General features: G+C 64.0%; 110 protein-coding genes, 1 tRNA gene, 1 other RNA gene, 2 pseudogenes and 1 riboswitch (2 of these 115 cut by a window edge). Of the genes and pseudogenes, 53 read left to right on the top strand and 61 right to left on the bottom strand.

From position 1 onward, the window contains the following. The 8 genes from K9B33_RS05900 to hflK form a co-directional block, all read right to left on the bottom strand. Positions 1–262, bottom strand: partial view of a cell wall hydrolase gene (locus K9B33_RS05900; protein ID WP_224547372.1) — the 5' portion only. It extends 1076 nt beyond the left edge of the window; only the first 262 of its 1338 coding nucleotides appear in the window; its start codon is at positions 260–262; its stop codon lies off the left edge, out of view. A 21-nt stretch (positions 263–283) separates the two neighbouring features. After that, positions 284–1213: a cysteine synthase A gene (cysK, locus tag K9B33_RS05895; protein ID WP_224547369.1), complete on the bottom strand. Its 930-nt coding sequence runs from the start codon at positions 1211–1213 to the stop codon at positions 284–286. Next, positions 1210–2514, bottom strand: a complete 1305-nt coding sequence (locus tag K9B33_RS05890; protein ID WP_224547368.1) for an MFS transporter — start codon at positions 2512–2514, stop codon at positions 1210–1212. The genes cysK and K9B33_RS05890 overlap by 4 nt, the downstream gene beginning before the upstream one ends. A 126-nt stretch (positions 2515–2640) precedes the next feature. Beyond that, positions 2641–3030 (bottom strand): hypothetical protein, encoded by a 390-nt coding sequence (locus K9B33_RS05885; RefSeq protein ID WP_224547367.1) that lies wholly within the window; start codon positions 3028–3030, stop codon positions 2641–2643. Positions 3031–3065: 35 nt separating this feature from the next. Further along, complete coding sequence (locus tag K9B33_RS05880) at positions 3066–4697, bottom strand: helicase HerA-like domain-containing protein (protein ID WP_224547366.1); 1632 nt, start codon at positions 4695–4697, stop codon at positions 3066–3068. Between the two features lie 127 nt (positions 4698–4824). Beyond that, on the bottom strand, positions 4825–6333 hold the full coding sequence (locus K9B33_RS05875) for a Do family serine endopeptidase (protein WP_224547365.1): 1509 nt from the start codon (positions 6331–6333) through the stop codon (positions 4825–4827). A 136-nt stretch (positions 6334–6469) separates the two neighbouring features. Further along, the gene (gene hflC / locus K9B33_RS05870; RefSeq protein ID WP_224547364.1) at positions 6470–7318 is read right to left on the bottom strand and encodes a protease modulator HflC; all 849 of its coding nucleotides are present in this window, start codon (positions 7316–7318) and stop codon (positions 6470–6472) included. Continuing rightward, positions 7318–8433, bottom strand: a complete 1116-nt coding sequence (hflK, locus tag K9B33_RS05865; RefSeq protein ID WP_224547363.1) for an FtsH protease activity modulator HflK — start codon at positions 8431–8433, stop codon at positions 7318–7320. The genes hflC and hflK overlap by 1 nt, the downstream gene beginning before the upstream one ends. 74 nt (positions 8434–8507) lie before the next feature. Here hflK and K9B33_RS05860 point away from each other — a divergent pair, with 74 nt between their 5' ends. Then, positions 8508–9500, top strand: a complete 993-nt coding sequence (locus K9B33_RS05860; RefSeq protein WP_318011083.1) for an Mrp/NBP35 family ATP-binding protein — start codon at positions 8508–8510, stop codon at positions 9498–9500. Here the strand turns inward: K9B33_RS05860 and K9B33_RS05855 are convergent, their stop codons facing one another. Next, positions 9501–9959, bottom strand: a complete 459-nt coding sequence (locus K9B33_RS05855; protein WP_224547362.1) for a GNAT family N-acetyltransferase — start codon at positions 9957–9959, stop codon at positions 9501–9503. 87 nt (positions 9960–10046) lie between these two features. On the opposite strand from K9B33_RS05855, the gene K9B33_RS05850 reads away from it, so the two are divergent. From K9B33_RS05850 to K9B33_RS05815, 8 genes are all read left to right on the top strand, one after another. After that, positions 10047–10481 (top strand): CoA-binding protein, encoded by a 435-nt coding sequence (locus tag K9B33_RS05850; protein ID WP_224547361.1) that lies wholly within the window; start codon positions 10047–10049, stop codon positions 10479–10481. A gap of 38 nt (positions 10482–10519) precedes the next feature. Further along, a complete protein-coding gene (locus K9B33_RS05845; RefSeq protein ID WP_224547360.1) occupies positions 10520–12787 on the top strand; it encodes a xanthine dehydrogenase family protein molybdopterin-binding subunit in 2268 nt (755 codons plus the stop codon). Then, positions 12784–13785, top strand: a complete 1002-nt coding sequence (hemH, locus tag K9B33_RS05840; protein WP_224547358.1) for a ferrochelatase — start codon at positions 12784–12786, stop codon at positions 13783–13785. The genes K9B33_RS05845 and hemH overlap by 4 nt, the downstream gene beginning before the upstream one ends. A gap of 27 nt (positions 13786–13812) precedes the next feature. Beyond that, positions 13813–14535, top strand: coding sequence for an acetoacetyl-CoA reductase (gene phbB / locus K9B33_RS05835; protein ID WP_224547356.1), 723 nt, complete (start codon positions 13813–13815; stop codon positions 14533–14535). Further along, a complete protein-coding gene (locus K9B33_RS05830; protein ID WP_224547354.1) occupies positions 14535–14831 on the top strand; it encodes a ribbon-helix-helix domain-containing protein in 297 nt (98 codons plus the stop codon). Before phbB ends, K9B33_RS05830 begins: the two co-directional genes overlap by 1 nt. A gap of 62 nt (positions 14832–14893) precedes the next feature. After that, entirely contained in the window at positions 14894–17350 is a 2457-nt protein-coding gene (locus K9B33_RS05825; RefSeq protein WP_224547352.1) for a TonB-dependent receptor, read from the top strand. 198 nt (positions 17351–17548) lie between these two features. After that, a complete protein-coding gene (locus tag K9B33_RS05820; protein ID WP_224547350.1) occupies positions 17549–18322 on the top strand; it encodes an energy transducer TonB in 774 nt (257 codons plus the stop codon). Between the two features lie 15 nt (positions 18323–18337). After that, on the top strand, positions 18338–19021 hold the full coding sequence (locus K9B33_RS05815; protein WP_224547348.1) for a Fe2+-dependent dioxygenase: 684 nt from the start codon (positions 18338–18340) through the stop codon (positions 19019–19021). Positions 19022–19275: 254 nt separating this feature from the next. Here the strand turns inward: K9B33_RS05815 and K9B33_RS05810 are convergent, their stop codons facing one another. The 4 genes from K9B33_RS05810 to K9B33_RS05795 all read right to left on the bottom strand — a co-directional run bounded on the left by K9B33_RS05810 (position 19276) and on the right by K9B33_RS05795 (position 22344). Continuing rightward, positions 19276–20142 carry an FAD:protein FMN transferase gene (locus tag K9B33_RS05810; RefSeq protein WP_224547347.1) on the bottom strand — a complete coding sequence of 289 codons (867 nt, stop codon included), beginning with the start codon at positions 20140–20142 and terminating at the stop codon, positions 19276–19278. 110 nt (positions 20143–20252) lie between these two features. Further along, positions 20253–21140: a DUF4198 domain-containing protein gene (locus K9B33_RS05805; protein ID WP_224547346.1), complete on the bottom strand. Its 888-nt coding sequence runs from the start codon at positions 21138–21140 to the stop codon at positions 20253–20255. A gap of 13 nt (positions 21141–21153) precedes the next feature. Then, the gene (locus K9B33_RS05800) at positions 21154–21687 is read right to left on the bottom strand and encodes a DUF2271 domain-containing protein (RefSeq protein WP_224547345.1); all 534 of its coding nucleotides are present in this window, start codon (positions 21685–21687) and stop codon (positions 21154–21156) included. 12 nt (positions 21688–21699) lie between these two features. Then, positions 21700–22344, bottom strand: coding sequence for a PepSY-associated TM helix domain-containing protein (locus tag K9B33_RS05795; RefSeq protein WP_224547344.1), 645 nt, complete (start codon positions 22342–22344; stop codon positions 21700–21702). 288 nt (positions 22345–22632) lie between these two features. Here K9B33_RS05795 and K9B33_RS05790 point away from each other — a divergent pair, with 288 nt between their 5' ends. Then, positions 22633–23616, top strand: coding sequence for a VacJ family lipoprotein (locus K9B33_RS05790; protein ID WP_224547426.1), 984 nt, complete (start codon positions 22633–22635; stop codon positions 23614–23616). Between the two features lie 156 nt (positions 23617–23772). Here the strand turns inward: K9B33_RS05790 and K9B33_RS05785 are convergent, their stop codons facing one another. Both K9B33_RS05785 and K9B33_RS05780 read right to left on the bottom strand, forming a co-directional pair. Further along, complete coding sequence (locus tag K9B33_RS05785) at positions 23773–28437, bottom strand: NAD-glutamate dehydrogenase (RefSeq protein ID WP_224547343.1); 4665 nt, start codon at positions 28435–28437, stop codon at positions 23773–23775. 313 nt (positions 28438–28750) lie between these two features. Next, complete coding sequence (locus tag K9B33_RS05780) at positions 28751–30061, bottom strand: hypothetical protein (RefSeq protein WP_224547342.1); 1311 nt, start codon at positions 30059–30061, stop codon at positions 28751–28753. Between the two features lie 193 nt (positions 30062–30254). Here K9B33_RS05780 and K9B33_RS05775 point away from each other — a divergent pair. Together K9B33_RS05775 and K9B33_RS05770 are read left to right on the top strand one after the other, a co-directional pair. Further along, a tRNA-Thr gene (locus K9B33_RS05775) sits at positions 30255–30330 on the top strand. A 46-nt stretch (positions 30331–30376) separates the two neighbouring features. Further along, positions 30377–30704: pseudogene (locus K9B33_RS05770) on the top strand (integrase core domain-containing protein); the annotation flags it as partial. Between the two features lie 298 nt (positions 30705–31002). On the opposite strand, the gene K9B33_RS05765 reads toward K9B33_RS05770, so the two are convergent. The 10 genes from K9B33_RS05765 to K9B33_RS05720 form a co-directional block, all read right to left on the bottom strand. Further along, a complete protein-coding gene (locus tag K9B33_RS05765) occupies positions 31003–32781 on the bottom strand; it encodes a glycosyltransferase (protein ID WP_224547341.1) in 1779 nt (592 codons plus the stop codon). A gap of 6 nt (positions 32782–32787) precedes the next feature. Then, positions 32788–35058: a glycosyltransferase gene (locus K9B33_RS05760; protein WP_224547340.1), complete on the bottom strand. Its 2271-nt coding sequence runs from the start codon at positions 35056–35058 to the stop codon at positions 32788–32790. A gap of 195 nt (positions 35059–35253) precedes the next feature. Further along, positions 35254–36363 (bottom strand): hypothetical protein, encoded by a 1110-nt coding sequence (locus tag K9B33_RS05755; RefSeq protein WP_224547339.1) that lies wholly within the window; start codon positions 36361–36363, stop codon positions 35254–35256. Positions 36364–36457: 94 nt separating this feature from the next. Then, positions 36458–38242 (bottom strand): glycosyltransferase, encoded by a 1785-nt coding sequence (locus tag K9B33_RS05750; protein WP_224547337.1) that lies wholly within the window; start codon positions 38240–38242, stop codon positions 36458–36460. A gap of 62 nt (positions 38243–38304) precedes the next feature. Further along, a complete protein-coding gene (locus K9B33_RS05745) occupies positions 38305–39426 on the bottom strand; it encodes a mannose-1-phosphate guanylyltransferase/mannose-6-phosphate isomerase (protein WP_224547335.1) in 1122 nt (373 codons plus the stop codon). Between the two features lie 432 nt (positions 39427–39858). After that, positions 39859–40869, bottom strand: coding sequence for a right-handed parallel beta-helix repeat-containing protein (locus K9B33_RS05740; protein WP_224547333.1), 1011 nt, complete (start codon positions 40867–40869; stop codon positions 39859–39861). A gap of 23 nt (positions 40870–40892) precedes the next feature. Then, positions 40893–41972, bottom strand: coding sequence for a GSCFA domain-containing protein (locus K9B33_RS05735; protein ID WP_224547330.1), 1080 nt, complete (start codon positions 41970–41972; stop codon positions 40893–40895). Further along, complete coding sequence (locus tag K9B33_RS05730) at positions 41965–42822, bottom strand: hypothetical protein (protein ID WP_224547328.1); 858 nt, start codon at positions 42820–42822, stop codon at positions 41965–41967. Before K9B33_RS05730 ends, K9B33_RS05735 begins: the two co-directional genes overlap by 8 nt. Positions 42823–43088: 266 nt before the next feature. Then, the gene (locus K9B33_RS05725; RefSeq protein ID WP_224547326.1) at positions 43089–43835 is read right to left on the bottom strand and encodes a class I SAM-dependent methyltransferase; all 747 of its coding nucleotides are present in this window, start codon (positions 43833–43835) and stop codon (positions 43089–43091) included. A gap of 104 nt (positions 43836–43939) precedes the next feature. Continuing rightward, entirely contained in the window at positions 43940–44272 is a 333-nt protein-coding gene (locus tag K9B33_RS05720; RefSeq protein WP_224547324.1) for a hypothetical protein, read from the bottom strand. A gap of 249 nt (positions 44273–44521) precedes the next feature. Between K9B33_RS05720 and K9B33_RS05715 the strand changes: the two genes are divergently transcribed. After that, positions 44522–45271 carry an HAD-IIB family hydrolase gene (locus tag K9B33_RS05715; protein ID WP_224547322.1) on the top strand — a complete coding sequence of 250 codons (750 nt, stop codon included), beginning with the start codon at positions 44522–44524 and terminating at the stop codon, positions 45269–45271. A gap of 183 nt (positions 45272–45454) precedes the next feature. Here the strand turns inward: K9B33_RS05715 and pnuC are convergent, their stop codons facing one another. The 6 genes from pnuC to modA all read right to left on the bottom strand — a co-directional run bounded on the left by pnuC (position 45455) and on the right by modA (position 51767). Further along, the gene (gene pnuC, locus K9B33_RS05710; RefSeq protein ID WP_224547320.1) at positions 45455–46015 is read right to left on the bottom strand and encodes a nicotinamide riboside transporter PnuC; all 561 of its coding nucleotides are present in this window, start codon (positions 46013–46015) and stop codon (positions 45455–45457) included. Continuing rightward, the gene (locus K9B33_RS05705; protein ID WP_224547318.1) at positions 46015–47145 is read right to left on the bottom strand and encodes a phosphotransferase enzyme family protein; all 1131 of its coding nucleotides are present in this window, start codon (positions 47143–47145) and stop codon (positions 46015–46017) included. The genes pnuC and K9B33_RS05705 overlap by 1 nt, the downstream gene beginning before the upstream one ends. A gap of 2 nt (positions 47146–47147) precedes the next feature. Continuing rightward, entirely contained in the window at positions 47148–49442 is a 2295-nt protein-coding gene (locus K9B33_RS05700; RefSeq protein WP_224547316.1) for a TonB-dependent receptor, read from the bottom strand. Positions 49443–49474: 32 nt separating this feature from the next. After that, positions 49475–49584: riboswitch (TPP riboswitch) on the bottom strand. A 110-nt stretch (positions 49585–49694) separates the two neighbouring features. Beyond that, positions 49695–50309 (bottom strand): ATP-binding cassette domain-containing protein, encoded by a 615-nt coding sequence (locus K9B33_RS05695; RefSeq protein ID WP_224547314.1) that lies wholly within the window; start codon positions 50307–50309, stop codon positions 49695–49697. Beyond that, positions 50299–50997 (bottom strand): molybdate ABC transporter permease subunit, encoded by a 699-nt coding sequence (gene modB / locus K9B33_RS05690; protein ID WP_224547424.1) that lies wholly within the window; start codon positions 50995–50997, stop codon positions 50299–50301. Before modB ends, K9B33_RS05695 begins: the two co-directional genes overlap by 11 nt. After that, entirely contained in the window at positions 50997–51767 is a 771-nt protein-coding gene (gene modA, locus K9B33_RS05685; protein WP_224547312.1) for a molybdate ABC transporter substrate-binding protein, read from the bottom strand. Before modA ends, modB begins: the two co-directional genes overlap by 1 nt. A 92-nt stretch (positions 51768–51859) precedes the next feature. Between modA and K9B33_RS05680 the strand changes: the two genes are divergently transcribed. Further along, entirely contained in the window at positions 51860–53512 is a 1653-nt protein-coding gene (locus K9B33_RS05680; protein ID WP_224547423.1) for a molybdopterin oxidoreductase family protein, read from the top strand. Here K9B33_RS05680 and K9B33_RS05675 read toward each other — a convergent pair. Together K9B33_RS05675 and K9B33_RS05670 are read right to left on the bottom strand one after the other, a co-directional pair. After that, positions 53509–54687, bottom strand: a complete 1179-nt coding sequence (locus K9B33_RS05675) for a glycosyltransferase (RefSeq protein ID WP_224547310.1) — start codon at positions 54685–54687, stop codon at positions 53509–53511. The two genes, K9B33_RS05680 and K9B33_RS05675, sit on opposite strands and share 4 nt — an antisense overlap. A 59-nt stretch (positions 54688–54746) precedes the next feature. After that, a complete protein-coding gene (locus K9B33_RS05670; protein ID WP_224547308.1) occupies positions 54747–55310 on the bottom strand; it encodes a helix-turn-helix domain-containing protein in 564 nt (187 codons plus the stop codon). A gap of 99 nt (positions 55311–55409) precedes the next feature. Here K9B33_RS05670 and K9B33_RS05665 point away from each other — a divergent pair, with 99 nt between their 5' ends. Next, on the top strand, positions 55410–55862 hold the full coding sequence (locus K9B33_RS05665; RefSeq protein ID WP_224547422.1) for a DUF6456 domain-containing protein: 453 nt from the start codon (positions 55410–55412) through the stop codon (positions 55860–55862). Between the two features lie 55 nt (positions 55863–55917). Here the strand turns inward: K9B33_RS05665 and K9B33_RS05660 are convergent, their stop codons facing one another. From K9B33_RS05660 to K9B33_RS05645, 4 genes are read right to left on the bottom strand one after another with little or no spacing between them, the layout of a single operon-like run. Beyond that, the gene (locus tag K9B33_RS05660; protein WP_224547306.1) at positions 55918–56460 is read right to left on the bottom strand and encodes an NUDIX hydrolase; all 543 of its coding nucleotides are present in this window, start codon (positions 56458–56460) and stop codon (positions 55918–55920) included. Beyond that, positions 56457–57134 carry a TPM domain-containing protein gene (locus K9B33_RS05655; RefSeq protein ID WP_224547304.1) on the bottom strand — a complete coding sequence of 226 codons (678 nt, stop codon included), beginning with the start codon at positions 57132–57134 and terminating at the stop codon, positions 56457–56459. Before K9B33_RS05655 ends, K9B33_RS05660 begins: the two co-directional genes overlap by 4 nt. After that, positions 57134–57940, bottom strand: coding sequence for a TPM domain-containing protein (locus K9B33_RS05650; protein WP_224547301.1), 807 nt, complete (start codon positions 57938–57940; stop codon positions 57134–57136). The genes K9B33_RS05655 and K9B33_RS05650 overlap by 1 nt, the downstream gene beginning before the upstream one ends. Positions 57941–57944: 4 nt before the next feature. Further along, positions 57945–58547: a LemA family protein gene (locus K9B33_RS05645; protein WP_224547299.1), complete on the bottom strand. Its 603-nt coding sequence runs from the start codon at positions 58545–58547 to the stop codon at positions 57945–57947. 103 nt (positions 58548–58650) lie between these two features. Here K9B33_RS05645 and mscL point away from each other — a divergent pair, with 103 nt between their 5' ends. From mscL to K9B33_RS05580, 13 genes are all read left to right on the top strand, one after another. Beyond that, positions 58651–59088 (top strand): large conductance mechanosensitive channel protein MscL, encoded by a 438-nt coding sequence (mscL, locus tag K9B33_RS05640; RefSeq protein WP_224547298.1) that lies wholly within the window; start codon positions 58651–58653, stop codon positions 59086–59088. A 146-nt stretch (positions 59089–59234) separates the two neighbouring features. Continuing rightward, positions 59235–59504 carry a hypothetical protein gene (locus tag K9B33_RS05635; protein ID WP_224547296.1) on the top strand — a complete coding sequence of 90 codons (270 nt, stop codon included), beginning with the start codon at positions 59235–59237 and terminating at the stop codon, positions 59502–59504. Between the two features lie 153 nt (positions 59505–59657). After that, a complete protein-coding gene (locus K9B33_RS05630; protein WP_224547294.1) occupies positions 59658–62030 on the top strand; it encodes a chemotaxis protein CheA in 2373 nt (790 codons plus the stop codon). A gap of 11 nt (positions 62031–62041) precedes the next feature. Further along, a complete protein-coding gene (locus tag K9B33_RS05625) occupies positions 62042–62479 on the top strand; it encodes a chemotaxis protein CheW (protein ID WP_224547292.1) in 438 nt (145 codons plus the stop codon). Positions 62480–62562: 83 nt separating this feature from the next. Beyond that, positions 62563–62928, top strand: a complete 366-nt coding sequence (locus K9B33_RS05620; RefSeq protein ID WP_224547290.1) for a response regulator — start codon at positions 62563–62565, stop codon at positions 62926–62928. Between the two features lie 66 nt (positions 62929–62994). After that, positions 62995–64077, top strand: coding sequence for a chemotaxis protein CheB (locus tag K9B33_RS05615; RefSeq protein WP_224547421.1), 1083 nt, complete (start codon positions 62995–62997; stop codon positions 64075–64077). Continuing rightward, positions 64077–64955, top strand: a complete 879-nt coding sequence (locus tag K9B33_RS05610; RefSeq protein ID WP_224547288.1) for a CheR family methyltransferase — start codon at positions 64077–64079, stop codon at positions 64953–64955. Before K9B33_RS05615 ends, K9B33_RS05610 begins: the two co-directional genes overlap by 1 nt. Before the next feature lie 129 nt (positions 64956–65084). Continuing rightward, positions 65085–65783 carry an N-acetylmuramoyl-L-alanine amidase gene (locus K9B33_RS05605; RefSeq protein ID WP_224547285.1) on the top strand — a complete coding sequence of 233 codons (699 nt, stop codon included), beginning with the start codon at positions 65085–65087 and terminating at the stop codon, positions 65781–65783. 42 nt (positions 65784–65825) lie between these two features. Further along, positions 65826–66229, top strand: an RNA gene (rnpB, locus tag K9B33_RS05600) — RNase P RNA component class A. Positions 66230–66290: 61 nt separating this feature from the next. After that, a complete protein-coding gene (locus K9B33_RS05595; protein WP_224547284.1) occupies positions 66291–66839 on the top strand; it encodes a J domain-containing protein in 549 nt (182 codons plus the stop codon). After that, a complete protein-coding gene (locus K9B33_RS05590; protein WP_224547283.1) occupies positions 66836–67174 on the top strand; it encodes a (2Fe-2S) ferredoxin domain-containing protein in 339 nt (112 codons plus the stop codon). The genes K9B33_RS05595 and K9B33_RS05590 overlap by 4 nt, the downstream gene beginning before the upstream one ends. Before the next feature lie 45 nt (positions 67175–67219). Then, entirely contained in the window at positions 67220–67495 is a 276-nt protein-coding gene (locus K9B33_RS05585; protein WP_224547282.1) for a hypothetical protein, read from the top strand. After that, complete coding sequence (locus K9B33_RS05580) at positions 67495–69027, top strand: methyl-accepting chemotaxis protein (RefSeq protein ID WP_224547281.1); 1533 nt, start codon at positions 67495–67497, stop codon at positions 69025–69027. Before K9B33_RS05585 ends, K9B33_RS05580 begins: the two co-directional genes overlap by 1 nt. Before the next feature lie 69 nt (positions 69028–69096). Here the strand turns inward: K9B33_RS05580 and K9B33_RS05575 are convergent, their stop codons facing one another. Then, a complete protein-coding gene (locus K9B33_RS05575) occupies positions 69097–69711 on the bottom strand; it encodes a superoxide dismutase (protein WP_224547280.1) in 615 nt (204 codons plus the stop codon). Between the two features lie 403 nt (positions 69712–70114). Between K9B33_RS05575 and rnk the strand changes: the two genes are divergently transcribed. Continuing rightward, entirely contained in the window at positions 70115–70528 is a 414-nt protein-coding gene (rnk, locus tag K9B33_RS05570) for a nucleoside diphosphate kinase regulator (RefSeq protein ID WP_224547279.1), read from the top strand. A gap of 1 nt (position 70529) precedes the next feature. Here the strand turns inward: rnk and ispZ are convergent, their stop codons facing one another. From ispZ to K9B33_RS05540, 6 genes are all read right to left on the bottom strand, one after another. Beyond that, a complete protein-coding gene (gene ispZ / locus K9B33_RS05565; RefSeq protein ID WP_224547278.1) occupies positions 70530–71189 on the bottom strand; it encodes a septation protein IspZ in 660 nt (219 codons plus the stop codon). A 105-nt stretch (positions 71190–71294) separates the two neighbouring features. Continuing rightward, the gene (ftsY, locus tag K9B33_RS05560) at positions 71295–72233 is read right to left on the bottom strand and encodes a signal recognition particle-docking protein FtsY (RefSeq protein ID WP_224547277.1); all 939 of its coding nucleotides are present in this window, start codon (positions 72231–72233) and stop codon (positions 71295–71297) included. Then, the gene (gene mtaB / locus K9B33_RS05555; protein ID WP_224547275.1) at positions 72233–73489 is read right to left on the bottom strand and encodes a tRNA (N(6)-L-threonylcarbamoyladenosine(37)-C(2))-methylthiotransferase MtaB; all 1257 of its coding nucleotides are present in this window, start codon (positions 73487–73489) and stop codon (positions 72233–72235) included. Before mtaB ends, ftsY begins: the two co-directional genes overlap by 1 nt. Further along, positions 73489–74289 carry a diaminopimelate epimerase gene (dapF, locus tag K9B33_RS05550; RefSeq protein WP_224547273.1) on the bottom strand — a complete coding sequence of 267 codons (801 nt, stop codon included), beginning with the start codon at positions 74287–74289 and terminating at the stop codon, positions 73489–73491. The genes mtaB and dapF overlap by 1 nt, the downstream gene beginning before the upstream one ends. A gap of 43 nt (positions 74290–74332) precedes the next feature. Continuing rightward, positions 74333–74956, bottom strand: coding sequence for an energy transducer TonB (locus tag K9B33_RS05545; protein WP_224547271.1), 624 nt, complete (start codon positions 74954–74956; stop codon positions 74333–74335). Beyond that, positions 74953–76359, bottom strand: a complete 1407-nt coding sequence (locus K9B33_RS05540) for an amino acid permease (RefSeq protein WP_224547269.1) — start codon at positions 76357–76359, stop codon at positions 74953–74955. The genes K9B33_RS05545 and K9B33_RS05540 overlap by 4 nt, the downstream gene beginning before the upstream one ends. Positions 76360–76740: 381 nt before the next feature. On the opposite strand from K9B33_RS05540, the gene ffh reads away from it, so the two are divergent. The 7 genes from ffh to rplS all read left to right on the top strand — a co-directional run bounded on the left by ffh (position 76741) and on the right by rplS (position 82226). Beyond that, entirely contained in the window at positions 76741–78225 is a 1485-nt protein-coding gene (gene ffh, locus K9B33_RS05535; protein WP_224547267.1) for a signal recognition particle protein, read from the top strand. A 41-nt stretch (positions 78226–78266) separates the two neighbouring features. After that, the gene (rpsP, locus tag K9B33_RS05530; protein WP_224547265.1) at positions 78267–78725 is read left to right on the top strand and encodes a 30S ribosomal protein S16; all 459 of its coding nucleotides are present in this window, start codon (positions 78267–78269) and stop codon (positions 78723–78725) included. A 5-nt stretch (positions 78726–78730) separates the two neighbouring features. Then, positions 78731–79225 (top strand): ribosome maturation factor RimM, encoded by a 495-nt coding sequence (gene rimM, locus K9B33_RS05525; RefSeq protein WP_224547264.1) that lies wholly within the window; start codon positions 78731–78733, stop codon positions 79223–79225. Between the two features lie 63 nt (positions 79226–79288). Then, positions 79289–80791 (top strand): serine hydrolase domain-containing protein, encoded by a 1503-nt coding sequence (locus K9B33_RS05520; RefSeq protein ID WP_224547263.1) that lies wholly within the window; start codon positions 79289–79291, stop codon positions 80789–80791. 56 nt (positions 80792–80847) lie between these two features. Continuing rightward, positions 80848–81120, top strand: coding sequence for a hypothetical protein (locus K9B33_RS05515; protein ID WP_224547262.1), 273 nt, complete (start codon positions 80848–80850; stop codon positions 81118–81120). After that, positions 81117–81854: a tRNA (guanosine(37)-N1)-methyltransferase TrmD gene (gene trmD / locus K9B33_RS05510; RefSeq protein ID WP_224547261.1), complete on the top strand. Its 738-nt coding sequence runs from the start codon at positions 81117–81119 to the stop codon at positions 81852–81854. The genes K9B33_RS05515 and trmD overlap by 4 nt, the downstream gene beginning before the upstream one ends. Before the next feature lie 6 nt (positions 81855–81860). Next, a complete protein-coding gene (rplS, locus tag K9B33_RS05505; RefSeq protein WP_150411837.1) occupies positions 81861–82226 on the top strand; it encodes a 50S ribosomal protein L19 in 366 nt (121 codons plus the stop codon). Between the two features lie 11 nt (positions 82227–82237). Here rplS and K9B33_RS05500 read toward each other — a convergent pair whose 3' ends face one another. After that, positions 82238–82483, bottom strand: coding sequence for a hypothetical protein (locus tag K9B33_RS05500; protein ID WP_224547260.1), 246 nt, complete (start codon positions 82481–82483; stop codon positions 82238–82240). Positions 82484–82595: 112 nt separating this feature from the next. Between K9B33_RS05500 and K9B33_RS05495 the strand changes: the two genes are divergently transcribed. Further along, positions 82596–85073: a TonB-dependent receptor plug domain-containing protein gene (locus K9B33_RS05495; RefSeq protein WP_224547259.1), complete on the top strand. Its 2478-nt coding sequence runs from the start codon at positions 82596–82598 to the stop codon at positions 85071–85073. A gap of 66 nt (positions 85074–85139) precedes the next feature. After that, positions 85140–85679 carry a GNAT family N-acetyltransferase gene (locus K9B33_RS05490; RefSeq protein WP_224547258.1) on the top strand — a complete coding sequence of 180 codons (540 nt, stop codon included), beginning with the start codon at positions 85140–85142 and terminating at the stop codon, positions 85677–85679. Here K9B33_RS05490 and K9B33_RS05485 read toward each other — a convergent pair. Together K9B33_RS05485 and K9B33_RS05480 are read right to left on the bottom strand one after the other, a co-directional pair. Then, positions 85651–86934 (bottom strand): MFS transporter, encoded by a 1284-nt coding sequence (locus tag K9B33_RS05485; RefSeq protein WP_224547257.1) that lies wholly within the window; start codon positions 86932–86934, stop codon positions 85651–85653. The two genes, K9B33_RS05490 and K9B33_RS05485, sit on opposite strands and share 29 nt — an antisense overlap. Positions 86935–87007: 73 nt before the next feature. Continuing rightward, positions 87008–87805 (bottom strand): TrmH family RNA methyltransferase, encoded by a 798-nt coding sequence (locus K9B33_RS05480; RefSeq protein ID WP_224547255.1) that lies wholly within the window; start codon positions 87803–87805, stop codon positions 87008–87010. A 130-nt stretch (positions 87806–87935) separates the two neighbouring features. Here K9B33_RS05480 and K9B33_RS05475 point away from each other — a divergent pair, with 130 nt between their 5' ends. Together K9B33_RS05475 and K9B33_RS23220 are read left to right on the top strand one after the other, a co-directional pair. Beyond that, positions 87936–89057: an AI-2E family transporter gene (locus K9B33_RS05475; RefSeq protein WP_224547253.1), complete on the top strand. Its 1122-nt coding sequence runs from the start codon at positions 87936–87938 to the stop codon at positions 89055–89057. 402 nt (positions 89058–89459) lie between these two features. Next, a complete protein-coding gene (locus K9B33_RS23220) occupies positions 89460–89864 on the top strand; it encodes an OmpA family protein (protein WP_411973988.1) in 405 nt (134 codons plus the stop codon). A gap of 56 nt (positions 89865–89920) precedes the next feature. Here K9B33_RS23220 and K9B33_RS05465 read toward each other — a convergent pair whose 3' ends face one another. The 6 genes from K9B33_RS05465 to K9B33_RS05440 form a co-directional block, all read right to left on the bottom strand. Further along, the gene (locus tag K9B33_RS05465; RefSeq protein ID WP_224547251.1) at positions 89921–90193 is read right to left on the bottom strand and encodes an HPr family phosphocarrier protein; all 273 of its coding nucleotides are present in this window, start codon (positions 90191–90193) and stop codon (positions 89921–89923) included. Next, the gene (locus K9B33_RS05460) at positions 90190–90594 is read right to left on the bottom strand and encodes a PTS sugar transporter subunit IIA (protein ID WP_037477253.1); all 405 of its coding nucleotides are present in this window, start codon (positions 90592–90594) and stop codon (positions 90190–90192) included. Before K9B33_RS05460 ends, K9B33_RS05465 begins: the two co-directional genes overlap by 4 nt. Before the next feature lie 22 nt (positions 90595–90616). After that, positions 90617–91549 carry an RNase adapter RapZ gene (rapZ, locus tag K9B33_RS05455; RefSeq protein WP_224547249.1) on the bottom strand — a complete coding sequence of 311 codons (933 nt, stop codon included), beginning with the start codon at positions 91547–91549 and terminating at the stop codon, positions 90617–90619. After that, positions 91546–91995, bottom strand: coding sequence for an HPr kinase/phosphorylase (locus K9B33_RS05450; protein ID WP_224547247.1), 450 nt, complete (start codon positions 91993–91995; stop codon positions 91546–91548). Before K9B33_RS05450 ends, rapZ begins: the two co-directional genes overlap by 4 nt. Before the next feature lie 64 nt (positions 91996–92059). Continuing rightward, complete coding sequence (locus K9B33_RS05445; protein WP_224547245.1) at positions 92060–93661, bottom strand: sensor histidine kinase; 1602 nt, start codon at positions 93659–93661, stop codon at positions 92060–92062. Then, positions 93630–94334, bottom strand: coding sequence for a response regulator transcription factor (locus tag K9B33_RS05440; protein WP_224547243.1), 705 nt, complete (start codon positions 94332–94334; stop codon positions 93630–93632). The genes K9B33_RS05445 and K9B33_RS05440 overlap by 32 nt, the downstream gene beginning before the upstream one ends. 277 nt (positions 94335–94611) lie before the next feature. Between K9B33_RS05440 and K9B33_RS05435 the strand changes: the two genes are divergently transcribed. The 3 genes from K9B33_RS05435 to K9B33_RS05425 all read left to right on the top strand — a co-directional run bounded on the left by K9B33_RS05435 (position 94612) and on the right by K9B33_RS05425 (position 97643). Next, complete coding sequence (locus K9B33_RS05435) at positions 94612–96213, top strand: phosphoenolpyruvate carboxykinase (RefSeq protein WP_224547241.1); 1602 nt, start codon at positions 94612–94614, stop codon at positions 96211–96213. A 118-nt stretch (positions 96214–96331) separates the two neighbouring features. Then, positions 96332–96643: a hypothetical protein gene (locus K9B33_RS05430; protein WP_224547240.1), complete on the top strand. Its 312-nt coding sequence runs from the start codon at positions 96332–96334 to the stop codon at positions 96641–96643. Positions 96644–96824: 181 nt separating this feature from the next. Beyond that, complete coding sequence (locus K9B33_RS05425) at positions 96825–97643, top strand: ferredoxin--NADP reductase (protein ID WP_224547239.1); 819 nt, start codon at positions 96825–96827, stop codon at positions 97641–97643. Between the two features lie 169 nt (positions 97644–97812). Here the strand turns inward: K9B33_RS05425 and K9B33_RS05420 are convergent, their stop codons facing one another. The 3 genes from K9B33_RS05420 to K9B33_RS05410 all read right to left on the bottom strand — a co-directional run bounded on the left by K9B33_RS05420 (position 97813) and on the right by K9B33_RS05410 (position 101460). Beyond that, on the bottom strand, positions 97813–99639 hold the full coding sequence (locus K9B33_RS05420) for a DUF885 domain-containing protein (protein WP_224547238.1): 1827 nt from the start codon (positions 99637–99639) through the stop codon (positions 97813–97815). A gap of 251 nt (positions 99640–99890) precedes the next feature. Next, entirely contained in the window at positions 99891–100337 is a 447-nt protein-coding gene (locus K9B33_RS05415) for an NfeD family protein (RefSeq protein ID WP_224547237.1), read from the bottom strand. Positions 100338–100485: 148 nt separating this feature from the next. Next, positions 100486–101460, bottom strand: coding sequence for an SPFH domain-containing protein (locus K9B33_RS05410; RefSeq protein ID WP_224547419.1), 975 nt, complete (start codon positions 101458–101460; stop codon positions 100486–100488). An 86-nt stretch (positions 101461–101546) separates the two neighbouring features. On the opposite strand from K9B33_RS05410, the gene K9B33_RS05405 reads away from it, so the two are divergent. Further along, positions 101547–102362 carry an HpcH/HpaI aldolase/citrate lyase family protein gene (locus tag K9B33_RS05405; protein WP_224547236.1) on the top strand — a complete coding sequence of 272 codons (816 nt, stop codon included), beginning with the start codon at positions 101547–101549 and terminating at the stop codon, positions 102360–102362. A gap of 18 nt (positions 102363–102380) precedes the next feature. Here the strand turns inward: K9B33_RS05405 and K9B33_RS05400 are convergent. The 3 genes and pseudogenes from K9B33_RS05400 to ubiG form a co-directional block, all read right to left on the bottom strand. Continuing rightward, positions 102381–102976: pseudogene (locus K9B33_RS05400) on the bottom strand (YdeI/OmpD-associated family protein). 59 nt (positions 102977–103035) lie between these two features. Next, positions 103036–103794 carry a hypothetical protein gene (locus K9B33_RS05395; protein WP_224547235.1) on the bottom strand — a complete coding sequence of 253 codons (759 nt, stop codon included), beginning with the start codon at positions 103792–103794 and terminating at the stop codon, positions 103036–103038. A 28-nt stretch (positions 103795–103822) separates the two neighbouring features. Continuing rightward, positions 103823–104557 carry a bifunctional 2-polyprenyl-6-hydroxyphenol methylase/3-demethylubiquinol 3-O-methyltransferase UbiG gene (ubiG, locus tag K9B33_RS05390; protein WP_224547234.1) on the bottom strand — a complete coding sequence of 245 codons (735 nt, stop codon included), beginning with the start codon at positions 104555–104557 and terminating at the stop codon, positions 103823–103825. A 278-nt stretch (positions 104558–104835) separates the two neighbouring features. Here ubiG and K9B33_RS05385 point away from each other — a divergent pair, with 278 nt between their 5' ends. From K9B33_RS05385 to K9B33_RS05375, 3 genes are all read left to right on the top strand, one after another. After that, positions 104836–106101: an aspartate kinase gene (locus K9B33_RS05385; RefSeq protein ID WP_224547233.1), complete on the top strand. Its 1266-nt coding sequence runs from the start codon at positions 104836–104838 to the stop codon at positions 106099–106101. Positions 106102–106334: 233 nt separating this feature from the next. Beyond that, entirely contained in the window at positions 106335–107348 is a 1014-nt protein-coding gene (locus tag K9B33_RS05380) for an NAD(P)H-dependent flavin oxidoreductase (RefSeq protein ID WP_224547232.1), read from the top strand. 86 nt (positions 107349–107434) lie between these two features. Beyond that, complete coding sequence (locus K9B33_RS05375) at positions 107435–108325, top strand: hypothetical protein (RefSeq protein WP_224547230.1); 891 nt, start codon at positions 107435–107437, stop codon at positions 108323–108325. A 4-nt stretch (positions 108326–108329) separates the two neighbouring features. Here the strand turns inward: K9B33_RS05375 and K9B33_RS05370 are convergent, their stop codons facing one another. Continuing rightward, a complete protein-coding gene (locus K9B33_RS05370) occupies positions 108330–108764 on the bottom strand; it encodes a winged helix-turn-helix transcriptional regulator (RefSeq protein ID WP_224547228.1) in 435 nt (144 codons plus the stop codon). A gap of 98 nt (positions 108765–108862) precedes the next feature. Here K9B33_RS05370 and K9B33_RS05365 point away from each other — a divergent pair, with 98 nt between their 5' ends. Then, the gene (locus K9B33_RS05365; protein ID WP_224547226.1) at positions 108863–109603 is read left to right on the top strand and encodes an SDR family oxidoreductase; all 741 of its coding nucleotides are present in this window, start codon (positions 108863–108865) and stop codon (positions 109601–109603) included. A gap of 135 nt (positions 109604–109738) precedes the next feature. Continuing rightward, positions 109739–110059 carry a DMT family transporter gene (locus tag K9B33_RS05360; protein ID WP_224547224.1) on the top strand — a complete coding sequence of 107 codons (321 nt, stop codon included), beginning with the start codon at positions 109739–109741 and terminating at the stop codon, positions 110057–110059. 1 nt (position 110060) lies between these two features. Here the strand turns inward: K9B33_RS05360 and K9B33_RS05355 are convergent, their stop codons facing one another. After that, positions 110061–110732, bottom strand: a complete 672-nt coding sequence (locus K9B33_RS05355) for a winged helix-turn-helix transcriptional regulator (protein WP_224547222.1) — start codon at positions 110730–110732, stop codon at positions 110061–110063. Positions 110733–110855: 123 nt separating this feature from the next. Between K9B33_RS05355 and K9B33_RS05350 the strand changes: the two genes are divergently transcribed. The 4 genes in view from K9B33_RS05350 to K9B33_RS05335 are tightly spaced (at most 35 nt apart) and all read left to right on the top strand, a layout consistent with a single transcriptional unit that may run on beyond the window. Then, positions 110856–111299: a VOC family protein gene (locus tag K9B33_RS05350; RefSeq protein WP_224547220.1), complete on the top strand. Its 444-nt coding sequence runs from the start codon at positions 110856–110858 to the stop codon at positions 111297–111299. 26 nt (positions 111300–111325) lie between these two features. Continuing rightward, a complete protein-coding gene (locus K9B33_RS05345; protein ID WP_224547219.1) occupies positions 111326–111688 on the top strand; it encodes a DUF1428 domain-containing protein in 363 nt (120 codons plus the stop codon). A gap of 35 nt (positions 111689–111723) precedes the next feature. Next, positions 111724–112524: a VOC family protein gene (locus K9B33_RS05340; RefSeq protein WP_224547418.1), complete on the top strand. Its 801-nt coding sequence runs from the start codon at positions 111724–111726 to the stop codon at positions 112522–112524. Continuing rightward, positions 112524–112694, top strand: the beginning of a protein-coding gene (locus tag K9B33_RS05335) for a VOC family protein (protein ID WP_315975810.1). It continues 321 nt past the right edge of the window; 171 of the gene's 492 nt are visible here — the first part of the coding sequence; the start codon lies at positions 112524–112526; the stop codon falls past the right edge of the window. The genes K9B33_RS05340 and K9B33_RS05335 overlap by 1 nt, the downstream gene beginning before the upstream one ends.

Here is a 112694-nt window from a genome sequence, read left to right as displayed (position 1 = left end):
CTCGCGAAAAGGGGATGGTCGCGTTGAACGCCACCGCCTGGTTCCGCTCCAGCGCGAAGACCTCGACCGGCTCCACTGGCGGCGGCGGCGTGGTGGGGCGTTTCATCCGTCCGACTTCGACCACGGCCATCCGGCGCGCGCCCGCGTCCGGCCGCGCCCGCGTGTCCCAGGCGGCGACCAGTGCGGGCAGGCCGACAAACAGCAGCGCCCAGACCAGCCACAGGAACGGATGCGGCCGGGCCGGGGGAGATGGGTCGATCATGCCACGCTTGCCGGTAAAGTCTTATTCGGGCAGGAAGTCGGGCACCGACAGATAGCGTTCGCCGGTATCATAGTTGAAGCCCAGAACCCGGCTGCCCGCGGGCAGTTCCTTCAGCTTCTGCGCTATCGCCGCCAGCGTGCCGCCCGACGAGATGCCGACCAGCAGGCCTTCCTGCGTCGCGGCGCGGCGGGCATAGTCCTTGGCGTCGGCCGGATCGACCTGGATCACGCCGTCCAGCAACTGGGTATGCAGGTTCGCCGGGATGAAGCCTGCGCCGATGCCCTGGATCGGGTGCGGGCCGGGCTGGCCGCCGCTGATGACCGGGGACAGGGTCGGTTCGACCGCGAAGATCTTGATCGCCGGCCACGCCTTTTTCAGCACTTCGGCCACGCCGGTGATGTGGCCGCCTGTGCCCACGCCGGTAATCAGCGCGTCGATCGGCGCGTCGGCGAAATCGGCCAGTATCTCCTGCGCCGTGGTGCGGACATGCACGTCGATATTGGCGGGATTTTCGAACTGCTGCGGCATCCAGCTACCCGGCGTCTGCGACACCAGTTCCAGCGCGCGTTCGATCGCGCCCTTCATGCCCTTTTCGCGCGGCGTCAGGTCGAAGCTGGCGCCATAGGCCAGCATCAGCCGGCGGCGCTCGATCGACATGCTTTCGGGCATGACCAGCACCAGCTTGTAACCCTTGACCGCCGCGACCATGGCCAGGCCCACGCCGGTATTGCCCGATGTCGGCTCGATGATGGTGCCGCCCGGCTGCAATTCGCCGCTGGCCTCGGCCGCTTCGATCATCGCCAGCGCGATACGGTCCTTGATCGACCCGCCGGGATTGGACCGTTCCGACTTGATCCACACTTCGGTGCCGGCGGGCGCATCGCCGAACAGGCGATTGATGCGGACATGCGGCGTATTGCCGATGGTTTCGAGAATGGTGGCAGCTTTCATGGGTTTTTCTCCTGGCTGTTCTCTTCTCGCCCGATGTCGGGTGGATCGAAGCTTCGTGCAAGGCGCAATTCGGGAAAGAGTCGCGCCCAGAATAGGGTGATGATGATAGCCCCCACGCCGCCGCCGATCACCGCCGCGACCGGGCCGACCAAGGCGGCGAGGAAACCGGACTCCGCCTCGCCCAGTTCGTTGGAGGCGGAGATGGTGAGCTGCGACAGGCTGGACACCCGCCCGCGCATCGCATCGGGCGTGTGCAGCTGGACCAGCGACTGGCGCACGAACACCGACACCATGTCCGCGCCGCCCAGCACCACCAGCGATGCGATCCCCGCCTCGATCGCGATGCCGCGCGGCAGGAAGGCGGTGCAGCCGAACGCGATGGTGGCCAGGCCGAACAGGATGACCGACCCCAGCATCTTCAGCCCCACCTCGGTCTTCATCGGGCGGAAAGAGAACCAGAGCGCGGTCGCCGCCGCGCCGATGCCGGGCGCGGCCGCCAGATGGCCCAGCCCGGCCGACCCCACATGCAATATGTCGCGGGCATAGACCGGCAGCAGCGCGGTCGCGCCCGCCAGCAGCACCGCGAACAGGTCCAGCGTAATCGTCGCCAGCACCAGCCGGTTGCCCTTCACATAGGTGAAGCCGTCGATCATCTGGCGTACCGGATGGCGGCTGGTGTCGCGCGGCGGCTGCGGCACCGGCCCGATCAGCAGCATCGCGCCCAGCGCCACGCCATAGAGGATGGCCGCCAGCGCATAGGCGCCCCAAGGGGTGGCGGCATAGGCATAGCCGCCTACCGCCGGTCCCGCGATCATCCCGGCCTGCCACGAGACGCTGGAAATGGCGATAGCGGTGGGCAGCACGGCTGGTGGCACCAGATTGGGCGCCAGCGCGCCATAGGCCGGGCCGTTGAAGGCGCGGGCGATCCCGACGATGACGGCGATCCCGAAGATCAGCGGCAGGTTGACCCAGCCTTCATAGGTGGCGAAGGCAAGCAGCCCGGCCGCGATCGTCAGCAAGGTGAGCGTCAGCCGGGTGATGATCCGCCTGTCATAATGGTCGGCGACCCATCCGGTGACGGGTGTCAGGAAGAAAAGCGGCAGGAACTGCGCCAGCCCGATCAGGCCAAGCTGTGCGGAGGCGCCTGCGGTCGTCATCGTCTCCCGCGCGATATTATAGGCCTGCCACGCCAGCACGATCATCATGCTGTATTGCGCCAGCACGGCGCAAAGCCGTCCCGCGAGATAGGCCCGGAAATTGCCGAAATGCAGGGGGTGGCGGGGGGAGGGGGCAGCCGTCATGGCCACGGCTTTAGCGGCGCTTATATTGCCGAAGCAACAGGGGTGCGGCCCACCATGCAACAAGATTTGCTTTGCGACCTATGAGCGGGGCGGGCGGCGATCCATCGCTCCGCCCCACCTAGCCGATCAGCGTTGCAACAGCACGCTGCTGACCGATCCGTTGCGTACGGAACAGACGAAGGGCACGGCCCCGCCATCGGCAAAGCCGATCTCGCCCTCCACCTCCCACCCGGTCGCCATGGTGCTGGCGCGGGGTCGACCGATCAGCTTGCCGTTGGGGCCGGCCTGGTAGAGCGCCTTGGCAGCGCAGGCGTCGCGCGCGGCGGCGACCGATGCGATCGGGCCATAGCCAGGTGAGGCATAGGGCGTGCGACGGGCGTCGCGCTCGGCCTGCCGGTCACGCGCGATGTCGCTGGCGATCGCAGCGCCGATGACATGATGGGGATCAATCGTCTGGGCGTGGAGCGGGCTGGCCGCGACCAGCGCTATTACTGTCCAAATCGCTGTCTTCTGCATGACGCGCTGCCTCCCTGCCGGTAGACCGGCATAGCCTATTTGAACAGGCTGCCCAAGATACCGCGGACCAGATTGCCGGCGATCCCGCCCGACGACGACTTGCGGCTCGTGCCCCCGAACACCGCGCGGCCCAGTTCGTTGGCGACCTGCCGACCGACCGACGATCCCGCCGCCCGCGTGGCCGACTGGATCGCCTTGTCGAAGGCGCTGGGCTTGGCCGCCTCGCGCGCTTCGGCCGCGTCGCGCCGGGCTTGCTCTTTCAGTTCCGCTTCGCGCTGCTTCGCTTCGACCTTGGCCTGCGCCGCAGCGGCCTTGTCGGCTTCCGCCTGCGCCTTGGACGCCTGCGCGGCCGCAGCCGACGCCTGCCCGCGGGCGGCAAGGATTTCCTCGGCCGATTCCCGGTTCACCGCGTCATCATATTTGCCGGCGCAGGGCGATATCGACTGGATGATCGCGCGCTCCTTCGCGTCGATCGGCCCCAGTCGGGACCGCGGCGGGGCAATCAGCGTGCGCTGCACGATGCCGGGCGATCCATCCTCCTGCAGCAGCGACACCAGCGCCTCGCCCACTTTCAATTCGGTGATCGCCGTCTCGACATCCAGGTCGGGATTGATGCGGAAGGTCTCTGCCGCCGCCTTGATCGCGCGCTGGTCGCGGGGCGTGAAGGCCCGCAGCGCGTGCTGCACCCGGTTGCCCAGTTGCCCGGCCACATCCTCTGGAATGTCGATCGGGTTCTGCGTGACGAAATAGACGCCCACCCCCTTGGACCGGATCAGGCGCACGACCTGCTCGATCTTGTCGGTCAGCGCCTTGGGCGCATCGTCGAACAGCAGATGGGCCTCGTCGAAGAAGAAGACCAGCTTGGGTTTGTCCGGGTCGCCCACTTCGGGCAGCGTCTCGAACAGTTCGGACAGCAGCCACAGCAGGAAGGTCGCGTAGAGCTTGGGACTCTGCATCAGCTTGTCGGCCGCCAGCACGTTCACATAGCCGCGGCCTTTCTCGTCCACTTGCAGCATGTCATGGATGTCGAGTGCGGGTTCACCGAAGAAATGGTCGCCGCCCTGGCTTTCCAGTTGCAGCAATTGCCGCTGGATCGCCCCGACGCTGGCCTTGGTAACATTGCCGTAGCGGGCCGACAGCGTATCGGCATTCTCCGCGCAATAGGCCAGCATCGCCTGCAAATCGCCCAGATCGAGCAGCAGCAGCCCTTCCTCATCGGCATATTTGAAGGCGATGGACAGCACGCCTTCCTGCGTCTCGTTGAGGCCCATCAGCCGCGCGAGCAGCAGCGGCCCCATCTCGCTGACGGTGGTGCGGATCGGATGGCCTTGCTCGCCATATAGATCCCAGAAGATCGCCGGATTGTCGGCATAGGCATAATCGGCAATGCCGACTTCCGCCGCGCGCGCCACCAGCTTGTCGGCATTTTTGGCGGTGGGCGATCCGGCCATGGATATGCCGGCCAGGTCGCCCTTCACATCGGCCAGGAACACCGGCACGCCCAGCGCGGAAAAACTCTCGGCGATGCCCTGCAACGTGACGGTCTTGCCGGTGCCGGTCGCCCCGGCGATCAGCCCATGGCGATTGGCGCGGCGCAGGTTCAATGTCTGCGGGACGCCCCCGTCCTTGTCCGGTGCGCCAAGCCCGATGAAGATACCGTCGCTCATCTGAAATCCCCGAAAAAAGAAGACCCGCTCGCCCCGGGCCTGTCGCGCGATGTCGACAGGCCCGGCCCGAACGGGTCTGATTGGCTATCCCAACTCTAGCGAGCCAGACACCATCGGCAAGTGCCGCTTATTTGTCGCGCAGGCGGATCGGCAGGAAGATGGCCGGCTGGCCGCGGCGCAACACCTGCAGCAGGATGGCGTTGCGGCCCTGCGCCGCCACGGCCTTCGCCTGCGCGTCCAACTCGGCTTGGGTCGCGACCGGGCGGTTGTTCGCGCTGATGATGACGTCACCGCGACGCAGGCCCTTGGCGCCCGCATCGGTCGATCCGTCGACGGCGGTGATGACGACGCCTTTCGTGTCAGCCGCAACGCCGAGCTGGCGGATGATGCCGGGCGTCAGCGGGATCGCCGAAATGCCCAGCGCCTGCTGCGTCGCCTGGCCCGGATTCTGGTCCTGCTGGCTGAAATCTTCGTCCCCCTGCGGCTGGGCGAAATTGTTCAGCTCGTCTTCGGAAGGCCGTTCGCCGACGATTGCCGTGACGGTCTGGCGCTGGCCGTTGCGGATCAGGACGATCGGCACGCGCGCGCCGATATTCTGGTTGGCCACGATTGACGACAGATTCTGGTCCGCGGTCACTTCCTGGCCGGCGACGCTGACGATCACGTCGCCCGCCTTGATCCCGGCCTTCTCCGCGCCCTTGCCCGGTTCCACGCCCTGGACGAATTCGCCGCGATTCTTGGCCAGGCCCAGCGAGTCGGCTAGGTCTTCGCCCAGCGGGCTGATCTGCACGCCCAGATAGCCGCGCTTGATCGCCTGACCCTTGCGCAACGTATCGACGATCGGCGCAGCCTGTTCCGACGGAATGGCGAAGCCGATGCCGACATTGCCGCCCGATGGCGAGAGGATCTGGCTGTTGATGCCGATCACATTGCCGCGCATGTCGAACATCGGGCCGCCGCTATTGCCCTGGTTGATCGACGCATCGGTCTGGATGAACTTGTCGTAGCTGCCGCCGGTGCCGCGATGCAGGGCGGAGATGATGCCTGCCGTCACCGTGCCCGACAGGGCGAAGGGGTTGCCGATCGCGACCACCCAGTCGCCCACGCGCGACTTGGTGCTGTCGCCGAACTTGACGAAGGGCAGGGGCTTTGGCGATTCGATCTTCAGCACCGCCAGGTCGGTCGCGGCGTCGCGGCCGATCAGCTTGGCGGGAAATTCCTGCTTGTCGGTCATCGTGACCGTGATCGAATCGACGCTCGCGCCCTCGGCCCCGGCCGACACCACATGGTTGTTGGTGACGATATAGCCGTCGGCGGAGATCAGGAAGCCCGATCCCAGCGACTGGGCCTGGCGGGTCTGCGGCTGTCCGCCCTGCTGGCCCTGGCCGAACAGATCGCCGAACGGCGTACCGGCGAAGGGGTTCTGCACCTTCACCCGCTGCTTGGTGGAGATATTGACCACGGCGGGTTGCAGCTTCTCGACCATGTCGGCGAGGCTGGCTGGCGCGCCCGCGGGCGCTGCTGCCGTCAGGCCTTCATTCTGCGCGGTCTGCGCCCCGACATTGGAACTGGTGGTGACGGCAATGGCAGTGCCGCCGAGGAGCAGGGCGCCGGTGATGGCATAAGCGTAACGCACTCGTGACGGTCCTCTTCAAAGCTTCAGGGGTAAGGAAGGCGGGACTTTTAGGAAGCCCTCAGATGCTCCGCCCTGCCTTAACCCTCATTGAATGACGCTGGTTCCGTAATGATCTCCGGGGGATCATGACGAAAGTTTAACGTCGTCCCTGAAATTGCCGCAGGAATTCATTGTCCGGCGACAGGATGATGTTGGTCTGGCCCGGCCGATCGGGCGCGAAGGTGTAGCGATAGCTCTGCATCCCGCGATAGAAATCGTAGAAGGACGGGTCCTTCCCGAAGCTCTCGGCATAGATGCGCGCAGCGTTGGCGTCGGCTTCTGCGCGGATGATCTGCGCCTGCTTGGCGCCCTGGGCGCGAATGGTGAGCGCTTCCTGCTCGCGCGCGGTGCGCATCCGGGTGAAGGCGCTTTCCAGCGGCGTGCCGTCGGGCAGGTCGGCGCGCTTGATCCGCACGTCCACGATCTCCGCGCCATATTGGCGCGCGACCCGGTCCAGCCCCGCCTCGATATTCTGCATCACCTGGCCGCGTTCGGGGCTGAGCAGCGCGGCGAATGGCCGCTTGCCCAGTTCGTTGCGCAGCGCGGACCCCAGGATCGGGCGCAGCGCCTCGCCCACGCGCTCCTCATTGCCCGCCGCGATATACATGCGCAGCGGATCAACGATGCGATAGCGGGCGAAGGCGTCGACCTGCAGGCGCAACTGGTCGGTCGACAGCACCTGCTGCCGCTCCATCTCGACCGAGAGGACGCGCTTGTCGATCCAGACGATCTGGTCGACGAACGGCCAGCGCCAGATGACGCCCGCGCCCGTCTGGCCGAAGCTTTCATTGGGACGGTAGCGGTTGATGATCTCCTTGGGGTCGCCGAAACGGACGACCACGCCCTGCTTGGTTTCGGGCACGATGGCGATCGTGCTGCCGACCAGGATCAGCAGGCCCAGCAAAACCAGGGCAAGGGCGACCGGATGACGCAAGATACCGGGCATCACTGGCCTCCCGTGCTGGTGGCGTCCGCCGGGGCGGCCTGCGCACGGCGCTTGATTTCGGGTAGCGGCAGGTAGGGCGTCACATTGTTACCTTCGACGATGGTCTTGTCGACGTTCGACAGCACGCCCTCCATGGTTTCATAATACATCCGGCGGCGGGTCACGTCGGGCGACAATTTATATTGTTCATAAACCTTGTCGAAAGCCGCGGCCTCGCCCTGCGCCTTGGCCGTCACCTGCTGGGCGGCGGCGCGCGCTTCGTTGAGATAGGTCTGCGCCGTCTGCTGCGCGGCGGACACCGCCTTGAACGCGTCGTTGACGGCGGTCGGCGGATCGGCCTGCTTGATCGCGACGCCCTGGATGCGAATGCCCGACTTGTAGCCGTCCAATATCTCCTGCATCCGCAATTCGACCTGCTGTTCGATCGCGGTGCGCCCGGCGCCCAGCGCATCGTCCAGGCTGACGCTGGCGAGCACGGACCGCATCGCGCTTTCCGCAACCTCGCGCACGCTGGCGTCCGGGTCCGACAGCTGGAACAGATAGAGTTCCGGATTGCGGATATTCCAGCGCACCGAATAGGCGAGGTCGATGATATTCTGGTCGCCCGTCAGCACCAGATTTTCGCTCTCCGCGCTGGCGGAGCCGATATCGATGGTGCGGATTTCCTCGACATCGACCGTCGTCACCGCCTCGAACGGAGCGGGCAGGGTCAGGCTGATGCCCGGCGTCAGGGTGCGGCTATATTTGCCGAGCAGGGTGACGACGCCGCGCTCCTGCGGCCCGACCCGGTGGAAACTGGTCAGGACCAGCCACAATATCACCACTATGCCGATCGCCGCGGGCCACAGCGCCTTGCCGGCCCCGCGCGGGGGGATGCCGCCAAAGCCGCCACCGCCGCCCTGGCCGAAGCTTTCGCGGCCGCGGCGCAGCAGTTCGTCGATCGCGGACGGTCCCTTCTGACCGGCGGTGGGCTTGCCCGGCTGGGTCCATGGGTTGCGCGGGCCGTCGCCGCCGCCGCCCTTCTGCCCGTCCCCGTCGGGTCCGTCATTCTTGCCGCCCCAGGGGCCTTGGACCATCGCTGCGATCGCGGGCATCCACCCGAATATTCTTCTCATGGCATCTTCTATAGGAAGGCTCTTCTCCGAAAAACAGTGCAAATGGCCGCGATTATTTCCTACAGGGCATGGCCATGACCGATCTTGCCGATTTCTCCGCCCGTCTGACCGCCCTGACCGATGGCCGCGCCAGCGCGCCGCGCCTCAAGGACGGGGTGATGACGATCGCCCTCGACGTGGGCGGACTGGACCCCGACCGGCGCGAGGGGCTGGCCGCGGCGATTCGCGAAGGCGCGCTGACCGTGTCCGGCGTCACCGACGTCCGCATCGCCATGACGGCGGAGCGGAAACCCGGAGAAACGCCGGCCCCCAAGGCGCCGTTGCGCATCCTGACCGTTGCGTCGGGCAAGGGCGGGGTGGGCAAATCGACGCTATCGGCCAATCTCGCCGTCGCGCTGCACCGGCTGGGGCTGAAGGTCGGGCTGGTCGACGCCGATATCTACGGCCCGTCGCAGGCGCGGCTGATGGGGAGCGAGGATCAAAAGCCGCAGGCCCGCGACAAGAAGCTGATTCCCGTCACCGGCACGCTGGGCATCCCGATGCTGTCGATGGCGCATCTGGTGGAACCGGGCAAGGCGCTGGCCTGGCGCGGGCCGATGGTGGGCAATGCGCTCAGCCAGTTGATCGACGCCGAATGGGGCGACGCCGAATTGCTGGTGGTCGACATGCCGCCCGGCACCGGCGATATCCAGTTGACGATGGTGCAGAAGCACAAGCCCGCCGGTGCAGTGATCGTGTCCACGCCGCAGGATCTGGCGCTGATCGACGCCACCCGCGCGGTCAGCCTGTTCCATCAGGCCGGGGTGCCGATGATCGGTCTGGTCGAAAATATGGCCGGCTATGCCTGCCCGCATTGCGGCGAAGTCTCCGATCCCTTCGGCCATGGCGGTGCAGAAAGCACGGCCGGCGACCTGTCCATGCCCTTCCTCGGCCGCGTGCCCCTGGCGATCGACATCCGTCGCCGCTCCGACGCAGGCGATCCACCGGCGGCGGGCGAGGGCGTCCATGCCGACGCTTTCCACGCCATCGCGCGCAAGGTCGCCGACTGGCTCAAGGCATCGGCCTGATTACAGCGTCAGGTGCAGATATTGGCTGAAGCCGTTCGGTTCATAATCGCCGAACGCCGCGCCATCGCTGAAGCCATGGGCGCGGTAGAGCGACAGGGCCGGTTCGAACGCCGCGCCCCGGCCGGTTTCCAGGCTCAGGCGTGCCATGTCGCGGTCGCGCGCCGCCGCGATGATGTGCCGCAGCAGCGCTGTGGCCACCCCACGCCGCAGATAATCGGGATGGGTGCGCATCGACTTGATCTCGCCCTGCTCGCCATCCAGCATCCGCAACGCGCCGACCCCGGCGATGGTCGCGCCGTCCCATAGGGTCCACACGCTGATATCGGGCGATCGTAGCCCGGACAGGTCGAGCGCGAACACCGCGTCGGCCGGGCTGTCGGTCTGCATCCCGGCCAGGTGGAGCGCCAGCAGCGCGCGGGTTTGCGGGTCGGTCAGGTCGTCGGGGCGAATGGCGAACATGGCCTGTGATTATCGCGGATGCGCGAGGAAAGGAACGTCTTGCGTTCGCCCGCGTCCTCTCCATCTCGGTCGCAAAGGAGATACGCCATGCCGCTCACCGCCCCGCAGGACATCGCCGCCTTGCTGTCGGAAACCCGCACCATCGCGCTGGTCGGCATTTCCGATCGCCCGGACCGCCCCAGCTATGGCGTGATGCAATTCCTTCAGGACCATGGCTATCGCGTCCTGCCGGTCAATCCGCAGATTGCCGGTGAGCATGTCCATGGCGAATTTGTCTGGGGCCGCCTGTCCGACATCGGCGTGGCCGTCGACATGGTCGATATCTTCCGTCGCAGCGAAGCGGCGGGGGAGGCGGTGGACGACGCCATCGCCGCCGGGGCCAAGGCGGTGTGGATGCAACTGGGCGTCGTCGACGAAGCGGCGGCGGCGCGCGCCGAAGCGGCCGGGTTGAAGGTGGTGATGGATCGTTGTCCCGCGATCGACATCCCCCGGCTCGGCCTCGCGCCGATAGGTGCCGATTAACGCTAGGCAGCGCGCGCCTGCGGCTCTATCAGGCTGGCATGGCGCGCACCCCGCGGAAGCAATCCGGCAAACATCAGGGCATCAACCGGCGCACGCTGCTGATCGGCGGTGGCGCAGCGGCGGGGCTGTTGCTCGCCTGGGGCGTATGGCCGCGCAGCTACCAGCCCAATCTCAACGCCGGTCCCGGCGAAACCATCGTCAACGCCTTCCTGAAGATCGATGCATCCGGCCAGATCATCGTCGTCGTGCCGCAGACCGAAATGGGGCAGGGCGTCACCACCGTCCTGCCGCAGATATTGGCCGACGAACTGGGCGCCGACTGGCGCACCATCGCGGTGCAGAGCGCGCCGATCAGCCCGCTCTACGCCAACACCCTGCTGGCGCGTGAATGGCTCGCGAGCGACTGGACGCGGCTGCTCGGTGACGCTGGCGACTGGGCGATCGGCCAATATGCGACGCGCGGCGCGCTGATGCTGACCGGCGGCGGCACCTCCGTTCCGATGTTCCGCGATGCTTATCGCGACTCCGGCGCCGCGGCTCGCGTTCTGCTGTGCAAGGCGGCCGCGGCGCGCTGGACCATTCCCTGGGAAAGCTGCGACATTCAGGATGGCATCATCTCTGACGGCGGCGCGCGCCGCATGAAGATCGGCGATGTGGTCGCGGATGCCGCCCGGTTCGACCTGCCCGATATCCTGCCCTATCGCCAGGGGCAGGATGGCCGCCTTTCCGGGCAGGATCTGCCGCGGCTCGATACCCCGTCGAAGATCGACGGCAGCCATAATTTCACCGCCGACATTCGTCTGCCCGACATGGTCTATGCCTCGATCCGGCAGGGACCGATCGGCGACGCCCTGCTGGCCGGGCTGGACGAACGCGCCGCCGGCAGCGTCACCGGCTTCCTCAAGCTCGTGCGGCAGGAACGCTGGGTCGCCGCGGTCGCCAGCAATTGGTGGGCCGCCAACAAGGCGCTCGACCTCGCCGACCCGGTCTTTACCCTGCGCGGCGTTCCGGTCAGCAGTGGCGGCATCGACGATGCGCTGGAGGCGGCTTTTGCGGGGTCGGACGGTCGCCGCCTCTATGCCCAGGGCGATCTGGCCCCGGTGTTCGAGGGGGCGACCATCCTCGCCAGCGAATATCAGGTCGATGCCGGGCTGCATCTGGCGCTCGAACCCCAGTGCGCCACCGCCCGCGTCACCGACGACGGCGCGGAAATCTGGATGGCGACGCAGGCGCCCGGCCTCGCCCGCGCGGCGATCGCCGATGCGCTGGGCCTGCCGGAACGGGCGGTGACGCTCTATCCGCTCCATGCCGGCGGGTCGTTCGGCCGCAGGATGGATTGCGATGCCGGGGTGCAGGCGGCGCTGCTGGCGCGCGACATGGGGCGGCCGGTGCAACTGCTCTGGTCGCGGCTGGAGGATGTGGTGCAGGATCGGCCCAGCGCCCCCGCCCACGCCCGCATGGCGGCCAAGCTCGGCCGCAACGGCGCGATCGAAGGCTGGCTGGCGAAGGTCGCCGCGCCTTGCGCGCTGACGCAGACATGGGCGCGCATCGCCGATGGCGTCTTGCCGCACGTTGCGGCGGCGGATGCAGTGGACAAGGCGACCCGGCTGGCCGTCGCCGGCATGGCCCCGCCCTATGCCATTCCCAACTGGGCGGTCGATCATTTCCCGACCGACGTCGGCCTGCCGCTCGGCTTCACCCGCGGTAATGCCCATCTCCACGGCGCTTTCTTCACGGAAAGTTTCGTCGATGAACTGGCGCATCTGTCGGGGATGGAGGCCATGTCCTTCCGCATCCAGATGCTGGGCGGCAATCCGCGCCTCGCCCATTGCCTGTCGACCGCGGCGTCGATGGGCGGCTGGCAGGGCGGCATAGCGGGCAGCGGGCAGGGGCTATCCGCCCATATGATGGACGGCGCCTATGCCGCCATCATGGTGGAGGCGGCGATGAACGGCGATAAACTCAGCGTCAGCCGCATCGTCGCGGCCGTCGACGCCGGCGATCAGGTCAATCCCGACATCGCTCGCCAGCAGATCGAAAGCGGGCTGGTCTATGGCCTCGCCTATGCGATGGGCGCCTCCGTTCCCTATGAGCGCGGCCTGCCGACCCGCGCCATCCTCGGCCGCATGAACCTGCCGCGCCTCGCCGACATCGGCGAAGTCACGGTGGAACTGATGCGCAGCACCGCCGATCCGGCCGGCGTCAGCGATCTGGCCGCCCCGCTCGTCGCGCCCGCCATCGCCAACGCCCTGTACACATGGACAGGGCAACGGCTGCGCAGTCTGCCGCTAGTGGGCACCGCATGACCCTGCCACCCGATCATCCCGCCATCCCCACGCCCAAGGTCGGCGTGCTGCTCATCAACCTCGGCACGCCGGACGCGCCGGACGCCGGTGCGGTGCGCCGCTATCTGGCGGAATTTCTGTCCGACCGGCGCGTGGTGGAGATTCCGCAACTCCTCTGGCAACCGATCCTGCGCGGCGTCATCCTCACCACCCGGCCGAAGAAATCCGCCCATGCCTATCAGCAGGTGTGGACGCCGGACGGCTCGCCGCTGGCCGTCCATACCCGCGTCACCGCGCATGCGCTGCAACAGGCGATGGGGCAGGGCGTGGTGGTCGACTGGGCGATGCGCTACGGCAATCCCGCCATTGCGGAGAAGCTTGCGGCGATGAAGGCGCAAGGCTGCGAGCGCATCCTGCTCGCGCCGCTCTATCCCCAATATTGCGCGGCTACCACCGCGACCGCCAATGACGCCGCCTTCGCCGCGCTGGCCGCGATGCGCTGGCAGCCCGCCATCCGCACCCTGCCGCCCTATCATGACGATCCGGCCTATATCGCCGCGCTCAAGGCGTCGATCGACCGGCATGTCGCCGCGCTCGACTTCGTGCCCGACGCGCTGCTCGCCAGTTTCCACGGCATGCCCGAACGCACGCTGCATCTGGGCGACCCCTATCATTGCCAGTCGGTCAAGACCGTTCGCTTGCTCCGCGAAGCGCTGGCTCTGCCGGTTCATATGAGCTTCCAGTCACGCTTCGGCCGGGCCAAATGGCTCGAACCGGAAACCGAAGCGACGCTCGCCAGATTGGTGAAAGACGGTGTCCGCAATATTGCTGTGGTCACACCCGGATTCGCGGCGGATTGCCTTGAAACCCTAGAGGAAATCGCCCTGCGCGCGAAAGCGGTTTTTTTGGCCCAAGGTGGCGAAAAATTTGCCCTTTTGCCCTGTCTAAACGCGTCGGCGGAAGCTATCACTCTCTATCAGAGGCTTATGGGCCGCGAGCTTTCGGGTTGGATCGACTGACCCCTGTTGCAGGAAGAGGACGCTGATATGTCGAGAGTGGCGATTGTGACCGGCGGAACGCGCGGCATCGGCGAGGCGATCAGCCTGGCGTTGCAGGAGATGGGCTATACCGTCGCCGCCAACTATGCCGGCAATGAGGAGAAGGCGAAGGCCTTTACCGACAAGACCGGCATCGCGACCTTCAAATGGGACGTCGGCGATCATCAGGCCTGCCTCGACGGCTGCGCCGCGGTGACCGAAGCGCTCGGCCCGGTCGACATCGTCGTCAACAATGCCGGCATCACCCGCGACGGCGTGCTGGCCAAGATGAGCTTCGACGACTGGAACGAGGTGATGCGCATCAACCTCGGCGGTTGCTTCAACATGTCCAAGGCGACCTTCGGCGGCATGCGGGAACGCGGCTGGGGGCGGATCGTCAATATCGGCTCGATCAACGGCCAGGCCGGCCAATATGGCCAGGTCAATTATGCCGCCGCCAAGTCCGGCATCCACGGCTTCACCAAGGCGCTGGCGCAGGAAGGCGCCAAGTCCGGCATCACTGTCAATGCGATCGCGCCCGGCTATATCGACACCGACATGGTCGCCGCCGTGCCCGCGCCGGTGCTGGAGAAGATCGTTGCCAAGATCCCGGTCGGTCGCCTGGGCCAGGCCAGCGAGATTGCGCGTGGCGTCGCCTTCTTCTGCAGCGAGGAAGGCGGCTTCGTGACCGGCAGCACCCTGTCGATCAACGGCGGCCAGCACATGTATTGATGGTGACGGGCGACCCTGACGATAGCCCGGAAGGGCTGGAAGGGTCGCCCTTCGCGCCGCCGGTCAAGCGGAGCGTGACCATCGCCGGGCATCAGACCGCAATCAGCCTGGAACCGATCTTCTGGGACGCCTTGCGCGCCCATGCCACCCGACACAATCTCCCGATCAACGCGCTGGTCGCCCGCATCGACGCGGCGCGGCTGGCCGTGCCGCATCCGCCCAATCTGGCCAGCGCCATCCGCTGCTGGCTGTTTGCTGATACATTTTGCGACAACGATAAGAATTATTCTCAATAGCGTTGACTCTGAGAAAGACTCTCAATAGCAGTTCCCCAACAATCAAAGGGGGATCTGCGAACATGCCGAAGTCCGGGAATATAACGTCCTTTCTGGCGCTGAGCTGCGTCGGCGCAATGGCCTTTGCGACGACCGCGAGCGCGCAGGAAGCTGAAAAGGGGCCGCGGCTGGGCGGCATGACCGTTACCGACACTGCGATCGATGAATCGGCGATCAAGGTGGAAAAGGCGGAATCGCCCAAATATACCCGGCCCCTGCTCGACACGCCGCAGACCATCACCGTCATCGGCAAGGAAACCATCCAGCAGCAGAATCTGCTCACCCTGCGCGACGTCCTGTCCACCGTGCCCGGCATCACCTTCGGCGCGGGCGAGGGCGGCTTCGGCTATGGCGACCGCATCATCCTGCGCGGCCAGGACGCGAAGAACGACGTGACCGTCGATGGCGTGCGGTCTGGCGCCTTCCTCAACCGCAACGAAGTCTATAATATCGAGCAGGTCGAGGTCACCAACGGCGCCAATTCGGTGATGAACGGCGGCGGCTCGGTCGCCGGCACGATCAACCTCGTCACCAAGCGGCCGCTGGCTGACGACCAGACGATCCTGAACGCGGGCATCGGCACCGACAATTATTACCGCGCCACGATCGACGCCAACCAGCGCGTCAACGACCTGATCGCGGTGCGCCTCAACGCCGTCTATCACAAGAATGACGTGCCCGGCCGCGACGTCGAAAATTACGAGCGCTACGGCTTTGCCCCCGCGATCACCATCGGCATCGACGGCCCCACCAGCCTGACGCTGCAAGGCGAATATCTGCATGACGACGCCATGCCCCAATATGGCGTGCGCTATTATCCGCGCGAGGGCGGCTTCCTGAGGGAATTCGACCGGTCGGGCTATTATGGCTTCGCCAATCTGGACCAACAGAACAGCAGGACGCGTTCGCTCCAGGCCATCTTCAGCCATGCGTTCAGCGACACGGTGAAGATCCGCAACCTGACCCGTTACGAACATATTCGCCAGAACACGATCACCAGCCAGCCCAACGGCACCTTCTGCCTCGCCTCCACGGGGCTTCAGCCGCCAGACGTCAACACGGGGATCGGCGCGGCCTGCACCACCACCGTCAACGGTGCGAATTTCACCGTACCGGCCGGCTATTATCTGCCCACCGGCGGTCGCGGCGTACAGCGTTTCATCAACAACACCACCGCCTATAACCAGATCGACCTCAGCGCCGATTTCGACACCGGCGGGATCGGCCACACGCTGGTGCTCGGCGCGTCAGCGATGTGGGAACAATATCGGCAGGAACAGGGCGCGCTGCCCCGCAACGCCGATGGCTCGACCCCGCTCTTCCCGTTGGTCAGCATCGCCAACCCCGGCGACATCGTCCAGGGTCCGGCGGGATACACCTATGGCAACAACGACTATAATGGTCCCATCAACTTCATCCGCTCGGCCCGGTCGCTCGGCGAGCAGACCAGCTATGCCGCCTATCTGTTCGACACGATCAAGTTCAGCGACTTTTTCGAGATCAACGGCGGCCTGCGTTATGAAAATGTGAAGGGTCTCAGCCGCAGCTTTGCCTACAGCACCGCGGTCGACGCGACGCTCGGCCAGTTGACCAGCGTGACCAACCCGCCGCGCACCGACGACAATCTCTTCTCCTATCGCATCGGCGCGGTGGTGAAGCCGACGCCCGACACCAGCCTCTATGTCGCCTATGGCAACAGCAAGCTGCCTTCGAAAGCCTCGGTCGACGGCACCTGCACCGTGGCCAATGCGGCGGGCGGCAGCGGCACCTGCTTCGTGAAGCCGGAAACCACGAAAAATTACGAAGTCGGCGCCAAGGCCGACCTGTTCGACAGGAAGCTGCTGCTGACCCTCGCCGCCTTCCGCAACGATCGCGACCAGATCAAGGTCGTCTCGGGCGATCCGACCCTGCCGGACCAGGCGACCGACGGGCATCAGCGGGTCGAGGGGATTTCCTTCGGCGCGTCGGGCAATATCACCGGCAACTGGACGATTTCGGCCAATTACATGTATCTGAAATCGAAGATCAAACAGGGCGTTTCGGATTACTGCCTCGCCCATCCTGGGGCCACGGACCCGGCGGCCGGCACCTGCGCCAACAGCCCGGCCTTTCCCGATCCGACGGCCGGCTATGCGCTGACCAACACGCCCAAACATTCGGGCAGCCTGTTCACCACCTATCGCTTCGCCTTCGGCCTCGAACTGGGATATGGCCTCACCTATCAGGGCAGGTTCTTGCTGAACCAGCCGACGCTGGCCCAGCTTACGGCTGGCACCTATGTCGGCTATCATGTGCCGAGCTACACCATCCATCGTCTGATGGTGAACTATCCGATCACCCCGAACCTCAAGGCGCAGGTCAACGTCCAGAACTTCACCAACGAGAAATATGTGACGACGGTGCGCAATGCGATTGGCGGAAGCTGGGCGCAGCCTGCGCCGACGCGGTCGGCCGTGTTCAGCCTGAACTATCAGTTCTGATGTCCGCCCTTTCCCCGGTCCGATGCGGCCGGGGACGCAGGACGGGCGGCGATTTATCCCACCGCAAAGGCCCATGCGCTCCGGGTGGCCGCCCGTCTCCTTCTTTCTCCATGTTTCTCTGCAAACATCGCAATTGATTCGCATTAGTCTACAGGCTATCGGCAAACGCTACGGGGTCACGCAAGGGAAGACACTGTCATGTTGCAGGCGGCGAGCCAGCCAATCGACGATTATGATGCGGTTTCGGAGCAGGCGAACGCGTCCGCTTCGGTTGCGTCCAGGTCGTTCGAATCGTCGGCGACATCGCCGGACGATCGCTATGGCGCGCGATCCCGCCCCAATATCCCCGCCATTGCGGCCATCCTTGTCGTCCACGCGCTGTTGATCGGCGCCCTGATCCAGGTGCGTAACCATGTGCAACGGGCGGAAATCGCCAAGCTGACCGTGGTGAACCTGTCGCCGCCGCCCCCGCCGCCGCCTGCGGCGGAAACGCCACCTCCACCGCCGTCCGCACCCGAAGTCGTGGCCCCGCCGCCGGTCGTGCAGACGCCCGTGCCGCCCGTACAGGCCGTCCAGACATCACCCGAACCGGTTCCGGCGCCGAGGCCCGTACCTGTCACCGTGGCCGTGCCGGGACCGCCCGCACCCGTCACCGCGCCGCCTGCGCCGCCCAGCATGGTGCAGGGCGGCGACCTCGGCACGCAGATGGTCGCGGGTAAGCCGCCGCGCTATCCGATCGACAGCCGCCGCAAACATGAGCAGGGGACCGTGGTGCTGACGATCACGCTCGCCGTGGATGGCGGCGTCGAAAGCATCGCCGTCAGCCAGAGCAGCGGTTTCGCCCGGCTCGACAATGCCGCCAGGGATGCGGTCAAGGGCTGGCGCTGGAAGCCCACCATCCGCGGCGGACAGCCGGTCCGCGTGCGGGGCGTGGTCGAAATCCCCTTCATCCTGCGCACCGATGCCGCCTGACGGACACGCTTTTCCATGCTGATTGCCATACCCGACCTGATCGATGCCGCCGGCGTCGCCGCCATTCGCGCCGTCATCGATGCTGCGGACTGGGTGGATGGCAACATCACCTCCGGCCATCAATCGGCGCTGGCCAAGCGCAACCTGCAATTGCCCGAAGACTGCGACGCGGCCCGGCAGGCGGGGCAGATGGTGCTGGATGCGCTTGGCCGGTCGCCGCTGTTCATCGCCGCCGCGCTGCCGCTCAAGATATTCCCGCCCTTGTTCAACAGCTATGCCGGCGGGCAGAAGTTCGGCGTGCATGTCGACAATGCTGTGCGCATCCAGGCGGGGACGGGTTTTCGCGTGCGCTCCGACCTGTCGATCACCGTCTTTCTGGAAGAACCCGACGCCTATGATGGCGGCGAACTGACGATCGAGACGCAATTCGGGGTGCAACAGGTGAAGCTCCCCGCCGGCCATGCGGTGCTCTATCCTTCTTCCTCGCTGCACCGGGTCGAGCCGGTGACGCGCGGACGGCGCGTGGCGAGCTTCTTCTGGCTCCAGTCGATGGTGCGGGACGATGGCGCCCGGCAGATGCTGTTCGACCTCGACCGCAGCGTCCAGGGCGTGGCAGCGGCCATGGGGCAGGATCATGACGAGGTCATCCGCCTGACCGGCGTCTATCACAACCTCCTGCGCCGCTGGGCCGACGCCTGACGGGGAACGGCCTTTTTCGGCCATATCCCTCTGGGATGACGGAGGAAAGCAGACAGTCCGCTAACCACCCGATCCTGCCACCCGTCTCTGTCCTACATCGCCCGATTCCGCTATGGCTTCGGGCGGCTCCTTCCCATCGTCAACGCCCCTCAGCCGCCAGCCGGCACCCGCTGGCGGCAAAGTCGCGCGCAAAAATTCGCCATGCGCGATATGCATGAAGTTCCGGAAATTCCGGCGCCCGCGCCCGGCCCCGGTCACGCCAGCATCGCAGCCAGCGCGGGGGTCATATATTCCTGCGCGCCACCATCCGTGCGCAGCACCAGCCGGGCGGCGAGATCGTGGCGGGTGGCCAGCGCCATGCCCCGATCCGGCCCCATCACGGTGATGGCGGTGGCCCAGGCATCGGCCAGCATGGCGCTGTCGTGCAGCACGGTGACGGAGGCGACGCCGGCCGCGATCGGGGCGCCGGTCGCGGGATCGATACTGTGGGACAGGCGCGCGCCATCCTCGATGCGGAAGCGGCGATAGTCGCCCGAAGTCGCGACCGACAGGCTGCACAGCGCGATGCGCAGCTTGGGGACGGCCAGGTCGGGCGGCGCTTCGACATCGACCCACCAAGGCTGAATATCGGGCTTGACGCCCTTGCCGCGCAGCTCCCCGCCGATCTCGATCAGGAAATTGGCGACGCCCATGGCGCGCAACTGCGCTGCGGCTGCATCGACCGCGAAGCCCTTGGCAATGCCGGAAAAGTCGAGCGCGACGTCGGCAAGTCGGCGGGCGCGATCGTCTTCGACTTCGATGCTCGTCCAAGGCGCGGGAACGGTAGCTGACGTCGCGGGCTGGAGGCCGGGGCCGAAACCCCATCGGTCCACCAGCCGACCGATCGCGGGATCGAAGGCGCCGCCGGAGCGGCGGGCCATGTCCAGCCCGGCGCGCAACACCGTCAGCATGTCGGCGGGGAGCCGCATCCATTCGCCCACGGCCAAGCGGTTGAAGCGACTGATCGCGGAATCCGTTTCCCAATTGCTCATCTGGTCGATGACGCGCGCCAGCACCGCTTCGATGGCGCTTTCGCAGCGCGCGGGCGGATCGACGACTTGCGCCGACCAGCTCGTCCCCATGGTGGGTCCACCATATGGGACGATAGCGCCCCTGCGCTGTCGCCCGACAAAATGGTCAGGCGACAGGCCGGGCGCTATCGCGATGCGGATACCGTGGGGATTGGCCGGGTTCAGGGCGCCAGCACTTCCAGCGTTGTGATATAGGCGGCGCGCCGCTGCGGCGGGCCTGCGGGCGCCTGCGGACGGGGCGCTGGCGGCGCGCCTGCTCCACCCGCGCCACCTTCGCCGCCCGGACCACCGGGGCCGCCTTCACGACCGCCGCCGATGCTGGCGTTCAGCCAGTATAGGCCCGGCTGCGGCCAGGTGACGGCGACCTTGCCGTCCTTGTCGGTGGTCAGGTCGATCTGGCCCAACGCATCCCGGTAACGAATGCCGCCGGGGATGACCGTGACTTTCAGGCCAGCGGCAGGCTTGCCGTCGAGCAGGAACTGGAAGGTCGCGGCTTCGCCCGACACCAGGTCATTGGGATGGGTGACGGGGACCAGTTCGATGCCGCTGCCGGTCGGCTTGAAGATGGTGGTGCTGGGCGCGCCCAGCGTCACGAAAATCTCGTTGCGGTTCGACATTTCGGCCGTCTGCACGTCGGTCGCGCCGGTGGGGATGACGGTGGCCAGCTTGTCCTTGGTCGTACCTCGGGGCAGGCGTTCCTGCTTGCCGTTCAGCATATAGCTGCCCATCACGCCGGTCGAGACGCTGGCGATGCGATAGGTGCCGGGCTTGGTCAGATGCACGTCGAAGGTGGAGCGATAACGGCCCTTGGCCGCATTCTCGATCTTGCCCGTCGCGCCGTCAGGCTCGGTCACGACGATATTGTCGGTCTGCATCGGGAAATGTTCGAAATAGAAAAGGTCGTTGGACACGGCGGCGTCGACCGTCACCCAGCTATCGGTGCCCGACAGGGTGGTGGAGGAGGGGAGCATCCACTGGCGATGCGCCTGTGCCGCGCCGGAGACCATCAGGACAGCGAGCGCGCCCGCGATGAGAAATCTGCTTTTCATGGTTTAATCCCTGTTATTTGCCGAAAGTGAGGGCGATAGCGCCCAGTTCGCTGCTGCCTTGCACCTTGACGGTCGCGCCGGGCTTGGGCGGCCAGGCGAAGGGCAGGCGCAACACTTCGCGTCCGCCCACTTCGCGCGCCGCCTCGACGATCAGTGTGTAGTTACCGGGGCCGATCGCGCCCAGCGGCCCCTTGCCGGCGGTGAAGGCGATCTTCTGTTCGCCCGGCGCGCGCGTCGCGCCGGAAACGCCGTCGGCCGGGAAGCTGAGCGACCGGCCCGATGCGCGCCACCACTGGCGCACGTCGCGCAGCCATTTGGTGCCTTCGCCTTTCGCCTTATCGACATCATACCAGACCGACAGGGTGCGGGGGGCGGCACCCTCCTTCTCGATCCAGATGGCGACATAGGGCCGATGATATTCGGCGACCGACAGGCGCGGGACATTGACGCTGAGATTGAGCGTCTGCGCGATGGCGGGCGCAGCCGCGGTTCCGGCCGCGCCGAGCGCCGCCGCGCCGGTCAGAGCCAGACGATGGCTGATCTGCATGGTTGGTCCCCTTTAATGGATGAAGATGATGGCGAGTAGCGCCGGAAGCGCGAGGCCGATCGCAACCAGCGGCCAGGTGCTGGGCCGCTTCTTGGCGTGAAGCTGAAGCAGCACCAGCCCGGTCAGCGCGAAGACGAAACAGGCGATCGAGAAGATATCGATGAACCACTTCCACGCGCTGCCCGCATTGCGCCCCTTGTGCAGATCGTTCAGATAGCTGATCCAGCCGCGACTGGTGCTTTCGCTGGTGACGGCGCCGCTATGCCGGTCGATCGATACCCAGCCGTCGCCTCCGGGACGGGGCAGGGGCAGATAGATTTCATCGGCCGACCATTCGGCATTGCCGGCGCCTGCCTGTCCCACGGATTGTTGGACCCAGGCGGCGACGGGCGCGGGCAGGGGCTTTTTCACGTCGGGCGCGTCGTCGGCCGCGACCTGTGTCAGCAGGTCGGCGGGCAGGGTGGCGCTTTTCTCGATGGTCCGGGGCGATGCCTCGACATCGGCGGCATGATTCAGCGTGATGCCGGTAAAGGCAAAGAGCAGCAGGCCGATCAGGCTGACGGCGGAACTGACCCAATGCCAGGTATGGAGCTGCTTCATCCAGAAGGCTTTGGCGCTCTTCTTTCTGGGCGACTGGATACGGGTGGTTCCATGCATGGGGTAGGATTGTTCCTGCGATATACTGCCCCTCGCATAACGAGAACGACTCGCAGTTGCAAACGAGTCGCACCAGGAATTTTGTATCAAAATGTATAGGGTGGCCGATCGACTGCGGTGAGCGGCCTCTTCAGACCGGTCTAGGGCATGGCCTTGCTATTGACGATCATGGCCACCACCTCTAGCCGCACCATATGCCTGATGTAACACGGATTAAACATGTCCGGGACGTCACGGCTCTTGACGGCTGCGCGGGGGAGAGCGTGTGGCCGCTGCTAGGACATGAATATGCTATTGCCGGCCGTTGCTGCGGGAATGATGATGATCGGGACGCAGGCGGAAGCCGCCGCGCCGCAACTCGCTGTGGCCGCGGAAGTCGCAGCCGGGTCGCAGGATGCCGCGCCGTCCGTTCCGCCCGCCGATCCGGCGCCCGCGGCCCAGGCGCTCGCCGCACCACCTGATCCGCAGGGCGACGCGGCGCAGGATATCGTCGTGACCGGCGACAAGGGCGCGCCCAAGGGCGATCCGCTGGAGCAGCTTAACGCCAAGAGTTTCGAGGCGGTGCAGTCGGTCGACAAGGCGGTGGTTGAGCCGGTGGCGAAGGCCTATAACAAGGGCCTGCCGCGCCCGGTCCGCAAGGGGTTGCGCAACTTCTTCTCGAACCTGGGTGAACCGGTCGTGGCGGCGGCTTATCTGCTGCAATTCAAGCCGGGCAAGGCGTTCGAGACGGCGGGGCGTTTCGGCGTCAATACGACGCTGGGCTTCGTCGGCCTGTTCGATGTTGCAAAGCGCAAGCCGTTCAACCTGCCCCATCGCGACAATGGCATCGCCAATACGCTGGGCTTTTATGGGGTGGGGCCAGGGCCTTATATGTATCTGCCGATCGTCGGGCCGACCACGCTGCGCGATATCATCGGCGACACCGCGGACAAGATGATCCTGCCCTTCGCTTTGGGCGGAAAATTCTTCAAGCCGGCCTATGTCATTCCCGCGACGATCCTGAACCAACTGGGCGAGCGCGCCGCGTTCGACGAGACGATCACGGCGATCCGGAAAGAGGATGATCCCTACACCGTCTACAAGACGCTGTATCTGAAGCAGCGGCAGGCGGAGATCGACGCGCTGCATGGGCGGGTATCGGCCGAACCGGTCATCCCCATCTACGGCGACGCCATCCCCACGCCGGGCAAGAAGGACGCGCCCAAGGTGGTGCTGCCCGATCCTTATGGGGACGATGACGCCGCCGAACCGGCGACGGACGCGCCGCAATAAGGGTTGCATTCGCGCGACACAGAAAGGGCGTCATTCTCTTCGCGAGAATGACGCCCTTTCTGTAGGCGGCTAAAGCATCCCGTGTTCCCGCGCAGGCGGGAACCCAGATCAGACGGTGGGACTGGGTTCCGGCCTTCGCCGGAACACGCCCGTTTTTTACCGCCCCAGCAGGCCACGCGCCTGGCCCGCTATTTCGGCGAGCATCGCGACATTGGGCGTTGCGGCGGCCTTTGCGCGCTGGACCAGGGTGCGGAATTGACGGATGCGCGCGCCCTTGGCCTGTAGCCAGTCCTCGACATGAATGGGGATGTCCTTGCCCTTTCCGTGCGCGAGGAAATCGAGCCGGACCTGCTGCATGTCGCGGGCGACGCCGGAAATGAGCAGTCGTTCCCACGGATCGGTCGGTTCCATGCGCGCGGCGGCGGACTGGACCCAGTCGATGCCGACCGCTTCGCCCAGATGGGTGAAGGCGCGGGTGAGCGCGACTTCGTCCACACCCATGCGCGCGGCAAGGGCGGCGATGCCGACCGCGCCGTCGAGCTTGAACAGGCCCGCCGTGCGCAATGCCAGCGTTTCGGGCGCGCCGAGGCCGAGCAGCCGGTCGGTGACGGCGGCGGTGCGGCGTTGCGCCTCGCTGGTCAACAGGTCGTCGACCTGGGCAGCCAGGGTGCCGACGCCCTTGGACAGGCGGTCATGCCCTTCGCTGGGCAGCGTCCCGGCAGGCAGGGCGCGCAATATGTCGGCAATCTGCGCCCGCATGCCGCTGGCGATGTCACTGAACAGGGCAAGGCGGGCGCCTTCGGCCATGTCCGCCGCGTCGATATCCGCCCAGAGCGCGCGAATATCATAGAGCCGTTCGGCGATCAGGAAGGCGCTGGCAAGGTCGGCCATCGAGCAGCCTTCCTCCTCCGCCAGTTCGAACGGATGGATGAGGCCGAGGCGATTGACGATGCGGTTGGCGACCTTGGTGGCGATGATCTCCTTGCGCAGCGCATGGGCGGCGATGGCGTCCGCTTCCTTCTTCTGCATCGCGGCGGGGAAGGCGGCCATCAGTTCGCCGGTCATGCTGTCGTCGGTGGCGAGGTCGCCATGCTCGATCGCATCCTGCAGCGCCAGCTTGGCGGTCGAGAGCAGCACGGCCAGTTCGGGCCGGGTCAGCCCCTGGCCGTCCTGTCCGCGGCGCAGCAACTGGTCGTTGGCGGCCAGCCCTTCGACCTGGCGGTCGAGCCGTCCGGTTTCCTCGAATGTTTCGATCAGGCGGACATAGGAAGCCAGGTCGGCCGCGCCGCCGGCTTCGGCGATGGAGAGGCCCAGCGCCTGGAGGCGGTTATCCTCCAGCACGATGTCGCCCACTGCGTCGGTCATGCTTTCGAGCAGCGCGTTGCGCTTCTCGAAGGGCAGGCGGCCCTCGATCATTTCCTTGTTGAGCGCGATCTTGATGTTCACTTCGTTGTCCGAACAGTCGACGCCAGCGCTATTGTCGATGAAGTCGGTGTTGATCCGCCCGCCATGCAGCGAGAAGGCGATGCGGCCGGCCTGCGTCGTGCCGAGGTTGGCGCCTTCGCCCACCACCTTGACGCGTAGTTGTTCGGCGTTGATGCGCAGGCGGTCGTTGGCGGGATCGCCGACATCGCCATGGCTTTGCGCTGCTGCCTTCACATAGGTGCCGATGCCGCCGAACCAGAGCAGGTCCGCCGGCGCCTTGAGGATGGCGGATATCAGCGCGGCCGGTTCCATTTCCTTGTCGGTGACGTCCAGGACCGCCTGCATTTCGGGCGTCAGCGCGATCCGCTTGAGACTGCGCGAGAAGACGCCGCCGCCCTTGGAAATAAGCTTTTTATCATAATCCTCCCAGCTGGAGCGGGGCAGGGCGAACATACGGTTACGTTCTTCCCAGCTCTTCGCCGGATCGGGCGTGGGATCGAAGAAGATGTGGCGATGGTCGAAGGCGGCGACCAGTTTGATGGCCTTCGACAGCAGCATGCCATTGCCGAACACGTCGCCCGACATGTCGCCGCAACCCACGACGCTGACCGGCTCGCTCTGCACATCGACGCCCATTTCGGCGAAGTGGCGCTGCACGCTGATCCAGGCGCCGCGCGCGGTGATGCCCATCGCTTTATGATCATAGCCGTTGGAGCCGCCGCTGGCGAAAGCATCGCCCAGCCAGAAATCGCGGTCCAGCGCGATCGCGTTGGCGACATCGGAGAAGGTTGCGGTGCCCTTGTCCGCGGCGACGACGAAATAGGGATCGTCGCCATCATGGATGACGACCTGGGCCGGATGCTTCACCTTGTTCTTCACGATATTGTCGGTGATCGACAGCAAGGACCGGATGAAGATGCGATAGCTTTCGGTGCCTTCCGCCAGCCAGGCGTCGCGATCGACCAGGGGGCTTGGTAACTGCTTGGGATAGAAACCGCCCTTCGCGCCAGTCGGCACGATAACGGCGTTCTTCACCCGCTGCGCCTTCATCAGGCCCAGGATTTCGGTCCGGAAATCGTCGCGCCGGTCGGACCAGCGCAGCCCGCCGCGGGCCACTGGACCGGCGCGCAGATGGATGCCCTCCACGCGGGGGGAATAGACCCAGATTTCGCGCCAGGGGAGCGGCGCGGGCAGGCCGGGGACCAGCGCGCTATCCAGCTTGAACGCCAGCGCTTCCTGCGCGGCGGGCGCGTAAAAGTTGGTCCGCAGCGTGGCGGTGATGACGGCGCGCAGCAGACGCAGCACACGGTCTTCGTCAATCGCTGTGACCTGTTCCAGGCCCGCCTCGATTTCCGCCTGGGCATGGGCGATGCGGTCGGCCGCACCATCCTGCGTCGCCGGATCGTGCAACGCCTCGAACAGGATGATGAGGTTGGCGGTCACGCCCTGCGCCTTGCGCAGCGTTTCGGCGAAGGTCGCCATGCCATAGGCGACGCCGGTCTGGCGCAGATAGCGATAGAGCGTACGGAACAACACGACCGATCTCGGCGACAGGCCGGCTGTGACGATCAGTTCGTTGAACCGGTCATTTTCCGCCCGGCCTTCGAGCACCTGGGCGATCGCTTCGGTCACGACGTCGGCGCGGACGATGACGGCCTGCGCATCGCCACCCGCGGGCAGTTCCAGCACGAAACGCTGGACATGGCCGAGCGTGCCGCCGTCGATCGCGGTTGTCATTTCCTCGATCACGCGGAAGCCGAAATTCTCGAACACCGGGACGACTTCGGACAGGGCGACGGTATGGCTGCTGTAGAGTTTGAGCCGCAGCCGTTCGCTGCTGTCTTCCGGATTGCGGTAGATGCGGATCGATTTGTCGCCTTCACCCGACAGGCCGTGAAGCAGGCGGATGTCGATGGCAGCCTCGGCCGGGCCGGCGCCGTTGCGATAGGCGAGCGGAAAACCGGGCGCGAAGCGCTGGGCCAAGGCGGCGGCGCGACCGCCTTCCTCGCTTTCGGCGAGCGCCTCCTCGACGGCTGGCACCCAGCCGCGCACCATCTGCTTGAGCTGGCGGTCGAGCACGGCGTCATCGGGCACCACGCCGCCTTCGCGCAGGTCAAGCGTGATGCGGAGCAGTGCAAGGCCGCCTTCTTCGAGCGCGATCGACCAGCTCAACACGGGGCCGTTCGCTGCCTTCGCCAGCATATCCTGCACCGCAACGCGGCGCGCGGTCGACAACTCGTCGCGCGGCAGCCACACGAAGGCATAGAGATGGCGGGCCAGTGCGCTGGTGGCGAGCGCCAGCTTCGGGCGTGGCCGGTCGGTCAGCGACATGAAGGTCAGCGCCAGCCGCTCCAGCGTGTCGCGGTCGAAGCCGATGGTGATGTCGTGCGGCAGGGCAGTCAGTGCATGGGCCAGCGTCTTGCCGGCATGGCCGACTGGATCGAAGCCGAACTTGTCCATCAGGGTCGAGAGCGCCGAGCGCAGCAGCGGCACCTTGTCCGGGGTCGCCGACAGGCCGGAGCTGGTCCACATGCCGGCGTGGATGGACAGCGCCTTGACCTCCTTGCCTTCGCGCACGGGCACGATGACGAGGTCGAGAAGCACCAGGCGATGGACGCGCGAGATGCGGCTGGACTTGATAATGAGCGGCGTGCGCTTGCCTTCCTCGAACCAGGCGAAGGCGGCTTCCAGCGAGGCGGGAGCGATCAGCGGCTTGTCGTGGCGGGTGCAGATGCCGAGCGGCGCGCTGCTGCTGCCGTCGCGCTTGACGATCTCATGGCCGGTCTGGGTGAAATGACGCGCCAGGAACCAGCGCAGCAAGGCCGCGCCTTCCTCGTCGGGCACGGCGTCCGCGTCGGCGCCCAGGGCTGCCTGCATCTTGGGCCAGTCCGCCACGGCGGCCCGCACATCGGCCAAGGTTTCCTGCAGAGCCTTTTCAAGCGCGCGGCGCGCCTTCGCGTCGGCGCGATCGGTTTCGACATAGATCATGGATTCGCGTCGCGCACCGGGCGTGTCGTCATCCAATATGGCGGAGAGGGCGCCATTCCCGTCGCGCGTCACCGACAGCACGGGATGGAAGAGGCGGTGGATGGTGATGTCGGCCGCGGCCAGCGCATTGGCGATGGAATCAACAAGGAAGGGCATGTCGTCATTGACGATGGCCAGGCGCATGAAGCGGCCATTGGCCCCTTCGCCCAACGTTTCGACCAGGATCGCCGCCTGTCCCGGCTTGCGGCCATTGGCTGCGCGTCCCAGGAAAGCGGCGGCGGCGGCCAGCGCGGCTGCGTCAAATCCCTCGCTCTCGCCCGGCAGGGCGCCCCGGCTGAGTGCGCCTTCCAGCGCCTCGCGGATGCTGTTGTCGACTTCCTTGTTCTTCGCTTCCGCCAGCGCCGTCATTCGCTCACCTCTCAACGCGGTTAAATCCGCTTCGATCATGAAGGAGGAGACGCTGGATCGCCGCCATACGACTCCTCGGCTTTCAGGGCGCCTATATGCGCCCGGCAGGGAGGCGGCTCAACCCTCGCGAGAAATAAAATTTCTGATTCTTGAAATTAAATGATGCAGCGCAATAAGGCCCGCGCGAAGCCCGCGGGACCTGCCATCGAGGCGACTATCGACCAGCCAGCGCCGCATGTCGAGCGTCGATGCGACGCCATTTGCGGCATTTTACCATGGATGCTGGAGGTGCCACAGCGGGAGATGCCGCGTGTCAGCGCGCGACGGCGCTGATTACCCGCTGGTTGAGGTCGCTATCCTCCGGAAGGGCGGCGACGATCGCCAGCGTCCCGTCGGCTTCGCGTCGGGCGATGACGACGGCCAGGCCGTCCGCATCGGTGGCGACCGCCACCGGATCGAGCGCCGCGGCCGCCTTGACCGCATCGCGCGCGATCCTGCGGCGATCGGGCTTGGCCGGCTTCTGCGACCGACGGAGCGCGCGCTCGTCGCGGACCAGGGCCTTGAGGCCCCCGGCATAGGCGGACAGATAGGCGGCGAGCGATCCGACGCTGAGCCGGGCCGCCAGCGCATGATCGAGCGCGGTAGCATATTCGGTGATGCGCGTCTTGTCGTAGGTAGCGCCGAAGACTAGCTTGATGACGGCGGTCATGGGGCTGCGTGCCTGCGCCTTGATGCCATAATCATGCAGCAGTTCGGCATAGTCGTCGGGGCGGATCTGCGCGACCTGGGCGAAGTCGTAGGACAGGCTGACGGCGCGATAGAGGGCGGCATGGCTGCGTGCTTCGCTGATGCGCACGCGTGCGGCGCCGTCGCGGGCGAGCGCCAGCCAGTCGGCGAGCGGCGCGTCCTCGGTCGGGCATTCCATGCCGGCCAGGTCGAGTGCGTCGTCCTCATCCTCTTCGATGTCGAACGCCAGGCTGTTGCTCTGCTGGTCGGCAGCCGGCCCGTCGGCCCAGATGGGGGCGGCGTCGCGCGCGGCAGGTGCGCTGCGCATCGCCTCATCGACCTCAAGTTCCAGCGCGTCGGACAGGCTGCGGCTGGCCAGTTCCTTCCAGTTGATGACACCGAACACGAAGTCGATCGTCTCGTCATCGGAGGAGAAGGGCATCAATATACCGCGATACATGATCTCCGCGCCGCGCTGATTGACGAATTCGGCTTCGAAGCCGATCGGCGCGGCATTGGCGATGATCTGCAGATAATGGTCTGTCAGGCGCGACAGCAGCGAGCGGGCCGGAACGTCATCGATATAGTCGATCGTGCCCTCGATCTCGCATTCCTGGCGCAGCGCGGTGCCTAGATAGACGATGGCGGGATTGTCGAGGCCGACGCTGAAGTCGAGCAGCACCGCATGCGGGCCGAAATCCTCAAGCTGGTCGGGATTGAGGTCCTCGATCGAGGGCAGGGTGCGATCGCCCAGCAGCGACGCCCAATAATTATAGGCGCGCACCTGCATACGCCGTTCGTCGGAGATGACGGCGGGCGGCGTTTCGATCAGCGCGTCGCCGGCATAGTCGAAATCGTCCTCGTCATTGGCGGCGTCGTGCCCCCGCAGCGTGTCCATCCGATCGTCCTACTTTCAGGTCAAAATACTATTCCGGGACTCGACAGTGGCATGGGATGGTAAATTTCGTGTAAACAGGGCTGGCGTGATCGGGACCGGACGAGGCGGTTGCGCCAGGGTCGGAAAAAAGGCTCTGCGGCGGGAAATGTCCGCTTGTCCTTCGTCCCGTCCGCTGTTATCTGCCCGCCCCGACGCCGCTTTAGCTCAGTTGGTAGAGCACATCATTCGTAATGATGGGGTCACGTGTTCGAGTCACGTAAGCGGCACCAGTCCTTCAGTAGGAAATCCCTGAAATTCCTGGCGAAAGTGCCTGTCAAGGCCATGGACCGGATCGCATCGATACGCGGTGCACCGCGGACCATACGGGTGGATAATGGCCCGGAGTTTATCTCCAAAGCGTTGGATCGCTGGACTTCTCGCGGCTCGCGGCCTGGCAAACCGACCGACAACGCTTTCGTGGAGTCCTTCAATGGCCGTTTCCGCGACGAATGCCTGAACACCCATTGGTTCTTCTCTGGCAGATGCCAGGAGCAGGATCGACGCGTGGAGACGGGATTATAACGAGTGCCGTCCGCACACCTCCCTGGGCTGGCTTACGCCAGCCGAATTTGCTTCATCTGCCGGGGTTAACCCCGGCAGATGAAGGCCGGAGGCTCACATAATACCCGGACACGAAAGGGGGACCCTCACTCGACCCTTGGCTATCTCAGCCCCATAGATTCCGAACGGGAAGCTGGTGTAGCATGATTGAGCCTATCTCGATGTCCGCCAAACCGGCAACAGGCCAATCCGTACAGGGTCGATCGACCTTGCGTTCTGATGGTCCGCAAACGGCTCTTTCCCGTACTTCCGGTACTCGCCCACTTTGAGTAGGCTGCGCTCCGGGTCACATAAAACCATCATTCTCGGCTCGCCATCTCCTCAATGTCGACCGGTCCCAGCTAAACTGCCGCAACGTCCGGACGCGCCGTCCCCCAAAGCAATTTTGCCTCATCGGAATCCAGCAACTCGGGAACCAGCCAGGCGCGATCGGGGCCGGTTGAACGAAGCTTGTCGAGATAGTGCCCCATCCCTTCTTCATCGGCATCACGCTTTAACGCGAGCCGATAGGCGGTCCGAATATATTCAGAAGGGCTGAGTTGCCTATCCTGCATCAGCAGCAGCAACTCCACTCCAATGGCGCCGCTTTCTTGGGAGGGTTCTTCGTCTGAAAGCGGAGACTGATCTTCGACATGCAATCTGACGGCGTCTTTGAAAAAGGCGCTTGATTGCAGCCGGGCAGGCGAAAGTCGGACCTCGGATGTGTTGGTCAGATGAGAGACCAGGTTTTCTGTCCCGAGTTCCGCCCACTCGGCCAGCCAATAATTGACGTCTTCCACCGACTGATCATGGTCAAATGGCAATTTCAGCAATGCTCGCATCGCTTCTGAACGCTTATGTTGGGCGGACCCGAAGCGGCTGGCGTAAAGGGTCGCCATCACGGCGCAATCCCAAGCATTTGGCTTGCTTCCGCCAGATGCCATGGAGGGCACCTGGGCGAGATTGGCTCGCGTGCTTTCGCCCCAACTGGCGGTTGGCTCCAGCAGTTGCGCAAATTGCACTTTCATGCGCGCAATATAGGCGTGCCGCTCATATGTTGCGGCGTGTATCTCGACTGACTCCTGCCAAGCGTCGATGGGGAGGCGACCAAGGTCGCACAAGACTTCCTGCGACAGAATGGCGTCGCAAAATCCAACCAACGCCTCCGTCAGTTGATCGACATTGCCTGCAGCATGGGTCAGGCTAAAACCGCCGCCGACCTCCCGCAACGCTCCGGCATCCGAACAAATGACGGGTGTTCCCGACAGCAAAGCCTCAACGACCGGCATACCGAAACCTTCATGCATAGAAGGCAGCACGAAGGCATCCGAGGTCAGATATAATTGCCGTATGTCAGCCCGGTCCAGGTCGAACGCAAAGCTCACCTTCACGTTCTTCGGGAGATTGGCAGCCAGCAGCTTTAGATTTTCGATATATCCCTTTTCGGAAAACTGTCTTTTGCCGGCCAAGGTGAGATGGATCGGATGCGCAATGCGACCGTCCACATTAATCAGCGCTTCAAGTAACTGATCGACGCCTTTGCTCGACGCGAAGCGTCCGCAATAGAGAAGTTTGATCGGATCATCGCCGTCGGGTATCGCTTTGAGATGCGGCGAGATCGACGGCTGATTAGGCCCGAACAGCGGAACGACCTCGATGTCCAAGTCCATGCCATAGCCAGCGAGCTGGCGTGCCGAAAAATCCGATGCTGCGAATATCTTGTCGGCGGTCAGGAAATTCCCAATCTGCTGGTAGGATTGATGAATCAACCATTCCGCAGAAGGCGCGCAAAATTGCGGCTGCGTCACATTGTGGAAATATATCGCCATTTTTGCATTGCGCCGGGCGGAATGCATGGCGTGATGAATGTCGTTAAATATTCCAAAGTGGAAATAATATATATCGCTCGTTTTGAAATGATCGTCGTTGATCACTTCATCCAATGTATTGGTGATGCAAACGCGCGTATCATTCAGGTCAGATTCCCGGCAGAATATTTTTACATCGAAATTCCTGCGCGTTTCGGCGGACAGCGCATCGATCGCTTCGATGTCTGCAAGGATGGTTTCACTAATCGCATCGCCTTTGTTGACGATGCCCGAAATAATCGAAATGCGCGGAATATAATTATTGTACAGCATCGCGGCTCACCCTTGAGAAGAGGCTGGCGTGGTGGGTTTCAGCAGACTCAGCAGTTCCCCAAGCGTCTGATCGATGACGATTTCATTTTCATAGACCTGCAGAAACCGTTTGCGCGCCGCCTTGCCGATGCGCGTTCGCAGCGACTTGTCCATGACTAGCCGTTCCAGCTCTGCCTGAATGGCGGCACTGCTTTCCCGGGCGCAAAGTATGCCGGTCACTTCATTTTCGATGATGTCGCGCGCGCCGCCAATATCCAGTGCGACGACAGGCAACCCATAACGCATGGCTTCGATAAAGATGATGCCAAAGGACTCGTAACGCGACGGCACGCAGAAAATGTCGGCGTCATGATATAGGTCCGGCAAAGCCGCGTTCGGCAATTCGCCGTGAAACACCACATTGGTCTGGCCGGGATATATCCGCTCGAATTGCGTTCGCAAGCTGCGGTCGGGATCATCGGCATGACCATCCCGTCCGACTATGTCCACCTGAACATCGCCATGCTTGCGAACCAGACGAGCAACCGCCTCCAGGAAAAGATCGGTCCCCTTCCTCTTTTCGAGCCGGCTGACGTACAGAATTTTCACCCCGCCATCCCTTGTCGGGGCCTTCCGGGCTGGAGCAATTTCTGCGGACATGGACGGCGCGTCCTCGACGCCGTGGGGGGCATGAACGATCCTGACATCCGGTCCGACCTGAAAATCGTCACGAAGATGCTCTGCAGACGAACTGCTGTTCGCGTGAAACAGCCTGGCTGATCCGACATACAGATTTTCCAGCATCGTAAGCTCCTCGATCGTCGCCCGCGCCAGATTGCGGAACTCGATATCAGCGAAGCGACGAAAGGTCGTGTTCATGGAAACCACGGTGGTGAGGCGGCGGTCGAGTACGCAATAAAGCCCCTCCTGATCCCACACCGGCGCCACGACGAGGTCAATATAGCGATCTTGTCGCAAGCGCAGAACCTCGGCATGAGCCGCCTTGGCCCAGCCGATATTCAGTTTCGCAGCGCCTGATTCCAGATGGCCGAACACGTCCGCGACGTCGGAATCGATTCCATCATTCTGCAAGGCGTCTTTTGAGATATGACGGATCCACAGCCCGTCATGAAACTCCACCGATGAAGGGCCGTCCGTCAGCGTGATCAGGTGCGTTTCATGCCCGAGCCGGGCGAAACCGAGCGACAGATCCCAGATGTAACGCGCTATCCCGCCACCGCCCTTGCGGAAGTTGCCCCGAGAGATGAACACAAAGGTTTTGCGTCCGCCAGCAGGTTTTTGCGTCGGGAATGGCAATAATGCTTCGGGCTTCGCAGGCGTGATCTCCACCGATTTGCGGCTTTGTTTCAGCGCACGCTCCTTGCCATCATGCAGGCCGCGTTCCACATCCCGCATGAAGGAATCATATTCCTTGCGGGTTATGCCGCCATGATCCAGCTGCCAGCGCGCACCGTCCCGCAATTCCTGCAGCCAGTCGTCGCATTGCGTAAGATAGTCGCTCAGCGATCCCCCGTTGCGTCGCCAATCGGACAAGCAGACATAATATTTATTTTTCACGACGGGATAGGGATGAGTCAGGAGTCGCCGCTCATCGCGCGTGATGCCTGGCGCAAACTGGTGATGAACCGACGCGCCTTCATTCAGGAAGCGAATCTTCCGTCCGGTTTCTGAAATCCGTCGGCACACCTCCGACTCGTCCAGAAAATATTCAATTTCCTCATCAAATCCGCCAATTTCCATCAACGCTTCCCGGCTGAAGGAACTGGAAGCACCCAGAATATGCGGGATCGTGTGCGCCCCAGCGAATTCGAACCCCCACAAGGGCGGCCGCGCTTCGAAGTTGGGGTTATAATATTTGTCGATGAGGAACGGGTTCATCTGCCACCGAAAACCGGTATGATCGTATACGCGCGTCCCTACGCCGCCAACCGCATCATCTTTATATCCCGCGACAATGTTGGCGATCCAATCCGGTTCGGAGAAGGCGTCATCATCCAGGAAAAGGACCAGCTCCCCCGATGAGAGGTTTATACCAATATTCCGAGATTTCGAGAGATTTGCTTCGTCCAATTCACCGATAACGATGCGGCCGGAATATTTGTCGAGCACATCTGTCGTGTGATCCGTGGATGGGCCGTTAACTACTACGACTTCGAAGTTGGAATAGTTTTGCTGCTCTAGAGACTTAAGGGATTTTTCCAGCAACGTCGCACGATTTAGCGTAGAAATCACAACGCTGACCGATACTTCAGCGGTATGCAACTGTGGATTGGACATTGAAATCCCCGAGATTAGGACATTTTTGGACATGGCTGTGGGAGATTTTTGATTAATCGATCTTCCCCAACGACCGACTTACGACCCTGATTCGACGTTCATGTTACTCTTAACTGTATTGAATCGGTTGTCGAGTTGTCATTGGCTGGGCGCTTCGACGCTTCGATATGGGGCGAGGGATGCCTTTTCATGGTCTCAGTCGAGGCGCTCGACCCCCAATTCCTTCGCCAGCAATCGGAGCACAGGCGATGCCTTACCCGAAGTCGATCGCCACTGCGGAGCATTGGGATATCCCACAGGATGCTGTTCTTCGGGTAGAAGAAAATAATAGAAAGACGGTTCAAAGGAAAATATTGTTGCTCGTCCTTCCAGCCCGCGTTTCATCCACTGGATGATTACGGATGAGGGGCAGCTTTTCTGATTGGCGCAGGTCCAGGATTGATCGGACAGGCCGAGCGCGTGGACAGTATGCCCGACCGCTGGTCGATATCGCTTTAACCAGCTTTGCCAGGCGCTGTCATTGGTTCGTGCCGCTTCGCCGGGCAGGTTGTTGGCGAATTGCAGGACGAGAAGGTCGCTATAGCGCCCCGAAGCCAGAAGCGTGGCCAGTTGCTCTTCTTGCGCGGTCGTCCCTTGATCCCACTTCCAGTCGGACCAGAGGATCATCATCCGATGGCGTCTGGCAAATTCGAAAAATGGCCTGATCTTCGACGGTTGCAGAATGTTCCGCTGACGTAGATTGCGTTGGAAGTGATCGCACCAGTCAACCCGGTTCGGCCCGGACCTGCTATCAAGGCACGCCTTAACCGTAAAATCCACCGCAGCTACTTCATGGAAGCGAATGCCAGCGAAATACGGCCCGATCAACGGATCGCGCTTTATCTGCTCCAATGCTTTCAAGGAGATGGCGAGCCCTTCATGCGGGATCGCATCGGCGCGCACGCGCGTGCCAATATTCCCGATGGCTATCACATCCGAAGAATAGACGTCGAGGATGAACCGCATCCGATGCCGTGCCGTCGCGGCCAGCACGCGCTTGAGTCTGTCCGTCCGTGCCGTCAATGGCGAATAGAGGGCATAGACCTTGTATTTCGTTTCGAAACTCTGGACCGTGTCTAGTGCCCGATCCAATCCGCCCAAATCCAGATTCTCGATTATGCCGTTGGGCATCCCCTGGTCGAGATTGAAGATGAGAGAAACGCTTTTCGGCTTCTCTTGCGTTGCTCCATTGGACGATGAGACCATGCTCAATGCCATCAAGGCGAGCAGGAACCGCCCATAATATCTGTGCATGAGGCTCTTCATCTCCATGTCCCATATGTCGGCGAGTGCCGTCGCATGGCGGTCATGGCAAATGCACCGTCAAACAAACCGTTGATCGACGCAGTGCGAGGCATCGTCATGGGGTCTCTGCCAACAGCGCCTTCCATGCCGCGCCAACGATGTGTGGGCTGTAATGCGCCGTGATGTGGGAATGTGCCGTCCGCCCCAGCGTTTCGCGCCAATCGGCATCCTCCACCATCCGGACCATTGATTGGGCGGCGCGCCGTAGGTCAGGCTCCGCCCAGCGCTGTCCACGGCCGAAGGGATAGTCGCCATCCTTGAGCGACCGAAGTCCGACGGGCACCAGCGCTGCATTATCAAAATTCGTGAAATCCATATTGCCCGAATGCGCGCTGACGATCACCGGCTTCTTCAGCATCATCATCTCTGCGATGTTGCGCCCGAAGCCTTCGCTGCGATGGAGCGATATAAAGGCGTCGGCCGCGCGATAGAGATCCAGCAAAGATGGGCGAGATAGGGACGCGGTGATCAGATATATGCGCTGATCCGCCGCCGCGATCCTTTCGATTTCCGCCCAGGCGGCGTCGTTGGCCACCCGCAGTCCCTTCAGCACCAGTCCGACCTTGGCATCGGCATTGGGGAAGGCATGTTGGAACGCCTGGATGCACCCCAACGGATTCTTGCGCGCAAAGGATGACAGTCCGTCGAAGGCATGAAGAAACAGGAAGCGATCGTTCGGCAGGCCAAAATCCGTTCGGGTTTTCCCCTCGCCGTCGGAAACCGACACGGCCATGGGTACGTGGCGGACCGGAATGGGTGACGATCGTGCGTATGCCGCATAGCTATAATGGCTGGTCGCCCAGATTTCGTCGACCGTTTGATAGGCATGTGACCAGAAGGGTGGCCACTCCTCCAGCTCCCACGGCCACATCCCGATATAGCGCCGGCTACCATCTCCCAGGGCGCGATCGTTAATGACCGAGGTGACCGTCGTCATGCCGGTCATGCAAAACAGGTTTACCGAATAAGGCAGCTCTTTCGAATAGGCATCCCGTAGCTGGCTATCGTCCTCTTCCATATGCGCGCCAGGGGCGACATTGTAGATCGAGAAGGGAATGTCCGCGCTCGTCAAGGATAGCGCGGCCATGCGTATATCCTCGCTCAAGCCCGACCGGCTGAGCGCATGGCCGATCAGGTTGACCCCCCACGGGCGAGGCATGACGCGATTGCGGGGCGGTATGCCGATGTCGATCCACTTATGCGCAAGTATGGGATAGTCTCTTGCGCCAGAGGTGCGGCACCAGAGCAGAAAAGCGGGGTCTTCGGCAGACCCATAGGCTGCGCGCAACTGGGGATCATTTTCCCAGATCAGATGATGGAGACGTGATGCATTCCCCGTCTCTTCCCTTTTCGAAAGAAGCGCGTCGGCCTGCTGCTGCGTCAGGAATTCGTCGAGGTAGAAATCGGTTAGCCCCTTGGTAAAATACCAGGCCAATAGTTGCGCCTGGCCCTCGGGTGTTTTCCGCGGCGGAAAAGCAATATCGCTGCGTTTGCGCATCTCCCACATCAGCCAGGTCACAGGCAGATAGGTATGTTGTGGAAGCCTGGCGATGGGCGTGTTCAGCAAAGGCGCCATGGCGAGGCTGTCCGCATCTCCTCGCAGGCCCAGCTCCCGATACGCATGGAACAGGTACCAGATGAACAGTCCCTCGCGCCCCGCTGTGCGGTCCAGGTCGAAACTAGCCTGAAGATCGGGGCGCTGGCGCCAGATCATCAGGAGGCGGGGAACCAGGGCCGCACGGCGTGGCAGGCGCTTGCGCCTCATCAGCGCCGCCATCGGCCGATAAACGGGCCTCGGGTGGTTTTGCATAAGGTGCATTGTCCGGCTCACACGCACCATATCATCCCTATGCCATGTCCCGGAGGTCGAGATGCGTGCATTTCGGCGTCATCATGCCTTCATCATAGCGACGGGGCAGGATCGGAGGCATTGAAATGGCCGTACTTCACCAATTCGACCACCTTCTTGACGTCTTGCGATCGGCTGCGGGGCATCACCAATATACCGCTGGCGGTCGACACGACAATCATGTCTTCTAAACCCAGCGCCGCGATCGGGGGACCGTCTTCGACGTAGAGAAGATTGCGCTGCGCATCCACGGTCAACGCGGCGCCCTTGATACAATTGCCATTCTCGTCCCGGTCGCGGACCGCCCATAGAGCTTCCCAGGACCCGACATCCGACCATCCCATTTCAACGGGAACCACGACCGCCTTCTGTGTCTTTTCCATGACCGCATAATCGATCGACAGATCAGGCGATGACAGGAATGCAGATGCTTCGGGATAAACCAGCGGATTTTCCCTGCGCGCATTCGACAGCGCTTCGGTGCACGCGCGAAGCACTTCAGGAGCCCATTGCCGAAGCTCTTCAATATAGCTGCGAGCAGAGAGCAGGAAAATGCCCCCGTTCCAGTGATATCCCCCGTCCGCAACAAATGTTTCCGCTACCGCCAGAGTAGGCTTTTCAACGAATTTCGCCACTTCATACACGCCCGGCATCCCAGGAAGCGGGGCGCCTTGTGCGATATATCCATAACCGGTTTCGGCATGAGCGGCGTGTATCCCGAATACGACAAGTTGCCCATCAGCCGCGGCAGGCAGTGCAAGGGCTATGGCCCGCCGGAACGAGTCGACATCGGCGATGACATGATCCGAAGGCATGACCAGCATGAGCGCATCGTCCTGCTGTTCCAGCAGCCACAGAGCCGGCAAGGTGATCGCGGCCGCTGTGTTTCGGCCGGCGGGCTCCAGGAAAACCGCGCTCGGCGGCATATCCATATCACGCATCTGTTCGATGACCGTGTCGGCATGTCCAGCGCTGGAAACAATGATCGGCTCGGCAAAGCCTTCATGAGCGGGCAAGCGCAACGCCGTATCCTGCATCATCGTCTTGTCGGTGATAAGCGGGATGAACTGCTTGGGACGTTTTGATTGCGATAACGGCCAAAGCCGCGTGCCAGATCCACCGGAAAGAATAACGGGATGAATGGCAATGTGACTGTCGACCGGCTGCTCTGGCACTGTAATCCTCCGATTGCACAAAAGCTTTTGACCGATACGCCCCCTATTGCAAGCCCTAGTTTTTGGGGCAAAATTGTTTCATTCCCGAACATTGATGGCCGTAACGAGAGCCGTCGCGCGGCGGTTATGCTGGGTCAGTGCCATGCCGGACCGGCGGCGCGTGGGGGCCTTTTGCAGTGGGTTGAGGCATGGCGGAAGTGCTTGAGGTGAAAGCGGATCCGTCCGCGATAGCGATGCTTGTCATATTGGATGGATCGCTGGGATTGCGCCTGTTGGTGAGGGCAGGGGACGTCGCTTGATCGCCTAATGTCCAGTGGCGTTTGGCGTCTGGCCGTGATCGGCGCTGCCGCATTGGTGAATAGGAGCCTCCACGCTCCGGCGTTGCAGCGCATCATCACAAAGTGGAAGCCAGTATCTTGGTTTGAATGCCAATCAGTTGATACGCTCAAGCAGGGTCTGTTTGCCCGAAAGACGAGGGGAGAATGAGGCTTCGCAATGCTGTTGCGCCGCTGGGCCGACGGTGCGGACTGTCGACGGGGCCGCGAGGGTGGGGTCGGTTGACTTGACACGCGAACGCAAGACGCTGTTGCCCTTGGAAGGACATTCTGTTGTAGCGCAGCCTTCACGGCCCTTCACGCAATAAGAATCGACTGCGAGAGCAAATCCAGACTGATTTATGAATGTATTATCAGAGACGATATTGTTGTTTGAAGCATCTCTGAATTTGATTTGATCGCCGCAACCTTTTTCGAATATGTTGTTTTCAATCCTGTTGTTTGATGACATGGATCTTAAATATATTGAATGCATGCCTCGGCAGCTATTTACATTCTCGATATTGAAAAAATAATTATTTGAAATAATGTTATTTCTCGAATTTACTAAAATAATGGCGCTAAAGCTTTTCCCAGGATTATTGCCGAAAACGCCGATATTTCTAAAAGACATATTACGAACTATATTTCCACCATTCCACTTGGCTGCGTTTTGCTTGCTGCCATAGAAAATAATGGCTTGGCGGTAATTTCTCACCGTTATATTTTCTATTATAACATTACTGGGTCTGCCATATTGTGCTTTTATGCTTAGCCAGCTTTTTGGAAGTGAACTCGGCGCGACCATGCTGCCATCAAAAATGGTTTGATCCGGGGTCTTTCCGCTGCCGGCTATGACAATCTGTCGGATACTGGGGGCAAAAGGATCGAGTACGACGGTTTCGTTGCGATACACGCCCGGTGCAACCGCAATCCGGACTTCGGCTTCGCCTCGATAGCGGCGACGAAATTCCGCAATGCCGGCCGCAAGAGTGGAGATCGCGCTGCCCGGCGCAACACGGATCGTCAATGATTGAGGGGAAGAGGCTGCCACTGCCGTTGTCGAGCCCAAAAATACGACGGATAACATCATCAGGCCAAGGCAGATCAGGCGTGAATTAAAAGGCATGTGATCTGTCCTCGCCAATATATTCATTCGGCAGCGATAAGCGTTTCTTCGTCACAGATGATGTCGTTCAAAACCGCCGACATCGGCCGTACTTTTTTGCCGGCTTTACGGGGAGAGGCCGCTTTTGCCGATCGATCAAGGAAGGTTTCTGCAAAGCAACGCATGACATGAGCGACGCCCTCCGGCTTCACTTCCCGCAAATCATCGTCAAAATATGCGCCACGGCTATAGGCGCCCGTGATAATCTCGTATGATGGGAAATATTCGCAGTCGCTCAAGGCGGCCGTCACTTCTTCAGCCGCCACCCGCAGGGCGGCTTTCGAATATGTGGTCGATACCAGAACATGGCGATGCGCGGCGGTTGCGATAAGCGGCACTGGCGATACGGTTACGACAAAGCGGACGTCGGGATTTTTGGCGCGAATGAATTCCAGCGCCAGACGAAGGTCGCTGGCAGTTTCAGACGCAGTGAAATTCACAAACTCATATCGATCGGGATCGAACGTGCCTGTGCCGCAACCGGGGCACACGGGAAACACCGCTCCATCGATCCGCGATACCCAGGCCTCGGTCAATCCGAGCGTAAATACGAAAACATTGCAATCTTCGACCATCCGCCGGACCGCTGCGAAATGTTCCTGGCGATCCGCCAGGTAACTCGCTTCGTCAGGGAATCCCTGCGGCTGAATTAGGGGGCGATAAGGGTCGTAATAGCGATCGCCCTCGATCCAGACATCTTCGGCCGGTTGAAACGACCCATATGCCCGGTGGAACAGCTGTAGAAGCTGGCGCGGCGTGTATATGTTTCCGAACCTGGCCGAAAACGTCCCGTAATTATATTTCTTCCCTAGGTCAGGCGGCACGATGGGATGCGCATTTTCGGGAATGAAATAGTTATAGCCCGCGCCGACCAAATGACGTGCGATATGTTGCGCGAAACAGCTTCCAGCCGTCGCGACCGCATCCGTCTGAGCAATCCTGAAGCTGGGCTTGCTTGCGGGATTAACATCCTTCGCTGGCGTCTGCACCAACGCCTTTCGCCAATATGCCTCTGCTGGAAGTGAGCGGAACGGACATGTGGAATGACTGTCGCGGTCAGCCATGAGCAATACCTTCCTGCTGGGCCTTTATTAGATTCGCCGCCTCATCGAGTATGGCCGTACCCCATTTGGCGTTGCCGTGGATTGCGTCTCCGGCCGAATCGAGTCCACGAAATCCGTCATCATCGATCAACGCGTTCGTGGGAGCCAGATAATGTACTCCCAAGCGTTCGCAAATGGCCTGGGTCACCCTGGATTCCAGGCGCCACATGCGCAGCCGCGAACTGTCCGGCGATATCTCGATGTCGTCTTTGGTGGCGCCCCGCCGGAGCGCCGCATTGATCGTGCGTTCGGACAGCAGGCCGCGGACCTGCTCGGCCCCGCGCAGCGGGGGCGGGGGGGCAATTTGCACGACGCCCTCCACGGACTGCCGCACGAACAGGCCCAATGCGCGTTCAAGCCCCTCCAGATGGCGCTGCATGACATCGACGAGAAGGTCATAGGGCAACAACCTGGCGGTCGGATCGACCGGCTCGCCCGGATGGAAAGGGTCGACAAAATCGAACGGTTCGGGATGGCGAAGCAGGGACAGCCGATTGGCCTCATTGCCGCTCAGTGCCGAAACCAGCCAAACTCTGGGGGTCGGCTTGCGCCGTCGATATGTCGCCAAAGCTTTATGGATGATGGGCGAGAGCATTGGCTGCCCGTCCGCCCGGAAGACGGTCGCGCCGCCCGGCAGCCCGTCGGTGCCATGTGCTAAAACGCGAAAAACGAAACTGGATGTGTCTGTCTCGAACGTTTCGTTCGCTCTTTTCAGAGCATTGGCATGGCTGGCGCCAACCAGCAGGGCGACCGTCTTACCGACTGTAGGCGCAGGTTCAGAAGGCGGAGCTTCCAGAGTATTGACGGCCACGGGTATGCTTGCCTCCCAGTTCAGTCAATGTGTTGCTATCTGTCTCAATATATTCCGCAGGGAGGCTCGTCCAGCGCTTTCGTGCTGCATTGCCGCATACCGCACAGTTCGGATTTCGCCACATCCCATTCTTCATATGATCGACGATCTCAAGGCGTCGATTGCGAACGTGGCGAAATTTTGGCCGGCGCAATCTTCGACTATTCCATTCCGTGCGATCCGCGGGGCTCGCAGGGAGGGGCATCGAATTAGCGTCGGTGCCCGTGTCAGGAGCCTGGCTTCTCCATGGCGACCAAGGTCTGCCAGAATGCGCCGTGCTGCGTATCGTCATCGCCATCCGTGAAGCGTGGAGAGGTGAAGCCGATCCTTTTCGCCCATAAGGTAATCCAGTCGCGATGGAGAAAAGTGTCCAGCAACGGGTTTTGATTGCCCCTGCGCAGGGTTTCGACACGGTTGTCGAAAACAACGCCATGCAAGGGTTCGTTGATTTCCAGGAATGAGAAGATCAACTTGCCCCCCGGCTTCAGGGCGCGGAAGCTGTCTTCCATGTAGAGAAAACATTCTTCGACCGACAGATGCGTGAAAACAGACCAGTGGTAAAGCATGTCGATTGTGCCCGATGCAGCCCGGATTGTCGGCTGGCGGTGCACATAGGCTTCATAGGTTGGGCATTTTTCCCTGAGTTCTCCAATCAGGCCATCGACGACATCCGTGCCGGTATATGTGCCGCTCCACCCGTTGCGCTGCAGCGCCTGCGCGGTTCTCCCGCATCCGCAGCCTAAATCGAAGACCGCCATGCCATCGGCGAGCCCATGGTGTTTCAGCACCCTGACATGCCCGTCGCCCTGCTCCCGGAACAATTCCATGGAGGTCGCCCCGATCGCTTCGGCAAAGGCGAGTTCACGATCGCCCTTTCTCGCCTTCAGGCGGGAATTTAAATAACGGGTATAGGCTGTTGTGGAATCATATCCTCTCTGACGTACTTTTCGTTTCAACAATCGCCATATGCCCATGTCAGAATCCACTTCAAAAAATATCCGAAGCCCGCCAACTGCTCCGTGGAGGAATCGTCCAGGCGCCGCTGGAGGCCTTGCCGGCCGGAAAAATCAGTTTGCGTTCAATTCGATCGGGCTGCTGCTGCGATAACCGATGGGTTATCTCCGGGGTGAGGGGCACTCACGCCGTTCGGGCTGAAAGCTTGGATGGAGCAGTCCTTGCCCTCGCGCGAAACCGCGCCACTAGTGGACGGAAAGCCATGCCTCTTGTCGATGCTTTCGCGCATGATGGCGATCGAGGCCCTTGAAAATGGCACGCGCCGGTGGGGCTGGGACGCCATCCGCAGAGCGGTACGGGGTTGTGCGATTTCGACCGGCGCTTCGTCAAAGTCAAAAGCCGTCAATTCTTTCACGAAAATCCCCAGACTTGCAGCATGATCGTTGCAATCGAACATGGACTAGCCATCATACCGTATCGCGTCCATATGGTTGACACTGAACCAGCATTTTCATTGGCTATGGCATCCAGGCAGCAACGATGCCGATGTTCTCGGAACGTTATATGGAAGTCAAACCAATTAGAAAGCCTTCTTCTGTCTCGATGCGAGGCCGGCGATGAAGGCGAACTTGCAGCCGCTTGCCTGCTCCAGCCTTCGATGTTAGGCGCCGGTGCATATGCGATCTGCCTCTTAGGAACCTGATACATGAAGCAACTGATAGCGTTCGATCTCGATGGGACTCTGGCGGAGAGCAAGCAACCATTGGGGGACGCGATGGCCGAAGCGCTCACCCGCCTGTTGGGCGTCGCCCATGTTGCCGTGATTTCGGGTGGGGACTGGCCACAGTTCGACAAGCAGGTGGCGAGCCGCCTGCCGGGAGAGGCCGATCGGTCTCGCCTGTGGCTGATGCCGACGACGGGTACGAAGCTCTACACCCATCAGGAGGGTGCCTGGACGCCGGTTTATGCGGAACTGTTCGACGATGAACAGAAGCGGGTGATTCTGGAGGCATTTGATGCGTCGTTGGAAGCAACCGGCTTTGTGCCCGAACAGACATGGGGTGAACGGATCGAGGATCGCGGCAGCCAGATTACCTTCTCCGCTTTGGGTCAGCAGGCGCCGATCCACGCAAAGGAAACATGGGACCCGGATTTCGCAAAGCGTAAGGTGATCCAGGCAGACCTGCACACGCGCCTGCCGGGCCTGTCGATCAATATGGGCGGCGCGACATCGATCGACATCACGCGGGAGGGCGTGGACAAGGCCTACGGCCTTAAGAAACTGCGCGACGCGAGCGGCATTGCGCTCGACGCCATGATGTTCATCGGCGACGCGATCTTTCCGGGCGGCAACGACTATCCGGCCAAGGAACTGGGCCTCGACACAGTGCGTGTGCGCGATCCGCAGGAAACATTGTCGGTGATCGACGCGATCGTGGCCTGCCAGAAGGCGTAAGGCGCGGCGTTCATCTCTTTCGTGAGCGCCTGTTGGCTACCTCCTGCAGCGACTTATGCTGTGTCGGATCTGCCCGTGGCGCCGCCGAAATTTGACATCGCCGGCGGCGGCACGTGTGGACCATTGTGCTGCCGGCCGCGGATGTCTCTTCCGCAAGCCCGTTGAGAGCAGCCCTACAGATTCCTACGATCGTTCTGTCGCTTTCGCCCAACGTCTGTAGCCTATGGCGGCCAACAGGATCATCGCTGCATAAAGACCGGCCGTCAGTCGCAAATCCTTGAAAGCGAACATGCCGACATAGACGATGTCCACTGCGATCCAGAGCAGCCAGCTCGCGGCATGGCGGCGCGCGGTCCAATATTGGGCGACTAGGCTGAAACTGCTGAGCGCCGCATCCATCCAGGGCAGCGCCGCATCGGTGAAGCGATGCATGAACCAGCCGATGGCGATGGCGCCGATCGCGCCGGCAGCCAGATTAGCGGCGGTCCGCGTGGGCGGGAGAGGCATCACTACCACCTCTCCGGCATCGTCCCGGCCCCGCGCCCAGCGCAGCCAGCCATAGAGGATCGCGACGCCGAACAGCGATTGCAACAGCATGTCGGCATAGAGGCGGACGTCGAGGAAAATCTTGAAATAGAGGGCGCAGGCCAGCAGATTGACCGGCCAGCACAACATGCGTCGTTTCGCCGTGAGCCATATGCCGATGAAGCTGACGGCGACGGCGACGATCTCCAGTATCGACATCAGGCCATCGCCTCTCGCGCGAACCGACGCGAAAAATCCTGCCCTGGTGCGGACAGGAACCAGTCGGCATGGCCGACCAGATAATCCTGCCAGGCGACGGCTGCCTGATCGGGATCGCCGACGATACCGGCGAAATAGTCGATTTCCGACAGGGCGAATTCCAGATGGACCAGCGGCAGGAGATGCACGAGCGCGTCCACATCGGCGCGGTCGAGCGGCACTATCGTCCCATAGCCGGCCAGGATCGCCAGAGCTGCGTCGACATCCCCCAGCGCGTCGTCCTGCCCCATGTCCAGCCACCGGAACGCGGTGCGCTCGATCGCGATGGCGAGATCGTGGAGCGCGCAGGTGCGGGTCGCCAAGCCGAAGTCGAAGATGGTGTCGACCTTGCCCTCGGCTGACCAGAGGAGATTGGACGGATGCCAGTCTCCATGAGTCCAGAGCGGCGCCTGCCCAGCCAGCCGCTCGGCAAGTCCTTCGCCCAGCGCTGCGAACAGGCGCGCCAATGTCTGCCTCCAGGGCTTGGCCGCCAGATAGCGCGCAAGCGCCGGACGGGCCGCGACATAGGCGTTAGCGGCCGCTAGAGGATCGCGGGCGGGTAGGATGGTGAAGCTGGCGATCAGCGGATGGTCGCCGCGCGCGGGCGACGCGAAATCCTGCGCGGCGCGGTGCAGCCGTCCCAGCGCCGCACCGGCTTCACAGGCATGGCCCGGCGTCAGGAAGGGCGTCCAGGACAGCCGGTCGCGGTACAGGTCGATGCCCGGCGCATCGCGGTGCAGTTCATAGGTCCAAGCACCCAGCGCGATGGCGCCCGTCCCGTCCGCCGCCGTCATGACATCGGGCACCGACAGGCCCGCCGCCCGCAGATGCGCCATGAACCCATGTTCCTCCGCCAGCGCGGCGGGCGTGCGCAGCCGTTGATGATGGCGCTTGAGGAAATAGGCGCCCCGATCGGTGTCGATCAGCGTCGCCGCCGAAAAGGGACGCGGCGAATGCCAGTTAAGGTCGATCAGCCGCCCCGCACCGGGAAAGCGATCCAGCACGATTTCCGCCTCGGCCCGCGTGATGGCCGGCCATGTCGGCGCTTCGAGCGCCGTTCCCATGCCATGCACGCGATGGCCGCCACTCATGGTCAGAAGGCCCGCGACAGCGTCGCCACGAACGCGCGTCCGCTGCCGATATAATAGCTGGGGGCGGAACCCGCGATCAGCGTGCCGTTGCGGCCGATCGTATCGCGCGCATTGCTGCTGATCGCATACACGCCGGACAGGACGCGCGGGTTGGTGACGTTGATCGCGTTCAGCCGAAGGTCCATGGCGTTCGCGTCGATCAGCCCGGCCAGATGCACGCCGATCGCCAGGTCCAGCGTGGCATAGCCCTTGATGCTCTCGTCATTCATGAACGTCGCATATTGGCGGCCGACATATTTGAGCGCGGTGCTGCCGAACAGGCGGCCGTCGTCATAGGTGCTGCCGACCGCAAACTGAACGCGCGGGCTGCTGACGGCGCGCTTGCCCTTGGTCGGCAACAGGTCGCCACCCACCAGCAGGTCGTCGTTCAGCCGCGTGTGCAGATATTCGCCCGACGCATAGAGGCTGAAGCCCTTGGCCGGGCGATAGTCGATCTCGCCATCGAGGCCATAGCCGGTCTGGCTGCCGCCATTGATGGTCGAATTGACCAGCGCCCCGCCGCTATTGACCACCGTCGCGACTTGCCGGTTGCGGAACCGATAGTGGAAGGCGGTCAGCGAAAGCGACAGGTTGGGGCCGATATAGCGATAGCCCAGTTCCTGCGAGACGCTATATTCATTCTTGAGCGCGCCGGTGCCCTGGCTGACCAGTTCGCCACCATAATAGCTGTTGTAGAGCGCGAACTCATTGGGCGTGCGGAAGTTGGTGGTGACGTTGGCGAACAATTGCTGCCGATCGTCCAGCCGATAATGGACCGCCGCGCGGGGCAAGGCGGCGAAGCTGTCGACATGCACTTTGGACTGCGGCCCCGGCAGATAGTTGCGGCCGTTGCGCAACAGGCTGACGCCCTTGAAGCCCAGATCGACGGTCAGGCGCGGCGTGACCGCGATGCTGTCCGCCAGGAAGAAGCCCTTGGTCACGGTGACCGTGCGCTGATTTTCATAGGCGAGCAGCCGCCCATCGGCGGTGCGGATCGCCTTGTCCTGATAGCCCCAGACATCGACCGGCCGCCCGTTCGCATCGATCGACGTATAGCTTTGGGTCACGCGGTCGGTGCCATAATCGAACCACAGCCCTGCGGTGATGCTGTGAACGCCCGCCTGCAAGGTCAGCTTGCTCACATCGCCGACGCGCCGCTGCTTGCCGGTCCAGTTGCCCAGCACGGTCGCCACGCCGTCCACGGCGCCCGGCAGCGCGATCGGCTGCGTCAGTTCCTCCGTGCCCAGATAATTGCCGGTGGTGGCGAGCTGCGTGCCGTAAGGCGAGTTGCCGTGACCCATTTGCAGATAAGCGCTGCTGTCGAAGGTCAGCCCGTCGCTCAGTTGCAGATGCACCGGCGCGGCGAAATAGAGGTTGCGGAACGGGGCGCGATAAAGCCGCCAATAGCTGGTGTCGCCATCGCTGTAGCGCTTCGTGAAGTTGAAGCCACGCCCATTGGCCTTCCAGTCCGCCATGGTGGGGCTGGGATAGGTGGAGGTGATCGCGTCATTATAGGAGACGGCCAGGCTGGCGCGATTGCCCGCCCCCCATTCGTGCAGCAGCTTCGCGTCGATATGCTGGCGCTTGTCAAAGCCCGCCCCGCGCCAGTTATCCGCGCGGTTATTGGAATAGGAGACGAACGCCTTGAGGCCGCTCTGCCCGATCTCCCCCGTGTCGAACCGCAGGAAGGCGCGCCGCTGATTGTAGGAACCGACCGACAGATTGACCAGCCCGCCCATCTGCGGCGTGGGATCGGCCAGCGTCAGCGACAGCGTGCCGCCCGCCGCCGCCACGACCGGCGCATCGATGTCCGCCGCGCCCTGCGCCAGCGCGATCTGCCGCACATTTTCAGCATCGGCAAATTGGGAGGGATAGGCGTAATAATAGCCGATATCATTTTGCGGCGCGCCTTCCAGCAGCACGCCGATCTGGTCCTGCCCGAGACCGCGCAGCGTCAGGCTGGACGTCGCGGACAGGCCATAGGGGTCGCTGGACGACACATTCGCGCCGGGCAGCAGATTGACCAGTTGAAAGGCGTTGAGCGTCGGCGCCTGCTTGCTGATGAAGGCTTCGGCGATCGAACTGACCGCCTTGGGCGCGCTCTGATCGGGCAGCAGGCCTTGCGGATCGGGATAGCCGGTGACCTCTATGGTCGCGCGATCCGGTTCGTCGGCTTCCGCCGCCCATGCCGCAGGAGCGGAAAAGAGGAGCGCGGTCGCCAGCGCCGCACGGCCAACATGGATCATATCAATCGTCATCGTCACACGTCCACTCCACTGGAGGGACGTGCGGCGTGCCGCATTGCCCTCCCTACGCCGGTATCAGCCGGATCAGGTTCAGCGGGTCGTGGTCTGCTGACCACCTCTCAGCCGCGCATGAGCGGCCCCCCGGGGATGCGCCCCTCTAATATGCGGAAGGCGACGTGGAAAGGCCTATCGGTCGACAACGGCTTGGTTATGGCGAAACAGGCAGGATGCGGCTGTCGCAGGAGAGTAGGAACAGGCCTAATGCTATTCGCGCATGGTCACGACCAGCGCGGAAAGCCGCTCGGCTTCGCCGATATCGTGCGTGACGTAGAGGATCGGGATCGGGCTGCGTCCACGGATCTGGTCGATCGCGTCCAGAATATCCGCCTTGCGGTCACGATCGAGCGACGACAGGGGTTCGTCCAGCAACAAAAAGCGCGGACCGGATAGCAAGGCCCGCCCGATGGCTACGCGCTGCGCCTCACCGCCGGACAGGCTGTGCGGCCATCGGTCGAGCAGATGTCCGATGCCCAGGAAGGCGAGCACATCGTCCATGTTCATCGTGGTGGCAGCACGCCGGCCATATGCCAGGTTGGCGCGCACGCGCATATGGGGGAACAGGCGACGATCCTGAAAGACGTATCCGGCCTGCCGTTGCGCGGCGGGGATGTCGATCCCGGCGTCGCTGTCAAACAAGGTCTGTCCGGCTACGGCGATGCGGCCCCGGTCGGGCGAGGCGATCCCGGCGACCATATCGAGGACGCTGGTCTTGCCAACGCCGGATGGGCCGACCAGCGCTACCAGCGGAGATTCCGTGCTGCAGGATAAGGCGATCGATCGCCCTCCGACCGTCCGTTTGACGTCGATGTCAAATGACATGACGTCCTCCCCGCGCGATCCGCCGCACCAATATTTCCGATAGCATCAACGCGCCGAGCGACAGCAGGATCGATATTATGGCGAAGCGGGTGACGATCGGCTCCCCGTTCGGCATCTGCATGGCGGCGTAAATGGCGATGGGCAGGGTGCGGGTTTCTCCCGGCACGTCGGACACGAAGGTGATCGTTGCCCCGAATTCGCCCAGCGACCGGGCGAAGCCCAGCACGACCGCGGCCAGCACGCCGGGCAGCGCCAGCGGCAGGGAAATGGTGAGGAAAATCCGCATCCGCGAGGCGCCCAGGGTCGCAGCCGCACACTCCAGCCGCCCGTCGATCGCCTCGATCGACAGGCGGATAGCCCGCACCATTAACGGCACCGCCATGATGGCGGCAGCGAGCGCTGCGCCGGTCCAGCGGAACAACAACGTGACGCCCAGCACTTGGGATAACCAACTCCCGATCAGTCCGTTCATGCCGAACAGCAACAGGAGCAGCCATCCGGTTACCACGGGCGGCAGCACCAGCGGCAGATGGACCAACGCGTCGACCAGCAATTTTCCCGGGAAATGCCAGCGCGACAATATCCAGGCGAGGAAGAAGCAGATCGGCAGGCTCAAGGCGACGGCGACCAGGCTGACCTTGAGCGACAGGGCCAGGACGATCCATTCGTCAGGCGACAGGGGGGCGATCAAGGCGCGGTGAAGCCGTAGCGCGTCAGCACGGCGCGCCCCTTGGGCGAAAGCAGGAAGCGGCGGAACCCGTCGGCATCAGCGTGCCGGCTGTTCTTGAGCCGGGCAACGGGATAGCGGATAGGCGGGTGGCTGGCGGGCGGGAAGATCCCCACGATCCGCACCTTGCGCGACGCGCGCGCGTCGGTCGCATAGACGATGCCGAGCCGCGCTTCGCCGCGCTCTACCAGGGCCAGCGCGGCGCGGACATTTTCCGAACGCACGACTTTGGGCGCTACCGCCGCCCAGACACCAAGCGTCGTCAACGCGGCCTTGCCATATTTGCCGGCTGGCACGCTGTCCGGGTCGGCCATGGCGAGCCGCGACGAACCCAGCGTCTTGGCGATCGGCATGTCCCGACCTATCGTCAGCCGTACCGGCTGACGGAGGGGGGAGACCAGGACCAGCCGATTGCCGGCGATGTCCGCCCGCGTGCCGGCCTGGACCGAGCCTGCCTTCTCGACGACGTCCATCCAATCCTCGTCGGCGGAAACGAACAGGTCGGCTGGCGCCCCGGCCCGAATCTGACGCGCCAGTGCGGATGAACCGGCGAAGGAGAGGATCGGCTGCGGATGCCCCTGTCGCGCCCATTCGACCGCCGCAACCGCGAGCACATCCTGCAAGCTGGCGGCGGCCAGCACCAGCGGGCCGCGTTCATTCGCGCCGCCGGCCGGGTTGGACAGCGCCAGAATGAGCATAGCGGCGAAGGATCGAAGGAGGGCGCGCATCATGCGGCCTTTTTGCGCCGCATCGTCGGGCAACTCAACCGCGAACGCGCTTTGCGATCTTTTTCCCGACATCTCGATCGGTTACATGCGCGATGATGACGGCAATTAAGACGCTATGCGGCCGATGCGCCATGGGGTGTGGCGTGCGGGCCATGGCTGCCCTGAGCGACGACGATGCGCGGGGCGTCTTCATCGAGGGCGACCGCATTCACCCGACCAATATGGGCTGGCTCTGTCCGGCAGGCGAGGCGCTTGCCGCTGACACGGGACTGGATGGCCGGCTATTGCATCCGTTGCTGGCCGGCAAGCGCGTCGGCCGGGACCGCGCGATCGCCCATGCCGCGCGTCGCCTGTCCGACATCATCGCCCAGCATGGTCCCGCAAGTGTTGCACTCCATGTCGCAGGCGACCTGCCGACCGAGGATTATTTCGCGGCCAACAAGCTGATGAAGGGTTTCATCGGTTCGGCGCATATCGATGTCCCGTGGCATAACATCGCTACGCGTGCGCAGATTGCGGCCTTCGGTGAAGATGTTATGCCCGCGAGCGGCGAGGATGTCGATGGCGCGGAGCTGATCCTCGCAATCGGTGCGGGCGTGCTGCGGCGCCATCCGGTGCTGGCGCACCGGGTCGCCATGGCGCGGGAGGAGAGGGGCACGCAACTCGTGATCGTCGATCCCGATCCCGGCGCGCGGCTTCTGCCTGCGGACCTTCATCTGGCGCCGGCGTCCGGCAGCGTCGCCACATTGCTGGGCGGACTGTTGTTGCACTTGCACGACGCAGACTTGCTGGATCGGTCGTTCGTCGCGAAAAATGTAGCGGTGCCGGACGGCTATTGGGAGGCGCTGCGGCCGGGGCACGACCTATGGTCGGTGGCGGGCATGACCGGCCTGCCGATCGCGGCGATACGGGAGTTTCAGGAGTTGTCCGCGCGCGCGCCGCGCATGGTGACAATGTTCGATCCCGACGTTGGGGACGGGGATGCGCGCGCGGCGGAGGCGATCCTGGCCCTGCACCTCGTCACCGGCAGGATCGGTCAGCCTGGTGCGGCGCCTTTCGCGCTGCCCGGGGCGCCCAACGCCATGGGCGCGCGCGAAGTCGGATGCATTGCAACGGCCTTGGCCGCGCATCGGGATTTTTCGGCAGATGCGCTGGCTTCCGTCAGTCGTTTCTGGTCGACGGACAGAGTGGTCGTGACGCCCGGCCTGTCTGGAGATGCGTTGCGCGAGGCGATCGGCGATGGCCTTATCAAGGTGCTGCTGATGCTCGGGGATGCGCCCGCCGCCTTGCTGGATGCCTTTCCCGACAATCGTCCTTTCACACTCTTTGCCGGCGACCGGCTCGATCCCGCGATGGCGGATCGTATCGATCTGGCGATACCGATGCCTGGACTGCTGGAGCGCGACGGCACGATCACCGGCGCAGATCGGCTGATCAGCCGACAGCGGTCAGTTTTTGGTCTGCCGGGTGAAGCGCGACCGGGTTGGTGGATCGTGACGCAGATTGCGCGCGCCATGGGATGGCACGACGCCTTTCATTACGAGCGAGCGGCGGACATCTATCGCGAACATGCCCGGCTATCGGTCTATCAAGGCGCGGGGCGGCTGCTCAACCTGCGTCGTCACGCGCCATTGTCAAACCCGGCCTATCAGGAGTTGACGCCCTGGCGTTGGGGGGAAGTGCCCTTCGACGGCGGCCATTTCCCGACATCGGATGGCAGAGCCCGGCTGCTGCGCTTCTGGGACTAGGTTTCCGCTTTTCCCGCGATCGCCTGAAGATGGGCCAGCAAAGTGTCGCCATTGGCGGTCCAGGTGAAGCGCAGCGCTGCCTCCCGCACATCTTTCGCCGCAGGCGGGGCATCCAGTATCGCTCTGATCGCCTCGGCGATCGCTTCTGGTTCGCGCGCGACGATCCGACCGGCTTCAGACCGATCCAGCAACTCGCGTGCGCCGCCGACGTCGGTGATGACGATCGGCGTGCCGCAGGCGAGCGATTCCACCCAGGCGTTGGCCAGCCCTTCGGATTCGGACGGCAGCACCATCACGTCGGCCGCCGTATAGATACGGGGCAGTTTGTGATGCGGCACCGATCCCAGGAAGCCGATGCGCCTTTCCACGCCCAGTTCCTGCGCCAGATTTTCCAGCGTGCGCCGGAAGGCGCCCTGGCCTGCCAGCAACAGCGTCACATCCGGCAGCATGGGGAGCGCGCGCACCAGAAGATCCTGCCCCTTGCGCGGGATGAGCGCGCCGACGCACAGCAGGACCGGGCCGCTGAAATCCAGCGCGGCCTTGGCGGCATCGCGGTCGCCCATCTCGAATGTGTCGAGATCGACGCCCGTATAATGGACACGGATTTTGTCCGCATCGATCCCCATCCGCGCCATCGACCGGCGCATCGCGTCCGATACGGCGAGCAGGCCCGCCGCGCCGTCTGCCGCTTGCAGCACCATCTTGCGCGTGCCGCTTTGCGTGCCCCAATAATGGATGTCCGCACCGCGCGCCTTGACCGAGTAGGGAATGCCCAGCGCTTTCGACAGGCGCTGGGCCACCGGGCCATCGGGAAAGAAGAAGCTGGCGTCGATCACGTCGAACGGCTTTTCGGCGTGCAATCGTTTGACCAGGGGCAGGATGGCGCGGGTCATGGCGCCGACATTGGTGCGGCCGCCGAATTTGGGGATGATGGGGAAGGTCGGCCGATAGACCGTCAGTTCACGCCAGCGTTCCTTGCGCGGCAGCGCGCGCAGGGGGGCATAGCGCGCCGCCAGCGACAATGGCCACGGCGGCAGGCCGACGGGCGCGACCACGGTGACGTCCGCTTCGGGCCGACTTGCCAGTTCGCGCGCCTGCCGTTCCACGAATACGCCGAAATTGGGTCGGCTGATGTCGGGAAAGAGGGTCGATAGCATAAGGACGTTGAGCGCCATGGCCTCTCTTTCGCAGCATAGTGTTTAGCGGATGGTTAAGCAGCCTCGTACCGCCTTGGCTAGAGGCGTCGGACGAGTTGCACCGCCACCGCGGCCCATGGCGGGTCGGTCAGCACCAATTGCCGCGCACCAGCGCCCAGCGGCAGCAGTTGCAGGCGGTCGCCTTCGCGGCCGATCAGGCGCCCGAACAGGAAACGGCCGGCGGGACGGGGAAATAATATGTCGCGATTGAGCGCGCCCGAAAACTCGTCGGGGGCGATGCGGCGGCACCAGATCGCGTCTCCGCTGCGATAATCGCCGATACTGGCGCTGACATGCACGCCGACCATCCCGTCGGAGGCAAGCGGCGATGGGAAGGCGAGCGGCCGCGTCGGCGCGCGCGCGCCATCCGGCCCGAGCAAAGCGGCGACCGCTATGTCGGCTTGTCCCGGCAAAGCCACCAGTTCGGCGGTGGTGGCGCCCAATGCCAGCGCGATTCGGTTGAGCCATTTGACCGAGACGGTGCGCGTGCCGGTTTCCAGCCGCCCGATCGTCTGGGCCGTTGTGGGTGGATCGCACAACGCGCCGACCTGTTCAAGCGTAAGCCCCTTGGCCTTGCGGACCTCGCGGATACGGGTAATCATCTGCACCTCGAAATAGAACCTATTTGGTTTTCTCTTTCCTACAAACTATCCCACATGGCAAGGCCCTGCATGTCCAATCCCGTCAGCAAGGAGATGCAGATGGTCGCTACCCATGTCGAGCAGATGATCGAAGACCCGGAAGGCCGGACCCAGTTAGTGCTGGTGCATGTCGGCGAATCGCCGCTCGCCTGGCTCCATGCACGGGGGCATTTGAGCGAGCGCCACTATCTGGCGGGCGACCTGCTGCGTCGGGATTGGGAAAGGGCCGGACTGGGCGCGCGGGTCACCATGCGGTGGGACGCGGCGCCGCGCAGCGCCATTGGTGGGGGAGGGGCTGCCGATCCGACATTGGCCCAGCTGTCGGCGCGCGAACGGTTCGATGGCGCCATCCGCGCCGCTGGTCCCGGCCTTGCCGACATATTGTGGCGCGTCGCCTGTGCAGGCGAGGGGCTGAACGCTGCGGAAAAGGCGCTGGGCTGGCCCAGTCGGGCGGGGAAACTGGTGTTGACCCTGGCGCTCGACCGTGTGGCCGGATGGTATCGCGTGCCGTGATGTGGCGCTGACGCTATCAGTCCCGATGTCCGAGCGGGGCTGAAACGAAGATGCGTCAGGCAACCATGCCCGTACCGAGAAGCAGCAGGAGCTTCACGTCCATCGCATAGCCTTGTTCGCGCCAGATGGCGATCTGGTCGGGCAGGGTGGCGAGGGGTACGCGATGGACGTGAATATCCTCCTCGTCTACTCCGCCGCCCGCGCCGGTCTTTTCCAGGCCGTGCGCGCGGAAGAGGGTGAAACTCTCCGACACCATGCCTGGCGAGCTGTAGAACTGGCCAAGCGATTCGAGGCGGTCCGGACGGAAGCCGGTTTCCTCCTCCAATTCGCGCGCGGCCGCAATGCCGGCCTCCTCGCCCTCCTCTTCGTCGCCGACGAGACCGGCGGGCAGTTCGATGCAACGTCGACCCAGAGGCACACGATACTGATCCACCAGCAGAACGTGAGGGCCATCATCCGTGTCGTCGATCGCCAGAATGACGGCGGCGTGGATACCGCGCGCGCGGCCGACATATTCCCATTTGCCACGCTTCTTGGCGGTGATGAAACGCCCCGTCCACATCACTTCTTCGGGCGCGGTTCGGTCGGGATCGGTCATAATTCGATCAGCCTATCGGGCAGTTCGTTAATGTCGTCGTCGGCACGCGGGAAGTGGGCGGTCAGCACGACGCCTACTTGTCGCACGGCATCGGCCAATCCCTCGCCGGCGCGGCCTGCGCGGATCGCGTCTATCAGCGCTGCCATTGCGTCGCCCCAGGCTTCCGCCGCGACCTTCTCGTTGATCGCCCTGTCGGCGACAATTTCGGCCCGATGCTCGTCGAGCGAGAGATAGATGAGCACCCCGGTGCGACCGAGGGTGCGCGCTTCGGCGGCGGTGCGGAACAGCAGGATGGCGCGTCGTCGCACCCGCCGCGCCTTGGTCGCGCGCGGCGTCACGGCCATGCGCAGCGGCATGATCGCCAGCAGATAGCGTACGACCAGGAATTTGAGGATGAGAAGGCCGAGCAGCCCCATCAGCAGCTTCCAGTCGGCCAGCTCATGCTCCCAGTCGAGCAACAGCGCTGACAGGAAGGCGCGGAGATAGGCCGGAAATGCGGCCATCAGCGCCAGCGCGATGAACACTGCCGCCGCTGCCCAGCTCAGGCCGACATCATGATAGCTGTCGGACCGTCGTGCGACGATGGTCACGATTTCGCCCGACGTATGGGCTTCCGCCTCGGTCACGGCGTTCGAAACCAATTCGTGATCGGCCTGCGTCAGATGAAGCTGCATCACCAATCTCCCGACGCGCCGCCGCCGCCGAAGCTGCCGCCACCGGAAAAGCCGCCGCCGCTGTCGCCGCCGCCCCAACTCGATCCGCCCCATCCGGAACCGCCGCCCGATCCCCATCCGGAACTGCCGGTTCCCGGACCCCAGATGATGATCGGGGCGCTTCCGCCGCCGCGGCGATAGCGTGTCCCGCCCCGTGCGCGCGACAGCAGCGGCAGGGCCACGAAGAAGATGATGAACAATATGATCCAGAAGCCGATGATCGCGCCGTCCCCGTCATCCTGTTTCCGGGCGTCCGCCTCGGCCGCCGCTGCGCGCGCCTTGGCTTCGTCCGGTGGCAGGGCCAGCAGGCCGGTGATCTGATCGACGCCTGCATCGATACCGCCCGGCATGTCCCCGGCCTTGAAACGCGGGGCGATGGCGTTGCGAACGATCTGCGAGGACAGCGCATCGGTCAGCACGCCCTCCAGGCCATAGCCGACCTCGATGCGTATCTTGCGCTCGGCCGGCGCGACGATCAGCAGCGCGCCGTTGCTGTCCTTGTCGCCGATGCCCCAGGCGCGACCCAGGCGATAACCATAGTCGGCTATGTCATAGCCCTGAAGATCGGGGATTGTCGCCACGACGAGCGAACGGCCGCTCGCTTTTTTCTGCGCGATCAGTTTCTGGCTGAGCGCCTGCTCCTGTGCAGGATCGAGCAGGTTCGCCGCATCGACCACGCCCTTGTCATCGAATGTGGGAAAGCTCTGCGCCCACGCCGCCGGCGCGAGCGCCAGCAGCGTGAGGATCAGGACCAGGCGGCGAAGCATCCGATCAGTTGCCGAAGTCGACCTTCGGCGCCTCCTCCGCGCCCGGCGTAGTGGCCTGGAACGGGGTCATGGGCTTCGCGCCATGGATCAGCTTGGCGCCGATCGCGTCGGGGAAGGTGCGGATGCGGGTATTATAGGCCTGCACTGCGCCATTATAGTCGCGGATGGCGACGGCGATGCGGTTCTCCGTGCCTTCCAGTTGCGACTGGAGTTGCAGGAAATTCTCGTTGGTCTTGAGGTCGGGATAGGCCTCGACCGTGGCGAGGAGGCGGCCCAGCCCCTGGCTCAGTTGGGCTTGCGCCGCCTGGAACTGCGCCACCTTGGCGGGATCGGACAGATCTTCGGCGTTGATCTGGACCGACGTCGCCTTGGCGCGGGCTTCGACCACGGCGGTCAGCGTCGCCTGTTCCTGCTTGCCTGCCGCCTTCACGGTGGCGACGAGATTGCCCGTCAGGTTGGCGCGGCGTTGATATTGCGCCTGGACGTCGGCCCATTTCGCCTTCGCCTCCTCTTCGGCGGTCGGCACGCTGTTGATGCCACAGGCGGACAGGGCGAGCGCCCCGAACATCGGTAGCAGGACGGTGGAGAAGCGGCGCAGGAGCGTCATGGAACATCCTCGGCTTTTTGTTTCGCCTGTGGAAATAGGGCGTTGTCCTGAAAGGCGCAACGGGCCATCCTGATATTATCGTAGACAGCGCAAGGAGTTCCCCATGGGACTGATTTCCGAATTCAAGACATTCATCAACCGCGGCAATGTGATGGACCTCGCGGTCGGTGTCATCATTGGCGGCGCCTTCGCCACCATCACGAAGTCGCTGACCGACGACCTCATCATGCCGGTGGTCGGCTACATCTTCGGCGGCGCCGATTTTTCCGGTTATTTTGTGCGGCTCGGAGAGTTGCCGCCCGGCTTCAAGGGCAATCCTGACAGCTATACCGATCTGAAAGCCGCCGGCGTCGCGATGTTCGGCTGGGGACAGTTTTTGACCGTGCTGGTCAATTTCATCATTCTCGCCTTCATCATCTTCTTGCTGGTCAAGGCGATGAACAAGCTTACCGCCAAGCCCGAACCTGCGCCGGCCGCGCCGGCCCCCACGCCCGAGGACATCGTGCTGCTGCGCGAAATCCGGGATTCGCTTAAAAAATAATCGTTTTTGCGACGAAACGAGGCCGCGACGGGAACCATCATGCATGCGGCCGGTTGATCCGCGTCAGGGTTCCAGATGGCGTGGCGCCGATGGAATCCCGTGCCGAATGACGTCAGCCCCTGGGGGCGCAAACAGGAGAATACGCCGTGAAAACTTTCGTCACAGTCCTGGGCCTTGCCAGCCTTGTCGCGCTCGCCGCGTGCGATTCCGCCAAGGAAAACAAGGTCGAGAACGCTTACGAGAACCAGGCGGACGCACTCGACAACCAGGCCGACAATATGGAGGCGATGGCCGACAATCTGAGCGGCAACGCCGAGAATGCGGCTGAAAACGCCGCCGACGCGCTGGAGAACAAGGCTGCCGCCACCCGCGAAGCGGGTGACAAGGCTGAGGATGCCGTCGAAAAGCATCAATAAGCAGCGGTTCACTACCCGAGCCGACAAGGGCGTCGCGTCTGTGCGCGGCGCCCTTTTTGCATGAACGCATTACGCCGTTCGTCTCGCCTTTAACGGCCCTTTAACCACGCCCCGCCATGGTGCCCCTGCGCGCATCCGTGGGGCCCACAGGGAATGGACGAACTACTTCAGGAATTCATATCCGAGACCCAGGAAACGCTGGAGGCTCTCGCAGGCGAAGTGGTCGCCTGGGAAGCCGATCCATCCGACCGGGATCGGCTGGATGCCATCTTCCGCTTTTTCCATACGGTGAAGGGTAGCTGCGGCTTCCTGAATTTGCCGCGCTTCGAACGGCTGAGTCACGCGGCCGAGGATGTGCTGTCTGAGATTCGCGCGGGAAAGCGTGGGGCGGACCCCGCCACCGTCAGCGCCGTACTCGGCATCATGGACCGGATTGGCGAACTGACCGAGGCGGTCGCCATCGGTGCGGCCCTGCCCAGCGAGAATGATGATTTTCTGATCGGCGCTCTGAGCGCCCAGCCCGAACGCGCCGCCCAGTCAGCGATCGAAACGGCCGCAGCGCCCGTTGCCGTCGCGCGGCAGGGTGGGGCGCAATCGGGGCCGCGGACCATTCGCCTGCCTCTCAGTCTGATCGATCAGTTGATGAATGGCGTGTCGGACATGGTGCTGGCGCGCAATGAATTGTCGCGCAAGCTGCGCGAGCGTTCCGCCGATCCCGAACTGGATAATGTGTTCGAACGGCTGTCGACCTGCGTGGCCGATATGCGCGACGTGATATCCAAGACGCGGATGCAACGGGTCGATCGCCTGTTTGCCGCCATCCCGCGGATGGTGCGCGACCTTGGCCGCGACCTTGGCAAGCGCATCGACCTCACGCTGGAAGGCGGCGATGTCGAAATGGACCGCGAAATGGTGGAGATGGTCGTCGATCCGCTCACCCATATCGTGCGCAACAGCATCGATCACGGTATCGAGACGCCTGAAAACCGGCGCGCCGCGGGGAAACCGGACGTGGGGCGCTTGCGGCTGGAAGCACGCCAGTCGGGCAATCAGATCGTCATTGCGATCGCCGACGACGGTGCAGGCATCGACACGGCGCGTCTGGTCGACAAGGCCATCGCCGCAGGCCGGTTGACCCGGGAAGCCGCCATGCGTCTTTCCGAAGAAGACAAGCTCGACCTCATTTTCCAGGCCGGCCTTTCGACCGCGAATCAGGTGACCGCCATTTCCGGCCGGGGTGTCGGCATGGATGTGGTGCGCGCCAATGTGGAGCGTATCGGCGGGGTTATCGCTCTCGACAATCATCCGGGGCAGGGGTTGTGCATTACGTTGCGCGTGCCGTTGACGCTGACCATCATTCCCGGGCTGATTGTCCGGGCAGGCGGTCAGCATTTCGCGATCCCGCGCTCGGCGGTGGTCGAAATCCTGCACGACAATAATGAAACGTTGCAGGTCAGCGAGGTCGGGGGCGCAAAGATCGCGACGATTCGCGCAATCCGCCATTCCATGGTCGATCTTGAAGATGTGCTGGGCATGGAAAAGCCCGTTCAGCAGGGGCCGCGCGCTATCATGGTGGTGCGTTCGGCCACTGGCGTACCCTTCGCGATGGGCGTGTCGGCGGTCGATAATCATGAGGAACTGGTGATCCGTCCGGCCTCGCCCCTGGTGATGGCGACCGGGGTCTATGCCGGCATGACCCTGCCTGACAATGGCAAGCCGATGCTGTTGCTCGACGCCGCCGGTCTCGCCAACGCGGCGCGTCTGCCCAACATCGTGGACGATCGGGCTGCGCGGCAGCAGGAAGAGCAAGCCGGCGCGCAAGCCGGCGTCGAGATGGTCGCGGCACTGCGTTTCGAGGAACTGACGGGCGAACGCCGCCTGCTCAAATTGTCACTGATCGAGCGGGTCGAAGACATCGATGCAAGCCTGTTCGGCAAATCGGGCGGCCGTGCGTTCGTGCGGCTCGACGAGCGGCTGGTGCCTGTCGCCAACGGCCTGTCGCAATTCGATCGGGTCAAGGTGTCCGCGCTGCGCTTGCGCGACGATCGGCGCGAGGCCTGCTATCCCGTGGCAAGCGTACTCGACATCGTCCAGATGCCGGCCGTCCCGGACATGGTCGCCATGCATGGGATGTTGAGCGGCGTCGCGGTAGTCGATGGCGAGCATCTCGAGGTGATCAATCCCTTCGCCCTTTTCGCCGGTTTGCCCGAAGAAGGGGCGGTCGAGCGTGCGCGGGGGCGATGCGTGCTGGCCGACAGCGGCGATGGATGGACGCGTGAGATATTGGCGCCATTGCTGCGGCAGGCGGGACATGAGGTGGTTCTGGGCCTGCCCGGCGACTGCGCCGTCGATCCGGAAGACGTGGTCCTTTGCACGGAAGCGGATGCCGCGCAGGCGGCCGAAATCATGGGGTGTCGCGTCGTGCATCTGCGCGCCTCGCCTCGCCCTGACGGGCCGCAGGACGTCAGCATTTATCGCTATGATCAGGATGCGCTGATGGCGGCGATCGCCGGTCGGCGGGCTTAAGGAAGGCGGCCATGGATCAGCTCTATCTTCTTGCGACTCTGGCCAACACGCGGATCGCGGTCGAAACCGGAGAGGTTGAGGCGGTTGTCCGCCTGACCGATATATCCCCGGTGCCGGGCATGGGGGCGCATGTCGCCGGCCTTTCCGCCTTGCGCAGTCGCGTCCTCACCATCATCGATGTCGCCGCATTGATCCACGGCCGGGCTACCCCGGCCGAGCAGCGCGGCCTCGCCATCATCGCCAATATCAGCGGCCACAGCTATGGCCTGATGGTCGATGGCGTGTCGGATATCTGCCGCGTGCCGGAGGGGGAACTCCCGTTGCGTGGTCAACTCGACCCTGCCTGGGCGCCGTATGCGCGCGCGCTGGTCGAACAAGATGGCCATCCCTGGCTGCTGGTTTCGCTGGCTGCATTCATCGAGGGCGGCGCCTTGGCCCAGGCGGCATAAAGAATGGTGCGTCGTTTACCAAATACTTGGCTTTGCCGGTTAAGCCCGCTGCAACGGGACGCAAAAAACCTAAGGGACGCTTCATGAAGAATTGCCTGGTCGTCGACGATTCAAAGGTCATCCGCAAGGTTGCCCGCCACATTCTCGAATCGCTGGACCTGACGGTCAGCGAGGCGGTGGACGGACAGGACGCGCTGACCAAATGCGAGGCTTTCCCGCCCGATGTCGTGCTGCTCGACTGGAACATGCCGATCATGAGCGGCATGGAGTTCCTTCAGGCCCTGTCCAGCGCGAAGATGGCGGCACGGCCCAAGATCATCTTCTGCACCACCGAAAATGGCATCAGCCATATCAAGGCGGCGGTCGAGGCCGGTGCCGACGAATATGTCATGAAGCCATTCGACAGGGAGACATTGGAAAGCAAGCTGGCGATTGTCGGCGTGATCTAGCGGCGCCTTCCCGCTGATCCAGGAGTGCCCGATTTCCATCTGATCCTTCCGCGCAGAAAGTCCATGATGAACGCGATCATGCCGATACCATCCAGCCGCAGCAGTGAACGACGCACCGTTCGCACGCTGGTGGTCGATGATTCGGTCGTCGTGCGGACAGTCATCGAACGCATTCTTCATGGCGATCCGGGCTATAATGTGGTGCACAAAACCAACAGCGCCGAACATGCGCTGGGCTATCTGGCGGAAAATGTAGTCGATCTGGTGCTGCTCGACATTGAGCTGCCGGGTCAGAGTGGTCTGGCTGCCTTGCCGCAGATATTGCGCGCGAATCCGGCCGTGAAGGTCGCGATTCTGTCGGGGCGATGCGAGGAAGGCAGCGCCGCCGCGATCGAGGCGCTGGCGCTCGGGGCCAGCGATATCGTGTCCAAGCCAGGCAGTGGCAGCTTCGGCGAACAATTCCCCCAGGCGCTCATAGACCGGCTGAACCGGCTGTTTGGCGATCGACTTGCAGCACCGCCGCTGCCGCGTCTACCCACCCCGCCATCGGTTGATCCTGCCACCGCGCCGCTCGCCTGCATTGGCATCGGCGCATCGACCGGTGGCATTCATGCCTTGGGCCAGCTATTTCAGGGGCTCGCTGCGCCGTTGGGCGTGCCGCTGCTGCTGACCCAGCATCTCCCCGCCAGCTTCACTGTTTATTTCGCGCAGCAACTGTCACGGATGACCAGCCTGCGTGTGAAGGTGGCGGAAACCGGCGATCTGCTGACACCCGATATCGTCTATGTCGCACCCGGTGACGCCAATATCCAATTGCGGCGCGGCTTGCATGGCCGTGTCACGATCCTCCTCAATCCCGAACGCACGCCGGCTGGCAATCTGCCCGGCGTCGATCCGATGTTTGCCAGCATGGCGGAAGTCTATGGAGCGGGGGCCGCGGGCATCGTGCTCACCGGCATGGGGCGCGACGGAACATTAGGCGCGCGCGAGATCGTCGCGGCCGGCGGCTGGATCGTCGCCCAGGACGAAGCGAGCAGCGTGGTGTGGGGGATGCCGGGTTCGGTCGCCGGGGCCGGGCTGACCTGCGCGGTCATGGAGCCCTTGGCGATCATGAATTTCGTGGCCCGCCGTGGAAAGATTGCCGCCTGATGCCGCTGCCCCCAACCGGAGCCGCGATTTTCCAGGGCGCTGAGCGCATCCTGTCGGGATTGCTCGAGGCAAGAACCGGGCAAGTGCTGTCCGAAGGTCGCGCCTGGCGGATGGAAACCGCGCTGCGCCCCGTCCTGCGCGCCCATGGGTTGCAGGATATCGATGATCTGGCCGCTCGGCTGTTGCGCAGGCGCGATCCGCGGCTGGACGAGGATGTCGTCAATGCGCTGCTGAACAATGAAAGCAGCTTTTTCCGCGATCTTCAGATTTTCGACATGATCCATCGCCAGATTCTGCCGCATATCCAGGACGCTCGGCAGGACCGCACGCTGCGTATCTGGAGTGCGGGCTGTTCGACCGGGCAGGAAGCCTATTCGCTCGCGATCCGCTTGCGCAACGATGCTGCGCGCTGGCTGGGGTGGCGGATCGAGATATTGGCGACGGACATTTCCACCGCCGCGATCGAGCAGGCGAAAGCCGGCACCTTTTCGCAGATGGACGTGCAGCGTGGTTTGGCCGTGGGCGACCTGATCAAATGGTTCGAGCCGCATGGGGAAGAGTGGCGGGCCAGCCCGGAACTGCGCCGGATGATCGATTTCCGGCATGATAATCTGTTCGATCCGCATGCTCCGACCGGGGAATATGATCTGATTCTCTGTCGCAACGTGTTGCTCTACTTCACACCCGAACGACGCGGGGAAGTGCTGCGACTGCTCGCCCGGCATAGCCATGCAGGATCGGTCCTGTTGCTGGGCGCAGGGGAAACGGTGATCGGCCAAGGCGATGATTTCCTGCCGCACCCGGATTTCCGTGGGGGCTATGCGCCCAAGGCCCTGCTGCCCCATTGCGCCGGTGGACCGATGCGTCGCGCGGGCTGAACCGGCTTCATCCGCATTAACCCTGCTTGATTGCTGCGCCGGTCTCGGTCATTGTCCATTAGAGGCCGCCAGAGAGGCGCGCCGGAAGGGTGCGATGATCGAGCCGCTGCAAGTGACTGGCCTTCCCCGATGACCGACATGCCGATGATCGAAACGCCGTCGCCCAATTTTGACGATCGCAGCCTGCCGATCACGATGTTGGTGCTGCACTATACCGGTATGCCCGATGCGGCGAGCGCCATCAATTGGCTGGCCAACCCGGAATCGAAAGTGTCGGCCCATTATGTCGTGACCGAGGACGGCCAGATCATCCGCATGGTCGACGAGGGTAAACGGGCTTGGCATGCGGGCCGATCGCACTGGCGCGGCGTCGATGACGTCAATTCGGCCAGCATCGGCATAGAGATCGTCAATCCGGGGCATGAATGGGGCTATCGGCCTTTCCCCGAAACGCAGATGGGATCGCTGATTCCGCTGGTTCATGCGATCGTCCAGCGTCACCGCATCACGCGTGGCAACATCGTCGGCCACAGCGATATCGCGCCCGCGCGCAAGCAGGATCCTGGCGAGCTTTTTCCTTGGGGCCAACTCGCGCGCCTGCGCCTGGCGCTCCCGCGACCCACCAAGAATCTGATGGACCCGCACTGGACCGACGGCGGCTTCATGCTGGCGCTCGAGCGATTCGGCTATGACATTGCCGATCCGCAAGCGGCGGTGGTCGCTTTCCAACGCCGCTTCCGGCCGGAGCTGATCGACGGAGTGATCTGCGGCGAATGTCGCGCCATCCTGCTGGCCCTGCTGCTGCCCAAGCCGCGCGGCGATGAATAAGCGGGATGACGGGGCCGACAAATCGGTCTAAGGCCCGTTTCGCCAGAGGGCCGGGCGGCCGCGGCGTGGCGGGTAACTGCCACGGCGAGGAAAGTCCGGGCTCCACGAAATGACGGTGCCGGTTAACGACCGGCTGGAGCGATCCAAGGGACAGTGCAACAGAAAGCAGGTCGCCCAGTCCTTCCAGGACTAAGCCCTAGGGCAGGCGAAATTGAAAGGGTGCGGTAAGAGCGCACCGCGTCTGCGGCAACGCAAGGCGGCACGGTAAACCCCACCGGGAGCAAGACCGAATAGGGGCGGCGCGCGGCTTCGACCGCTAGGCCTGTTTCGGCCGAGACCGCCCGGGTTGGTTGCTTGAGGAACGGAGTAATCCGTTCCCTAGAGGAATGGTCGCCTATCCCTGGAAACAGGGTGGACAGAACCCGGCTTACAGGCCCTCTGGCATTTTCCCGCGCAAATATGCCCGCCGGGCTGGCGTTTGCGCGGCTTATTCCCTAATTTGGCCGGATGGCAAGACAGAGCCGATCCAATGACTGGGGATTTCCCCGATGGCGCGCCTATGGCGGATCGCGTGAGGCGCAGAAGGTGCGCCTGTGCGACCGCTATGGCTGCGATCGCCCCGGCGACTGCCCCGCGCCCAAGTCCCCCAACAGCCCGGAACGCTGGTATTTCTGCGCTGATCATGCCGGCGAATATAACCGAAACTGGGACTATTTTCAGGGGCTGGACCAGGAAGAACGGGCAGCGCGCGAGCAGGCCGAACGGCGGGATGCGGGCGGTTATCAATCCAGCGCCTATCATAGCTGGGGCGGGCCGGGCGACGGCAGCCGATCGCGCGACGAACTCCATGCGCTCAAGGCGCTGGAGCTGGAGGACGATGCTGGTTTCGAGGATGTGAAGAAGAGCTGGCGCCGGCTTGCCAAGGAATATCATCCCGACGTGAAGCCAGGCGACAGCGATGCCTCGGTGCGGTTCCAGGCGATTCAGGCCGCTTATGAAGTACTGCGTGCGGCAGAGGAACGGCGGACCTGGAAACCGCGGGGAGCGAGTGATTGACGGATTATGTCCGTTCGAATTGGACCAATGTGGTGCTGGTTTGCCGCAAATGTTCCAAGAAATTGGACGGCGGTTTTGGTCCGGGCGGCGGCGAACGGCTGGCCAAGGCGCTGCGCAAACATTTGTCCTTGAAAAAGGGGCGTAAGGCGACGGCGGGCGTGATGGAGGTCAATTGTCTGGGCATATGTCCCAGGGGCGCCGTAACGGTAGTGGATGCTGCGGCCAGCCGCGACTGGTTGCTGGTCCGGCCGGGCGCCGATCTTGACGAACTCGCGGAATCCTTGGGTCTCAATCGTCGGAATATCCTTAATATTATCCTTACCAATTCCACCTAATCGGGTGGAATGAAGTTATCTGCGTCCCTTAGGTCCGTGCTGCCCATGGCAGGCCAGTGCATCCTCATTCTGTTCGGCCTGCTGGGATTATACGCCGTTCCGCCGGCCAGCGGCAGGATGCTGCTGGTGCCGCTGACCCAGGAGGCGGTTGCCGCACTGGCGCCAGTCGCTGTCGCCCATGGCGCGCGACTGGTGGCGAAAGGCCCGTGGGCAGGTTCCCTTCTGGTCGAGGGGGAGCGCGACGATCTTGCCCCGGCGCTTCTGCATCACGGAATCGTCGCCCTTTCGGCGCAAATGGGCGGATGCGGAGCGTCGGCCTGATGAGCGCCATGACGAGCCTGGATCGGCTGCGGCTGCAGGGGTTGCGCATCCTCCTTTTCGCCAACTGGCTCTGGACCGTGGCGATCGGCCTCATGGGTCTGCTGCTGGGGGTGGAGCATAGCGGTCGCGCCCTGTTCCTGTCGGCTCTTGTCAACGCGCTTCCCACCATCCGGGTCATGCGCGCGCGACGTGACCTCGAAGCGCGCCTGGCCATGGGGACATTGGCCGCGGTTCAGCCGGCGATCGGGCTGTATCTGCTGTCAGGCCATAGCTGGCAGATGGACGGTCATATGTTCTTTTTTGTCGCATTGGCGGGGCTGGCGCTACTGTATGATTGGCGCCCCATCCTGCTTGCTGCGTCGCTGACGGCCGCCCATCACCTGGTGCTCAGCCTGCTTCTGCCGGCCTGGGTTTTTCCTGACAACTCCAATATCGGCCGGGTGGCTATCCACGGCATAGCGGTCGTGTTGCAGGCAGCGGTGCTATGCTATCTTACGGTTCGGCTGCGCGTCATGCTGCTCGCGTTAGACGGGCATGTGGTGCAGGCCAGCCAACTCGCCGAAGAGGCTGACCAGGGCCGGAGTGCGGCAGAAGCTGCCATGGCGACGAGCCGCGAAATGGACGCCAAGGCTGCGCAATTGCGTGGGCAACAGGAAGCGGAAAAGGCGCGGATGGCGACGGAGCGGCGAGCGATGACGCTTGCGCTGGTCGGGGATTTTCGGCGGTCCGTGGCGGAAATCGTCGGCGCGGTTGGAGCAGCCGCGCAGGAACTCGACGATTCGGCGCGTCAACTCAACCATCTGGCCCAACGTGCAAGCGCCGGCACCGAGGAAACGGTGGCGATTGCCGAACAATCCTCCGCCAATGCGACGATGTTGGCGCGGCGTATCGATCAATTGTCGGAATCGATTACGGCGATCGCATCGGCGTCGCACCAGCAGGCCATGCTCGGCGGCGAAGCGCAGCGCGTGTCTGCTACGGGGCATCAGGCCGTGCACGAACTGGAGGGACGTACCACCTCCATCACCAGCTTCGCCGATTCCATAACGGATATCGCCGCGCGCACCAACCTTCTGGCGCTGAATGCCACGATCGAAGCGGCGCGCGCCGGCGATGTCGGCCGGGGTTTCGCGGTGGTGGCCGGAGAAGTAAAGCAATTGGCTGGCCAGGCCGCAAATGCGACCGGGGAAATTCACGCTTTGGCTTGGTCCGCCCGTCAAGGGGCCGGGGTGGCACGTGAGGCGCTATCCGACGTCGCAGGCGCCGTCGAGCAACTGGCGGAGGCGGCGGATGCGATCCAGCGGGCAGTCGTCGATCAGCGCGATGCGACCAGCGCGATAGGTGAATCCGCGCGTGATACGGCGCAGGACGCGGCCATCATGACGCGACAGATGGAAGATGTCGCCGATGTCGCGCGCGACACCGAAAGCCTGTCGGCGCGCGTGTCCAGTGCGGCGTCCAGCCTGTCGAGCACGGCGAAGACGTTGCAGCGGGCGGCCGAACAATTTGTGACGCAACTGGAAGCGGCCTGATCCCGCCGAGTGCATTCACGCGTCGTGGAAAAGGGGACCGGTCGTATGCGCCCGGTCCCCTTTTCGATATCAGGCCGGCTGGTCGGCGCGGCTGGCGCCTTCACCGTCGAGGTTCAGCGCCGCAAAGTCCCAGTTGATCGCTTCCTTGAGGATGCGGTCGGCATAGCTGGGGCGCAGGTTGCGATAGTCGATATAATAGGCATGTTCCCACACATCGACGATCAGCAGCGGCGCATGGCCTTCATGGGCGACGGGGGTATCGGCGTCATGATAGCTGGTTACTTCCAGCTTGCCGTCCTTCAGGACCAGCGCGGCCCAGCCGCTGGCGAAGTGGCCCACCGCTTCGGCTTTCAGCTTTTCGATCAGCGCATCGACCGATCCGAAGGCTTCGTTGATCTTGGTCAGCAATTCCCCGGTCGGTTCGGTCTTCGTGGGCGACAGCGACTGCCAGTAGAAAGTGTGGTTCCAGATCTGGCCGACCTGGTTGAAAAGACCGCCCTTGGCCGACTTGATCAGCTCGACCAGCGACTTGCCCTGCAGGCTTTCGTCCGCGGCGACCAGTTCATTGGCCTTCACGACATAGGCATTGTGATGCTTGCCATGGTGGAAGTCGAAGGTTTCGACGGACAGGATGTCGCCAAAAGCATCCTTGGCATAGGGCAAATCGGGCAGAACAAAGGCCATGGCGGAACTCCTCGGGTTCGTTATGGGGCGGCCGCACGCAGGGTGGAGCGGCCGGTTGGTCATATGGTCCATGCGGGGCGTGGACGCCTCCGCCGTTTCCCATATGCTGCCCCAACGCCCAAGAAAACAGATATGTGCCTATTGCGAAACGATCGCAGAAATTGGTGCTGGAAGTTGGCCGAAGTAGGGCGCGTGTCGGGTTCGCTTGACAGAGCGGTCCTGGTCCAACAGGATCGGATCATGCAAAATGGCGCCGCCTTTTCGCGCTTCCGTCATCACGGGGGCCAACTTCTCGCGGGCGATCCGCCCCGGACCTGACAGGCGATCGGCCGGCAGGGTCCGGGGCACCTTCTTGACGCCAGAGGCCCGCAGTCGGGCCGATCCTCTATCAGGAAGCCTTTCCATGATCCTGCATCAGAACGGGGCGGCCGTGCCGCCCATCCACCTTGTCGAATCCGAAGCGGACATGATCTCCGACCTGGCCTGGGCGGCGCGCGACCGCTTCCCCGATGTGTGCCAGTTGCTGCAGCAGGAGGTCGGGCGTGCGCAGCTTTGCGCGTCGGCCGACTTGCCCTGTACCGTCGTCGCCATGGGATCGGATGTGGCCTATCGCGATGGCCGTGACGGCGCGTCGCGGAGGGTCCAATTGGTCTATCCCGGTCATGCCGATGTAGCGCTGGGCCGCATTTCAATCCTGACGCCGATCGGTGCGGCGCTGATCGGGATGCAGGCCGGCGCGTCGATCCTGTGGCCCGACCGGGACGGCCATCTGCGCGACATCATCGTCGACGAGGTGGTGCAGGCGCGGGCGGCTTAACTCAGCCTTGCGGCGGGGTGGTTTCACCCACCTCGTCGCTGTCGAGGCCATCGCCGAGCGTCAGGCCGTGGCGCATCAGCATCGGGATATTGGCGGCGGCAAAGACGACCGAGATGATGGTGACTCCCCACACCTTGACCGCCAGCCAGCTGTCGAAACTCATCGACCGGCGCATCACCTCGTTCGCGATCGCCATGGCGACGAAGAACAAGGCCCAATTGCGCGACAGCTTCATCCAACCGGTTTCGCTGAGGCCGTCATAGGCGGCCTGGAGCAGATATTTGAGCAGCGGTTTGCCACGCAACAATCCGGCGAAGAGCATCATCGCGAAGAAGCTGTAGATGATCGTGGGCTTCAATTGGATGAAGCTCTGGTCGTGAAAGTAGATGGTGAGGCCGCCGAAAAACAGGATCAGCAGCGCCGACAGCCAGAGCATCGGCGATACCCGGCCCAGCTTCACCCTGGAGATGACGACCGCGATCACGATCGCCGCCATGAAGGCGGCCGTGCCGAAGGTCATGGCGGTGATCGGATTGCCCGCGCCCCAGAACCACCCGGCACCCTTGTAGGTCAGGAAGAAGACCAGCAGCGGCCCGAAATCGAGCGCTAGGCTGAGCGTGCCGCCATGGGCGGGCTTTGCAGCGGGCTTGGTATCGACCATCAGTTGTGCTCCGTCATCCCAGCGAACGCCGGGATCCCACTTTTCTTCATGCGCCGCAAAAGGAAGAAAGACGCCAGCCTTTGCCGGCATGACGAACGACAATGCTCACCGTGCATAGGCCGTCCCCGCAATGGCGCGCGCCATGTCGCCGGGATCGAAGGGACGCAGATCCTCGATTTTCTCGCCCACGCCGATCGCATGGATGGGCAGGCGGAATTTCTCCGCCGCCGCGACCAGCACGCCGCCGCGCGCGGTGCCGTCCAGCTTGGTCATGACCAGCCCCGTCACCTGCGCCGTTTCCTTGAAGACTTCGATCTGGTTCAACGCATTCTGTCCTGTCGTGGCATCCAGAACCAGCACAACGTCGTGCGGGGCGGCGGGGTTCAATCGACCCAGCACGCGACGCACCTTGGCCAGCTCATCCATCAGCTCGGTCTTGTTCTGGAGGCGCCCGGCGGTGTCCACGATCAGCACGTCGATGCCGGTTTCCGTCGCCTGCTTGACCGCGTCGAACACGATGCCCGCCGCGTCGCCGCCTTCCTTGCCCGCCACGATGGGGATGCCCAGCCGCTCAGCCCAGACCTTGAGTTGGCCGATCGCCGCCGCACGGAACGTGTCGCCGGCGGCCAGCATCACGCCATAATCCTGCTCCAGGAAATTATTGGCCAGCTTGGCGATAGTGGTTGTCTTGCCCGAACCGTTGACGCCGATGACCAGGATCACCTGCGGCCGCGGAAAGGCCTCGATCTCCAGCGGGCGGGCCACGGGGGCCAGCACCTTCTCGATCTCCTCCGCGATGATCTGGCGCAGATATTCCTCGGTCAATGCCTTGTTGTAGCGCCCCTCGGCCAGTCGTTCGCGCACGCGTCCGGCCATGGCCGGGCCAAGGTCGGAGACGATCAGCGCCTCTTCGATCTCGTCGAGCGTCTGGTCGTCGAGCGCGGCCTTGGAGAAAAGGCCGGTGAGGTTGTCGCCAAGCCTGTCGGATGTGCGCTTCAGTCCGCCGAAGAGGCGATCGCGCCAGCTGGTGCCGGTATCTGTCATTATGCGGCCTCTTGCGCGATCAGCGCGCCATTCTCAAGCGCCGTGATGGGAACGGGAACGATGGAGGAGGGGGGCTGCGCCGCCGCGAAGCGCACCGGCGCGAAATTTTCAGCATGGCCGGTCAGGCCGCTGCGTTCGACCAGCACCGACTGGGTCGTGCCGATCAGGCTGCAGAGCCAAGTTTCGCGTCGCGCGGCGCAGGCGTCGCGCAGGCGGGCGGCGCGGGCCTTGATCGTCGCGCGATCGACCTGCGGCATACGTGCGGCAGGGGTGCCGGTGCGCGGCGAAAAGGGAAAGATATGGCCGTGGACGATGTCGCATTCGTCGATGAGCATGAGGCTGTTCTCGAACATCGCGTCATCCTCGGTCGGGAAGCCGGCGATGATGTCTGCGCCGATGCTGATGCCGGGGCGGGCGGCCTTGAGCCGTTCCACAATGCGGATGGCGTCGGCCCGGCCGTGGCGGCGCTTCATGCGCTTGAGGATCAGGTCGTCGCCCGCCTGCAGCGACAGATGTAGATGCGGCATCATACGCGGATCGTGCGCGATAAGATCGAACAGCCGTTCGTCGATTTCCACGCTGTCGAGGGAGGAAAGGCGCAGGCGGGTCAGATCGGGCACGCCCTTCAATATACGTTCGATCAGCAGGCCGAGCGACGGGCTGCCGGGCAGGTCCGGGCCGTAGCTGGTGACGTCCACGCCGGTCAGCACGATTTCCCGATAGCCCGCATCGACCAGTTGCTTCGCCTTGTCCACCACCGCGCCGGCGGGGACGGAGCGGCTGTTCCCCCGGCCATAGGGAATGATGCAGAAGGTGCAGCGATGATCGCAGCCATTCTGGACCTCCAGAAACGCGCGGGCATGGTCGGCAAAAGCGCTGGCCATATGCGGGGCGGTGTCGCGGACGGCCATGATGTCGGAAACGCGGACCTTTTCGGTCATCGCAGCGAAGCTGCTCGCCTCCATCTTCTCCCGATTGCCGATCACGCCATCGACTTCGGCCATGGCGGCGAAGGTCTCCGGTTCGGTCTGGGCGGCGCAGCCGGTGACGAGGATGCGGGCGTCGGGTCGTTCGCGCCGGGCGCGGCGGATCGCCTGGCGGGTCTGGCGCACCGCTTCGGCCGTCACGGCGCAGCTATTGACCACGATCAGATCGTCCTGGCCGGCCGCCATGTCGCGAATCGCTTCGCTCTCCGCGATGTTGAGGCGGCAGCCCATGGTGATGATGTCCGGCGCTTTGGTTGAGGCAGGGGGCATCAGAAGCGGTCCCAGTCAGCCTCGCCATCGAAGACGTGGGTGGCGGGGCCGGTCATGCGGATCGTGCCGCCCGGCGCCCAGTCGATCACCAGATCGCCGCCGGGCAGACTGACCGTCACCGGACCCGTCATCAGCTTGCGGCGGATGGCGGCGACGGCGGTGGCGCAGGCGCCCGTGCCACAGGCGCGCGTCAGACCCGCGCCGCGTTCCCATACGATCAGGCGGATCTGGTTTTCGCCGACGACCTGCGCGAAATTGACGTTCACGCGGGCCGGGAACAGCGGATCATGCTCGATCAGCGGGCCGAGAAGGTGGAAGTTCACACCGTCCAGATCGTCCACGAAGAAGATGACATGCGGGTTGCCGACATTGACCGCGGCGGGGGCGGGCAGCTCTTCCCAACTGGCGCCCATGGTCAGCGTGTCCATGGGATAGGCGAGCGGGATCGCGTCCCAGTCGAAGCGCGGCGCGCCCATATCGACGTTGGCGCCGCCATCGACGGCCTTGGCGTCGAGTAGACCCGCCTTGGTGCGGATCAGCACGTCGCGGCCGACGAACAGGGGCACGCAGCGGGTGGCGTTGCCGCAGGCTTCGACTTCGCTGCCGTCGGCGTTGAAGATTTGCATCGACACGTCGGCGTCTGGGGCGTTGCCGATCAGGATGAGTTGGTCGCAGCCGATGCCGGCATGACGGTCGGCGATGGCGCGGGCGCGAGACTCCGTCATGCCGATCGCCTGCGCGCGCGCGTCGATGACGACGAAGTCGTTGCCGAGGCCATGCATTTTGGAGAAGCGTCCCATGGGCGCGCATGTAGTGGGGGTGAAGCGAAAAGGCGAGTCCGGCCTATTGATTGTTGGTTTTGAAACTGACGCCGAATGTGCGGATCATGGGGATCGGATTTCCGGCATCGTCTTTTATGGTTGATAGATTGAGCGCCTTGGCCTGCGCGCAAGCGACATTTGCCAGTTTCAACCTGTCGGGCGCATCATCCAAAGGTTCGCAAACCGCCACCTTGCCATTTTCGTCAATTCTGGTGCGGATGCCGACAACTATTTCTTTTGCCTTGTTTGGCAGGGCCTTCACCTGCAGCAGGATGTCGGCGGGCCGCTCTGGCTTGCGTGCAGTCGGTTGGCGCGGCTGGCCGGGAAGCGTCCATGTAAAACGCCCCTTGTAAAATCCGGATGTGGGATTTTCATTTTCGTCCGTCGCGGGCTTGAAGCTCGCGCGGGCATACATGACTTCGCATGTCCGTTGATCGAGTTCCGACGATCCGCTGGATTGCATTATCTGGCATTGCGAAACGCGGCCTTGGGGAGACCTGACCAGCAGGAACTCTACAGATCCCGTTTCCTTGCGCTGCTTTGCGCTGGCTGGATAGTCGCTTTCCAAAGCCCAGCCGGCGGGCGAGGTTGACGGGGTCGACATTGTGAGGGTTGCGGCAAGAAGGAATGAGAACAGCGCAGTCATGCATCATTTCCATATGGTGTGGCCCGCCGCTGCCCATAGAGAAAATAGACCCCCAACCCAATGGCATTCCATACCAGACAGGCGACGATCGTCTTCATCGGCAGGCTGACGAAGAGATAGGCGCAGCCGCCGATCGCACCCAGGCCCACGAACCAGGCGGCGGGTGTGCGGAAGGGGCGGCGCAGGTCGGGGCTACGACGGCGCAGGACGAGCAGGCACCAGCCGACGGCCGTGAAGGCGATCAGCGTGCCGGCATTGGCCAGCGCGGCGATCTCGTCGATCGGCAGCAGACCGGCGATGACGGCGACCAGCGCGGCGGTGACCGCAGTGATGCGCGCGGGGGTGCCGCGCTTCGAAATCTTCGCCAGGCTTTGGGGCAGGAAGCCGTCGCGCGCCATCACCAGGAAGATGCGGCTCTGGCCGTAGAGGAAGCCCAGCAACACGGTGGGTAGCGCGATCACGGCGGCGATGGCGACGATGCGGGCGATGCCGCCCTGGCCCATTTCGCGCAGGATCAGCGCCAGCGGCTCGGGGCTGTCGGCGAAACGGGTGAAGGGCAGCGCGCCGATCGCGGCGGCGGCCACCAGCACATAGATGAGGGTGCAGATGACGAGCGATCCGACGATGCCGATGGCCAGGTCGCGATCCGGGTTCTTGGCTTCTTCCGCTGCGGTGGAAATGGCGTCGAAACCATAGAAGGCGAAGAAGATGATCGCCGCGGCGGCCATCACCCCGCGTTCGACGCCGTCCGGCCCCATATGTTTGGCGAAGCCGAAGGGCATGAAGGGGTGCAGATTCTGCGCGTCGAAGGCGGGCAGGGCGACGGCGACGAACAGGCTAAGGGTCGCGATCTTGATAAGGACCAGTACGCTGTTCAGGCGTGCGCTTTCGCGGGTGCCGAGCATCAGCAGCCCGGCGACCACGGCGATGATGAAGATGGCGGGCAGGTTGATAAGGCCGCCCAGTTCCGGTCCCTGCGTCAAAACCTGTGGGAAGCCGATCGCAGTGAGCAAAGGCGCGGCATAGCCCGACCAGCCCACCGCCACGGTGGACACGACTAGGCTATATTCCAGGATCAGGCTCCACCCCACGACCCAGGCGATGCCTTCGCCCAGCGCGACATAGCTATAGCTGTAGGCGCTGCCCGCCGCGGGCATCATGGTCGACAATTCGGCATAGGCGAGCGCGGCGCAGGCGCAGATCGCGCCCGCTATGGCGAAGGAGAGCAGCACCGCAGGACCGGCGCGATCCGCGCCGACGCCGATCAGGGTAAGGATGCCGGTGCCTACGATCGCGCCGACGCCCAGTGCCAGCAGATGCGGCCAGGACAGGGTGCGGGCCAGTTGATGGCCTGCGTCCCTGGGGGTCATCGCCTCCATCGGCTTGCGGCGTGTCCAACTCATGATCGCGGTTCCCCTTCCTGCTTTATCGCTATCTGCTGGCGCAAAGCCGGGTTGCGCGCAAGCGGATCGGCGCGCGCTTGCCGCTTGTTGCCGAACGGATGGTCCGCACGGCATGAAGATTCCGCCTTGAGCGACACGGGCGCAATCCCGGTTGCGCTATCCCATGCGACTCGATGGACATGGTCGCGATGGTTGCATCTCCCGCCATGGTACGCTAAGGGCGCCGAGCAATCGGGCGGCTTGCCGTTCGGTCCCTGACAAATCCAGGACGCCCAGATGGGGCATCGGATGGACGCTGGTTGGCGAGGTTTCGCCCACCGGCGATTTTGTCGTTTGGCAGGGAAGCGGGATTTTCCGGGCCTTTGCGGTCCAAATGAGGTGATGATGTTCGATTCGCTAAGCGATCGTCTGAGTGGGGTATTCGACAAACTGCGTGGGCGCGGCGCGCTTACGGAGGACGATGTCCGCGCCGCGATGCGTGAAGTGCGAATCGCGCTGCTGGAAGCCGACGTCGCGTTGCCGGTTGTGCGCCAGTTCGTCGATCAGGCCACGGAGCGGGCGGTCGGCAGCGACGTGCTGCGATCGGTCACGCCGGGGCAGATGGTCGTCAAGATCGTCTCGGACACGCTGACCGAAACGCTGGGTTCCGAAGCGTCCGACCTGCTGATCGACGTGACCCCGCCCGCCGTGATCATGATGGTCGGCCTTCAGGGATCGGGCAAGACCACCACGACCGCGAAGATCGCCAAGCGCCTGAAGGAAAAAGAACGCAAGAAGGTGCTGATGGCGTCGCTCGACGTCCAGCGCCCGGCCGCGCAGGAACAGTTGGCCGTGCTCGGCACGCAGATCGACGTCGCCACGCTGCCGATCGTCGCGGGGCAGCAGCCGGTCGAGATCGCCAAGCGCGCGTTGCAGTCGGCCAAGCTCCAGGGCTTCGACGTGGTGATGCTCGACACCGCCGGTCGCCTCCATGTCGACCAGGCGTTGATGGACGAGATGAAGGCGGTCGCCGACGCCTCCAACCCCGCTGAAATCCTGCTGGTGGTCGATTCGCTGACTGGCCAGGACGCGGTCAATGTCGCGACCAACTTCTCGGGCCAGGTGCCGCTGACCGGCGTGGTGCTGACCCGCATGGATGGCGATGCGCGCGGTGGCGCGGCGCTGTCGATGCGCGCCGTTACCGGCCGTCCGATCAAGTTCGCCGGCACCGGCGAAAAGCTCGACGCGCTGGAGCTGTTCCATCCGCAGCGCGTCGCGCAGCGCATATTGGGCATGGGCGACGTCGTCAGTCTGGTCGAGCGCGCGGCCGAGACGATCGACGCGGAAGAAGCCGACAAGCTTGCCAAGAAGATGGCCAAGGGTCAGTTCGACATGAACGACCTGCGCAGCCAGCTCAATCAGATGCGCCGCATGGGCGGCCTGGGCGCGCTGGCGGGCATGTTGCCGGGCCTCAAAAAGGCGCAGGCGGCGATGGCCAATAGCGGCGCGAACGACAAGACGCTGGTGCATCTGGACGCCATGATCGGCTCCATGACGCCCAAGGAGCGGGAGAAGCCCGCTTTGATCAACGCCAAGCGCAAGATCCGCATCGCCAAGGGTGCCGGCCGCACCGTGCAGGACGTCAACCGTCTCCTGAAAATGCATCAGGAAATGGAAGGCGCGATGAAGAAGATCCGCAAGATGGGCGGCCTCAAGGGGCTGGCCAAGATGTTCACCGGCGGCGGTGGCATGGGCGGACTGGGTGGCCTGGGTGGTCCGGGCGGCGGCGACGGGCAGGGCGGTCCGCCCGATCTGTCGGGCCTGGGCGGATTGGGCGGCAATATGCCCAAGCTTCCACCCGGTTTTCAGAATTTCATGAAGAAATAAGCAATTTCAACACATTGGTTTGAGTAGAAAGGTCTAGTTCCATGGCAACCTCCATCCGTCTTTCGCGCGGCGGCTCCAAGAAGCGCCCCTATTACCGCATCGTCGTGGCCGACAGCCGCGCCCCGCGTGACGGCAAGTTCATCGAGCGTATCGGCAGCTACAACCCCGTCCTGCCCAAGGGCGACGAGAAGCGCGTCGTTCTGGACGTCGAGCGCGCGAAGCATTGGGTTGCCGCCGGCGCCCAGCCGACCGACCGCGTCGCCCGCTTCCTGGACGCCGCCGGCGTGAAGGAGCGCAAGGCGCGCAACAACCCGAACAAGGCGGAGCCGGGCCAGAAGGCCAAGGATCGCGCTGAAGACCGCGCCACCAAGGCTGCCGAAGCCGCAGAAGCCGCCGAAGCCGCCAAGGCGGCCGCTGCCGAGGCCGCCGCTGCTCCGGCTCCGGCTGCCGAAGAAGCCGCTCCCGCCGAGGAAGCTGCTGCCGAACAGGCCGAGGGCTGAGTCTCTTGACCGACAAGCCCGTCACTCTCGCCGCGATCGTTGGTGCGCATGGAGTGGCGGGCGATGTCCGTCTGAAGCTCTTTGGTGAAGGGGCCGAAAGCCTCAAAAACTACAAGAGCTTCGATGCGGCGGGGCGCATATTGACGTTGAAGTCGGTGCGCCCCGGCCCCAATGGCGCGGTCGCCCGTTTCGCCGAGGTCGGCGATCGGGGGGCGGCCGAAGCCTTGCGCGGCACGGCGTTGACCGTGCCCCGTTCCGCCTTGCCGCCGCTGGGCGAGGGCGAATATTATCATGCCGACATCATCGGCCTGTCCTGCCTGTCCAGTGCGGGCGAGGCGCTGGGCGAGATCATTGCGATCGAGAATTTCGGCGCGGGCGACATCATCGAGGTGGAGCGGCCGCCGGCGGAGGGCAAGAAGGGCAAGCGCTTCATGGCGCCCATGCACGCGGTGACGCTGGAGGCGGACCGCGCTATCATCGACGCAGCCTTCGTCGAATAAGGGGTAAATGGCCCTTGCGGCCATGGTGCAGCATGGCATGTTCGATCCTCCGTCGCTGGAGGGATGTCGATGCGCCTTGCCGCCTGCCTGCTTTTGATGATCGCTGCCGCGCATCCGGCCCACGCCGCCGACGCGCAGAAGATCGCGCAGGCGATCCCCGCGATCGATCGCCTGTTTGCCGATTTCCAGGTGGACAGCCATGCGCCGGGCCTGGTCTACGGCATCGTCGCAGATGGGCGGCTGGTCCATGTGAAGGGGCTGGGGGTGCAGGATCTGGTCCATAAGCGGCCGGTGACGCCCGACAGCCTGTTCCGCATCGCGTCGATGACCAAGGCCTTCACCGCGCTGTCGATCCTCAAGCTGCGCGAGGAGGGCAAGCTTACGCTTGACGATCTGGCGGAAACCTACGTGCCGGAGATGCGCGGCTGGACCTATCCGACCAAGGATAGCCCCCGCATCCGTATCCGTGACCTGCTGACCCATAGCGCGGGCCTGGTCGACGACAATCCATGGGGCGACCGTCAGACGCCGCTGCCGGAAGCGGACTTCACCCGGGTGCTGCAACAGGGTGTGCCCTTCAGCAGCGCGCCGGGCAGCCATTATGAATATAGCAATTTCGGTTTCGCCCTGCTGGGCCGGATCGTCGCCACCGTCTCCGGCCAGACCTATCGCCGCTATGTCGAGCGGACGTTGCTGACGCCGCTGGGCATGGCGTCGAGCGGCTATGAGGTCGGCGAATGGCCGCTCGATCGCCGCGCGATCGGCTATCGCTGGGAAGAGGGGCGCTGGAAGGCGGAGCCGACGATGCGCGACGGCGCATTCGGGGCGATGGGCGGGCTCCAGACCAGCGCCAATGATTATGCCCGGTGGCTCGCCTTCCTGCTGTCCGCCTGGCCGGCGCGGGACGATCCCGATGCCGGGCCGGTGCCGCGTGCGGCGGTGCGGATGCTGGCGGAGGGGAGCAACTTCGTCACCGTCGCGCAGCGCAACGGCGCAAGCGGACCGTCCGCCTGCCGTCAGGCCGCCGCTTACGGCTTTGGGATGCGGGTGGCGCAGGATTGCGACCTGGGCCTGACGTTGGCCCATGGCGGCGGCTATCCGGGCTATGGCAGCCATGTGATGCTGATGCCGGATCACGGCGTGGGCATCTTCGTCTTCACCAACCGCACCTATACTGGCGGGGCCGGCCCGGCTTGGGACGCGGCCGTGGCGTTGCAGAAGGCGGGGGCGCTGGTCGAGCGGGTGCTGGCGGTGTCGCCTTTGCTGGCGGATGGCTATGCCGCGGCGGGGCGGATCTATGCGGCCGGGACCGTGCAGGCGGCGCAAGAGCGGCTGGCCATGAACTTCCTGATGGACAACGATATGGACAGTTGGCGCAAGAAACTGGCGGCGCTCAAGGATGAGGTCGGCGCGTGTCGCATCGACGCGCCGATCAAGGCCAGCGGCAATCTGTCGGGCAGCTTCACTTGGGCCTGCGAGAAGGGGCGCGTGGCGGGGTCGATCCTGCTGGCCCCGACGCGGGGCGCGCAAATCCAGGAACTGAAACTGGCGGTCAAGGCGCCCTGAACGGCAGGCTGCGGCGGGAACTGGACGAGGCGACGCGCTTGTCCTAAGCGCGGGCCATGGCGCAAATCCTCACCGCTCTTTATCTTCTGGCAATGCTGGCCGCCGGTTGGCGCCTGTTCGGCATCGGCTGGTCGCGCGGCGTGAAGGCAGCCAGCGCAATTGCGCTGGTCTGTCCGATCCCGTTGCTGGTCCTGATCCCGGGCCTGCTGCATCCCGAACGGCCCTTTGCCGGACTGCTCCAGAGCATCGGGGTCGCCCTTCTGATCTGTGGCCTTCTGTGCATGGGCGGCGGGGCTTCGGCAGCCTGGTTGCGATCGCGCCGCAAATGAGCTTCGCAGCGCAGATATTGACCCTCTACCCCGACATGTTTCCGGGGCCGCTCGGCCTGTCGCTGGCGGGGCGGGCGCTCAGTGAGGGAAAATGGGCGTGCGATCCCATCCCTATCCGCGATTTCGCCGCCGACCGGCATCGCACCGTGGATGATACGCCCGCGGGCGGGGGGGCGGGCATGGTGCTGCGCGCGGACATATTGGCCAAGGCGGTCGACCATGCGCTGGAGAAGCGGCCTGACCTGCCCGTGCTGGCGATGACGCCACGGGGCAAGCCGATCACGCAGGCGCGCGTGCGCAGCCTGGCGGAAGGGCCGGGCGTGACCCTCCTGTGCGGCCGGTTCGAGGGCTTTGACGAGCGCCTCTTCGACGCCCGGCCGATCGAGCAGATCAGCATGGGCGACATCATCCTGTCGGGCGGGGAAATGGCCGCTTTGCTGCTGCTCGACGCTTGTGTTCGCCTGCTTCCCGGTGTAATGGGCGCGGCTTCCAGCGGAGTCGAGGAATCCTTTGAAACGGGATTGCTCGAATATCCGCATTATACCCGCCCGGTAGAATGGGAGGGGCGCATGATCCCGCAAGTGTTGCGATCGGGGGATCATGCGAAGATCGCCGCCTGGCGGAAACAACAGGCGGAAGATGATACACGGCTAAGGCGGCCGGACCTTTGGGAACGTCACATCGGCGTTCGGGTCCAGTCGCCCTCTGGTGCGCAACGAACGACCAAGGACTGAGTTGACATGAACATCATCCAGCAGATCGAGGCGGAAAACATCGCCGCCCTCGCCAAGGATATCCCCGAATTCCGCCCCGGCGACACGCTGCGCGTCGGCGTGAAGGTCATCGAAGGCGAGCGTAGCCGCGTTCAGAACTATGAAGGCGTGTGCATCGCCCGTTCGAACAAGGGCATGGGTTCCAACTTCACCGTGCGCAAGATTTCGTTCGGCGAAGGCGTGGAGCGTGTGTTCCCGCTCTATTCGCCCAACCTCGATTCGATCACCGTCGTCCGCCGTGGCGTCGTGCGTCGTGCGAAGCTCTACTATCTGCGCGGCCGCACCGGCAAGCGCGCGCGTATTGCCGAGCGCCGCGACAACCGCGAAGGTTGATTGCGCGAAGGTCAATGGCCCGAGGGCCGAGTGCCCAAAAACGCTTCTTGACAGTTGTAAAAAAGAAACAGGCGGTGACCCCCGGGGTCGCCGCCTTTTTCTTTATGTTGCAAGGATTTGGCAACTTTGGACGGCCGTCCCGCTTTGATCGGAGCGGAAGGATTTTGCAGTGCGGCATAAATGTTATTTCGCCCGTTGCGGTTTTGTGTCAGCTTTTCGTTTCCAGACATTGCCGAGTGTTTCTGGCGTCGGGCCATGTGCTTCCGGCGGTGGGAGCGTTCGTGCAAAATATCGGAGAGAACAGGGGTAAGAATAAAAGGACGATATAGGAGAGGCCTCAATCAATAAGAAATATTAGGGGGCTGTTTCATGAACTATAAGGGTCTCGTTTCTCGCGCTGCTATTGCGATCGCCATCAGTTCTTCCGCTACCGTCTTCGCACAGGATAATGCGCCGCAGGCCGCCGCAGTCGATGAGGGCGCGGCCATCATCGTCACCGGCACCCGCGCCACGGGCGTCACCGCCGCCGAAAGCGCGGCGCCGATCAAGGTTCTCGACAGCGCCGCGTTGGAAAAGGTGGGCCAGCCCAACCTGAACCAAGTGCTGAGCCAGCTCGTACCGTCCTTCACCGCCGAAGCCTTTGGCGGCGATACCGCCAACCTTACCTTGTCGGCGCGCCTGCGCGGCCTCAGCCCCAACCACGCGCTGGTGCTGGTCAACGGCAAGCGGCGCCACGGCACATCCAACCTCCATGTGCTGAGCGGCCCCTATCAGGGTGGCGCCGCGCCCGATCTCGACATGATCCCGCCAGGCGCGATCGGCCGCATCGAGGTGCTGGAGGACGGCGCGGCCGCGCAATATGGGTCGGATGCGATCGCGGGTGTCATCAACATCATCCTGAAGGATGAAAAGGACAGCATTTCCGGCAGCTTCACCGGTGGCCAATATTATGAAGGCGACGGCACGACCTTTTCGGGCAGCATCACTTTCGCGCCCAAGATCGACGACGACACCTATCTGAACTTCACCATGTTTCACCGCTTCCATGGCTTTTCCCAGCGCGGCGGCGTCGATTCCCGCATCTATAACAAGGACGGCACGATCAGCGACAGCCTGAGCGCCGAACATGCGGCGATGGTGGCGATCGGCCTGCCAAATGCGCCTTACACCAACCGCATCGTCGGCGATTCGCGCTCGACGCTCAGCACGGTGATGTACAATGCTGGCCATGATTTCGGCGGTGTCGAAATCTACGCCTTCGGCAGCTATGGTCGTCGCGAGGCGAGCGCCTATGAAAATTACCGGCAGCCCTGGCGCGTATCGCGCTCCCCGGTTCTGGGCGTGGCGGGCGAGGAAATCCTGTACAGCGCCACCGGCTTCAACCCGCGCGAGGCGATCAAGGAGGATGATTTCTCCAACACCGGCGGCATCAAGGGGGAAATGGGCGGTTTCCGCTGGGACGTCAGCACCACCTATGGCCAGGATTATGCCAAGCTCTTCACGCTGGATTCGGCCAACCGCACGCTGTTCATCAATACCGGCACCACGCCGGGCAATTTTTATGACGGCTTCCTGAAGGCGTCGGAATGGACCACCAACATCGATATCGCCAAGGAGATCGAGGCGGGGATGGCGGCGCCGATCAACATCGCCTTCGGCGGAGAATATCGCGAAAATCTGTTCCAGATCGGCAAGGGCGACTTCGCCTCCACCTATTTCGAGGGCGGCCAATCCTATCCGGGCTTCCTCGCCACCGACGCAGGCAAGCACAAGCGCAACAACAAGGCGGCCTATCTGGACATCGCGCTGAACCCGGTGGATATCTGGAAGATCGACGGCGCGGTGCGTTTCGAGGACTATAGCGACTTCGGCACCAAATGGACGTGGAAGGTGACGAGCCGCGTCGACTTCACCGACCAGGTGGCGGTGCGCGGGACGGTCAGCACAGGTTTCCGGGCGCCCTCGCTGCTCGAATCCTATTACAGCTCAACCAATGTCGGCCCAACGTCGGCCTATGTGCAATTGCCGCCGAACAGCGCGGCGGCCAAGCTGCTGGGCTATGACGACCTGAAACCCGAAACGTCCACCAACTACAGCCTGGGCCTGGTGCTGCGACCCATTCCCAAGCTGAACATCACGCTCGACGCCTATCAGGTGAAGATGAAGAACCGCATCGTCGGCACCGGGTCGATCGTCGGCCTGACCGGCGGCGTCGTGACCAACCAGGCGGTGCTGGATGCAATCGCAGCGCATGGCAATGTGCTCGATCCCTATGTGCTGGAGGTGGGCGACGCGGGCATCAACCTGTTCACCAACGGCGCGGACACCCGCACCCGCGGCGTCGATCTGACGGCGAGCTATCCGACGTCGGTCGGCGAGGGATCGATCCTCTGGTCGCTGTCGGCCAACTACAACACGACCAAGATCACCAAGCTGCGCCTGCCCGACTCGCTCTATGCGGCGGATGCGCGCAGCGTGCTGGAGGACGCATCGCCGAAATATAAGGTCATTGCCGGCGGCCTGCTGACGATGGGGGGCTTTAGCGTCAACCTGCGCGAAACCTTCTACGGCAAGTCGTCGCAGGTGGTGATCTATAACGGCACGACCCCGACGGTGAAGGCCGGCGCGGCGGCGATCACCGATCTGGAGGTCAGCTATGCCCTGACCGAGGGGCTGACGATCACGGCCGGCGCCAACAACCTGTTCGACAAGAAGGCATCGACCGTACCCAACGGCCCGGACGGCCTGCCGATCGACGGCGGTGCGGTGCTGGACGCGCCGGTGACCTTTACGCCCTACGGCATCAATGGCGGTTACTGGTACGGCAAGGTCGGCTTCAAATTCTGAACTGACCGCAGTCGGCAGAGGCCGGTCCCTTGCGCGGGGCCGGCCTTTGCTGTTTCAGATCGCGCCATGACCATATTGACCCACCGCCTGGCCACCATCGCCGACGAAGCCGCCTTGTCCGCCCTGATGACATTGGCGATCGAGCGGCTGCAATCGGCTTATCTGACGCCCGATCAGGTGGCGGCCAGCCATGCCTTCATGGGGCTGGACAGCCGGCTGATCGCCGACGGCACCTATTTCGTCATCGAGGATGCGGGGGTGATAGCGGGTTGCGGCGGGTGGAGCCGGCGGGCGACATCCTATGGCGGCAACCATAGCGCCGGGCGCGACGACCGGCTGCTCGATCCGGCGACCGAGGCGGCGCGGGTGCGGGCGATGTACACCCATCCCGATCATGTTCGCAAAGGCGTGGGTACGCTGATCCTGTCGCTGTGCGAGGCGGCGGCGCGGGCGGAGGGCTTCGGGGCGCTCGAACTGTCGGGGACCATGGCGGGCGTGCCGCTCTATCGCAGCTTCGGGTTCGTGGGGGTGCGGGCGTTCGAGGATAGCGGCGTGCCGATGCTGCTGATGCGCAAGGTCATTGGACCGGCGCCGCGCGGCTGGTGAACCAGAGGCCGCCCAGGCTGATGAGCGCGGCCGCCGACATGTAAAGCCCGACCAGGCCGACGCCCTGCGCGCCGATCAGCCAGGTCGCGACGATCGGCGCCAGCGCGCCGCCGATGATGCCGCCCAGGTTGAAGGCGAAGGACGCGCCGGTATAGCGTAGCTGGATCGGGAAGAGGGCAGGCAGATAGGCGCCCAGCGGGCCGTAGATGAAGCCCATGACGAACAAGGCCAGGCTGAGCGCCGCGAAGATCGGCAGCAGCGCGCCGGTGCCGATCAGCGGGCCGAAGACCAGGCCCATCGCCACCGTACCGGCGCAGCCCCAGGCGAGGGCATTGGTGGGCGTGGTCCGATCCGACCACCAGCCGGCGATGACGATGCTAAGCGCCATGAACAGGATCGCGCCCAACTGAATGGCGAGGAAGATTTCGCGGTCGATCCTGAGCGCGGTGGTGCCGTAGCCGAGCGCGAAGGCGGTGGCGATATAATAGACGGCGAAGCAGGCGGCGCAGGCGAAGGTGCCCGCGATCGCCGCGCCCAGATGCGAGGAGAGAAGCGTGGCCAGCGGCACGGCGGGTGGCGGCGTTTCCCTCTGCGCGGCGGCGAATTCAGGGGTTTCAGTGAGTTTCAGGCGAACCCAAAGGCCCAAAATCACCAGCACCGCGCTGCCGAGGAAGGGCAGGCGCCAGCCCCAGGCGAAGAAGTCTTCGTCGGTCAGGAAGGCGCCCAGGATCAGGAACAGGCCGTTGGCGGCGATGAAGCCGACCGGGGCGCCCAGTTGCGGGAACATGCCGAAGCGCGCGCGCCAGCCCGGCGGGGCGTTCTCCACCGCCAGCAGTGCCGCGCCGCCCCATTCGCCGCCGAGGCCAAAGCCCTGTCCGAAGCGCAGCAGGCACAGGATCAGCGGCGCCCAATAGCCGATCATCTGGTAGGTCGGCAGAAAGCCGATCAGCAGCGTGCAGCCGCCCATCAGCATCAGCGAGGCGACCAGCGTCGCCTTGCGCCCGATGCGGTCGCCATAATGACCGAACACCGCCGCGCCCACCGGCCGGGCGAAGAAGGCGAGGGCGAGGCTGCCATAGGAGGCCATCAACTGCGCGGCGGGCGAGGAGGAGGGGAAGAAGAGCGAGGGAAAGATCAGGCTGGCGGCGGTGGCGTAGATGTAGAAGTCGTAAAACTCGACCGCTGTGCCGATCAGGCTGGCTGCCAGCACCCGCTTGTGCCGCCACATTTCGCCGATGCCGTTCGCTTCCGTCATGTCTTCGCCCCGCCCCGCTCTATCCGTTTTTTGACCAACATGATCCCCGACCTTCGCCGGCGAACATGTTGGCCTATCTTTTTCGTTTCTGGTTCAACAATTCATAGGCCATGACCGCTGTCGCCACCGCGGCGTTCAGGCTGTCCGCCTTGCCCAGCATCGGCATCTTCACCAGCAGGTCGCATTCGGCCTCGTAGGCTTCGGGCAGACCCTGCGCTTCGTTGCCGACCAGCAGGAAGCTGGGGCTGGCGTAGCGCGGTTGCTGATAGTCGTGGGTCGCCTTCAGGCTGGTGCCGATCAGTTCGCCCGGTCCCTGCCGCAGCCAGTGCATGAATTCGCCCCAGCGCGCCTGGGTGATCGACTGGGTGAAGAGCGCCCCCATGGAGGCGCGTACCGATTCGACCGAGAAGGGATCGACGCAGTCGTCGATGAGGATCAGGCCGCCCGCGCCGACCGCGTCGCCCGTGCGCAATATGGTGCCGAGATTGCCGGGATCGCGCAGCGACTGGGCGACGATCCAGATATCCGACTTGGTACGGTCCAGCCTGTCGAGCGGGGTAAGCCGGTCGCGATAGACGCCGACAACCGCCTGTGCATTGTCCTTGCCGCTGATCTTGGACAGGATGTCGGGCGTGGTTTCGATGACGTCGCCGCCGGTCGCCTCCATCGCGTCGATCAGGTCCAGCGCCAGGGGATGGGTGGAGCCGGCGTGGAACAGCATTTCGGGCAGCACGCCTTCCTCGCGCGCTTCGGTCAGGATGCGCAGCCCTTCGGCCAGGAACAGTCCCTCGGCCTTGCGATGCTTTTTTTCCCGCAAGCTGCGGACGCGCTTCACCAGCGGGTTGGAAAATCCGATGATCTCGCGTGCCACGTCTGTCGCTGGTCCCAAATGAGCGGAAGGAAGCGGCTTCCTTAGCCATGGAAAGGTGAAAAGGACAGGGGGAAGCCGATGCGCATCTTCCACGATGGATTTGAATCGCGAATTTTGCGAAGGGTCGCCGATGGACGCCAAAACACCCCCGCCACCCGTCACGCCCGCCCCGGTGCCGCCGCTGCATGTCTCGCCCCGCATCGAGGACGGATTTTTCCTGGGTGTCGTGCTGGTCGTGTCCATCGCGTTCGCGCTGGTGATCGAGCCTTTCTTCGCCGCCGTGCTGTGGGGCGTGATCGCCGCGATCCTGTTCGCGCCGCTCAACCGGCAGATATTGTCGGCCATTCCCACGCATCGCAATGGCGCGGCGCTCATCACCCTGTTCCTGATCCTGGGGGTGGTGATCGTCCCCGCTTTCGTGCTGGGTGCGGCGCTGTTGCAGGAAGGCGCCTATTTCTATGCCAAGATCCAGTCGGGCGAGATTAATTTCGTGCGGCTGTTCGGGCAGGTGCTGGCGGCGGTGCCCGATTGGGCGACGCCCTATCTGCGGCGGCTGGGCCTGACCAATTTCTATGCGGCGCAGGATATGGTGACCAAGGGCGTCACCAGCAGTTTCCGCACGCTGGCGGCGCAGGCGTTCCAGATCGGGCAGAGCGCGTTCAGCTTCTTCGTGGCGCTGGGCGTCATGTTGTACCTGACCTATTTCCTGTTGCGCGACGGGGAAATGCTGTCGCAGCGCATCGCGGCGGCCGCGCCGCTGCGGGCCAGCCAGCGGCAGGCGCTGATCGAACAGTTCGTGATCGTCATCCGCGCCACGATCAAGGGCAGCATCGTCGTCGCCATCGTGCAGGGCTTGATCGGGGGCATCGTCTTCTGGGCCTTGGGCATACAGGGCGCGCTGCTGTGGGGTGTGTTGATGGGCGCCTTCTCCCTGCTGCCCGCGGTCGGCACCGCCATCGTCTGGGTGCCGGTGGCGATCTACCTGTTCGCGACCGGGGCGATGTGGCAGGGGGGCGTGCTGGTGGTGTGCGGCGCATTGGTCATCGGGTCGGTCGACAATGTGCTGCGCCCGATCCTGGTGGGGCGTGAGACGCGGATTCCCGACTATGTCGTACTGATATCGACGCTCGGTGGGCTGGAGATGTTCGGCTTCAACGGCATCGTCATCGGCCCGGTGATCGCGGCCCTGTTCATCGCGACCTGGGATATCTTCACGCGGATGCGGAGCGCGGCGGAGGCGGTGGAGGGATAGCGATGGCGCCCCTGGCCGACGTTCACACCGTTGTCGGGTGAATCGGGCAATAGTGCCGGTAAAGCCACGGGGAAGTAAGGCTGGGGCTATGGCGACGCCATGGTTGGGTAACGGGTGGGTCACGCCGCTGCGCGAGTGACGCGGCGCGCGCGCGACAGGTGCGCGGTGGCGGCGGTTGGGCAGGGGGCGTGGCGGGACTGGTTCATCTTTCAGGATAGACCAGAGAAAATCCTACATTGGAAGGGGTTTGGGGAAGGGGTTTGGCCGGGGGCGCTTCGGCGTCACGGTTGCACGCTCGCTGCGCATGCCGCCCACCCCTAACCCCTTCCTTGAAAGGGACGGGGATGTCTTGGAGCGACCAGAAGCGGAAGTTGACGTCTGGCTCAGACAACATAAGATTTTATGATGATTAGACAGATTCTGTTCGTCGCGACAGTCGCCATATTTTCGCCCGCGCCAGCCTCGGCTTTGACATGCGCGCCGGGGCCATGGATCGTGTTTTTCGATGAAAATGCAGCATATGCCGATAGAAACGCACGGGATGTGCTTAACGATGTAAGCCGAGCAATTGGCAGTTGTGGCTCGCCTCGGGTAATGCTGGAGGGGCACACAGATACTCAAGAAAATAGACGATTAGCGTTTGACCGGTTGGACATGGTTCGCTCCTATCTTGAAGCGCATGGAATGCCGCATCGATCAATTACTGTTCGATCTTTCGGTTCTCGTCATCCGCGCATCGCTCGGAAAGATGATATGACTGAACGACAAAATCGTCGCGTGGAAATATATTTTGCGCCCCTGATGTAAAGCTCGACCCAAAATGCGGTAGGCCCGTTTTCCACCCATGACGAACAACCGCAGCCTCACTCCTCGCCGAACTTGTCCTCGACCAGGCCGACCAGCTTGCCCAGCGAATCGGCGGCTTCGGGACCGGTGGCCTTGATTATGATGCTGTCTCCCATGGCGGCGCCCAGCATCATCAGGCCCATGATCGACGTGCCGGTGACATGGTTGCCGTCCTTGCTCACCAGGATGTCGGCAGGCAGGCCGCTGGCCAGGGTCACGAATTTGGCGCTGGCGCGGGCGTGGAGGCCGCGCTTGTTGCTGATACGGACTTCCTGGCTGATTTCATTCATGTGGTGCTGCCCAACAGTTCCGACGCGACGCTGATATATTTCTGCCCGGCTTCGCGCGCGGCGGCAACAGCGGCGCGCACGTCCATCACCTTGCGCGCGCTTTCCAGGCGGATGAGCATGGGCAGGTTGATGCCCGCGATCACCTCGATCTCGCCGGCTTTCAGCAGCGAGATGGCGAGGTTGGAGGGGGTGCCGCCGAACAGGTCGGTCAGCAGGATCACGCCCGATCCGTCATTGACGCGGGCGACCGCCGTCGCGATGTCCGCGCGGCGCAGTTCCATGTCGTCTTCCGGCCCGATGCAGATCGTTTCGATCTGCTGCTGGGGGCCGACAACATGTTCCATAGCCACGACAAATTCGGTCGCCAGCGACCCATGGGTGACGAGTACGAGTCCAATCATGTGCTTCTGCGGCCCACCTGCTTCATGATATTGCTTTCGGGCCTCCCGGACGGCGCTTCTCCAGACTATCCTGGGGCGTCGATTCAATATTGCGGTGCAAGACCGTGGGCGAAAAGCCCGCATCTTGCAAGTAGTTCGCGACGCGCTCTGCCACATGGACCGAACGATGCTTGCCCCCGGTACAGCCGAAGGCCACGGTAATATAGGCCTTTCCGCCTTCCGAATAGCGCGGCAGCAGGGTGGCGAGCAGGTCCTCGATCTTGCCGACCGCTTCCTCATAGGCGGGATCTTCGCGGATATAGGCGGCGACCTCCGGGTCCAGCCCGGTCCGTGGGCGCAGGCTGGCGTCCCAGTGCGGATTGCGCAGGAAGCGCATGTCGAACATCAGGTCGGCATTGCGGGGCACGCCGCGCGAAAAGCCGAAGGAGAGGATGGTCAGCACCGGGTCGGACAGGCGTTCGCGGGAAAAACGGCTGCGAATTTCCTGTTGCAGGGAATTGCTGGTGAAGCCGGTGGTGTCGATGACCTGGGTCGCCCAGCGGCGCAGCGGTTCGGTCAGTTCGCGTTCGCGGGCGATGCCGTCGGCGGCCGGGCGGTCGAGCGCGAGCGGGTGGCGGCGGCGCGTCTCGGCGAAGCGGCGTTCCAGTTCCGTGCCGGAGCAATCGAGGAACAGGGTTTCGATGTCATGGCCATGGCGTTCGCGCATCGCCTTGATCCGCTGGACGATGGCGTTGGCGTCGAAATCGCGGGTGCGCGCGTCGATGCCCAGCGCCAGCGGCCGCTCGTCCGCACCGGCATGGCCCGCGGGCAGGGGCGTGTCGAGCAGCCGGTCGAGCAGGACGAGGGGGAGGTTGTCCACTACCTCCCAGCCCATATCCTCCAGCGTCTTGAGCGCGGTGGTCTTGCCCGCGCCCGACAGGCCGGACAGCAGGAGGATGGTCTTGGGCTGGGTCATGGCGCCGCCGCATCCTTCAGCCCCAGCGCCTTGAACGCCAGTTCGACCTTGATTGGGGCGGAGGCTTCGAACGGGGCGATCTTCACCACCGGCACATCGATACCCGCGACGGTGCGATGGACCGGTTCGAGCGGCATCCGGTCGACCGGGTCGAACAGGTCGGCGATCAGCGCAACCGGCGCGTCGGACAGCGCGGCCATCGCGACGATGCCGATGCCGCGTACCTCCATCTTGCCCCGGATCGTGTCCGGCGCGGTGGCGATGAGGCGCCCGTCGACGCGTTTCACGAGCGTATAATCGTCGCTGACCAGCACGGCGCCACGGTCGATCAGGCGCAGGGCCAGGTCGGACTTGCCGCTGCCGCTTGGCCCGCGCAGCAATATGACGCGGCCATCAATGGCCACGCTCGTTGCGTGGAGCGTTTCTGATGAAAGTGCGCGCGCCATATCCCCGACCTCCTTCTAGCCTGAGTCGGCGATGATGGGAATGCCGTTGCCGCCGTCTTTCGTCCTATTCCGAAACGATGCCGGGATCGCGCTCCACCGCCATCGGCAGGCGCAGGATGAAGCGGGCGCCGCTCTGGGCATCCTCGCGGTCGCCGATGCCGATCTTGCCCTGATGCCCTTCGATGATCGAGCGGGCGATGGCGAGGCCCAGGCCCGAATGCTTGCCGAACGCTTCCCCTTCCGGCCGGACGCTGTGGAAGCGCCGGAAAATATGTTCGCGCTCGGACGGCGGGACGCCCGGCCCTTCATCCTCGACGCTGACCAGCACTTCATGATCGGCGACGGTGGCGATGATCTGGACCAGGCCGTCGTCGGGGGAGAAGGACACGGCATTGTCAATCAGATTGTCGAGCACGCGGATCAGCCGGCCTTCTTCGCCCAGCACCACGGCGACATCCTTGCGCGGGCGGGCAAAGGCGAGGCGGATGCCGCGCGGCACGCCGCGCGCTTCGCGGGCGATCACCATGCGTTCGATAAGCAGGCCAAGGTCGATCGGCTCGAAGCGGGTGCGCGACAATTCGGCATCGACGCGCGAGGCTTCGGCGATGTCGGTGACGAGGCGATCGAGCCGGCGGACATCATCCTGCGCGATTTCCATCAACTGGTCGCGCAGGTCGGGCCGGTCCGCCCCGACCCGGTCGAGCGCGTCGAGGGCGGAGCGCAGCGAGGCGATCGGGTTCTTGAGTTCATGACTGACATCGGCGGCGAAGGCGTCGGTCGCGTCGATCCGCTGGCGCAGCGCATGGCTCATGTCGGACAGGGCGCGGGCGAGCATCCCGATCTCGTCGCGCCGTTCGGGCAGGCGCGGCACGGTCACTTCGCGCGCCCGGCCGAGGCGGACACGGACGGCGGCGCGGGCGAGGCGCTGGAGCGGGCGGACGATGGTGCGCGCCAGGAACAGCGAGAGCAGCACCGAGGCGAGCGCCGCGACGGCCAGCACCATGCCCAGGCGCAGCCGTTCGGCGCGCACGATGCGGGTGATGTCGCGGGCGTTTTCGGTCGCCAGCAGCGCCGTGCCGTCGCGCACCTGCGTCGCGGCCGAAATCATGAAGGTGCGGTCGGGGGCGTAGCGGTTCATCGCCTGCGGCTGGCCGGTCTTGCGGGCCAGCAGCAGTTCGGGCCAGGCCTCGGCGCGATCGACCGTGGGCTCGATGAAGTCGGGCGGGCGGTCGGCCGACACGATCCGGTCCACCGCCTTGTCGAGGAAACGGGCGACATGGCGCTGCCATTCCTCTTCGGATGGCAGGCGCAGGCGGTAGCGCGGCGCATCCATGGTGAAGCTGTCGGCGATCAGGCCGCCGCCGGCGGCATAGCGGCGCACCCGGTCGCCGGTCTGGCGCGAATAGGCGGCGATCAGGGCATCATGCCGATCGGCAGGGGCGTTTTCGAGGCCGATGGCGAGCAGCTTCAATTCGCGCGCGGATTGTTCCAGCCGGGCATCGACGATGCGCGTGCGATAGCTGTCGAGATAGAAGAAGCCCCCCGCCAGCAGCGCCAGCGCGAAGACGTTGACGGCCAGGATGCGCGGGGTGAGGCTGATCCGGCCGGACCAGCGCAACCCGGCATCGCTGCCGTCACTCCTCCGAGAAACGATATCCGGCGCCATAGAGGGTGTCGATTGCATTGAAGTCGGAGTCCACCTCGCGGAATTTGCGCCGCAGCCGCTTGATATGGCTGTCGATCGTGCGGTCGTCGACATAGACGTCGTCCTGATAGGCGGCGTCCATCAACTGGTTGCGGTTCTTGACCACGCCGGGGCGCTGCGCAAGGGTTTCCAGAATAAGGAATTCGGTGACGGTCAGCGTGACGTCCTGGCCGTTCCACTTCACCCGATGGCGCGCCGGGTCCATTTCCAGCCGGCCGCGTATGATCGGGTCGGCGACCGGCTCGTCCGGTGCGTCGGGCGTCTTGCTGACTTCGGCGCGGCGCAGGATGGCGCGGATGCGCGCCAGCAGCAGCCGCTGGGAAAAGGGCTTGGCGATATAATCGTCCGCGCCCATGGCGAGGCCCAGCGCTTCGTCCAGCTCATCCGCCTTGGACGTCAGAAAGATGACCGGCATCTGGCTCTTTTCGCGCAGGCGGCGGAGCAGTTCCAGCCCGTCCATGCGCGGCATCTTGATGTCGAAGACGGCGAGGTCGGCCGGGTTGTCCAGCAGCGCCTTGAGCGCGCTTTCGGGATCGGAATAGATGCGCGTGAGAAAGCCTTCGGTCTGCAGCGCGATCGACACCGATGTCAGGATATTCTTGTCGTCATCCACCAGGGCGATGGTTGCGGTCATGCGGTGTCCCATGGTCGTGGAAGGGGGGATATTGGCCAGCGTTAGACCAAGGCGTTGCGCGTCGCAAGAAAGGCGCGCGGATGGTCCTGCGCCACAAGCGTCGATATTCGGGACAAATGGCTGCGCGCGGGGATTTGACGCTTTCCCCGCAAAGCCCTATGCCTTTGATTGTCAGCAGCAAGGGACGCCGTGCCATACAAGCGGCGCCCAAGGGGCGGATCGGTCGCAAGCATGACGAATGACGCGACGCGAGCACAACATATTCAGGAGCAAAGGCGTGCAGGCCAAATCCTCAATCACCCTGGCCGACCAGGGCATCAAGACCAACGCCACCCAATATTGGAATCTGGGCACTGCGCCGCTGGTCGAAGCAGCGGTCCGCAACGGCGAGGGCATATTGTCCAAGGACGGCCCGCTGGTCGTCAAGACCGGCAAGCATACCGGCCGCAGCGCCAAGGACAAGTTCATCGTCCGGGACGCCGAAACCGAATCGACCGTCTGGTGGGGCGACACCAATCGCGGTATGACGCCCGACCATTTCGCGGCGCTGAAGGCGGACTTCTTCAAGGCGCTGGGCGAGAAGGACACGCTCTATGTCGCCGACCTGTTCGGCGGATCGCAGCCCGAACATCGCGTCAATGTGCGCGTCATCAACGAGCGGGCCTGGCACAACCTGTTCATCCGCACGCTGCTGGTGCGGCCCACCGCCGATGAACTGACGGGCTTCGCGCCCGAATATACGATCATCGACCTGCCGACCTTCAAGGCCGATCCGGCGCGTCATGGCTGCCGCAGCGAAACCGTGGTCGCGGTCAATTTCACCGAGAAGCTGATCCTGATCGGCGGCACCGCCTATGCCGGCGAGATGAAGAAGTCGGTCTTCGGCATCCTCAACTATCTGCTGCCGACCAAGGGCGTGATGCCGATGCATTGTTCCGCCAACATCGGCGCGAACGGCGACACGGCGGTCTTCTTCGGCCTGTCCGGCACCGGCAAGACGACGCTGTCGGCCGACGCCAGCCGCACGCTGATCGGCGATGACGAGCATGGCTGGTCGGACACGGCGGTCTTCAATTTCGAGGGCGGCTGCTATGCCAAGATGATCAACCTGTCGGCCGAGGCCGAGCCGGAAATCTTCGCCACCACCAAGCGCTTCGGCACGGTGCTGGAAAATGTCGTGATCGACGAGGAGACTCGCGAGATCGACCTGGACGACAACAGCCTGGCCGAGAATAGCCGCGGTTCCTACCCGATCGACTTCATCCCGAACACGTCGGAAAAGAATCTGGGTCCGGTGCCCAAGACCATCATCTTCCTGACCGCCGACGCCTATGGCGTGCTGCCGCCGATCGCCCGGCTGACTCCGGAACAGGCGATGTATCACTTCCTGTCCGGCTACACCGCGCGCGTCGCGGGGACAGAAATTGGCGTGACCGAGCCGACCGCGACCTTCTCGACCTGCTTCGGTGCGCCGTTCATGCCGCGTCATCCGTCGGTCTACGGCAATCTGCTCAAGGAGCGGATCAACAAGGGCGGCGTCACCTGCTGGCTGGTCAATACCGGCTGGGCGGGCGGCAAGGCGACGATGCCGGGGATCAAGCGGATGCCGATCAAGGTGACGCGCGCGCTGCTGAACGCGGCGCTGGACGGCAGTCTGAACCAGGCCGAATTCCGCACCGATCCCAATTTCGGCTTCGACGTGCCGGTGGCGGTCAATGGCGTGGAGCCGACCATCCTCGACCCGCGCGCCATGTGGGCGGACAAGGACGCCTATGACGCGACGGCGGCGACGCTGGTCAAGGCGTTCGTGGATAATTTCGCCCAGTTCGTGGACCATGTCGACGATGGCGTGCGCGGTGCGGCGCTGGTCGCCGCCTGATCCGAAGCGACGACGTGCAGAAAGAGAGCCGGAGGGGCGACCCTCCGGCTCTTTTGCTTTTGGGCGGACGTGGGTGGTGCTATGCTGGACCCCAATCTTTTTGCGGGAGTGCAAGGGCATGTTCGAGGATATGATCGCAAAGTTCGGCGGGCTGGAAGCGATCGCGGCGCAGATCGGCGTGACGCCAGAGCAGATGCAGGGCCTGATGAGCGAGATCAGCGCCAAGATCGGATCGGGCGAAACCAGCGTGACGGCGCTCGCGGAAACGGCGGCCGAACATGGCGTGTCGGCGGACAAGTTGCAGGCGTTGCTGGGCGCGTTCGGCGGTCCGGAAGCGATATTGGGCAAGCTGGGCGGCATGTTCGACCGCGACGGCGACGGCAATCCGCTCAACGAACTGGGCGGTATCGCCAAGGGCCTGTTCGGCTGACGTTCGGCTTTGGGGCGCCTGCAAAAGCGCGCCCTTGCCGGTAGCAGGTTTATGGCCCCCAAGTTTTTTTGGCCTTGCCTTCACGCGGCGGAGGGGCCATTCGCGGACCTCGATATTATTGCGAACGATCCGCAAAAAGTGTCGCCCGTTGCGACGCTTTGCGCACTGCGAGGATAAGGTGTTGACCGACGTGACGATCGAAAAGCCGGTACTGGAACCCACCGGCGCGCTTTCCGTGGAAACCGTGCTGTCGGTGAAGCACTGGAACGAGCATCTTTTCAGCTTCCGTATCACCCGTCCGGCCGCCTTCCGCTTCCGGTCGGGCGAGTTCATCATGATCGGGCTGAAGGGCGACAATGGCAAGCCGCTGCTGCGTGCTTATTCGATCGCCAGCCCCGCCTGGGACGAGGAAATCGAATTCCTGTCGATCAAAGTGCAGGACGGTCCGCTGACCAGCAAGCTCCAGAAGATCGAGCCGGGCGACCAGATTTATCTCGGCCGCAAGCCGACGGGCACGCTGGTAACCGACGCGCTGCTGCCGGGCAAGCGTTTGTTCATGCTGTCGACCGGCACTGGCTTGGCCCCGTTCCTGAGCCTGCCGCGCGACCCGGACGTCTATGAGTTTTACGAGCAGGTCGTGGTCGTGCATTCGGTGCGCCGGGTGAGCGACCTGGCCTTCCGCGACGAGATGGAAGGCAAATGGTCGGAAGACCCGCTGGTATCGGAGCAGGCGCCTAACCAGTTCCATTATGTGCCGACCGTAACCCGTGAGCCGTTCGATGGTCACACCGCGCGGATCGACAAGCTGGTCGAGAGCGGCGCGCTGTTCGAGGGCATTCCGGGGGCGGCGAAGTTCGATCCCGAAACCGACCGGATCATGATGTGCGGCAGCATGGAGATGATCAAGCAGTTCGGGGCTTATTTCGAGGAACAGGGCTTCACCGAAGGTTCCAATGCGGCGCCGGGGCAGTTCGTGATCGAGCGGGCGTTCGTCGGGTAAAGCAGGTCGAGATGAAGTAGGAAAGGGCCGGGGGAGCGATCCTCCGGCCTTTTTTGTTTGCGCGATCCGTTCGCCCTGAACGAAGTCGAAGGGCGTGACCGAGCGGAGCGAGGTCGGCTTCGCTCCGCTCAGCAGAAGGCTTCGACTTCGCTCAGCCCGAACGGGTTTGTCATGCCCCCTTCCGTTCCGCGATCCAGCTATCGATGCTCTTGCCCAGCACGGTCATCGGCACGCCGCCGCCCTTGACCACCGCGTCGTTGAAGAGGCGGAAGTCGAACCTGTCCCCCAGCGCCTGTTGCGCTTGTGCCCGCAGGCGGACGATTTCGCCATGGCCGACCTTGTAGCCGCAGGCCTGGCCCGGCCAGGCGCAGTAGCGGTCGACTTCGCCCTGAACATCCTCGACCGTCGAGCCGTTGGTGGTGGCGAACCAGTGGATCGCCTTGTCGCGGGTCCAGCGCTTGGCGTGGAGGCCGGTGTCCACCACCAGACGGCAGCAGCGATAGGCGATCGACTGGAGATAGCCCAGCCGCCCGGCGATATCGCCATCATAGGCACCCAGTTCGTCGCCCAGTTGCTCGGCATAGAGCGCCCAGCCTTCGCTATAGGCGTTGAAGGCGAGGAGCGAGCGGATCAGCGGCAGTTTATAGGTATATTCGCCCTGCCAGATATGGCCCGGAATCCCTTCATGATAGCAGAGGGTGGGCAGCGCGTAGCGCGGCCAGATGCTGGTGTCGCGCAGGTTGATATAATAGTTGCCGGGGACCGATCCGTCGATCGTGCCGGGACCGGCATAGGCGCCGGGCGCGCCCGCCTCGATCTCCACCGGCACGCGCTTGACGATCAGTTTGGCGGGCACCAGCGTCGCGAAGGCGCGGGGCAGGCGGGTGCGGATGTCGGCAAGGCGGCCGTCGATGAAGGACAGGATCTGCGCCCGGCCGGCGTCGTCGTTGGGGAAGAGATAGCGGGGGTCTTTGCCCATCGCGGTCATGCGTTCGCCGACCGTGCCTTTGGTCATGCCGAGCTTGCCGAGCAGCCCGTCCATTTCGGACTGGAGCGCGGCGAGCTGGTCGAGGCCGAGCCTATGGACCTCGTCGGGCGCCATGGTCGTGGTGGTCCCGGCCTTGAGCGCCCAGGCGTAATAGCCATCCCCCTGCGGCAGTTTCCACACGCCCGCGTCCATCGTCGCGGTGGCGCGCTGGCGGGTGAGTTCGGCGACCTGGGCGGCGAGGGCGGGGGCGACCTGATCATGGACGATGGCCTGCGCCTTCGCGGCATAATCGCCGGGCATGTCCTTCGTGCGGCGGGCGAGCGAGGCGACCGGCACCCACTGGTCGAGGGGCAGGGCCTGCACCGCCTTCATCTGGCCCAGTGTCTTGTCGAGCAGGAAGGCGGGAGCGGTGACGCCGATGCCGGCGTCATGCTTCAACCGCTCGGTTTCGCCGGCCAGGTTCGCGGCATAGGCGGTCAGGCGGGCGAGATAGGCGTCGGCGTCGGCTGCGTCCTTTATGACATGGTTGCTGTCGAGGAAGTCGGGTGTCTCCACGAAGCTGCCGGTGTTCTGGGCGACCGCATAGGGGCTGTTGCGGTAGGACCAGTTGCTGTTCATGATCGCCATGTCGCCGAAGGGAAAGGCGAAGCCTTCCGTCGCGGTGTCGTGGGCGGTGCGGACCACCTCCACATCGATGCGGGTCGCGGGCGAGAGCGGGGCGAGATCGATGGCGCGCAGCCGGGCGAGGCGGTCCTGCACATGGGCGGCGATCTGCGCCTGGCCGGCGGGCGTCTTGTTGCCGAGGCGGCTTTTGAGCGGCGCGCGCGCGCCGGTGTCGATGCCCAGGCCGCTGGCGCTTTCGGGCGCGTCGGCCAGCATCGCTTCGGCCATGTCGGCCAGCAGCGCCTGCGCAGCGGCGTCCGGGCCGGCGGCGGCGCGGGCGGGGAGGGCGGTCAGGGTGAGGGCGGAAGCGCCGACGGCGAGAAAATCGCGGCGGTTGGTGCGCATGGGGTCGGGGGTCTCCGGTGGGTTGTTGCGGCCAGCTTGGCATATTTTCGTTGGGCACATGGCAGTTTATTTGCGGACGTCGTGGCGCGTGCGAAGCCTGCGAAGTTCACACCATTCTGGCCGACGCCTTTCTGCGGGTCACGAACCGGCGGCGTCGATTCCGCAAATAGGCGGCGGAAAGAGCGCCTGAACCTGAACGAACGACCGCCTCCGGGAAATGGAAATGGGACGTCGGATGGCGGCAAATCCGCCTAAACCCCCTCCACCCGCAACATCGTCCCGTCCGCGCCCACGACCCGCACCCTCGCGCCAGCGTCCGCATCCGCGCCGGTGGCGGTCCAGACGCTGTCGCCGACTTTCACCCGGCCTTCGCCGCCGACGATCGGCTCCACGACGGTCACGGTCTGGCCGATCAGGCGGGCGGTGCGGTCGTTGAGGAGGGGATCGGTGGAGGCGACCGGATTGTCGACATACCAGCGGCGGCCGGCATAGACCGCTGCGATGCTGAGCGCTGCGAACAGCAGGAACTGGAGCGGGAGCGCGATCGGCAGCGCGAGCGCGACGAGGCCGGTGATGGCGGCGGCGATCGCGATCCAGATCAGGAAGACGCCGGGGATCATCACCTCCGCAATGCCCAGCAGGGCCGCGAAGACCAGCCAGCCCCAATGATCCTGGAGCAGGGAGAGAGTGGCAGTCATGGGTGGATGGTCCGATTACGCGTTGGGGAGGTTGGTTTGAAGGACGTCGCAGCGATGTGGAGAAGGAAGGGAAGGGGCTTCGACAGGCGCGGGACGAACGGCCGGGCGCTTGTAACCGTCCAGCGTGATGTGGCTGTCACCATGCCCATCACCCCTGGCTCTGGCCGAAGGGGCCGCGGCGGGGCGGTGCCGGCGGGGTGGGCGCGGGGGTGCCGTCGGCGCCCAGCGCTTCCTTCGCCAGCGCGCCGATGCCGCCCAGCGTACCGATCAGCTGGGTCGCTTCGACCGGGAAGAGGATGGTCTTGGCATTGGGGCTGGTCGCGAACTGACTGACCGCCTCGGTATATTTTTGCGCGATGAAATAGTTGAGCGCCTGCGGATTGCCGGCGGAGATGGCGTCAGAGACCATCTGCGTCGCCTTGGCTTCGGCCTCCGCCTCGCGCTCGCGCGCCTCGGCGTCGCGGAAGGCGGCTTCGCGGCGGCCTTCGGCCTGTAATATCTGGCCCTGCTTTTCGCCCTCGGCGCGCAGGATCTCGGCGGCGCGGGCGCCTTCGGCATCCAGGATGTTGGCGCGCTTCTCGCGCTCCGCCTTCATCTGGCGGCCCATGGCGTTGACGATGTCGGCGGGCGGGCGAATGTCCTTCAGCTCGACGCGGGTGATCTTGATGCCCCAGGCATTGGTGGCGTGATCGACCACGGAAAGCAGGCGGGCGTTGATCTCGTCGCGCTTCGAGAGGGTTTCGTCGAGGTCCATCGAGCCCATGACAGTGCGCAGGTTGGTGGTCGCGAGCTGCATGATCGCGACATAGAGTTCGGACACTTCATAGGCGGCCTTGGCGGCGTCGAGCACCTGGAAGAAGACCACGCCGTCGACCGACACCATGGCGTTGTCCTTGGTGATGATTTCCTGCCCCGGAATGTCGACGACCTGCTCCATCATGTTGATCTTGCGGCCCACGGCGTAGAAGAAGGCGGGGTAGAAATTGAGGCCGGGCCGGGCGACTTCGGTGAAACGGCCGAAGCGTTCGATCGTATATTGATAGCCCTGCCGCACCACCTTCACGCTGACCGCGAGGTAGAAGAGGACGAGGCCCGTGAGCGTCAGTGCGAAGGTCGTCAGCATATCCATGTCTCTCCCCCGGATGTGGGCTTGGATTATGCGCCCTAATCGTTAACGGGGAAAGGCAAACCGCTACCCAGGAGAGTATCATGTTGCTGCGCCACGCCCGTTCGCTGCTGTTCCTGCCCGCGTCCAACGCGCGCGCCATCGTAAAGGCGCGGACATTGCCGTGCGACATGGTCATATTGGACCTGGAAGATGCGGTGGCGGACGACGCCAAGGAAGAGGCGCGGGCCGGCGCGATCGCGGCGCTGGGCGAAGGCTTTGGGGGGCGGATCGGCGCGGTGCGGATCAATGTCGCGGGAACGCGCTGGCATGGGGCGGAGATGGTGGCGGTCAAGGCATCGGCCGCGGACTATGTCGTGCTGCCCAAGGTGGAGACGGCGCGGCAGGTGAAGGATGTGTTCAGCGTCTGCCAGAAGCCGGTGATCGCGATGATCGAAAGCGCGCGCGGCGTGCTGGCGGCGGCGGAGATCGCGGCGGGCGAGGGCTGCGCGGCGCTGTTCATGGGCAATAATGATTTGCGTAAGGATCTGGGGATTCCGGCGGGCGCGGGGCGCGAAGGGCTGTCCCATGCGATGCAGGCGGTCGTGCTGGCGGCGCGGGCGGCGGGCATTGCGGTGTTCGACGGCGTGTTCAACCGGCTGGAGGACGAGGCGGGGCTGGAGGCGGAATGCGCGCAGGGGCATGCGCTCGGCTTCGACGGCAAGACGCTGATCCACCCGAGCCAGGTGCCCGTGGCGAACCAGGTGTTCGGGCCGGACATGCAGGCGGTGGCGGACGCGCGACGGCTGATCGAGGCGGCGACCGGCGGGGCGGAACGCTATGAGGGGCGGATGATCGAGACGATGCATGTCGAGGAAGCGCGGGCGCTGATCGCGCGGGCGGAGGCGGTGGAGGAGTAAGGCACCCCTCCCGCCCGCTCAGCGCTTTTCATATTTCCAGTTGCGGCCCTTGCCCTGCGCGATCCATTCGAGGGCGGTGGCGATGCGCTTGTCGCGCGTGGCGTCGCTCTTCGCTTCGCCGATCCATTCGCAATAGTCGCGGATCTTGCCGGGCGGGAAGGCGGACCAGACGGCCAGCGCCGCCGGATCGGCGTCGAGCGCGGCCTGGAAGGCGGGGGGAATGGGGAGCGGGGCTTGGGCGGCTTGGGACCGGAGCGGGGTTTGTCGCCGGCGTCGATCAGGGCCATGGCGCTGGCGATCAGCGTGGCGATTTCCGCATCCGGGGGCAGGTCGGCCAGGGTGGCGATCTTGCCGAACTGGCCCATCGCCTCGTCGCTGGCGCCGTCGCGAGCGACCTTGTCATGCCAGAAGCCGAAGGCGGCATGGCCCTTGAACGCGGCCATATTGGCGAGATTCTGGCCCTTATAGGTAAAGAAGGGCATGCCCCATTTGATCGCTTCGCCGATGTCGGGCGAGGCGGCGCGCATCAGCGTGCGGATATGGGTCAGAATCGGCCGGGCGAAATCGGCCTGACGGGCGATATAGGCGTCGACGTGGGACTGTGCGTCGCTCATGGGCGGCTCCGTTCGGTGGTTCGCCCGTTGCTACAGCAGGCGGGTGCGCCGGAAAAGCGTCAGGGCATCGACGCCCATCGGCCGCCGGCATTTTTGCGGACCAGGGTGAGCGAGCGCGGGTCGATCTCCGGCGCTTCCTGGCCGAGGTCGAAATGCCAGGCATGGCCCTGGCTGATGCGCCAATAGAGTTGCGACCCCTGGTCCAGGCCGAGCGGGCCGCAGGCGCTGCGGATTTCGTCCTGCGGCAGGCTGGCGGCCTGGGCGGCCGGGATATCGACCACCAGCGCGTCGGCGGGCCAGCCGGGGATGCCCGCCGGGCGCACATGGCATCCCTGGTCGTCGGCCGGATCGGTGATGGCGGCGCGGGTCAGGGCGAGGATCGTGGATTGCGGATCGCGGCGATCGGCCGGGGCGAAGGCGACCAGCGGCGCGCCCCTAGCCTGATCGCCGCCCATCGGCGAGAGGGCATAGACGAGGCGGGCGAGCGGCTTGCCGGGGGCGTAGGCGAGGGCCGTAGTCTTCCCGTCGCATCGGGCGGCGCGATAGAGCAGCCATATGTCGCCGGGCAGGGCGGCTTCATTGACCGACCAGGTGCAGCCTTCCGCGAGCGAGGGGCGATCGTCGGCCGTAAGCAGGGCGGTGGCGTCCGTGGGGCAGAGGCCGGTGCCGGGGAGGCGGGCGGCCTTGTCGGGACAGATTGCTGCGCTGGTGACGGGCGCTGCCTTGGGGGCCTGCGCATCGTTGCCCGGCTGGTCGGCGGGAGAAGGCGCGCAGGCGCTCAACAATGCGATCAGCACGCAGAAGGGCAGGTGTCGCATCTTGGGCAGTCCTGTTTAAGGTGAACGATCAGTCGTCCCGGTGCCGCGCCGTCAGGAAATAATCGATCGCCTTGTTGGCCGACAGGGTGAAACCGCGACCGGGATCGAAGCCGAGTCCGCTGCTGTCTGTCACGTCCAGTCCGGCCTGTTCCAGCAGGGCCGTCAGTTCGTCGGGCGTCAGGAATTTATGCCAGTCATGCGTGCCCCTGGGGATGCCGCCGATGCTTTCGCCGATCGTAATCATGGCGAGGCGGGAGAGGGGGGTGCGGTTGGGGGTGGAGAGGATCATGACGCCGCCGGGCGCGAGTTTGGCCGCGAGCGCGCGGATGAAGGCGGCGGGATCGGCGACATGCTCGATCACCTCCATCGAGGTGACGAGGTCGAAGCCTGACTCGGGCATCGTCTCTACCGGAGTGGCGCGATAGTCGATGGATAGCCCCTGCGCTGCGGCATGGGCCTGCGCCGCGGCGATATTCTCCGGTGCGGCGTCGAGGCCGGTGACGGTTGCGCCCAGGCGGGCGAGCGGTTCGGCAAGGAGGCCGGCGCCGCAGCCGACGTCCAGCGCGCGCTTGCCGGCGAGCGGGCGGAAGCCGTGCGCGTCACCCGGCCAGTGGCGGTCGATCGCGGCGCGGATATAGCGCAGGCGCACGGGGTTGAGCTTGTGCAGCATGGCGCTGGAGCCATCGGGATTCCACCAGTCGGCGGCCATGGTGCCGAAATGGGCGGCTTCCCTGGGATCGATCGTGGCGGTGGTTTCGGTCATGATGCGCCTTGCTCTGCGGCTCCCGGACAGAAGAACAGCCCTTCGACAGGCTCAGGGCGAACGGGAGGGGTGGTGTCGATTATCCTGACGGCGCTTTTAGCAGGCCATGGGCGGCAGGCAAATGGGCCTATCCCGTTGACCCGAAAAGAACCGGCCTTTCATAGGGCAGCGCGAGCGGCAGGATTGCTTGCCATATGCGCGGCGGCTGCTAATAGGAGCGCCGTTTGGCCCTTTTGGGACATTTTCTTTCATAATAGCGGATAAGGCTCGACACACACATGGCGCGCATCGTGATGAAATTCGGCGGCACCTCCATGGCGGGGATGGAGCGGATTCGCAACGTGGCGGCGCGCGTCAAACATGTCGTGAGCCAGGGGCATGAAGTCGCCGTCGTCGTGTCCGCCATGGCGGGCGAGACGGACCGACTGGTGGGCTTCTGCAAGGAAGCGTCCGCCCTGTACGATCCGGCCGAATATGATGTCGTGGTCGCCGCGGGCGAGCAGATCACCAGCGGGCTGCTGGCGATGACATTGAAAGCCATGGACGTCGATGCGCGGAGCTGGCTGGGCTGGCAATTGCCGATCCGCACGATCGAGGCCCATGCCAAGGCGCGGGTGAGCGACATCGACACGATCGACCTGCTGGCGTCGATGCGGTCGGGCACGGTCGCGGTGATCCCCGGTTTCCAGGGCATGATGGCCGACGGCCGCGTGTCGACGCTGGGCCGGGGCGGGTCCGACACGTCGGCGGTGGCGGTGGCGGCTGCGATCAAGGCCGATCGTTGCGACATCTATACCGATGTGGACGGCGTCTATACGACGGACCCGCGGATCGTGGCGCGCGCCCGCAAGCTGGACCTCGTCACCTATGAGGAGATGCTGGAACTGGCCTCGGTCGGCGCCAAGGTGTTGCAGACCCGGTCGGTCGGCCTCGCCATGAAGGAGGGCGTGGTGGTGCAGGTGCTGTCGTCCTTCGACGATCCCACCCAGCAGGATTTGCCCGGCACGCTGATCGTCAGCGACGCGGAACTGGAAGCCAAGCTCAAGGAAGACAAGATGGAACGTCAGCTCATCACCGGCATCGCCCATGACAAGAATGAGGCGAAGATCATCGTGACGCGCGTGCCCGACAAGCCCGGTGCGGTCGCCAACATCTTCACCCCGCTGGCCGATGCGGCGATCAATGTCGACATGATCATCCAGAATGACAGCAAGGACAATGAAGAGACGGACGTCACCTTCACCGTCCCGCGCGCCGACCTGGCCCGCAGCGTCGACATATTGGAAGCGAACAAGGACGCCATCGGTTTCCGCCGGATCATCACCGACACCGAAGTCGCCAAGATCAGCGTCGTAGGCGTGGGGATGCGCAGCCATGCGGGCGTCGCGGCGACCATGTTCAAGACCCTGGCCGAACGCGGCATCAACATCGAGGCGATCTCCACCAGCGAGATCAAGGTTTCGGTGCTGATCGACGAGGATGAGACGGAACTGGCGGTGCGCGTGTTGCACACGGCCTATGGCCTGGACGCGCCTGTGGCATAACCGCTATTCGGCTGAGGCCGGGCTGCAAATACCACTTTTCTGCGCTTCCGGTGCTCACGTGCTTTAAGCACGCTGCGCGCCGGTTCTCGAAAAGTAGCATTTTCGCCTCGGCCTGAGCCGAATATCGGCTATGCCAGTGTTGCTCTTTACTTCGATCGCTATTCCCGCGAAGGCGGGAATCCATCTCCGGCTTTTTCGGCTGGGGATGGTTTTTGATTCTAGAGGCTAAATTCATGACCCACGCCAAGCTTACGTCCCTGATGGCCCGCGGCGCCGCCTTTTTCGGGTGCGAGAGCGCGATCCTGTGCGGGGCGATGAGCTGGGTCAGCGAACGCAACCTGGTGTCGGCCATCTCCAATGCCGGCGGGTTCGGCGTGATCGCGTGCGGCGCGATGACGCCCGAACTGCTCGACGCGGAGATTGCCGCGACCAGGGCGCTGACCGACAAGCCGTTCGGCGTGAACCTGATCACCATGCATCCGATGCTGTTCGATCTGATCGACGTGTGCGCGAAGCATGACGTCAGCCATATCGTGCTGGCCGGGGGCTTGCCGCCCAAGGGCAGCATCGAGGCGATCAAGGCCAAGGGTGCGAAGCTGATCTGCTTCGCCCCGGCTCTGAGTTTGGCGAAGAAGCTGGTGCGGTCGGGCGTGGACGCGCTGGTGGTCGAGGGGATGGAGGCAGGCGGCCATATCGGCCCGGTCGCGACCAGCGTGCTGGCGCAGGAAATATTGCCGGAGATGGCCGCCCAGGTGCCGGTGTTCGTCGCCGGTGGCATCGGCCGGGGCGAGGCGATCGCCGCCTATCTGGAAATGGGCGCGGCCGGCGTGCAACTGGGCACCCGCTTCGCCTGCGCGACCGAGAGCATCGCCCATCCGAACTTCAAGAAAGCCTTTTTCCGCGCGTCGGCGCGCGACGCGATCGCCAGCGTGCAGATCGATCCGCGCCTGCCGGTGATCCCGGTGCGCTCGCTGAAAAATGCGGGGATGGAGAATTTCACCGCCAAGCAGCGCGAAGTCGCCAATCTGCTGGATGAAGGCGCAGTCGATATGATGGAAGCGCAGTTGCAGATCGAACATTATTGGGCGGGCGCCCTGCGCCGCGCGGTGATCGATGGGGATGTCGAGGGCGGGTCGCTGATGGCGGGCCAGTCGGTCGGCATGGTGACGCAGGAAGAGCCGGTCGCGGAGATCATCGCGCAGTTGATGGATCAGGCCGCCGCCGCATTGGAGCGGCGAGTCGCCTGAGGGGTTGCGGCGAACCGAGCGTTAGGCATATTTCCTCCGCACAAAATGCACGGCATGACCGGCGCACAGTCCCATCGGAGAATTTGATGTTGTCATCGCGCCGTCCAGGCCGTCTTTCCCTCGTGTCGCTGGCCGTGCTGGCGGCCTGTTCGACCCCGCCGCCCCCGCCGCCGCCGGCCCCGCCGCCGCCGGTGGTGCCCACGATCAAGCCCATGCCGCCCGCGAACGCGGTCGAGGGCATGAGCATCCCCGAACAGGCGGCGGACGGCAAATATCTGACCGCCAATCGCGGCGTGACGTCCAATACTGCGTTGTGGCACCTGCGCATGGGGCTGAACGTGGCGGCGCTCAATTGCGACAAATATGGCCCGACCGCGCGCACCCAGTATAACCAGTTGCTGGCGGTGCATAAGGCGGCGCTGAACGGCGCCAATGCCGCGGTCGACCGCAACTACAGCGTTGCCTATGGCAGTTCGGGCATGGCGTCGCGCGAACGGCTTAACACGGTGGTCTATAATTTCTTCGCACTGCCGCCGGTCATCAAGAGCTTTTGCCCGGTCGCGGTCACGGTCGGCGCGAAGATGATCGCGATGCCGTCGAGCCAGTTGCTGGAAGCAGCGCCGGCGCTTTTGGCCGAACTGGAAAAGCCGTTTCAGGATTTCTACGCCGCCTATGCCGACTATCTGCGGCGGCTGGCCGAATGGCAGTCGCGCTTCGGCGCGACCGTGACGGTCGTGGTGTCGCCCACCCCGCTGCCGCCGCCGCCGGTTCCGCCGGGCGAGGCCCCGCCCAAGGGCTGGACGCCCAGCTACAAGAGCGCGCTGGAGGCGACCCCGCCGCCGCCGTCGGACATCGCCGCCACGCCGGGCGTGGCGCCGTCGGCCCCCATGTCGGGGCCGCCGGCCGCCACCCGCACCTTGCCCGACAACAGCCAGCCCAAGCTGGTCGTGCAGCCGCTGCCGACGAACAACGAATAAGGCGTCAGTCGCGCGCGTCGAAGCTGGCGCGCGCGGCTTCGACCGTGTCGAGATGGCGTTCGGCCCAGACCCAGACGCCGCAAAAGGCGGCGCTGAGGCTGTTGCCGAGTGGGGTCAGCGCATAATCGACGCGCGGCGGCACCACCGGATGGACGGTGCGGGTGAGCAGGCCGTCGCGCTCCATCTGGCGCAGCGTCTGGGTCAGCATCTTCTGGCTGATGCCGTCCACCTGCCGGCCGATGGCGGTGAAGCGCAGCGTGCCCTTTTCCTCCAGCAGTTCCAGCACCAGCAGCGTCCATTTGTCGGCGATGCGACCGATCAGCTCGTTGACGAGTCGCTCCACCCTGGGGTCGATCTCGGCGGGCGGTTCGGTCGCAAGATAGTGTTCCGCCTGCGCGATATCGTCTGCGTGGAAACGGTTCTGGAGCGGATTTGCCATTTCTTACCTTTGGGTGACTACAGCACTTTTCGGTGCCTACTTTCCAAAAGAGAGTATAGAGCTAAATTGCCTTTCAAGCCAATTGAAAGGACAGACCCATGCAATCGACAGGCAACACCATCCTCATCACCGGCGGCGGTTCGGGCCTTGGCGCGGCGCTGGCGCATGAATTTCACATAGCGGGCAACCAGGTGATTATCGCCGGGCGGCGGCAGGCGGCGCTGGACGCGGTCGTGGCCGACAATCCCGGCATGGCCGCGATGGTGCTGGACATGACGGATGCGGCCGCGATCGTCACCTTTGCGCAGAAGCTGGTGGCGGACTTCCCGGCCCTGAACGCCGTGCTGCTCAACGCCGGGATCATGGTGGCGGAGGACAAGATCGATCTGGCCACGGCCGAAGCGACGATCGCCACCAATTTGCTCGGCCCGATCCGGCTCGCCCATGCGCTGCTGCCGCATCTGGAGGCGCAGCCGGCCTCGACGATCCTGACCGTGTCGTCGGGCCTTGCCTTCGTGCCACTGGCGGCGACGCCGACCTACAGCGCGACCAAGGCGGCGATTCATGGCTGGTCGCTGGCGATGCGCGCGCAGTTGCAGGCGACCAGCGTCGAGCTGATCGAGATCGTGCCGCCCGGCGTGCAGACCGACCTGATGCCCGGCCATGCGGACAATGACCAGATGATGCCGCTGGCCGACTTTATTGCAGAGACGATGGGGTTGCTGCGGCAGCAGCCGGCGCTGGCGGAAATCCATGTCGAGCGGGTGAAGTTCCTGAGCGAAGCGACGCAGCGCGGCGAGTTTGCGCAGGTGTTCGGGATGTTGAACGGGGGGCATTGAGCCGACACGGCGGCGATAGCCTTGCCGTCGGGAGGCCATGCGCCTATCTGAACCCCTGCAAGCGAGGCCACGTCCTCCCCCGCGTGCGGGTTTCAAGTCCGGGACGGCCCGGCTCTCTGACGAAGGAGAGCCATCATGGCCTGGATTGCGTTGTTTTTTGCCGGTCTGCTGGAAATCGTCTGGGCCTTTGCGATGAAGCAGTCGCATGGGTTCAGCCGGCTTGTGCCCAGCCTCATCACATTGGGCGCGATGGTCGCCAGTTTCGGGTTGCTGTCGCTGGCGATGCGCAGCCTGCCGCTGGGGACGGCCTATATGATCTGGACCGGGATCGGCGCGCTGGGCGCCTTTGCGGTCGGCGCGGCCTTTCTGGGCGAGGCGGTCAGCCCGATGCGGCTGGTCGCGGCGGGCCTGATCCTGACCGGGCTGGTCATGATGAAGCTGACCGCCCAGAGCTGAATCAGGGGGCGTTGACCATGTCGGGCGCCTTGGGGGGCAGGGGGAAGAGGGTGGCGAAGCGGTCGGCGAGCGCCCGGTCGCCCTCGACGCTCAGCGCGCCCGCCATGTCCGCATAGCTTGCGCCGCCATAGAGGACCGCGACCAGCGCATTCTGGTCGCCGCTGATGATGGCGTCTGCGCCCGCCGCCGCGCCGCGGTCGATGAGGCAATCGCCGTCCTTCAGGATGGCGCGAAACTCCTCCTCGCCGAAGCGGAAGCCGATCGTCGCGTCCAGGTCGCCGAGGCGGCTGCGGTCGATCATGGTGCGCATCGACAGGATCACCGACACCTGGCTCATCGGCTTGCCCGGCTCCATCGTGGGCGAGCGGCAGGCCCAGCGGCCCAGCACCTGAAACAGGATTTCCGACTCGCGGCCCCAGTCGGTCAGCTCGTAAATCTGGCTGGCGGCGGGCGGGGGCAGGCGGCGACGGATCAGGATGCTCGCCGCTTCCAGATCCTCGAGCCTTTGCGTGAGCACGTTGGCGCTGATTCCGGGCAGCCCGGCGCGCAGGTCGGTGAAGCGCTTGGGACCGAGCATCAGTTCGCGCATGATCGGCATCGCCCAGCGATCGCCGATGATGTCGAGGGCGTGGGCGACGGCGCATCCGTCCTGATAGGCACGTTTCTGACTCATTAGTTATCTTTTCTAACTTAACTGTTGCATAAAATAATCATGGAGCGCAGAAAGTGCAAGCGGTGAGTCGCCCGATGGAGAGAAAGGGCGCGGCCGAAGCTGAACATTCCGAGGAGAAATGCGATGGCGAATACCCCCGCTCCGAAGATGATTTTCGTCAATCTGCCCGTCAGCGACCTGGCGGCGTCGATCGCCTTCTATGAAGCGGTAGGCGCTGTGCCGAACATGGATTTCGCCGACGACAGCGCGCAGATGCTGAGTTTTTCCGAGACCATCCATGTGATGCTGCTGAACCATGAGCGGTTTGCCAGCTTCACCACGCGCGCCATCCCCAATGCCCATGACACCGCGCAGGTGCTGCTGTGTCTGAGCGAAACCAGCCGCGATGCCGTCGACGCGACGGTGGACAAGGCGCTGGCGGCGGGCGGCACGGAGCCGAATCCGAAGCAGGATCATGGCTTCATGTATGGCCGCGACTTCGCCGATCCGGACGGCCATATCTGGGAAGTGGCCTGGATGGACATGGAGGCGGCGCTCGCATCCAAACAGCAACCCGCCGACGCCTGACCTGACGACAAGGAAGGAGAGAGAATATGGCCTATATGGACGGTTTCGTGATCCCGGTGCCCAAGGGCAATAAGGAACGCTATCGCGAGGTTGCGGCCTATGCCGCGCCGATCTTCATCGAATATGGCGCGACCCGCGTGGTCGAATGCTGGGGCAATGACATCAAGCCGGGCAAGACCAACGACTTCCGCACCGCCGTGATCGCGGAAGAGGGAGAGGAAGTGGTCTTTTCCTGGATCGAATGGCCCGACAAGGCGACCCGCAACGCCGGCGCCGAAAAAGTCATGAAAGATGAACGCATGCAGCCGAAAGAGGGCGAGGACATGCCCTTCATCGGCGCGCGGCTGATCTATGGCGGGTTTGAGGTGTTGCTGGACGCAAAGGGCTAGGGCGCGGGAATACGCAGCTAAGCAGGAGACGGATGATGACCGATCTGACCGGCAAATTCTTCTGGTATGAACTGATGACCAGCGATCCCGAGGCGGCGCTGGCTTTCTATGGCGATGTCGTCGGCTGGACGTCGCAGCCCTTTGGCGGCGAGCGAACCGACGATCCCTATCATGTCGTGTCGGGCAGCGCCGGACCGCTGGGCGGGATCATGGCGATCCCGGCCGAGGCCCGGACGTGCGGCATGACCCCCTGGTGGGGCGGCTATGTCGGGTCGGCCGATGTCGATGCCGACGCCGCACGGCTGAGCGCGGCGGGCGGCGCGGTGAAGCGCCCGGCCGAGGACATTCCCGGCGTCGGCCGTTTCGCGGTGATGGCCGATCCGGGCGGCGCGATCTTCATGCTGCTCAAGGGCTCCAGCCCCGACGGGATGGAGGCGCCCGCGGGTATGCCGCTGGGCCATGTCAGCTGGCACGAACTATATAGCGGCGATTTCGACAAGGATCTGGCCTTCTATGGCGCGCAGTTCGGCTGGGCGAAGGGCGAGGCCATGGATATGGGCGAAATGGGCCTGTACCAGCTCGTTTCGCAGACCGGCGGCACGGATTTCCCGGACATGACAGGCGGCATCATGCCGCTTCCCAAGGAGATGCCGACACCGCTCTGGCTCTTCTACTTCACGGTCGGCGATATCGATGCGGCGGTGGAGCGGGTGACGGCGGCTGGCGGGACCGTGCTGAACGGGCCGATGGCGGTGCCCGGCGGCGCGTGGATCATTCAGGCGACCGATCCGCAGGGCGCGATGTTCGCACTGGTGGGCAGCAAGGGAGACGCATGATGAGCAAGATATCCCCCTGCCTCTGGTTCGACGGCCAGGCCGAGGAGGCGGCGCATTATTATGCGTCGGTCTTCGGCGGGTCGGTCGATCATGTGAGCTATTATCCCGACGAGAATCTCTCGCCGTCACCGATGGCGGGCGGCAGCGTGCTGCTGGTCGAGTTCACCCTG

It is taken from the genome of Sphingobium sp. 3R8 (assembly GCF_020166615.1).
Taxonomy (GTDB): Bacteria; Pseudomonadota; Alphaproteobacteria; order Sphingomonadales; family Sphingomonadaceae; genus Sphingobium; species Sphingobium bisphenolicum.
This window is presented reverse-complemented; position numbering and strand designations above follow the sequence as displayed.

Excerpts from the sequence above, each read along its gene's own strand:
- phbB (WP_224547356.1), top strand. The coding sequence starts at position 13,813 with ATGTCGAGAGTGGCGATTGTGACCGGCGGAACGCGCGGCATCGGCGAG.
- K9B33_RS05665 (WP_224547422.1), top strand. The coding sequence starts at position 55,410 with ATGGTCGCTACCCATGTCGAGCAGATGATCGAAGACCCGGAAGGCCGG.
- K9B33_RS05725 (WP_224547326.1), bottom strand. The coding sequence starts at position 43,835 with ATGGGCATATGGCGATTGTTGAAACGAAAAGTACGTCAGAGAGGATAT.
- K9B33_RS05475 (WP_224547253.1), top strand. The coding sequence starts at position 87,936 with ATGGACGCCAAAACACCCCCGCCACCCGTCACGCCCGCCCCGGTGCCG.
- K9B33_RS05460 (WP_037477253.1), bottom strand. The coding sequence starts at position 90,594 with ATGATTGGACTCGTACTCGTCACCCATGGGTCGCTGGCGACCGAATTT.
- K9B33_RS05450 (WP_224547247.1), bottom strand. The coding sequence starts at position 91,995 with ATGGCGCGCGCACTTTCATCAGAAACGCTCCACGCAACGAGCGTGGCC.
- K9B33_RS05890 (WP_224547368.1), bottom strand. The coding sequence starts at position 2,514 with ATGACGGCTGCCCCCTCCCCCCGCCACCCCCTGCATTTCGGCAATTTC.
- K9B33_RS05765 (WP_224547341.1), bottom strand. The coding sequence starts at position 32,781 with ATGCTGTACAATAATTATATTCCGCGCATTTCGATTATTTCGGGCATC.
- K9B33_RS05625 (WP_224547292.1), top strand. The coding sequence starts at position 62,042 with ATGGATCAGCTCTATCTTCTTGCGACTCTGGCCAACACGCGGATCGCG.
- K9B33_RS05670 (WP_224547308.1), bottom strand. The coding sequence starts at position 55,310 with ATGATTACCCGTATCCGCGAGGTCCGCAAGGCCAAGGGGCTTACGCTT.
- K9B33_RS05655 (WP_224547304.1), bottom strand. The coding sequence starts at position 57,134 with ATGCAGCTTCATCTGACGCAGGCCGATCACGAATTGGTTTCGAACGCC.
- K9B33_RS05575 (WP_224547280.1), bottom strand. The coding sequence starts at position 69,711 with ATGGCCTTTGTTCTGCCCGATTTGCCCTATGCCAAGGATGCTTTTGGC.
- K9B33_RS05445 (WP_224547245.1), bottom strand. The coding sequence starts at position 93,661 with ATGGCGCCGGATATCGTTTCTCGGAGGAGTGACGGCAGCGATGCCGGG.
- K9B33_RS05585 (WP_224547282.1), top strand. The coding sequence starts at position 67,220 with ATGGCAGGCCAGTGCATCCTCATTCTGTTCGGCCTGCTGGGATTATAC.
- hemH (WP_224547358.1), top strand. The coding sequence starts at position 12,784 with ATGACCCTGCCACCCGATCATCCCGCCATCCCCACGCCCAAGGTCGGC.
- ubiG (WP_224547234.1), bottom strand. The coding sequence starts at position 104,557 with ATGACCGAAACCACCGCCACGATCGATCCCAGGGAAGCCGCCCATTTC.
- K9B33_RS05355 (WP_224547222.1), bottom strand. The coding sequence starts at position 110,732 with ATGAGTCAGAAACGTGCCTATCAGGACGGATGCGCCGTCGCCCACGCC.
- K9B33_RS05605 (WP_224547285.1), top strand. The coding sequence starts at position 65,085 with ATGACCGACATGCCGATGATCGAAACGCCGTCGCCCAATTTTGACGAT.
- modA (WP_224547312.1), bottom strand. The coding sequence starts at position 51,767 with ATGATGCGCGCCCTCCTTCGATCCTTCGCCGCTATGCTCATTCTGGCG.
- rplS (WP_150411837.1), top strand. The coding sequence starts at position 81,861 with ATGAACATCATCCAGCAGATCGAGGCGGAAAACATCGCCGCCCTCGCC.
- K9B33_RS05720 (WP_224547324.1), bottom strand. The coding sequence starts at position 44,272 with ATGTTCGATTGCAACGATCATGCTGCAAGTCTGGGGATTTTCGTGAAA.
- K9B33_RS05845 (WP_224547360.1), top strand. The coding sequence starts at position 10,520 with ATGGCGCGCACCCCGCGGAAGCAATCCGGCAAACATCAGGGCATCAAC.
- rnk (WP_224547279.1), top strand. The coding sequence starts at position 70,115 with ATGATCCTGCATCAGAACGGGGCGGCCGTGCCGCCCATCCACCTTGTC.
- K9B33_RS05825 (WP_224547352.1), top strand. The coding sequence starts at position 14,894 with ATGCCGAAGTCCGGGAATATAACGTCCTTTCTGGCGCTGAGCTGCGTC.
- K9B33_RS05735 (WP_224547330.1), bottom strand. The coding sequence starts at position 41,972 with ATGGCTGACCGCGACAGTCATTCCACATGTCCGTTCCGCTCACTTCCA.
- K9B33_RS05860 (WP_318011083.1), top strand. The coding sequence starts at position 8,508 with ATGACCGATCTTGCCGATTTCTCCGCCCGTCTGACCGCCCTGACCGAT.
- K9B33_RS05795 (WP_224547344.1), bottom strand. The coding sequence starts at position 22,344 with ATGCATGGAACCACCCGTATCCAGTCGCCCAGAAAGAAGAGCGCCAAA.
- K9B33_RS05515 (WP_224547262.1), top strand. The coding sequence starts at position 80,848 with ATGGCGCAAATCCTCACCGCTCTTTATCTTCTGGCAATGCTGGCCGCC.
- K9B33_RS05340 (WP_224547418.1), top strand. The coding sequence starts at position 111,724 with ATGACCGATCTGACCGGCAAATTCTTCTGGTATGAACTGATGACCAGC.
- K9B33_RS05755 (WP_224547339.1), bottom strand. The coding sequence starts at position 36,363 with ATGAAGAGCCTCATGCACAGATATTATGGGCGGTTCCTGCTCGCCTTG.
- K9B33_RS23220 (WP_411973988.1), top strand. The coding sequence starts at position 89,460 with ATGATGATTAGACAGATTCTGTTCGTCGCGACAGTCGCCATATTTTCG.
- K9B33_RS05405 (WP_224547236.1), top strand. The coding sequence starts at position 101,547 with ATGTTGCTGCGCCACGCCCGTTCGCTGCTGTTCCTGCCCGCGTCCAAC.
- K9B33_RS05645 (WP_224547299.1), bottom strand. The coding sequence starts at position 58,547 with ATGACGCTCCTGCGCCGCTTCTCCACCGTCCTGCTACCGATGTTCGGG.
- K9B33_RS05375 (WP_224547230.1), top strand. The coding sequence starts at position 107,435 with ATGTTGTCATCGCGCCGTCCAGGCCGTCTTTCCCTCGTGTCGCTGGCC.
- K9B33_RS05675 (WP_224547310.1), bottom strand. The coding sequence starts at position 54,687 with ATGGCGCTCAACGTCCTTATGCTATCGACCCTCTTTCCCGACATCAGC.
- rapZ (WP_224547249.1), bottom strand. The coding sequence starts at position 91,549 with ATGACCCAGCCCAAGACCATCCTCCTGCTGTCCGGCCTGTCGGGCGCG.
- K9B33_RS05740 (WP_224547333.1), bottom strand. The coding sequence starts at position 40,869 with ATGCCTTTTAATTCACGCCTGATCTGCCTTGGCCTGATGATGTTATCC.
- K9B33_RS05370 (WP_224547228.1), bottom strand. The coding sequence starts at position 108,764 with ATGGCAAATCCGCTCCAGAACCGTTTCCACGCAGACGATATCGCGCAG.
- K9B33_RS05760 (WP_224547340.1), bottom strand. The coding sequence starts at position 35,058 with ATGTCCAATCCACAGTTGCATACCGCTGAAGTATCGGTCAGCGTTGTG.
- K9B33_RS05545 (WP_224547271.1), bottom strand. The coding sequence starts at position 74,956 with ATGACTGCGCTGTTCTCATTCCTTCTTGCCGCAACCCTCACAATGTCG.
- K9B33_RS05410 (WP_224547419.1), bottom strand. The coding sequence starts at position 101,460 with ATGCTGACGACCTTCGCACTGACGCTCACGGGCCTCGTCCTCTTCTAC.
- K9B33_RS05855 (WP_224547362.1), bottom strand. The coding sequence starts at position 9,959 with ATGTTCGCCATTCGCCCCGACGACCTGACCGACCCGCAAACCCGCGCG.
- K9B33_RS05830 (WP_224547354.1), top strand. The coding sequence starts at position 14,535 with ATGGTGACGGGCGACCCTGACGATAGCCCGGAAGGGCTGGAAGGGTCG.
- K9B33_RS05345 (WP_224547219.1), top strand. The coding sequence starts at position 111,326 with ATGGCCTATATGGACGGTTTCGTGATCCCGGTGCCCAAGGGCAATAAG.
- K9B33_RS05465 (WP_224547251.1), bottom strand. The coding sequence starts at position 90,193 with ATGAATGAAATCAGCCAGGAAGTCCGTATCAGCAACAAGCGCGGCCTC.
- hflC (WP_224547364.1), bottom strand. The coding sequence starts at position 7,318 with ATGCCCGGTATCTTGCGTCATCCGGTCGCCCTTGCCCTGGTTTTGCTG.
- K9B33_RS05420 (WP_224547238.1), bottom strand. The coding sequence starts at position 99,639 with ATGCGCACCAACCGCCGCGATTTTCTCGCCGTCGGCGCTTCCGCCCTC.
- K9B33_RS05395 (WP_224547235.1), bottom strand. The coding sequence starts at position 103,794 with ATGCGACACCTGCCCTTCTGCGTGCTGATCGCATTGTTGAGCGCCTGC.
- K9B33_RS05715 (WP_224547322.1), top strand. The coding sequence starts at position 44,522 with ATGAAGCAACTGATAGCGTTCGATCTCGATGGGACTCTGGCGGAGAGC.
- K9B33_RS05360 (WP_224547224.1), top strand. The coding sequence starts at position 109,739 with ATGGCCTGGATTGCGTTGTTTTTTGCCGGTCTGCTGGAAATCGTCTGG.
- K9B33_RS05785 (WP_224547343.1), bottom strand. The coding sequence starts at position 28,437 with ATGACGGCGCTGGCGGAAGCGAAGAACAAGGAAGTCGACAACAGCATC.
- K9B33_RS05630 (WP_224547294.1), top strand. The coding sequence starts at position 59,658 with ATGGACGAACTACTTCAGGAATTCATATCCGAGACCCAGGAAACGCTG.
- K9B33_RS05380 (WP_224547232.1), top strand. The coding sequence starts at position 106,335 with ATGACCCACGCCAAGCTTACGTCCCTGATGGCCCGCGGCGCCGCCTTT.
- K9B33_RS05780 (WP_224547342.1), bottom strand. The coding sequence starts at position 30,061 with ATGGACACGCTGCGGGGGCACGACGCCGCCAATGACGAGGACGATTTC.
- K9B33_RS05350 (WP_224547220.1), top strand. The coding sequence starts at position 110,856 with ATGGCGAATACCCCCGCTCCGAAGATGATTTTCGTCAATCTGCCCGTC.
- K9B33_RS05820 (WP_224547350.1), top strand. The coding sequence starts at position 17,549 with ATGTTGCAGGCGGCGAGCCAGCCAATCGACGATTATGATGCGGTTTCG.
- cysK (WP_224547369.1), bottom strand. The coding sequence starts at position 1,213 with ATGAAAGCTGCCACCATTCTCGAAACCATCGGCAATACGCCGCATGTC.
- ispZ (WP_224547278.1), bottom strand. The coding sequence starts at position 71,189 with ATGGTCGATACCAAGCCCGCTGCAAAGCCCGCCCATGGCGGCACGCTC.
- K9B33_RS05800 (WP_224547345.1), bottom strand. The coding sequence starts at position 21,687 with ATGCAGATCAGCCATCGTCTGGCTCTGACCGGCGCGGCGGCGCTCGGC.
- K9B33_RS05805 (WP_224547346.1), bottom strand. The coding sequence starts at position 21,140 with ATGAAAAGCAGATTTCTCATCGCGGGCGCGCTCGCTGTCCTGATGGTC.
- K9B33_RS05790 (WP_224547426.1), top strand. The coding sequence starts at position 22,633 with ATGCTATTGCCGGCCGTTGCTGCGGGAATGATGATGATCGGGACGCAG.
- K9B33_RS05700 (WP_224547316.1), bottom strand. The coding sequence starts at position 49,442 with ATGACGATTGATATGATCCATGTTGGCCGTGCGGCGCTGGCGACCGCG.
- K9B33_RS05680 (WP_224547423.1), top strand. The coding sequence starts at position 51,860 with ATGACGGCAATTAAGACGCTATGCGGCCGATGCGCCATGGGGTGTGGC.
- K9B33_RS05440 (WP_224547243.1), bottom strand. The coding sequence starts at position 94,334 with ATGACCGCAACCATCGCCCTGGTGGATGACGACAAGAATATCCTGACA.
- dapF (WP_224547273.1), bottom strand. The coding sequence starts at position 74,289 with ATGGGACGCTTCTCCAAAATGCATGGCCTCGGCAACGACTTCGTCGTC.
- K9B33_RS05520 (WP_224547263.1), top strand. The coding sequence starts at position 79,289 with ATGTCGATGCGCCTTGCCGCCTGCCTGCTTTTGATGATCGCTGCCGCG.
- hflK (WP_224547363.1), bottom strand. The coding sequence starts at position 8,433 with ATGAGAAGAATATTCGGGTGGATGCCCGCGATCGCAGCGATGGTCCAA.
- K9B33_RS05810 (WP_224547347.1), bottom strand. The coding sequence starts at position 20,142 with ATGGGGACGAGCTGGTCGGCGCAAGTCGTCGATCCGCCCGCGCGCTGC.
- K9B33_RS05595 (WP_224547284.1), top strand. The coding sequence starts at position 66,291 with ATGGCAAGACAGAGCCGATCCAATGACTGGGGATTTCCCCGATGGCGC.
- K9B33_RS05430 (WP_224547240.1), top strand. The coding sequence starts at position 96,332 with ATGTTCGAGGATATGATCGCAAAGTTCGGCGGGCTGGAAGCGATCGCG.
- rpsP (WP_224547265.1), top strand. The coding sequence starts at position 78,267 with ATGGCAACCTCCATCCGTCTTTCGCGCGGCGGCTCCAAGAAGCGCCCC.
- K9B33_RS05620 (WP_224547290.1), top strand. The coding sequence starts at position 62,563 with ATGAAGAATTGCCTGGTCGTCGACGATTCAAAGGTCATCCGCAAGGTT.
- K9B33_RS05615 (WP_224547421.1), top strand. The coding sequence starts at position 62,995 with ATGAACGCGATCATGCCGATACCATCCAGCCGCAGCAGTGAACGACGC.
- K9B33_RS05495 (WP_224547259.1), top strand. The coding sequence starts at position 82,596 with ATGAACTATAAGGGTCTCGTTTCTCGCGCTGCTATTGCGATCGCCATC.
- K9B33_RS05500 (WP_224547260.1), bottom strand. The coding sequence starts at position 82,483 with ATGGCCCGACGCCAGAAACACTCGGCAATGTCTGGAAACGAAAAGCTG.
- K9B33_RS05850 (WP_224547361.1), top strand. The coding sequence starts at position 10,047 with ATGCCGCTCACCGCCCCGCAGGACATCGCCGCCTTGCTGTCGGAAACC.
- K9B33_RS05490 (WP_224547258.1), top strand. The coding sequence starts at position 85,140 with ATGACCATATTGACCCACCGCCTGGCCACCATCGCCGACGAAGCCGCC.
- K9B33_RS05415 (WP_224547237.1), bottom strand. The coding sequence starts at position 100,337 with ATGACTGCCACTCTCTCCCTGCTCCAGGATCATTGGGGCTGGCTGGTC.
- K9B33_RS05705 (WP_224547318.1), bottom strand. The coding sequence starts at position 47,145 with ATGAGTGGCGGCCATCGCGTGCATGGCATGGGAACGGCGCTCGAAGCG.
- K9B33_RS05660 (WP_224547306.1), bottom strand. The coding sequence starts at position 56,460 with ATGACCGATCCCGACCGAACCGCGCCCGAAGAAGTGATGTGGACGGGG.
- K9B33_RS05365 (WP_224547226.1), top strand. The coding sequence starts at position 108,863 with ATGCAATCGACAGGCAACACCATCCTCATCACCGGCGGCGGTTCGGGC.
- mscL (WP_224547298.1), top strand. The coding sequence starts at position 58,651 with ATGGGACTGATTTCCGAATTCAAGACATTCATCAACCGCGGCAATGTG.
- pnuC (WP_224547320.1), bottom strand. The coding sequence starts at position 46,015 with ATGTCGATACTGGAGATCGTCGCCGTCGCCGTCAGCTTCATCGGCATA.
- K9B33_RS05880 (WP_224547366.1), bottom strand. The coding sequence starts at position 4,697 with ATGAGCGACGGTATCTTCATCGGGCTTGGCGCACCGGACAAGGACGGG.
- ffh (WP_224547267.1), top strand. The coding sequence starts at position 76,741 with ATGATGTTCGATTCGCTAAGCGATCGTCTGAGTGGGGTATTCGACAAA.
- ftsY (WP_224547277.1), bottom strand. The coding sequence starts at position 72,233 with ATGACAGATACCGGCACCAGCTGGCGCGATCGCCTCTTCGGCGGACTG.
- trmD (WP_224547261.1), top strand. The coding sequence starts at position 81,117 with ATGAGCTTCGCAGCGCAGATATTGACCCTCTACCCCGACATGTTTCCG.
- mtaB (WP_224547275.1), bottom strand. The coding sequence starts at position 73,489 with ATGCCCCCTGCCTCAACCAAAGCGCCGGACATCATCACCATGGGCTGC.
- K9B33_RS05610 (WP_224547288.1), top strand. The coding sequence starts at position 64,077 with ATGCCGCTGCCCCCAACCGGAGCCGCGATTTTCCAGGGCGCTGAGCGC.
- K9B33_RS05885 (WP_224547367.1), bottom strand. The coding sequence starts at position 3,030 with ATGCAGAAGACAGCGATTTGGACAGTAATAGCGCTGGTCGCGGCCAGC.
- K9B33_RS05385 (WP_224547233.1), top strand. The coding sequence starts at position 104,836 with ATGGCGCGCATCGTGATGAAATTCGGCGGCACCTCCATGGCGGGGATG.
- K9B33_RS05540 (WP_224547269.1), bottom strand. The coding sequence starts at position 76,359 with ATGAGTTGGACACGCCGCAAGCCGATGGAGGCGATGACCCCCAGGGAC.
- K9B33_RS05580 (WP_224547281.1), top strand. The coding sequence starts at position 67,495 with ATGAGCGCCATGACGAGCCTGGATCGGCTGCGGCTGCAGGGGTTGCGC.
- K9B33_RS05485 (WP_224547257.1), bottom strand. The coding sequence starts at position 86,934 with ATGACGGAAGCGAACGGCATCGGCGAAATGTGGCGGCACAAGCGGGTG.
- K9B33_RS05750 (WP_224547337.1), bottom strand. The coding sequence starts at position 38,242 with ATGGTGCGTGTGAGCCGGACAATGCACCTTATGCAAAACCACCCGAGG.
- K9B33_RS05650 (WP_224547301.1), bottom strand. The coding sequence starts at position 57,940 with ATGCTTCGCCGCCTGGTCCTGATCCTCACGCTGCTGGCGCTCGCGCCG.
- K9B33_RS05815 (WP_224547348.1), top strand. The coding sequence starts at position 18,338 with ATGCTGATTGCCATACCCGACCTGATCGATGCCGCCGGCGTCGCCGCC.
- K9B33_RS05695 (WP_224547314.1), bottom strand. The coding sequence starts at position 50,309 with ATGTCATTTGACATCGACGTCAAACGGACGGTCGGAGGGCGATCGATC.